At 73.9% G+C, this 114602-nt stretch carries 109 protein-coding genes and 1 tRNA gene (2 of these 110 cut by a window edge); 38 read left to right on the plus strand and 72 right to left on the minus strand.

What is annotated here, in order from left to right:
* Positions 1-15, plus strand: partial view of a hypothetical protein gene (locus QRT03_RS13975; protein WP_286053478.1) — the 3' portion only. 279 nt of this gene lie to the left of the window's left edge; only the last 15 of its 294 coding nucleotides appear in the window; its start codon lies off the left edge, out of view; it ends in the stop codon at positions 13-15.
* Positions 16-17: 2 nt separating this feature from the next.
* On the opposite strand, the gene murA is transcribed toward QRT03_RS13975, so the two are convergent.
* Positions 18-1292 carry a UDP-N-acetylglucosamine 1-carboxyvinyltransferase gene (murA, locus tag QRT03_RS13980; protein WP_286053479.1) on the minus strand — a complete coding sequence of 425 codons (1275 nt, stop codon included), beginning with the start codon at positions 1290-1292 and terminating at the stop codon, positions 18-20.
* Between the two features lie 76 nt (positions 1293-1368).
* Between murA and QRT03_RS13985 the strand changes: the two genes are divergently transcribed.
* A complete protein-coding gene (locus tag QRT03_RS13985) occupies positions 1369-1971 on the plus strand; it encodes a cob(I)yrinic acid a,c-diamide adenosyltransferase (RefSeq protein ID WP_286053480.1) in 603 nt (200 codons plus the stop codon).
* Here QRT03_RS13985 and QRT03_RS13990 read toward each other — a convergent pair.
* The 20 genes from QRT03_RS13990 to rpmE form a co-directional block, all read right to left on the minus strand.
* On the minus strand, positions 1953-2840 hold the full coding sequence (locus tag QRT03_RS13990) for a hypothetical protein (RefSeq protein ID WP_286053481.1): 888 nt from the start codon (positions 2838-2840) through the stop codon (positions 1953-1955). The two genes, QRT03_RS13985 and QRT03_RS13990, sit on opposite strands and share 19 nt — an antisense overlap.
* An 85-nt stretch (positions 2841-2925) precedes the next feature.
* The gene (locus QRT03_RS13995; protein ID WP_286053482.1) at positions 2926-3390 is read right to left on the minus strand and encodes a DUF2550 domain-containing protein; all 465 of its coding nucleotides are present in this window, start codon (positions 3388-3390) and stop codon (positions 2926-2928) included.
* Between the two features lie 39 nt (positions 3391-3429).
* Complete coding sequence (locus tag QRT03_RS14000) at positions 3430-3834, minus strand: F0F1 ATP synthase subunit epsilon (protein WP_286053483.1); 405 nt, start codon at positions 3832-3834, stop codon at positions 3430-3432.
* A 2-nt stretch (positions 3835-3836) separates the two neighbouring features.
* The gene (gene atpD, locus QRT03_RS14005) at positions 3837-5291 is read right to left on the minus strand and encodes a F0F1 ATP synthase subunit beta (protein ID WP_286053484.1); all 1455 of its coding nucleotides are present in this window, start codon (positions 5289-5291) and stop codon (positions 3837-3839) included.
* A gap of 34 nt (positions 5292-5325) precedes the next feature.
* On the minus strand, positions 5326-6348 hold the full coding sequence (locus tag QRT03_RS14010) for a F0F1 ATP synthase subunit gamma (protein WP_286053485.1): 1023 nt from the start codon (positions 6346-6348) through the stop codon (positions 5326-5328).
* Positions 6349-6357: 9 nt separating this feature from the next.
* The gene (atpA, locus tag QRT03_RS14015; RefSeq protein ID WP_345783252.1) at positions 6358-8031 is read right to left on the minus strand and encodes a F0F1 ATP synthase subunit alpha; all 1674 of its coding nucleotides are present in this window, start codon (positions 8029-8031) and stop codon (positions 6358-6360) included.
* A 62-nt stretch (positions 8032-8093) separates the two neighbouring features.
* Entirely contained in the window at positions 8094-8942 is an 849-nt protein-coding gene (locus QRT03_RS14020; protein ID WP_286053486.1) for a F0F1 ATP synthase subunit delta, read from the minus strand.
* Positions 8939-9511, minus strand: a complete 573-nt coding sequence (atpF, locus tag QRT03_RS14025) for a F0F1 ATP synthase subunit B (protein WP_286053487.1) — start codon at positions 9509-9511, stop codon at positions 8939-8941. The genes QRT03_RS14020 and atpF overlap by 4 nt, the downstream gene beginning before the upstream one ends.
* A 50-nt stretch (positions 9512-9561) precedes the next feature.
* Complete coding sequence (gene atpE / locus QRT03_RS14030; RefSeq protein ID WP_018335035.1) at positions 9562-9771, minus strand: ATP synthase F0 subunit C; 210 nt, start codon at positions 9769-9771, stop codon at positions 9562-9564.
* Positions 9772-9821: 50 nt separating this feature from the next.
* Positions 9822-10643: a F0F1 ATP synthase subunit A gene (atpB, locus tag QRT03_RS14035; RefSeq protein ID WP_286053488.1), complete on the minus strand. Its 822-nt coding sequence runs from the start codon at positions 10641-10643 to the stop codon at positions 9822-9824.
* 404 nt (positions 10644-11047) lie between these two features.
* The gene (locus QRT03_RS14040) at positions 11048-11503 is read right to left on the minus strand and encodes a Cg1360 family ATP-synthase-associated protein (protein WP_286053489.1); all 456 of its coding nucleotides are present in this window, start codon (positions 11501-11503) and stop codon (positions 11048-11050) included.
* Between the two features lie 47 nt (positions 11504-11550).
* Positions 11551-12708, minus strand: coding sequence for a glycosyltransferase family 4 protein (locus QRT03_RS14045; RefSeq protein WP_286053490.1), 1158 nt, complete (start codon positions 12706-12708; stop codon positions 11551-11553).
* Positions 12709-12722: 14 nt separating this feature from the next.
* A complete protein-coding gene (locus QRT03_RS14050) occupies positions 12723-14018 on the minus strand; it encodes a serine hydroxymethyltransferase (RefSeq protein WP_286053491.1) in 1296 nt (431 codons plus the stop codon).
* An 83-nt stretch (positions 14019-14101) separates the two neighbouring features.
* Positions 14102-15094, minus strand: a complete 993-nt coding sequence (gene tsaD, locus QRT03_RS14055; protein ID WP_286053492.1) for a tRNA (adenosine(37)-N6)-threonylcarbamoyltransferase complex transferase subunit TsaD — start codon at positions 15092-15094, stop codon at positions 14102-14104.
* Positions 15087-16373: an L-threonylcarbamoyladenylate synthase gene (locus QRT03_RS14060; RefSeq protein WP_286053493.1), complete on the minus strand. Its 1287-nt coding sequence runs from the start codon at positions 16371-16373 to the stop codon at positions 15087-15089. Before QRT03_RS14060 ends, tsaD begins: the two co-directional genes overlap by 8 nt.
* Positions 16370-16834, minus strand: coding sequence for a tRNA (adenosine(37)-N6)-threonylcarbamoyltransferase complex ATPase subunit type 1 TsaE (gene tsaE, locus QRT03_RS14065; protein ID WP_286053494.1), 465 nt, complete (start codon positions 16832-16834; stop codon positions 16370-16372). Before tsaE ends, QRT03_RS14060 begins: the two co-directional genes overlap by 4 nt.
* A gap of 23 nt (positions 16835-16857) precedes the next feature.
* The gene (locus tag QRT03_RS14070) at positions 16858-17505 is read right to left on the minus strand and encodes an L-threonylcarbamoyladenylate synthase (RefSeq protein ID WP_286053495.1); all 648 of its coding nucleotides are present in this window, start codon (positions 17503-17505) and stop codon (positions 16858-16860) included.
* Positions 17502-18359 carry a peptide chain release factor N(5)-glutamine methyltransferase gene (gene prmC / locus QRT03_RS14075; protein ID WP_286053496.1) on the minus strand — a complete coding sequence of 286 codons (858 nt, stop codon included), beginning with the start codon at positions 18357-18359 and terminating at the stop codon, positions 17502-17504. The genes QRT03_RS14070 and prmC overlap by 4 nt, the downstream gene beginning before the upstream one ends.
* A gap of 40 nt (positions 18360-18399) precedes the next feature.
* Positions 18400-19488, minus strand: a complete 1089-nt coding sequence (gene prfA, locus QRT03_RS14080) for a peptide chain release factor 1 (RefSeq protein WP_286053497.1) — start codon at positions 19486-19488, stop codon at positions 18400-18402.
* A gap of 97 nt (positions 19489-19585) precedes the next feature.
* Positions 19586-19804, minus strand: a complete 219-nt coding sequence (rpmE, locus tag QRT03_RS14085; protein ID WP_286053498.1) for a 50S ribosomal protein L31 — start codon at positions 19802-19804, stop codon at positions 19586-19588.
* 164 nt (positions 19805-19968) lie between these two features.
* Here rpmE and QRT03_RS14090 point away from each other — a divergent pair, with 164 nt between their 5' ends.
* Positions 19969-20622: an ankyrin repeat domain-containing protein gene (locus tag QRT03_RS14090; RefSeq protein WP_286053499.1), complete on the plus strand. Its 654-nt coding sequence runs from the start codon at positions 19969-19971 to the stop codon at positions 20620-20622.
* Positions 20623-20708: 86 nt separating this feature from the next.
* On the opposite strand, the gene rho is transcribed toward QRT03_RS14090, so the two are convergent.
* From rho to argS, 6 genes are all read right to left on the minus strand, one after another.
* The gene (gene rho, locus QRT03_RS14095) at positions 20709-22850 is read right to left on the minus strand and encodes a transcription termination factor Rho (protein WP_286054364.1); all 2142 of its coding nucleotides are present in this window, start codon (positions 22848-22850) and stop codon (positions 20709-20711) included.
* A 406-nt stretch (positions 22851-23256) separates the two neighbouring features.
* A complete protein-coding gene (thrB, locus tag QRT03_RS14100) occupies positions 23257-24141 on the minus strand; it encodes a homoserine kinase (RefSeq protein WP_286053500.1) in 885 nt (294 codons plus the stop codon).
* A gap of 1 nt (position 24142) precedes the next feature.
* Entirely contained in the window at positions 24143-25159 is a 1017-nt protein-coding gene (gene thrC, locus QRT03_RS14105) for a threonine synthase (RefSeq protein ID WP_286054365.1), read from the minus strand.
* Positions 25160-25215: 56 nt separating this feature from the next.
* Entirely contained in the window at positions 25216-26571 is a 1356-nt protein-coding gene (locus tag QRT03_RS14110) for a homoserine dehydrogenase (protein ID WP_286053501.1), read from the minus strand.
* Positions 26568-28016, minus strand: a complete 1449-nt coding sequence (gene lysA, locus QRT03_RS14115; RefSeq protein ID WP_286053502.1) for a diaminopimelate decarboxylase — start codon at positions 28014-28016, stop codon at positions 26568-26570. The genes QRT03_RS14110 and lysA overlap by 4 nt, the downstream gene beginning before the upstream one ends.
* Positions 28017-28019: 3 nt before the next feature.
* Positions 28020-29672 carry an arginine--tRNA ligase gene (argS, locus tag QRT03_RS14120; protein ID WP_286053503.1) on the minus strand — a complete coding sequence of 551 codons (1653 nt, stop codon included), beginning with the start codon at positions 29670-29672 and terminating at the stop codon, positions 28020-28022.
* A 103-nt stretch (positions 29673-29775) separates the two neighbouring features.
* Here argS and QRT03_RS14125 point away from each other — a divergent pair, with 103 nt between their 5' ends.
* From QRT03_RS14125 to QRT03_RS14150, 6 genes are all read left to right on the plus strand, one after another.
* Entirely contained in the window at positions 29776-30606 is an 831-nt protein-coding gene (locus QRT03_RS14125; protein ID WP_286053504.1) for a thioredoxin-like domain-containing protein, read from the plus strand.
* Between the two features lie 11 nt (positions 30607-30617).
* Positions 30618-31313 (plus strand): DUF305 domain-containing protein, encoded by a 696-nt coding sequence (locus QRT03_RS14130; protein ID WP_286053505.1) that lies wholly within the window; start codon positions 30618-30620, stop codon positions 31311-31313.
* A gap of 34 nt (positions 31314-31347) precedes the next feature.
* A tRNA-Arg gene (locus QRT03_RS14135) sits at positions 31348-31419 on the plus strand.
* Between the two features lie 229 nt (positions 31420-31648).
* Positions 31649-32122 carry a hypothetical protein gene (locus QRT03_RS14140; RefSeq protein ID WP_286053506.1) on the plus strand — a complete coding sequence of 158 codons (474 nt, stop codon included), beginning with the start codon at positions 31649-31651 and terminating at the stop codon, positions 32120-32122.
* Between the two features lie 35 nt (positions 32123-32157).
* Positions 32158-33462 (plus strand): glycosyltransferase, encoded by a 1305-nt coding sequence (locus QRT03_RS14145; RefSeq protein ID WP_286053508.1) that lies wholly within the window; start codon positions 32158-32160, stop codon positions 33460-33462.
* A gap of 357 nt (positions 33463-33819) precedes the next feature.
* Positions 33820-34740 carry a hypothetical protein gene (locus QRT03_RS14150; RefSeq protein ID WP_286053509.1) on the plus strand — a complete coding sequence of 307 codons (921 nt, stop codon included), beginning with the start codon at positions 33820-33822 and terminating at the stop codon, positions 34738-34740.
* Between the two features lie 7 nt (positions 34741-34747).
* Here the strand turns inward: QRT03_RS14150 and QRT03_RS14155 are convergent, their stop codons facing one another.
* The 4 genes from QRT03_RS14155 to QRT03_RS14170 all read right to left on the minus strand — a co-directional run bounded on the left by QRT03_RS14155 (position 34748) and on the right by QRT03_RS14170 (position 38400).
* On the minus strand, positions 34748-35713 hold the full coding sequence (locus QRT03_RS14155) for an alpha/beta fold hydrolase (RefSeq protein ID WP_286053511.1): 966 nt from the start codon (positions 35711-35713) through the stop codon (positions 34748-34750).
* A gap of 24 nt (positions 35714-35737) precedes the next feature.
* Positions 35738-35935, minus strand: coding sequence for a hypothetical protein (locus QRT03_RS14160; protein WP_286053512.1), 198 nt, complete (start codon positions 35933-35935; stop codon positions 35738-35740).
* Positions 35936-35995: 60 nt separating this feature from the next.
* Entirely contained in the window at positions 35996-36952 is a 957-nt protein-coding gene (locus QRT03_RS14165; RefSeq protein WP_286053513.1) for a DNA polymerase domain-containing protein, read from the minus strand.
* A gap of 449 nt (positions 36953-37401) precedes the next feature.
* Positions 37402-38400, minus strand: a complete 999-nt coding sequence (locus QRT03_RS14170) for a CobW family GTP-binding protein (RefSeq protein WP_286053514.1) — start codon at positions 38398-38400, stop codon at positions 37402-37404.
* A 20-nt stretch (positions 38401-38420) separates the two neighbouring features.
* On the opposite strand from QRT03_RS14170, the gene QRT03_RS14175 reads away from it, so the two are divergent.
* Entirely contained in the window at positions 38421-39599 is a 1179-nt protein-coding gene (locus QRT03_RS14175; RefSeq protein ID WP_286053515.1) for a CaiB/BaiF CoA transferase family protein, read from the plus strand.
* On the opposite strand, the gene QRT03_RS14180 is transcribed toward QRT03_RS14175, so the two are convergent.
* From QRT03_RS14180 to QRT03_RS14190, 3 genes are read right to left on the minus strand one after another with little or no spacing between them, the layout of a single operon-like run.
* Positions 39569-40879, minus strand: coding sequence for an MFS transporter (locus tag QRT03_RS14180; protein WP_286053516.1), 1311 nt, complete (start codon positions 40877-40879; stop codon positions 39569-39571). The genes QRT03_RS14175 and QRT03_RS14180 overlap by 31 nt on opposite strands.
* Entirely contained in the window at positions 40876-42099 is a 1224-nt protein-coding gene (locus QRT03_RS14185) for a cytochrome P450 (protein WP_286053517.1), read from the minus strand. The genes QRT03_RS14180 and QRT03_RS14185 overlap by 4 nt, the downstream gene beginning before the upstream one ends.
* A 59-nt stretch (positions 42100-42158) precedes the next feature.
* A complete protein-coding gene (locus QRT03_RS14190) occupies positions 42159-43022 on the minus strand; it encodes an amidohydrolase family protein (RefSeq protein WP_286053518.1) in 864 nt (287 codons plus the stop codon).
* Positions 43023-43084: 62 nt separating this feature from the next.
* Between QRT03_RS14190 and QRT03_RS14195 the strand changes: the two genes are divergently transcribed.
* A complete protein-coding gene (locus QRT03_RS14195) occupies positions 43085-43900 on the plus strand; it encodes an IclR family transcriptional regulator (RefSeq protein WP_286053519.1) in 816 nt (271 codons plus the stop codon).
* A 4-nt stretch (positions 43901-43904) separates the two neighbouring features.
* On the opposite strand, the gene QRT03_RS14200 is transcribed toward QRT03_RS14195, so the two are convergent.
* Positions 43905-44057 carry a hypothetical protein gene (locus tag QRT03_RS14200; protein ID WP_286053520.1) on the minus strand — a complete coding sequence of 51 codons (153 nt, stop codon included), beginning with the start codon at positions 44055-44057 and terminating at the stop codon, positions 43905-43907.
* 182 nt (positions 44058-44239) lie between these two features.
* Positions 44240-45913 (minus strand): ABC-ATPase domain-containing protein, encoded by a 1674-nt coding sequence (locus QRT03_RS14205; protein WP_286053521.1) that lies wholly within the window; start codon positions 45911-45913, stop codon positions 44240-44242.
* Between the two features lie 44 nt (positions 45914-45957).
* On the opposite strand from QRT03_RS14205, the gene QRT03_RS14210 reads away from it, so the two are divergent.
* Genes QRT03_RS14210 through QRT03_RS14220 form a run of 3 tightly spaced genes read left to right on the plus strand, consistent with a single transcriptional unit; the run spans position 45958 to position 47578 of the window.
* Entirely contained in the window at positions 45958-46332 is a 375-nt protein-coding gene (locus tag QRT03_RS14210; protein WP_286053522.1) for a hypothetical protein, read from the plus strand.
* A 40-nt stretch (positions 46333-46372) separates the two neighbouring features.
* Complete coding sequence (locus tag QRT03_RS14215) at positions 46373-46714, plus strand: hypothetical protein (protein WP_286053523.1); 342 nt, start codon at positions 46373-46375, stop codon at positions 46712-46714.
* Positions 46715-46726: 12 nt separating this feature from the next.
* Positions 46727-47578 carry an alpha/beta fold hydrolase gene (locus tag QRT03_RS14220; RefSeq protein WP_286053525.1) on the plus strand — a complete coding sequence of 284 codons (852 nt, stop codon included), beginning with the start codon at positions 46727-46729 and terminating at the stop codon, positions 47576-47578.
* A 553-nt stretch (positions 47579-48131) separates the two neighbouring features.
* On the opposite strand, the gene QRT03_RS14225 is transcribed toward QRT03_RS14220, so the two are convergent.
* Complete coding sequence (locus tag QRT03_RS14225; RefSeq protein ID WP_286053527.1) at positions 48132-48917, minus strand: siderophore-interacting protein; 786 nt, start codon at positions 48915-48917, stop codon at positions 48132-48134.
* Positions 48918-48981: 64 nt separating this feature from the next.
* On the opposite strand from QRT03_RS14225, the gene QRT03_RS14230 reads away from it, so the two are divergent.
* Positions 48982-50847: a glycoside hydrolase family 15 protein gene (locus QRT03_RS14230; protein ID WP_286053528.1), complete on the plus strand. Its 1866-nt coding sequence runs from the start codon at positions 48982-48984 to the stop codon at positions 50845-50847.
* A 48-nt stretch (positions 50848-50895) separates the two neighbouring features.
* Here QRT03_RS14230 and QRT03_RS14235 read toward each other — a convergent pair whose 3' ends face one another.
* Positions 50896-52155, minus strand: a complete 1260-nt coding sequence (locus tag QRT03_RS14235) for a CoA transferase (protein ID WP_286053529.1) — start codon at positions 52153-52155, stop codon at positions 50896-50898.
* A 73-nt stretch (positions 52156-52228) separates the two neighbouring features.
* Here QRT03_RS14235 and QRT03_RS14240 point away from each other — a divergent pair, with 73 nt between their 5' ends.
* Both QRT03_RS14240 and QRT03_RS14245 read left to right on the plus strand, forming a co-directional pair.
* The gene (locus QRT03_RS14240) at positions 52229-53602 is read left to right on the plus strand and encodes an FAD-binding oxidoreductase (protein ID WP_286053530.1); all 1374 of its coding nucleotides are present in this window, start codon (positions 52229-52231) and stop codon (positions 53600-53602) included.
* 57 nt (positions 53603-53659) lie between these two features.
* Positions 53660-55306, plus strand: coding sequence for an oligosaccharide flippase family protein (locus QRT03_RS14245; protein ID WP_286054366.1), 1647 nt, complete (start codon positions 53660-53662; stop codon positions 55304-55306).
* Here QRT03_RS14245 and QRT03_RS14250 read toward each other — a convergent pair.
* The 7 genes from QRT03_RS14250 to QRT03_RS14280 form a co-directional block, all read right to left on the minus strand.
* On the minus strand, positions 55303-55935 hold the full coding sequence (locus QRT03_RS14250) for a nucleoside/nucleotide kinase family protein (RefSeq protein WP_286053531.1): 633 nt from the start codon (positions 55933-55935) through the stop codon (positions 55303-55305). The genes QRT03_RS14245 and QRT03_RS14250 overlap by 4 nt on opposite strands.
* 18 nt (positions 55936-55953) lie before the next feature.
* The gene (locus QRT03_RS14255) at positions 55954-57306 is read right to left on the minus strand and encodes an MFS transporter (protein ID WP_286053532.1); all 1353 of its coding nucleotides are present in this window, start codon (positions 57304-57306) and stop codon (positions 55954-55956) included.
* A 61-nt stretch (positions 57307-57367) separates the two neighbouring features.
* Positions 57368-57877, minus strand: a complete 510-nt coding sequence (locus QRT03_RS14260) for a hypothetical protein (protein WP_286053533.1) — start codon at positions 57875-57877, stop codon at positions 57368-57370.
* Between the two features lie 59 nt (positions 57878-57936).
* Positions 57937-58488: a hypothetical protein gene (locus QRT03_RS14265; RefSeq protein ID WP_286053534.1), complete on the minus strand. Its 552-nt coding sequence runs from the start codon at positions 58486-58488 to the stop codon at positions 57937-57939.
* 80 nt (positions 58489-58568) lie between these two features.
* The gene (locus QRT03_RS14270; protein ID WP_286053535.1) at positions 58569-59072 is read right to left on the minus strand and encodes a hypothetical protein; all 504 of its coding nucleotides are present in this window, start codon (positions 59070-59072) and stop codon (positions 58569-58571) included.
* 89 nt (positions 59073-59161) lie between these two features.
* Positions 59162-60775, minus strand: coding sequence for an acyl--CoA ligase family protein (locus tag QRT03_RS14275; RefSeq protein WP_286053536.1), 1614 nt, complete (start codon positions 60773-60775; stop codon positions 59162-59164).
* A gap of 8 nt (positions 60776-60783) precedes the next feature.
* The gene (locus QRT03_RS14280; protein WP_286053538.1) at positions 60784-61236 is read right to left on the minus strand and encodes an Lrp/AsnC family transcriptional regulator; all 453 of its coding nucleotides are present in this window, start codon (positions 61234-61236) and stop codon (positions 60784-60786) included.
* A gap of 204 nt (positions 61237-61440) precedes the next feature.
* Between QRT03_RS14280 and QRT03_RS14285 the strand changes: the two genes are divergently transcribed.
* Positions 61441-63768: a transketolase-like TK C-terminal-containing protein gene (locus QRT03_RS14285; RefSeq protein WP_286053539.1), complete on the plus strand. Its 2328-nt coding sequence runs from the start codon at positions 61441-61443 to the stop codon at positions 63766-63768.
* 96 nt (positions 63769-63864) lie between these two features.
* Here the strand turns inward: QRT03_RS14285 and QRT03_RS14290 are convergent, their stop codons facing one another.
* Entirely contained in the window at positions 63865-64275 is a 411-nt protein-coding gene (locus tag QRT03_RS14290) for a rhodanese-like domain-containing protein (protein ID WP_286053540.1), read from the minus strand.
* The gene (locus QRT03_RS14295; RefSeq protein WP_286053541.1) at positions 64272-64859 is read right to left on the minus strand and encodes a cysteine dioxygenase; all 588 of its coding nucleotides are present in this window, start codon (positions 64857-64859) and stop codon (positions 64272-64274) included. The genes QRT03_RS14290 and QRT03_RS14295 overlap by 4 nt, the downstream gene beginning before the upstream one ends.
* A 264-nt stretch (positions 64860-65123) precedes the next feature.
* Between QRT03_RS14295 and QRT03_RS14300 the strand changes: the two genes are divergently transcribed.
* Positions 65124-68891, plus strand: a complete 3768-nt coding sequence (locus tag QRT03_RS14300; RefSeq protein ID WP_286053543.1) for an ABC transporter ATP-binding protein — start codon at positions 65124-65126, stop codon at positions 68889-68891.
* Between the two features lie 58 nt (positions 68892-68949).
* On the opposite strand, the gene QRT03_RS14305 is transcribed toward QRT03_RS14300, so the two are convergent.
* A complete protein-coding gene (locus QRT03_RS14305; RefSeq protein ID WP_286053544.1) occupies positions 68950-69543 on the minus strand; it encodes a class F sortase in 594 nt (197 codons plus the stop codon).
* 2 nt (positions 69544-69545) lie between these two features.
* Positions 69546-70235 (minus strand): CHRD domain-containing protein, encoded by a 690-nt coding sequence (locus tag QRT03_RS14310; protein ID WP_286053545.1) that lies wholly within the window; start codon positions 70233-70235, stop codon positions 69546-69548.
* A gap of 197 nt (positions 70236-70432) precedes the next feature.
* Between QRT03_RS14310 and QRT03_RS14315 the strand changes: the two genes are divergently transcribed.
* From QRT03_RS14315 to QRT03_RS14330, 4 genes are all read left to right on the plus strand, one after another.
* The gene (locus QRT03_RS14315; protein WP_286053546.1) at positions 70433-70996 is read left to right on the plus strand and encodes an RNA polymerase sigma factor; all 564 of its coding nucleotides are present in this window, start codon (positions 70433-70435) and stop codon (positions 70994-70996) included.
* Positions 70993-71718, plus strand: coding sequence for an anti-sigma factor family protein (locus QRT03_RS14320; RefSeq protein WP_286053547.1), 726 nt, complete (start codon positions 70993-70995; stop codon positions 71716-71718). Before QRT03_RS14315 ends, QRT03_RS14320 begins: the two co-directional genes overlap by 4 nt.
* A 122-nt stretch (positions 71719-71840) precedes the next feature.
* Positions 71841-75650 carry a multifunctional oxoglutarate decarboxylase/oxoglutarate dehydrogenase thiamine pyrophosphate-binding subunit/dihydrolipoyllysine-residue succinyltransferase subunit gene (locus tag QRT03_RS14325; RefSeq protein WP_286053549.1) on the plus strand — a complete coding sequence of 1270 codons (3810 nt, stop codon included), beginning with the start codon at positions 71841-71843 and terminating at the stop codon, positions 75648-75650.
* Between the two features lie 5 nt (positions 75651-75655).
* Positions 75656-75835, plus strand: coding sequence for a DUF6104 family protein (locus tag QRT03_RS14330; protein WP_286053550.1), 180 nt, complete (start codon positions 75656-75658; stop codon positions 75833-75835).
* Positions 75836-75903: 68 nt separating this feature from the next.
* Here QRT03_RS14330 and QRT03_RS14335 read toward each other — a convergent pair whose 3' ends face one another.
* From QRT03_RS14335 to QRT03_RS14360, 6 genes are all read right to left on the minus strand, one after another.
* Positions 75904-76836 carry an ABC transporter substrate-binding protein gene (locus QRT03_RS14335; protein WP_286053551.1) on the minus strand — a complete coding sequence of 311 codons (933 nt, stop codon included), beginning with the start codon at positions 76834-76836 and terminating at the stop codon, positions 75904-75906.
* A complete protein-coding gene (locus QRT03_RS14340; RefSeq protein ID WP_286053552.1) occupies positions 76836-77528 on the minus strand; it encodes an ABC transporter permease in 693 nt (230 codons plus the stop codon). Before QRT03_RS14340 ends, QRT03_RS14335 begins: the two co-directional genes overlap by 1 nt.
* A gap of 3 nt (positions 77529-77531) precedes the next feature.
* The gene (locus tag QRT03_RS14345) at positions 77532-78185 is read right to left on the minus strand and encodes an ABC transporter permease (protein WP_286053553.1); all 654 of its coding nucleotides are present in this window, start codon (positions 78183-78185) and stop codon (positions 77532-77534) included.
* Positions 78182-79231 (minus strand): ABC transporter ATP-binding protein, encoded by a 1050-nt coding sequence (locus QRT03_RS14350; protein ID WP_286053555.1) that lies wholly within the window; start codon positions 79229-79231, stop codon positions 78182-78184. Before QRT03_RS14350 ends, QRT03_RS14345 begins: the two co-directional genes overlap by 4 nt.
* Before the next feature lie 113 nt (positions 79232-79344).
* Positions 79345-82431: an EAL domain-containing protein gene (locus tag QRT03_RS14355; protein WP_286053556.1), complete on the minus strand. Its 3087-nt coding sequence runs from the start codon at positions 82429-82431 to the stop codon at positions 79345-79347.
* A gap of 413 nt (positions 82432-82844) precedes the next feature.
* Entirely contained in the window at positions 82845-84080 is a 1236-nt protein-coding gene (locus QRT03_RS14360) for an NAD(P)-dependent malic enzyme (protein WP_286053557.1), read from the minus strand.
* Between the two features lie 251 nt (positions 84081-84331).
* Here QRT03_RS14360 and QRT03_RS14365 point away from each other — a divergent pair, with 251 nt between their 5' ends.
* Positions 84332-84946: a dTDP-4-dehydrorhamnose 3,5-epimerase family protein gene (locus QRT03_RS14365; RefSeq protein ID WP_286053558.1), complete on the plus strand. Its 615-nt coding sequence runs from the start codon at positions 84332-84334 to the stop codon at positions 84944-84946.
* Between the two features lie 574 nt (positions 84947-85520).
* Here the strand turns inward: QRT03_RS14365 and QRT03_RS14370 are convergent.
* Together QRT03_RS14370 and QRT03_RS14375 are read right to left on the minus strand one after the other, a co-directional pair.
* Complete coding sequence (locus QRT03_RS14370) at positions 85521-87152, minus strand: lytic transglycosylase domain-containing protein (RefSeq protein ID WP_286053560.1); 1632 nt, start codon at positions 87150-87152, stop codon at positions 85521-85523.
* A gap of 106 nt (positions 87153-87258) precedes the next feature.
* A complete protein-coding gene (locus QRT03_RS14375) occupies positions 87259-87627 on the minus strand; it encodes a S26 family signal peptidase (RefSeq protein WP_286053562.1) in 369 nt (122 codons plus the stop codon).
* A gap of 96 nt (positions 87628-87723) precedes the next feature.
* Here QRT03_RS14375 and sodN point away from each other — a divergent pair, with 96 nt between their 5' ends.
* A complete protein-coding gene (gene sodN / locus QRT03_RS14380) occupies positions 87724-88131 on the plus strand; it encodes a superoxide dismutase, Ni (RefSeq protein ID WP_286053563.1) in 408 nt (135 codons plus the stop codon).
* Between the two features lie 61 nt (positions 88132-88192).
* On the plus strand, positions 88193-88834 hold the full coding sequence (locus QRT03_RS14385; protein ID WP_286053564.1) for an acid phosphatase: 642 nt from the start codon (positions 88193-88195) through the stop codon (positions 88832-88834).
* 22 nt (positions 88835-88856) lie between these two features.
* Here the strand turns inward: QRT03_RS14385 and QRT03_RS14390 are convergent, their stop codons facing one another.
* Positions 88857-89213, minus strand: coding sequence for a hypothetical protein (locus tag QRT03_RS14390; RefSeq protein ID WP_286053565.1), 357 nt, complete (start codon positions 89211-89213; stop codon positions 88857-88859).
* A gap of 87 nt (positions 89214-89300) precedes the next feature.
* On the opposite strand from QRT03_RS14390, the gene QRT03_RS14395 reads away from it, so the two are divergent.
* Both QRT03_RS14395 and QRT03_RS14400 read left to right on the plus strand, forming a co-directional pair.
* Positions 89301-90221 carry a diacylglycerol/lipid kinase family protein gene (locus tag QRT03_RS14395; RefSeq protein WP_286053566.1) on the plus strand — a complete coding sequence of 307 codons (921 nt, stop codon included), beginning with the start codon at positions 89301-89303 and terminating at the stop codon, positions 90219-90221.
* Positions 90222-90832: 611 nt separating this feature from the next.
* Positions 90833-91081 carry a WhiB family transcriptional regulator gene (locus QRT03_RS14400; RefSeq protein ID WP_286053567.1) on the plus strand — a complete coding sequence of 83 codons (249 nt, stop codon included), beginning with the start codon at positions 90833-90835 and terminating at the stop codon, positions 91079-91081.
* A gap of 207 nt (positions 91082-91288) precedes the next feature.
* On the opposite strand, the gene QRT03_RS14405 is transcribed toward QRT03_RS14400, so the two are convergent.
* Complete coding sequence (locus QRT03_RS14405) at positions 91289-92782, minus strand: sensor histidine kinase (protein ID WP_286053569.1); 1494 nt, start codon at positions 92780-92782, stop codon at positions 91289-91291.
* 54 nt (positions 92783-92836) lie between these two features.
* Here QRT03_RS14405 and QRT03_RS32185 point away from each other — a divergent pair, with 54 nt between their 5' ends.
* The gene (locus QRT03_RS32185; RefSeq protein ID WP_372460497.1) at positions 92837-92911 is read left to right on the plus strand and encodes a 50S ribosomal protein bL37; all 75 of its coding nucleotides are present in this window, start codon (positions 92837-92839) and stop codon (positions 92909-92911) included.
* 69 nt (positions 92912-92980) lie between these two features.
* On the opposite strand, the gene rsrA is transcribed toward QRT03_RS32185, so the two are convergent.
* On the minus strand, positions 92981-93322 hold the full coding sequence (gene rsrA, locus QRT03_RS14410) for a mycothiol system anti-sigma-R factor (RefSeq protein WP_286053570.1): 342 nt from the start codon (positions 93320-93322) through the stop codon (positions 92981-92983).
* Positions 93319-94107: a sigma-70 family RNA polymerase sigma factor gene (locus tag QRT03_RS14415; RefSeq protein ID WP_286053571.1), complete on the minus strand. Its 789-nt coding sequence runs from the start codon at positions 94105-94107 to the stop codon at positions 93319-93321. Before QRT03_RS14415 ends, rsrA begins: the two co-directional genes overlap by 4 nt.
* Positions 94108-94169: 62 nt before the next feature.
* Between QRT03_RS14415 and QRT03_RS14420 the strand changes: the two genes are divergently transcribed.
* Positions 94170-94652, plus strand: coding sequence for an aminoacyl-tRNA deacylase (locus QRT03_RS14420; protein WP_286053572.1), 483 nt, complete (start codon positions 94170-94172; stop codon positions 94650-94652).
* On the opposite strand, the gene QRT03_RS14425 is transcribed toward QRT03_RS14420, so the two are convergent.
* Entirely contained in the window at positions 94649-95677 is a 1029-nt protein-coding gene (locus QRT03_RS14425; RefSeq protein WP_286053573.1) for an NAD(P)-dependent alcohol dehydrogenase, read from the minus strand. The genes QRT03_RS14420 and QRT03_RS14425 overlap by 4 nt on opposite strands.
* 77 nt (positions 95678-95754) lie before the next feature.
* On the opposite strand from QRT03_RS14425, the gene QRT03_RS14430 reads away from it, so the two are divergent.
* Positions 95755-96327 (plus strand): TetR family transcriptional regulator, encoded by a 573-nt coding sequence (locus QRT03_RS14430; RefSeq protein ID WP_286053574.1) that lies wholly within the window; start codon positions 95755-95757, stop codon positions 96325-96327.
* A gap of 56 nt (positions 96328-96383) precedes the next feature.
* Positions 96384-97220: an SCO4651 family lipoprotein gene (locus QRT03_RS14435; RefSeq protein ID WP_286053575.1), complete on the plus strand. Its 837-nt coding sequence runs from the start codon at positions 96384-96386 to the stop codon at positions 97218-97220.
* A 4-nt stretch (positions 97221-97224) separates the two neighbouring features.
* Here the strand turns inward: QRT03_RS14435 and QRT03_RS14440 are convergent, their stop codons facing one another.
* Together QRT03_RS14440 and QRT03_RS14445 are read right to left on the minus strand one after the other, a co-directional pair.
* A complete protein-coding gene (locus QRT03_RS14440; protein ID WP_286053576.1) occupies positions 97225-97881 on the minus strand; it encodes an alpha/beta hydrolase family protein in 657 nt (218 codons plus the stop codon).
* Positions 97878-98651, minus strand: coding sequence for an SOS response-associated peptidase (locus tag QRT03_RS14445; protein ID WP_286053578.1), 774 nt, complete (start codon positions 98649-98651; stop codon positions 97878-97880). The genes QRT03_RS14440 and QRT03_RS14445 overlap by 4 nt, the downstream gene beginning before the upstream one ends.
* Before the next feature lie 27 nt (positions 98652-98678).
* Between QRT03_RS14445 and aroA the strand changes: the two genes are divergently transcribed.
* Together aroA and rsgA are read left to right on the plus strand one after the other, a co-directional pair.
* The gene (gene aroA / locus QRT03_RS14450; RefSeq protein WP_286053579.1) at positions 98679-100076 is read left to right on the plus strand and encodes a 3-phosphoshikimate 1-carboxyvinyltransferase; all 1398 of its coding nucleotides are present in this window, start codon (positions 98679-98681) and stop codon (positions 100074-100076) included.
* On the plus strand, positions 100073-101086 hold the full coding sequence (gene rsgA / locus QRT03_RS14455; RefSeq protein ID WP_286053581.1) for a ribosome small subunit-dependent GTPase A: 1014 nt from the start codon (positions 100073-100075) through the stop codon (positions 101084-101086). The genes aroA and rsgA overlap by 4 nt, the downstream gene beginning before the upstream one ends.
* Here the strand turns inward: rsgA and QRT03_RS14460 are convergent.
* Positions 101083-101547, minus strand: a complete 465-nt coding sequence (locus tag QRT03_RS14460) for a DUF3237 domain-containing protein (RefSeq protein WP_286053582.1) — start codon at positions 101545-101547, stop codon at positions 101083-101085. The genes rsgA and QRT03_RS14460 overlap by 4 nt on opposite strands.
* A complete protein-coding gene (locus tag QRT03_RS14465) occupies positions 101544-102371 on the minus strand; it encodes an SDR family NAD(P)-dependent oxidoreductase (RefSeq protein WP_286053584.1) in 828 nt (275 codons plus the stop codon). Before QRT03_RS14465 ends, QRT03_RS14460 begins: the two co-directional genes overlap by 4 nt.
* Positions 102372-102423: 52 nt before the next feature.
* Between QRT03_RS14465 and QRT03_RS14470 the strand changes: the two genes are divergently transcribed.
* Positions 102424-103659 (plus strand): FAD-binding domain-containing protein, encoded by a 1236-nt coding sequence (locus tag QRT03_RS14470; protein ID WP_286053585.1) that lies wholly within the window; start codon positions 102424-102426, stop codon positions 103657-103659.
* A gap of 118 nt (positions 103660-103777) precedes the next feature.
* A complete protein-coding gene (locus QRT03_RS14475) occupies positions 103778-104740 on the plus strand; it encodes a patatin-like phospholipase family protein (protein ID WP_286053586.1) in 963 nt (320 codons plus the stop codon).
* 486 nt (positions 104741-105226) lie between these two features.
* On the opposite strand, the gene QRT03_RS14480 is transcribed toward QRT03_RS14475, so the two are convergent.
* The 3 genes from QRT03_RS14480 to QRT03_RS14490 are packed head-to-tail and all read right to left on the minus strand — an operon-like array spanning position 105227 to position 108122.
* On the minus strand, positions 105227-105745 hold the full coding sequence (locus QRT03_RS14480) for a DUF6912 family protein (protein WP_286053587.1): 519 nt from the start codon (positions 105743-105745) through the stop codon (positions 105227-105229).
* Positions 105742-106710, minus strand: a complete 969-nt coding sequence (locus QRT03_RS14485; RefSeq protein ID WP_286053588.1) for a patatin-like phospholipase family protein — start codon at positions 106708-106710, stop codon at positions 105742-105744. The genes QRT03_RS14480 and QRT03_RS14485 overlap by 4 nt, the downstream gene beginning before the upstream one ends.
* Positions 106707-108122 (minus strand): WS/DGAT/MGAT family O-acyltransferase, encoded by a 1416-nt coding sequence (locus QRT03_RS14490; RefSeq protein ID WP_286053589.1) that lies wholly within the window; start codon positions 108120-108122, stop codon positions 106707-106709. Before QRT03_RS14490 ends, QRT03_RS14485 begins: the two co-directional genes overlap by 4 nt.
* 55 nt (positions 108123-108177) lie before the next feature.
* Between QRT03_RS14490 and QRT03_RS14495 the strand changes: the two genes are divergently transcribed.
* Both QRT03_RS14495 and QRT03_RS14500 read left to right on the plus strand, forming a co-directional pair.
* Positions 108178-108990, plus strand: a complete 813-nt coding sequence (locus QRT03_RS14495) for a TrmH family RNA methyltransferase (protein ID WP_286053591.1) — start codon at positions 108178-108180, stop codon at positions 108988-108990.
* A 111-nt stretch (positions 108991-109101) separates the two neighbouring features.
* The gene (locus tag QRT03_RS14500; RefSeq protein ID WP_286053592.1) at positions 109102-109737 is read left to right on the plus strand and encodes an Rv3235 family protein; all 636 of its coding nucleotides are present in this window, start codon (positions 109102-109104) and stop codon (positions 109735-109737) included.
* A gap of 2 nt (positions 109738-109739) precedes the next feature.
* Here the strand turns inward: QRT03_RS14500 and secA are convergent, their stop codons facing one another.
* The 3 genes from secA to QRT03_RS14515 all read right to left on the minus strand — a co-directional run.
* On the minus strand, positions 109740-112907 hold the full coding sequence (gene secA, locus QRT03_RS14505; RefSeq protein ID WP_286053593.1) for a preprotein translocase subunit SecA: 3168 nt from the start codon (positions 112905-112907) through the stop codon (positions 109740-109742).
* Positions 112908-113066: 159 nt separating this feature from the next.
* Positions 113067-113750, minus strand: a complete 684-nt coding sequence (gene hpf / locus QRT03_RS14510; protein ID WP_286053594.1) for a ribosome hibernation-promoting factor, HPF/YfiA family — start codon at positions 113748-113750, stop codon at positions 113067-113069.
* Between the two features lie 125 nt (positions 113751-113875).
* A protein-coding gene (locus tag QRT03_RS14515; protein WP_286053595.1) for a ComF family protein crosses the window boundary here: on the minus strand, positions 113876-114602 show its 3' portion. The gene runs 116 nt beyond the window's last position; 727 of the gene's 843 nt are visible here — the last part of the coding sequence; its start codon lies off the right edge, out of view; the stop codon is at positions 113876-113878.

Below are 114602 nucleotides of genomic sequence, written 5' to 3' on the forward strand. Positions count from 1 at the left end.
GTGCTCCGCATGTGAGGTCAGCGCTGCGGCGGCGCGTTCACCCGCTGCACGTCCCCGCCGAGCGCGCGGAGGTTCTCGACGAACAGCGGGTAGCCGCGGTCGATGTGGGCGACGTCCCAGACCTCGGTGTCCCCGTCGGCCACCAGCCCGGCCAGGACCAGCCCGGCGCCGGCGCGGATGTCCGAGGCCCACACCGGCGCACTGGAGAGCCGCTCGACGCCGCGGACCACGGCGTGGTGCCCGTCCGTCCGGGCGTCCGCGCCGAGGCGGACCATCTCCTCGACGAAGCGGAACCGTCCCTCGAAGATGTTCTCGGTGATCATCGAGGTGCCCTCGGAGATCGCGGAGAGCGCGATCGCCATCGGCTGCAGGTCGGTCGCGAAGCCCGGGTAGGGCAGCGTCACCCAGTCCACCGAGTTCGGCCGGCCGTTGCCCCGCACCCGGAAGCCCTCGGGCACCGTCTCCGTGGTCGCGCCGGCCTGGGAGAGCTTGTCGAGCACCAGGTCCAGGTGGTGCGGGTCGACGCCGCGCACGGTCACGTCGCCACCGGTCATCACGGCCGCGAACGCCCAGGTGGCGCCGACGATGCGGTCGCCGATCACGCGGTGCGCGGTCGGCGTCAGCTCGGCGCCGCCGTGCACGGTGAGGGTGGAGGTGCCGCCGCCGGAGATCTTGGCACCCATCTCCTGCAGCATGCGGACCAGGTCGACGATCTCGGGCTCGCGGGCGGCGTTGTCGATGACGGTCGTGCCCTCGGCGAACACCGCGGCCATGAGGATGTTCTCGGTGGCACCGACCGACGGGAAGTCCAGCCAGATCTGCGCGCCGCGCAGACCCTCGTCGCCCGCCTCGGCCACCACGCTGCCGTGCGAGATCTCCGACCGGGCGCCGAGCAGCCGCAGGCCGGCCTGGTGCATGTCGAGGGGCCGCGAGCCGATCGCGTCACCCCCGGGCAGCGGCACGACGGCCCGCCGGCACCGCGCGACCAGCGGCCCGAGCACGCAGACCGAGGCACGCAGGCGCGAGACCGAGCGGTAGTCGGCCTCCGGGTTCAGCTCCGCGGGGACGTCGATGACGACCGTGTCGCCGTCGACCGAGACCTCGCAGCCCAGGCTGCGCAGCACGTCGCCCATCAGCGGCACGTCGAGGATCTGCGGACAGTTCGTGATCGTCGTCCGGCCCTCGGCAAGCAGCGCCGCGGCCATCAGCTTGAGCACGCTGTTCTTGGCGCCGACGACGTCCACGGTGCCCGCGAGGGAACCGGCCGGTCGCACGACGAAGTGCTCGTTCACGCTCCGCGACGCTACCGGGGGCACCCCGACGCACGACGGCCAGGGCGGGCGGCGCGCGTCCACCTAGACTCGGCCCATGGCCGTGCACCTGACCCGCATCTACACGCGCACCGGCGACGACGGGACGACCGGCCTGTCCGACTTCTCCCGGGTGCCCAAGACCCACCCGCGCCTCGGGGCCTACGCGGACTCCGAGGAGGCCAACGCCGCGATCGGGGTCGCGCTCGCCGTCGGGAACCTGCCCGAGCGTCTCGTCGGGCCGCTGCGGCAGATCCAGAACGACCTGTTCGACGTCGGGGCCGACCTCGCCACCCCCGTCGTCGAGGACCCGGAGTACCCGCCGTTGCGGGTGACCGAGAGGCAGGTCGAGCGGCTCGAGGGCTGGTGCGACGAGTTCAACGACGAGCTCGAGAAGCTGAACTCGTTCATCCTCCCCGGCGGCACCCCCGGCGCGGCGTACCTGCACGTGGCGCGGGTGGTGTGCCGGCGGGCGGAGCGGAGCACCTGGGCCGTGCTCGAGGCCGACCCGGAGCGCACCGGCCCGCTCCCGGCCCGCTACCTCAACCGGCTCTCCGACCTGCTGTTCATCCTCGGGCGGGTCGCGAACCCGGGCGGGGACGTGCTGTGGCAGCCGGGCGGGCCGGAGGCGCAGCAGGACGCTCAGGGCGCGAACGGGTAGCGGTCGCGCGGCACCTCGGCCATCTTCTCGACGAGCTCGTCGGGGACCTGCGGCCCGAGCCGGTCCAGCGCCTGCAGGGCGGTGCGTGGGAGGGCGACGTCCGCCGACCGCGGCCCGAGGAGCTCCCGGGCCGTCCGCGCCGCCTCCCCCGGCCGCGCGACCCGCTCGGCCCCGACGAGGTACCCGGGGGCCGACGGGACCTGGAGGACCATCGCGCCGGGGTTCGCGCCCGCAGGGGCCAGGACGACGACCGCGATCCCGGCGAGCGCCCGCGCGGCCTGGTGCGCCGCGGTCTCGACCACCCGGAGCGCCGAAGGCGCCGGGTCACGAGGTGACTCGACCACGACGACGGGGACGTCCCGTCCGGCCGGCCGGATCAGGTCCTCGACGGCCGCCGCCGAGGGCAGGCGCAGGATCGAGGCCGGCAGCGGCGTCCCGCCCCGACCGCCGGGCAGGCGGGCGAGCAGCCCGGGGACGAACTCCGGCACCGTCGGGTGGGCCGCGTCGGCGTCGGGAGGGTCCAGGACCTCCACGTCCACGAGGACCCAGGCCTCCACGCCCTCGTCGGTCTGCGGCGCCGGGCCCCGCCAGGCGCGGACCCGGGTCCGGGTCCGGCGGCCGTCGTCGCGGGTGTCGACCACGTCGAGCCGGACCGCGGCCGTGATCTCCGGATCGCGCGGGGCGTCGTGGCGGTCCCGGGCCAGCACGAACCGGCCCCCGTCGCTCGCCCGGACCCGTGCGCCGCGCTCCGGCAGGGAGGACACGTGGCGGCGCCCGATCTCCTCCGCCCAGTCCACGACCCGCAGGTCGGCCAGGTCCACCGCCTCGCGGTGCGCGGTCCCCCAGAGCATGCGCAGCGTCGTCCCCACCCGGACCCCTCTCGTTCCTTCGGGAACGGAAGTATGTCCTGGCGGGTGACGATCGTCACGGGCCGTCAGTAGTCGGACGGAGTTCTCAACTCGCCTGCCGGTACCCGGTGGAGCGGCCGGGTGGCGTCGACTCGAGCCACGACGAGAAGCCGGTCAGCACGTCCCCGCCCATCGCGAGCTCGAAGGTGCCCTCCGAGGTGCGGCAGCGCAGGACGGTCGACCCGGGGGTGTGCAGCTCGGTCGGCCGCGGCGGGCGGCGGTCGGTGATCTCGACGTCGAACCGGTCCAGGACCACGTTCGGGCCCGAGCGCAGGCCGCTGACCCGGTACCAGCGGAACTGGTCGCCGCGGTAGCGGGCGATGCCGGAGTGCCAGCCGCGCTGGTCGTCGGCGGCGGACTCGGCGTCCGCGGGGAGGGCGCTGCGCAGGGCCACGTCCACCCCGCCCCGCCGGAGTTGTTGCAGGCGCCGCAGCGCCACGAGCGCGACCAGGAGCAGGACCGCCGCGACCACGACGAGCACGATCTCGACCCACATCCCGGCGGTCGTCATGCCCCGTGCCTCGGTCGGCCCTGCACCCGCTGCGCGCTCCTACTGCTCGACCGACTCGCCGGCGGCCTGGAGCCGGGCGCGGGCCCGGTCGCGCGCGATGCGCCACTCCTGGTCGTCGGACTCGCCGATGTAGTTCTCGGCCTCCCGGAGATCGTCCTTGGCCTGCGCCACGTCGATCTCCGAGGCCAGCTCGGCGAGCTCCGCGAGGACGGTGACGGACTCCGCGGTCACCGACAGGAACCCGCCGAACGCCGCCACGTGGAACGACTCGCCGTCGGTCGGGTCCACCCGGACCACGCCGCTCTCGCGCAGCTCCGCGATGAGCGGCTCGTGGCCGGGGAGGATCCCGATCGAGCCCTCGACCGTGCGGGCGGAGACGAAGCTGGCCTCACCGGACCAGATCTTCTTCTCCACGCCGACGACGTCGACCTGCATCTCGGCCACGTCTACTCCGAGTACTTCTTGATGTTCGCCTCGACGTCGTCGAGGCCACCGCACATCTGGAAGGCCTGCTCCGGGGCGTTGTCGTACTCGCCCTTCGCGATCTTGTCGAAGGCCTCGACGGTGTCCTTGACGTCCACCGTGGAGCCGGGCTCCCCGGTGAACTGCTCGGCGGCGTACATGTTCTGACCGAGGAAGCGCTCGATGCGACGGGCGCGACCGACGGTGAGCCGGTCCTCCTCGGAGAGCTCGTCGATGCCGAGGATGGCGATGATGTCCTGGAGGTCGTTGTACCGCTGCAGGATGCGGATGACCTCGCGGGCCACGCGGTAGTGCTCCTCGCCGATGTACTGCGCGTCGAGGATCGTCGACGTCGACGTCAGCGGGTCCACCGCGGGGAAGATGCCCTTGGCGAACACGCCACGGGAGAGCTCCGTGGTGGCGTCGAGGTGGGCGAACGTGGTGGCCGGCGCCGGGTCGGTGTAGTCGTCGGCGGGGACGTAGATCGCCTGCATCGAGGTGATCGACCGGCCACGGGTCGAGGTGATGCGCTCCTGGAGCTCACCCATCTCGTCGGCCAGGGTCGGCTGGTAGCCCACCGCCGAGGGCATGCGGCCCAGCAGCGTCGAGACCTCCTGGCCGGCCTGCGTGAACCGGAAGATGTTGTCGATGAACAGCAGGACGTCCTGCTCCTGCACGTCGCGGAAGTACTCCGCCATCGTCAGGGCCGACAGGGCGACGCGCATGCGGGTGCCCGGCGGCTCGTCCATCTGCCCGAAGACGAGGGCGGTGTCCTTGAGGACGTTCGCCTCGTCGAGCTCGACCCAGAGGTCGTTGCCCTCACGGGTGCGCTCGCCGACGCCGGCGAACACCGAGGTGCCACCGAAGTTCCGCGCGATGCGCTGGATCATCTCCTGGATGAGCACGGTCTTGCCGACGCCGGCGCCGCCGAACAGGCCGATCTTGCCGCCCTCGACGTAGGGGGTCAGCAGGTCGACGACCTTGAGGCCCGTCCAGAGCACCGAGGTCTTGCCCTCGAGCTGCTCGAAGGGGGGCGGCGGCCGGTGGATGCCCCAGTGCTCGGCGTCCTCGGCGTAGCCGGGCTGGTCCATGCAGTCGCCGAGGGCGTTGAACAGGTGGCCCTTGACGACGTCACCGACCGGCACCGAGATCGGCTTCGTGGTGTCGTGCACCTCGGAGCCGCGGACGACGCCGTCGGTGGGCTGCATGGAGATCGTGCGCACCTGGTTGTCGCCCAGGTGCTGGGCGACCTCCAGGGTCAGGGTCTTCTCCTCGCCGTTCAGCTCCACCGGGAGCTTGAGGGCGTTGAACAGGTCCGGCACCTCGCCGCGCGGGAACTCCACGTCGACGACGGGGCCCAGGATGCGGGTGATCCGGCCGGTGGCCCCGGACTTCTGCTCGTCGCGGCCGGACTCGGCCGTGGCGGTGGACTGGGTCATGGTCACTCCCAAGGACTCTGAGGCATCTGCTCGCTCACTGGGCGAGCGCGTCGGAGCCACCGACGATCTCGCTGATTTCCTGCGTGATCTGGGCCTGCCGCGCCTGGTTGGACTCGCGGACGAGGTTGTCGACGAGATCGTTGGCGTTATCGGTCGCGGCCTTCATCGCCCGCTGCCGCGCCGCCGACTCGGACGCCGCGGCGTCGAGCAGGGCCGCGAAGACCCGCGCCCGCACGTACTTCGGCAGCAGGCTGTCGAAGAGCACCTCGGGCTCGGGCTCGAAGGCGTACTCCGCCTCCCGCTCGGCGCCCTCGCCGGAGTCGGCCGAGGACGAGCGGCCCTCGTCCTCCGACGACTCCTCGTCCGACTCGAGGTCCAGCGGCGCGACCTGCAGCGAGATCGCGCTCTGGGTCAGCATCGAGCGGAACTGGGTGAAGACGACGTGGATCTCGTCGATGCCCGGAATGCCCTCGGACTCCTTCGGGGCCCGGAACATCGTCTTGCGGTCGGCGCCGGAGTCGGCGTGCTCGTCGTCGTCCCACTCGACCGAGACCTCGTCCTCACCGCCGGCCAGGAAGGCCGCGGTGAGGTGGTCGGCCGCGTGGGCGGCGTTCGCGTAGTCCGGCACCTCGGAGAAGCCGGTGAACTGCCCGGCCATCTCGCGGTTGCGGAACCGGAAGTACGCGGTGCCCTTGCCGCCGATGACGAAGAGCACGGACTCCTTGCCCTCGTCGGACACCCGCCGGACGAGCCGCTCGGTCTCGCGCAGGACGTTGGCGTTGTAGCCGCCGCAGAGCCCGCGGTCGGAGGTCACGACGACGATGCCGACGCGCTTCGGCTCCTCCCGCGGCGTGAGCAACGGGTGGTCGCTCGCGCCGGCCCGCGCCGCGGTCTGCAGCACGTGGGTGAACTCGTCGGCGTAGGGCCGCGACGCCTCGACGCGGGCCTGCGCCTTCGAGATGCGCGACGCCGCGACCATCTCCATCGCCTTGGTGATCTGGGCGATGTTCTTGGTCGACTTGATGCGCCGTCTCAGGACGCGGAGATTGGCTGCCATGCGACGGCCCTAGCTCTCCCGCTCGGAGGACTCGGAGGACTCGGAGGCGTCGGAGGAGTCGGACGAGGACTCGTCCTCGGAGGACTTCTCCTCGGCCGTCGCGAGCTCGCCCGAGCCGCCGTCGTCGGTCGGGTTCTCGCCGTCCCGCGTCTCGAACTGGTTCTTGAACTCGGAGACGGCCTTGTTGAGGCGGTCCTCGTTCTCGTCCGAGAGCTGGCCGGTGTCGCGGATCTCCGCGAGCACCCCGCCGTCGCGGCGGACGTGCTCGAGGAACTCCGACTCGAAGCGCGCGACGTCCTCGACCGGCACCGAGTCGAGGTGACCACGGGTGCCGAGGAAGATGCCGACGACCTCCTCCTCGACCGGGTACGGCTCGCCCTGGCCCTGCTTGAGCAGCTCCATGAGGCGGGCACCACGGTCGAGCTGGGCCTGCGAGGTGGCGTCGAGGTCCGAGCCGAAGGCCGCGAACGACTCCAGCTCGCGGTACTGCGCCAGCTCCACGCGCAGGCGGCCGGCGACCGAGCGCATGGCCTTGATCTGCGCGGAACCACCGACGCGGGACACCGAGTTGCCGACGTTCAGCGCGGGCCGCTGGCCCTGGTTGAACAGGTCGGACTCGAGGAAGCACTGCCCGTCAGTGATCGAGATGACATTCGTGGGGATGTAGGCCGCGATGTCGTTGCCCTTGGTCTCCACGATCGGCAGGCCGGTCAGCGAGCCGCCCCCGAGGTCGTCGGAGAGCTTCGCGCAGCGCTCGAGCAGCCGCGAGTGCAGGTAGAAGACGTCGCCCGGGTAGGCCTCGCGGCCCGGCGGACGGCGCAGCAGCAGCGAGATCGCGCGGTAGGCCTCGGCCTGCTTCGACAGGTCGTCGAAGATGATCAGGCAGTGCTTGCCCTGGTACATCCAGTGCTGGGCGATGGCCGAGCCGGCGTACGGGGCGATGTACTTGAAGCCCGCCGGGTCGGACGCCGGGGCCGCGACGATCGTCGTGTACTCCAGCGCGCCGGCCTCCTCGAGGGCCTGCCGCACACCGGCGATCGTGGTGCCCTTCTGGCCGACCGCGACGTAGACGCAGCGGACCTGCTGCTGCGGGTCGCCGGTCTCCCAGGCCTCGCGCTGGTTGATGATCGTGTCCGTGCAGACCGCGGTCTTGCCGGTCTTGCGGTCACCGATGATCAGCTGGCGCTGGCCGCGGCCGATCGGCGTCATGGCGTCGATCGCCTTGATGCCGGTCTGCAGCGGCTGCTTGACCTCCTTGCGCTGCACGACCGTGGCGGCCTGCAGCTCCATGACCCGGTTCTCCTCGGACTCGATGTCGCCGAGTCCGTCGAGGGGCTGGCCGAGCGGGTTCACCACGCGGCCGAGGAAGGCGTCGCCGACCGGGACGGAGAGGACGCGGCCGGTGCGCGTGACCTGCTGGCCCTCCTCGATGGTCTCGTACTCGCCCAGGATGACGACGCCGATCTCGCGCTCCTCGAGGTTCTGGGCCAGGCCCAGCACGCCCCCGGGGAACTCGAGCAGCTCGTTGGTCATGGTCGAGGGCAGGCCCTCGACGTACGCGATGCCGTCACCCGTCGAGGTGACGATGCCGACCTCCTGACGGGAGGCGTCCGCGGAGTAGGAGGACACGTAGTCCTCGATCGCGCTGCGGACCTCGTCGGAGGAGATGGTCAACTCGGCCATGGTTCCCGCTCTCGCTTGATGTCCTACGTAATGATGTCTACAGGAGGGGTCCGACGCCCGGCTCAGCCGAGCCGTCGGCCCAGGTCGTCGAGGTGCCCCGCGGCGCTGCCGTCGATGACCTCGTCGCCGACCTGGATGACCAGGCCGCCGAGGAGTTCGGGGTCGACCTCCAGGTGCACGGTGATCTCGCGCCCGTAGATGCGCGCGAGGACCCCGGCCAGCCGCTCCTGCTGCTCGGCGGACAGCTCGACCGCCGAGCGCACCGTGGCGACGGACCGCTGGCGCCGGTCGGCGGCCAGCTCGGCCAGCCGCTCCAGCCCCGTGGAGACGTGGTGGGCGAGGGGGTGCGCGACGAGCTGCGCGGCGAGACGGCGCGTGATCGGCTCCGCCTTGTTCTCGAGCAGGTCGTCGAGCACCTTCTGCTTGCCGGCCGGGTCCGCCGTCGGGCTGCCCAGCAGCCGCTCGAGGTCCGGGGCGGCACCGACGATGCGACCGAGGCGGAAGAGCTCGTCCTCCACCGCGTCCAGGCGGCCGTCCGCCTCGGCGGCCGCGAGCAGCGACTCCCGGGCCACGAGCCGCAGGGCGGCGACCAGGTCCGCCGGGTTGGACCACGACGCGGCCACCGCACCCTTGACGACGTCGGCGACCGGGCGGCCGACCTGGTTGTCGAAGATGCGGCCGGCCAGGCCCTCACGGGCGTCCGGGGCGGTCGACGAGTCGGCCAGCGTGCGCCGCAGCACGGCCTCCCGGTCGAGCAGGTCGGACACGGCGTCCAGCTGCTCGGCCGTGGTGACCAGGTCGCCCGAGGACGCGTCGCGCGTGACCTCGTCGAACCGGCGGCGGACACCCTGGAGCGACTCCCGGCTGGTGGCCCGGAAGTCGGCCACCACGCCCGCCGTCGCCGCCGTCATGAGTTCACCCCGTTCGCGGAGCCGTTCGACCGACCGGCCATCGAATCCAGATTGTCCAGGAACGAGTCGACCGAGCGGCCCTTCGCGGTGTCGTCGGACAGCGACGCGGCGACGATGCGCCGCGCCAGCTCGACCGAGCCCGCCCCGACCTCGGAGCGCAGCTCGGAGACCGTGCGCGCCCGCGACGCGTCCACGCTCTGCCGGCCCTGCCCCTTGATGCGCTCGGCCTCCTCGGAGGCGTTGTCCGCGAGGTCGGACTTGATGCGTTCCGCGTCGGCCCGGGCGTCGTCCCGGATCCGCGCGGCCTCGTTGTCGACCTCGGCCAGCCGGGCGCGCGAGCGCTCGAGCTGGCCCTGGGCGTCGTCGTGCTCGGACTGTGCGCGTGCCATCCCGTCGCGAAGCCGGGTCACGTCCTGGTCGTGGGACCGGACGAGCATCGGCCACGCGTACCTGCCGACGATGAACACGAGCACGGAGAACGCGACGAGACCGACGATGATCTCGGCCAGGTGCGGCAGCGCGGCGCCCGGTTCCCCGGCCTCCTGCGCCACCACCTCGATGACGTTCATGTGCTTCCTCCGCCTGTCCGGGAGTCAGCCCGCGGTGCGCGGGGGTCGGCTCACTGGAGGGCGAAGGCGAGGACCAGGCCCAGGATGGCGAGCGCCTCGGAGAGGGCGAAGCCGATGAAGGCGATCGACTGCAGCTGGCCGCGGGCCTCGGGCTGGCGGGCGACGCCGTTGATGAAGGCGGCGAAGACGATGCCGACGCCGATACCCGGGCCGATGGCCGAGAGACCGTAACCGACGACGTTGAGGTTTCCGGAGAGCATTCCAGCGTCCTTTCGCGGTGTGTGACGAAGTTCGGTGGTGTGACCGCGAGCTAGTGCTCGTCGGCCAGGGAGGCGCCGATGTAGGACGCCGTGAGGATCGTGAAGATGTAGGCCTGGATCAGCTGGACGAAGGCCTCGAAGCCGGTGAAGACGATCGCCATGATCGCGGCGAACGGCGAGAGCACCTTCAGCGTGATCGAGTCGGCGATGAGCAGCATGTACTCGGCACCGAAGATGAACACCAGCAGGAGCAGGTGTCCCGCGAACATGTTCCCGAACAACCGGAACGCGAGCGTCACGGGACGCAGGATGAAGTTCGAGAGGAACTCGATCGGGGTCAGGATGATGCGGACCCACCCCGGCACGCCGGGGGGCCAGACCATGAGCTGGACGTAGCCGCCGAACCCCTGCTTGCGGATGCCGACGATGTTGTAGATCAGCCAGGTCAGAATGGCGAGGGCGTACGCCATGCCGGGGTGCGACAACGTCGGGAACTGGATCAGCGGGATGATCCCGAACAGGTTGTTCACCACCAGGAAGGCGAACAGCGCCACCAGGTAGGGCACGTACTTGCGGAACTTCGGCCCGATGTTGTCGCGGGCGATGGAGTCGCGCACCATCACGTGGAACTTCTCGGCCAGCCACTGCGTGCGTCCCGGCAGCAACTGCGCCGAACGCGTCGCGATCGCGAAGAACGCGAGGATCAGCACCACGCTGAAGATCAGCTGGATGACGGGCTTGTCGACGTACTCGAGGACCGGCACCCCCTCGAACATCGGGGGGATGTTGAAGTCCTCACCGCTCGGCGCCTTGAAGCCGGGGGCCGGCGGCTCAGGGGCCTGCGACAGCCACGTCGGCAACGACGAGATCACCCGGGCTCCTTCCGGTCCTGCTGCCCGGTCGTATCACCGGAACGAGGGAGGGATTGGGCCGGACGAGCGTCCGGCGGGACGTAAAGGTAGCGGATGTAGATCAAGGCGAAGGACGCTGCCCCGCCGAGCAACAAGCCGACGAGGAGCACCCAGCGTGTACCCAGAAGCAGGTCGATCCCCCATCCGATCCCCCCGAGGAGGAGGAAACCGGCCAGGAGGTGTGACAGGACGGTCCATCCTTCGGCCACCGGTGGGTGCGCGGGGCCACCCGGGGAGGTGCGACCCGCATCACCGCGGAGGCTGTCCTGCGCCATCGCGCGCACTGTATCAGCACGATCACGACCGTCCACTACGGACTGTCGGAGGTCACACGGAGCACGATCGGGTGCGGAAGCGGACGAACCTCACGAGGCGATCGAGGGGATGCGGGCCCGGGCGAAGGCCACCGTCTCGCCGATGACGAAGGCGAGCGCCACCGGCCCCAGGGCCAGCGCGAACATCCGCGTGTCGACCAGCTCCAGCCGGTCGAACACGATCAGCAGGACCGCGAGCACGGCCAGCTTGGTCACCAGGCTGATCATGGCGACCCCCATGACGACCAGCGGTGCGGTCCGGGCGGTCCAGCGCATCACCAGCGGGCCCAGCGCGCAGACCACCAGGGCGACGGCCGCACCGAGGAGGGTCGTCCCGGCGCCGGACCCGCCGGCGACCAGGGCACCGACGACCACCACGACGACGGCCACCACGACCGCGGGGATGAGGCCGCCGCGGAGCATCGCGGTGCTCACCTCGTGCACCTGGGCGCCGACGGCCTCGGCGAGGCGGTCCTCGGGGGAGGTGGTGGGTGGGGACTCGTCCATGCGTGACTCCGGGTGGTGACGACGGGGGTGCGGGGGTGAACGGCCGGTCAGGCGGCCCGTCGCGCCCGGCGCAGTCGCGGGACCGCCGAGGCGAGCACCGCGACGAGCAGCCCCAGGGCGACCAGCCCGACCACGAGGAAGACGTCGGTGATGAGGGCGAGGGCGACCGCGCCGAACGCGAAGACCCCGGCCCACAGGTAGATCAGCAGGACCGCGCGGCGCTGCGAGTGCCCGATCTCGAGCAGCCGGTGGTGCAGGTGCATCTTGTCCGGCGCGAACGGGCTGCGTCCCGCGCGGGTGCGGCGCACCACCGCGAGCAGCAGGTCGATCAGCGGCACGAGCACCACGGCCGCGACGACGACGATCGGCGCGAGCAGGGCGACCGCGTTGCGCGGCGCGGAGTCGGAGTAGGTGATCCGGCCCGACGCGGTGGTGGTCGCGGCGGCGAGCATCAGGCCGATCAGCATCGAGCCGGAGTCGCCCATGAAGATGCGCGCCGGCTGGAAGTTGTGCGGCAGGAACCCCGCGCAGGCCCCCGCCAGCACCGCGGCGATGAGCGCGGGCGGGTAGGCGGTGACGTCCCCGTCGCGCTGGTCGAGCAGACCCAGCGAGTAGGCGAGCACCGCCACGGACGCGATCAGCCCGATGCCCGCCGCGAGCCCGTCCAGGCCGTCGACGAAGTTGATCGCGTTCACCAGGACCACGGTGAGGAACACCGTGAGGATCACGCCCTGGTCGGGCCCGAGGATGAGCAGCGTGCCCGACCCGCCGTCGGGAACGGGGAGGATGAGCCACTGCACGCCGAGCAGGACCATCACGCCGGCCGAGGTCGCCTGCCCGGCGAGCTTGGTGAGCGCGTCGACCCCGAAGCGGTCGTCGAGCGCGCCGACGAGGCAGATGAGCCCCCCGGCGACGATGACCGCGCGGGTCTCGGAGGAGTAGTCGAAGGCGCGCCGCAGCACCGGGAGCTGCGAGGCCACGAACACCCCGGCGAGGACGCCGACGTACATGGCGACCCCGCCGAGGCGCGGGATGGGCACGGTGTGGACGTCGCGACCGCGCGGGACCGCGATGGCCCCGGCGCGGATCGCGAGGCGCCGAACGACGCCGGTGACCAGGAACGTCACCACCGCCGCGCAGAGCGCCACCAGGAGGTACTCCCGGATCGGCAGCCCCTGCGGGGCGAACGGTGGCGACGGGTCCACGTCGCCAGACTAGGTCAGCCGCGCGGGTAGGCCGGGAAGCGCCCCACCAGCGAGGACACCGCGTCGCGGGTGTCGGCGAGCGTGCGCTTGCCGTCCTCGGTGGTCTCGTCCGCGGTCACCGCGGTGGCGATCAGGCGGGCCACCTCCGGCATCTCGGCCGGCGTCATGCCCTGGGTGGTGATCGACGGGGAGCCCACGCGGATGCCCGAGGCCACCATCGGGGGCTGCGGGTCGTAGGGGATCGCGTTCTTGTTCAGCGTGATCCCGGCCAGCCCGCTGCGGGCCTCGGCCTCCTTGCCGGTGACGCCGAGGGGCTGCAGGTCGAGCAGCGAGAGGTGGGTGTCGGTGCCGCCGGAGATGGCGCGCACGCCGTGCTCGACCAGGCTCGAGGTCAGGGCCTGCGCGTTGTCGATGACGGTGCGGGCGTACTGCTGGTAGTCCGGCGTCGCGGCCTCGGCCAGCGCCACCGCCTTGCCGGCGACCGCGTGCATGAGCGGGCCGCCCTGGAGGAACGGGAACACGGCCTTGTCGAGGGCCTTCGCGTGCTCGGCCTTCGAGACCAGCATGCCGCCGCGCGGCCCGCGCAGGACCTTGTGCGTGGTGAAGGTGACGACGTCGGCGTACGGGACCGGGCTGGGGATCGCCTGCCCGGCGACGAGGCCGATGAAGTGCGCGGCGTCGACCCAGAGGATCGCGCCGACCTCGTCGGCGATCGCCCGGAACTTCTCGAAGTCGATGAGCCGCGGGTAGGCCGTGGCCCCGGCGACGATCATCTTGGGACGGTGCTCCAGGGCGAGGTCGCGCACCTGGTCGTAGTCGATGAGGTGGTCGTCCTCGCGGACGGTGTAGGGCACCGGCTCGAACCACTTGCCCGAGAAGCTGACCTTGGCGCCGTGCGTGAGGTGGCCGCCGTGCGGCAGCGACATCGCGAGCACCTTGTCGCCCGGCTGGCAGAACGCCGCGTAGACCGCCAGGTTCGCGTTCGCGCCGGAGTGCGGCTGCAGGTTCGCGTGCTCGGCGCCGAACAGGGCCTTCGCGCGCTCGATGCCGATCTCCTCGGCGCGGTCGACCACCTCGCAGCCGCCGTAGTAGCGGCGGCCCGGATAGCCCTCGGCGTACTTGTTCGACAGCGTCGAGCCCAGCGCCGCCAGGACGGCGGGACTGGTCAGGTTCTCGCTCGCGATGAGCTGGAGTCCGCCGCGGAGCCGACCGAGCTCGTCGTCGAGGACCTGCGCGATCTCGGGGTCGACGGCGGACAGGGCCTGGTAGTCCGGGCCCCAGAAGTGGTCGGTGCTCGCCACGGTGCTCATACCTCGCTGTAGATCGGTGGAGTCGGACGCCGACCGACGTTACCCGCCGGTCGACGGCCCGGCCGGGGTCTTTGTGTGGCCGGTCACCAGTCCGCGATGGTCAACGACGTGTCCGGTCTCGGACGTTCTCGCAGGCCACGGGCGTGGTAGTCCCACGCCGCCAGCCCGATCATCGCGCCGTTGTCGGTGGACCAGCGCAGCGGCGGGAGGCACAGCGCCACCCCGCTCTCGTCGCACAGCGTGGCCGCGCGCTCCCGCAGCTGCGGGCTCGCGGCCACGCCGCCGACGACGACGAGGCACTCGCTCGGGTACTGCGCGAGCGCGGTCCGGCACTTCGCGAGCAGCACGTCGAGGCACGCCTCGACGAAGCTCGCGGCCACGTTCTCCGGTGGGTGCTCCGGGTTCGCCGCGAGGAACCGCGACACCGCCGACTTGAGCCCGGAGAAGGAGAAGTCGAGCGCGAGGTCCCTGGCCGGGCGCGGGAGGTCGACGTCCGGGGTGCCGGTCCTCGCCAGCCGGTCGATGGCCGGGCCACCCGGGTAGCCGAGGCCCAGCATGCGGGCGACCTTGTCGTAGGCCTCCCCCACCGAGTCGTCGCGGGTCGACCCGACGAGCGTCACGTCGCCGGATTCCTGCACGTGCGCCAGCAGCGTGTGCCCGCCGGACACCAGCAGCAGCATCGCCGGGTACGTGACCCGTCGTTCGTCCAGGTCGGCCGAGCGCAGGTGCCCGCGCAGGTGGTTCACGCCGTACACCGGCAGCCCCCACCCGTCCCCCAGGCCGACCGCGGAGTTCGTCCCGACGACGAGGCTGCCGATCAGGCCGGGGCCGCGGGTCACCCCGATGGCGGTGAGGTCGTCCGGGCGGAGGCCCGCGTCGTCGAGGACCTTGCGCACGGTCGGCAGGATCGCGTCGACGTGCGCGCGGCTCGCCATCTCCGGGTAGACGCCGCCGTAGCGGTCGTGCAGCTCGACCTGGCTCGCGACCGCGGACGCGACGACCGAACCGTCGGGACGGACGATCGCGACGCCGGTGTCGTCGCACGAGGTCTCGATGCCGAGCATCAGGTCAGCCACCGTGCACCACCCTCTCGATCTCGGCCGCCGGGATCGCGCCCTCGCGCTCGATGCGCGGGGTGTCCAGGTGGCAGTTCACGACGGTGGACGGCACCCCCGAGCGGGTGCCCCCGTCCACGACCGCGTCCGGACGCCCGGCGAGCTGGGCGAGGATCGGCTCCGGCGCCTGGTGCGTCACTTCGCCGTGGGCGTTCGCGCTGGTGACGAGCAGGGCGCCGACGTCGGAGAGCAGCGCCCGCAAGTCGGGGTCGGCGGGGACGCGGACACCCACCTCGTCGCGGCCCGCGAGCCACGGCGGTGCGGTGTCGTCGATGCCGAGTGCCACCGTGATCGGCCCCGGGGAGAAGGCGCCGAGCAGGCGGCGGGCGGTGTCGGGGACCTGCACGCCCAGGCTCGGCAGCTCGTCCGGCGTGGCCACCATGATCGGCAGCTCGCGCGTGCGCGGCCGGTCCTTGAGCGCGAACAGCGCGTCGATCGCGTCCCGCCGCGCGGGGTGCACGGCCAGGCCGTAGACGGTGTCGGTCGGCAGCAGGGCCACTCCGCCGGCGAGGAGGGCCTCCCGGGCGGCCGCCCACGCGTCGCCCCGGAACCGCACGCTCGCCTCGGTCAGCGGCGCGGCACTGACCACCGGAGCGTCGTGCTCGCCGCGGCGCAGGGCCCGCACCAGGTCGTCCACGGACGGCGCGTCGATCTCCGCGTCGGTCGCGTCGACGCCGAGCTCGGCCAGCAGGGCGAGCGCCTGCGGCCGTCTCGCGCCGGCAACGCGGACGGGACCAACGGGAACCGTACGAACGGGCCGTTCGTCACCTTCTTCCGTGACGAACGGCCCGTTCGTGGCCCCATCCGCCGTCGGGAAGAGGTCCTTCACGACGACCGCGAGGTCGCCGTGGCGGGTGGCGACCGACCCGTCGGCGCGGGTCAGCGCTGCGTACACCGCGGAGCCGCCGGCCAGGCGCAGAGCCAGCGTCGGCCCGTCGGTCAACAGCGTCAGGGCGTCGAGACCGACCACCGGGATCGCCCGGGCGAAGGCGACCGCGTTGACGTAGGCGATGCCGGCGCGGACCGAGGCGAGGTTGCCGGGGCCGACGTCGACGGCGAGGCGGTCCAGGTCGGCGACGGTGCGCCCGGCGTCCGCGATCACCGAGCCCGCGAGCACCCCGACGTCGACGAACCCGGGGTCGGAGCGGTCGGCCGTGGCCTGCGCGAGCACGGTGTCGTCGTCGAGGAGGGCGACGCCGTAGGTGCGGGAGGAGGTCTCGACGGCGAGCGTGAGGGTCATGCCCGTACCGCCAGGTCGTCCAGGACCGTCGACCAGCGCCCGGCCCCGGACAGCGTGATCGTGCGCGCGGTGTCGCCGGTCTTCGCGAAGGTCAGGTCCAGCGGCTCGGGGAACTCCGAGGAGACGAGCCCCGCCCACTCGATCACCGCGATCACCTCGTCGAGGTACTCGTCGAGCCCGAGGTCGCGGAACTCGGCCAGGTCCTCGAGGCGGTACGTGTCGACGTGCAGCACCCGCAGCCCCGGGGTGTCGTAGAAGTTCGCGAGGGAGAAGGTCGGGCTGGTGACGGCGGCGTCCGACCCCAGGGCCGCGACGAGCGCGCTGGTGAACGTCGTCTTCCCGGCCGCGAGATCACCGGTGAGCAGCAGGGCGTCGCCCGCGCGCAGGTGGGGGGCCAGGTCGCGCGCGAGGCGCGCCGTGTCGTCCGGACCGTGGCTCTCGACCGTCACCCGCTCGTTCATCGCCGTTCCATGATAGGAGCCGTTCACGCCACCGCGGGCTGACGGCCCAGGACCTCCGCGATCTGCGCCGTGGTGACAGTGCCCTCGCGGCGGACGACCGGCTCGGAACCGGTGAGGTCGACGATCGTCGAGCCGGCGTCGGAGGTGAGTTCGCCGCCGTCCAGGTAGACCGACACGAGGTCACCGAGCTGGGAGTACGCGTCGGCGCAGGTGTGTGGCACCGCTCCCCTCCCGGCGGCGTTCGCGCCGGTGATGGCCATCGGCCCGCACTCGCGCAGCAGCTCGAGGGCGACGGGGTGCAGCGGCATGCGCAGGACGACGGTCCCGCGGGTGCGCCCGAGGTCCCAGGCCAGCGAGGGAGCGTGCGGCAGGACGAGGCTCAGACCGCCGGGCCAGAACGCCTCGACGAGATCGCGGGCCGCGGTCGGCACCGCCGTGACCAGCCCGTCGATCGTCGACCAGCTCCCGACCAGCACCGGCACCGGCGTCTCCGCCCCCCGACGCTTCGCCCGGAGCAGCTCGGCCACGGCCGCCTGGTCGAACGCGTCCGCGCCGACGCCGTAGGACGTGTCCGTCGGCACGACGACGAGCCGGCCGCTGCGGACCGCGGACGCGGCGGCCGCCAACCCGGCCGACCGGGTGTCGGGGACGCGGCAGTCGAACGTGGTCACGGCGCCGACCGTAGCGACCGTGTGCCCACCGCCACCCGCGGCCGGCCGGTGAGGTCGATCCGCGTCGCGAGCTCGGTGAACCCTGCTCCCTCGAGGACCGCCAGCACCTCCGGCGCGTGCGACTCGTCGTGCTCCACCGCCAGCCGTCCCCCCGGCCGCAGCAACCGCGCCGCGGTGAGCGCGAGCGGACGGATCACCGCGAGGCCGTCGGGACCGGCGAAGACGGCGTTCGCCGGGTCGTGGTCGACCTCCGCGGACACCGGCGTGCCCTCCGGGACGTACGGCGGGTTCGCGACGACGAGGTCGACCGTGCCGTCGAGCGCGGCGAGCGTCCCCGGCGCGGTCACGTCGCCCTCGTGCAGGCGCACGCGGGCGTCGGCCAGGTTCCGCGCGGCCCACGCCAGGGCCTCCGGATCGACCTCGACCGCGTGCACCTCCGCATCCGGCCGCGCGGTCGCGATCGCGAGCGCCAGCGCGCCGGAGCCGGTGCAGAGGTCGACGACGCGAGGCTCCCCGGTCGCGCGCAGCGCCGCGACGGCCTCCGTCAGCAACAGCTCCGTCTCCGGCCGCGGCACGAACACCCCCGGCCCGACCCCGACCGACACCGGACCGAGCACCGCCGACCCGACCAGGTGCTGCAGGGGCTCCCGCGCCGCGCGCCGGTCCACGAGCTGGTCGAACCGGCGCGACGCCTCGTCGTCCAGGTCGGGCGCCAGCACCAGCCGGGTCCGCGGGATGCCGAGCACGGACGCGGCGAGCAGCTCGGCGTCCACCCGCGGGCTCGCGACGCCGGCCTCGGCCAGCGTCACCGCCGCGGCGGCCACCCGCGTCCGCGTCACCCGGGTCGTTCCCATCGCCGTCATGATGGTCGAGCTCCGCTCCGCTGCGTCTCCGTCATGCCCTGGCCTCCTCGCTCGCCGCCGTCGCCAGGCGCTCGGCGCGGTCCGCGGCACGCAACGCGTCCAGGACCCCACCGAGCTCGCCGTCGAGCACCCGGTCCAGGTCGTGGGACTTGTAGCCGATGCGGTGGTCCGAGATGCGGTTCTCCGGGAAGTTGTAGGTCCGCACGCGCTCGGAGCGGTCCACGGTGCGGACCTGGCTGCGCCGGTCGGCCGACGCCGCCTCGGCCTGCTTCTCGTCCGCGATCGCCTGCAGCCGTGAGCGCAGGACCTCCATCGCGCGGGCCTTGTTCTGCAGCTGTGAGCGCTCGTTCTGGCAGCTCACGACGACGCCGGTGGGCAGGTGGGTGATCCGCACGGCGGAGTCCGTGGTGTTGACGCCCTGCCCGCCCTTGCCCGAGGAGCGGAAGACGTCGATGCGCAGGTCCTTGTCGTCGATCTCGACGTCGGGGGCCTCGTCGGCCTCGGGGTAGACCAGCACCCCGGCGGCGGACGTGTGGATCCGGCCCTGCGACTCCGTGACCGGCACCCGCTGCACGCGGTGCACGCCGCCCTCGTACTTGAACCAGGCCCAGACGCCGTCGGCGTCGTTGCCCGGCGCCGTGACGGTGACCGTGACGTCCTTGAACCCGCCGAGGTCGGACTCGGTCGCGGAGAGCACGTCGACCTTCCACCCCCGCCGCTCGGCGTAGCGCGAGTACATGCGCAGCAGGTCGCCGGCGAACAGCGCGGACTCCTCGCCGCCCTCGCCCGACTTCACCTCGACGACGACGTCGTGCGAGTCCGCCGGGTCGCGCGGCACCAGCAGCTCACCGAGCCGGGCGCGCAGTGACTCGACGGACGCGGCCAGCGTCTCGGCCTCCGTCGCGAACGCGGGGTCCTCACCGGCGAGTTCCCGGGCGTCGGCGAGGTCCGCCTCGGCCCGCTGCAGCTCACCCGCGGTGGTGACGATCGGCGCGAGCTCGGCGTAGCGCCGCCCCAGCCGCCGCGCGAGCGCCTGGTCGGCGTGCACGTCGGGGTCGGCGAGGCGCGCCTCCAGCCCGCTGTGCTCCTCGACCAGCGCCTGCACCGAGTGATCGGCCACCGATGTCATCGTCTCCTCCTGCTCCCCCATGATGCCCCGGACGCACGAACGCCCGCCGTCGTCCGCGGTGGGCGGACGACGGCGGGCGTCGGGAGAGCTACTTGCGGCCGGCGCGCTTGCCGTAGCGGGCCTCGAAGCGGGCCACGCGGCCGCCGGTGTCCAGGATGCGCTGCTTGCCGGTGTAGAACGGGTGGCACGCCGAGCAGGTCTCGACGGTGATGTTCCCGCTCGCCTTGGTGCTGCGCGTGGTGAACGAGCTGCCGCAGCTGCAGAGCACCTGCGTCTCGACGTACTCGGGGTGGATGCCCGACTTCATGTGGCTGGTCCTCTCATCGATGGCCGCCGGGTCCCCGTCTGGTGCATCGGGGTGAACCGGAGGCAGCTGTGCCACCGGGCATTCTCTCAGGAACGCCCGCTGGCTCGTGTAACCGGCCCTGCCCTGCACGCATTCCCGACGGCGGGTGTGGTTCGCTCGCCGTCGTGGACGAGGTCGCGGCGGCGGTTCGGGCGGTCCGCGAGGGCGACCTGGAGGGGCTGCGGGCCCTCCTCGCCGAGCACCCCGGCCTCGCCACCGCCCGCGTCGAGGGGCCCCGCACCCTGCTGCACGTCCTCGCCGACCACCCCGGACACCGGCCGCGCGCGGCCGGGACGGTGACGCTGCTCGTCGGGGCGGGCGCGGACGTGGACGCCCGCTTCTCCGGGCCGCACGTCGAGACCCCGCTGCACTGGGCCGCGAGCAACGACGACGTGGCCACGATCGACGCGCTGCTCGATGCCGGGGCGTGGATCGACGCACCCGGCGCGGTGCTCGGGGGCGGCTCCCCGCTGGCGGACGCCTGCGGGTTCGGCCAGTGGCGGGCTGCCGCCCGGCTCGTGGAACGCGGCGCGACCCTCACCCTCGAACAGGCGGCCGCCCTGGGTCGCGACGACGACGTGGCCCGGCTCACCGGGTCCGGCGATCTGGACGTCGCGTTCTGGTACGCCTGCCACGGCGGCCGGCTCGCGACGGCGCAGGGGCTGGCCGCGCGGGGCGCGGACCCGCACGCGCGGATGCCGTGGGAGCCCGCGACACCGCTGGAGGCCGCGGAGCAGGCGGGCGCCGACGACGTCGTGGGGTGGCTGCGGGGCCGCTGAGCGCGCCCCCGGCAACGCACGAACGGGCCGCTCGTCACCGAAGAAGGTGATGAACGGCCCGTTCGTACGGTTCCGACGGGGGTCGACTACTCGTCGTCCTTGCTCGGCATCGTCTTCGCGACCGACATGAGGAACTCGATGTTGGTGCGCGTCTTGCGGAGCCGGTCGAGGATGAGCTCGATGGCCTGCTGCGAGTCCAGCGCCGCCAGCACCCGGCGCAGCTTGTGCGTCACGGCCCGCTCGTCGGGCGAGAGGAGCAGCTCCTCCTTGCGCGTCGACGAGGCGTCCGGGTCGATCGCCGGGAAGATGCGCTTGTCGGCGAGCTTGCGGTCGAGCTTGAGCTCGGCGTTGCCGGTGCCCTTGAACTCCTCGAAGATCACCGTGTCCATCGTCGAGCCGGTCTCGACCAGCGCCGTCGCGAAGATGGTCAGCGACCCGCCGTCCTCGATGTTGCGCGCCGCGCCGAGGAACCGCTTCGGCGGGTAGAGCGCGGTCGAGTCGACACCGCCGGACAGGATGCGGCCCGACGCCGGCGCGGCCAGGTTGTACGCCCGGCCGAGACGGGTGATCGAGTCGAGCAGCACGACGACGTCGTGACCCTGCTCCACCAGGCGCTTCGCCCGCTCGATCGACAGCTCGGCGACCGAGGTGTGGTCCGACGGCGGCCGGTCGAAGGTCGAGGCGATGACCTCGCCCTTCACCGTGCGCTGCATGTCGGTGACCTCCTCCGGCCGCTCGTCGACGAGCACGACCATGAGGTGGACCTCGGGGTTGTTCGTGGTGATCGCGTTGGCGATCGCCTGCAGCACCATCGTCTTGCCGGCCTTGGGCGGCGACACGATGAGTGCGCGCTGCCCCTTGCCGACCGGCATGACCAGGTCGATCACGCGGGTCGAGAGCAGGTGCGGCTCGGTCTCGAGGCGCAGCCGCTCGTTGGGGTAGAGCGGGGTGAGCTTGGTGAACTCGGGGCGACGCCGCGCCTGCTCCGGGTCGAGCCCGTTGATCGAGTCGACGCGCACCAGCGGGTTGAACTTCTGCCGGTTCTGCTCGTTCTCGCGCTGCTGGCGGACCTGGCCGGTGACGGCGTCGCCGCGGCGCAGGCCGTGCTTGCGCACCAGCGACAGCGAGACGTAGACGTCGTTCGGGCCGGCCATGTAGCCCGACGTGCGGACGAACGCGTAGTTGTCCAGCACGTCGAGGATGCCGGCGACCGGGATGAGGACGTCGTCGTCGCGGACCTCGGGCTCGCGGGTGTCCTGCCCGCCGCCCTGGTTGCCGGTGCCGCCGCGCTCGTTGCGGTTGCGGCGACGGTCGCGGAACCGGCGCCCGCGCCGGCGGCCGCCGCCGTCCTCGTCGTCCTCGTCGTCGTCCGGGCGCTGCTGCTGGCCCTGGTTCTGGCCGCCCTGCTGCTGGCCCTGGTTCCGGTCGCCCTGCGGCTGACCCTGGTTCCGATCGCGCTGCCGGTCGTCCCGCTGGCCCTGGCCGTTGTTGCGGCGACGACCACCGCGGTCACCGTCGGAGTCCTGGTCGGACTCGGGGTCGCCGTCGCGGTCCTGGTCCTGGCGCTGGTCCTGGCGCTGGTCCTGGCGCTGGTCCTGGCGCTGGCGCCGGTTGCGGCCGCCCTCCTCGCGGGGCGTCTCGGGCGCCTCCGCGGGTGCGGTGGCCTCGGGCGCGGACCCGCGGTTCGAGCTGCCGGCGTCGGCGGCCGGGGCCTCGGCGGCGAAGGGCGTCTCGGCGGCAGGAGCATCGGACACGTCCGCCACGGCGGGCGTCGCGTCCGTGCCGGTCGCGTCGGCGGTGGTGTCCGTGCCGCCCGCGGCCGGACCGGCGTCGCGACGGGCGCTGCGCCGACGACGGGCGGGCCGCTCGGGCGCGGCCTCCTCGGCGGAGGTCTGCTCGGCGGGCGCCTGCTCGACCGGCGCCTGCTCGGGCGGGGTCGCCACGGCCGCGTCCGCGTCGGCGTCGGTCGCCGCGGTGACGGCGTCGGCCGTGCTCTGCTCGGCGTCCGGGGTGACGGACTTCCGCCGGCTCGCGCGGCGGCGGGCGGGCTTCTCCTCCGCGGCGGGCGCCTCGGCGGCGGCCTCCTCGGCCGGGCCCTCGCCCAGCGGCAGCTGGGCCGCACCCGACTGCCGCTTCTTGATCTCCTCGATGAGGTCCCCACGGCGCATGCCCGTGGTGTCGGTGACGCCGAGCGTCCCGGCGAGCTCGCGCAGCTCGGCGAGCACCATCCCGGACACACCTCCACGGCGACGGCGTTCGGTGCCGGCGGAGGCGGCGTCGGGGGTGATGACGTCGGTTTCGGTCACGCAGGTCCTTCCTGACCGGCCGGGGAATCCGCTCCCGGGCCAGCGGACGTGTCGCGCGCGTTGTCTTGGGCGCGCGGATCCACTGCAACGTCGCGTCGCGGGGGCTGACTGTGGATGGATCGGCGTCCCGGGAGCAGGCACGTTGCGGAACATCAATGAGGCAACGACCGGGCAGGAACCCTCGGAGGACCGGAGCGGGGAAGACCGTCCCGGGATCCCCGGGGCGTGGCACCGGCGTGGATCACGCTGGTCGCTGTCGGTGCTCAGATTAGCCCCACCGGCACACGGGAGCAACAACCGGGTGGCGCCCCGCCGTGTCGGACGGCGTTCAGCTCGTGACCACCGCGCCCACGGTGTCGATCGGCAGCCCCACGATCTCGAAACCGCTGGTCGGGAGGTCGTCGGGCAGCGCCTCACCGGTCGTCAGCGCGAGGACCGTCGGGCCGGCACCGGAGACGACGGCGGCGACGCCCGCGTCGCGGAGGGCGTCGACGAGCGCGGCGGTCGCCGGGTAGGCGGGGCGTCGGTAGGGCTGGTGGAGCCGGTCCTCGGTGGCGGGGAGGAGCAGCTCCGGCGCCCGGGTGAGTGCGTGCACCACGAGCGCCGACCGCGCGGCCGTGAACGCCGCGTCGGCGTGCGGCACCCGGTCGGGCAGCAGGCCGCGCGTCGCCTCGGTGGAGCTGGAGTGCTCGGAGACGAACGCGACCGGCACGACGTCGGGGTGCGGTTCGAGGTGCGCGGCCCGGAACGAGCCCCCCGTGCACCACGTCACCACCAGGCCGCCGTACAGACAGGCGGCGACGTTGTCCGCGTGCCCGTCGAAGCGGGCCGCCAGGTCGAGCACCGCCTCGTCGTCGGGAGCCTCTCCCGGGCCGAGCAGTGCGCGCGCCGCGACGATCCCGGCGACGGCGGCCGAGGCCGAGGACCCGAGACCACGGCTGTGCGGGATGACGTTGTGGCAGGTCAAATGCAGCGCCGGGCGTTCGACGCCCGCGAGCTCGTAGGTCGCGCAGGCCGCCTTGAGCACGAGGTGCCGCTCGTCGCGCGGGACCCGGCCCGCGCCCTCGCCGTGCACCTCGACCACGCTCGGCCCGCCGTCGAGCTCGGCCAGCTCGATCTCGTCGTGCAGTCCCAGCGCGAGCCCGAGGGTGTCGAACCCCGGCCCGAGGTTCGCCGAGGTCGCGGGGACCCGGACGCGGACGCTCTGCCCCACCTCAGCCCAGCCCGAGCGCGTCGGCGACCGCGTCCACCCGCTCCGGGACGACGACGGGTTCGGGAACGTCGGCGAGCGCGGTCCCCGGGTCCTTGAGCCCGTGGCCGGTCACCGTGCACACGACCAGCCGGCCCGGGCTCAGCTCGCCGGCCGCGGCCCGCGCGAGCAGGCCCGCCACCGACGCCGCGGACGCGGGCTCGACGAACACGCCCTCCCGGGCCGCGAGCAACCGGTAGGCCGCGAGGATCGCGTCGTCGTCCACCGCGGTGATCCGCCCGCCGGACTCGTCGCGCGCGGCGATCGCCCCGTGCCAGGAGGCGGGCGACCCGATGCGGATCGCAGTCGCGATCGTCTCCGGCTGGCTCACCGGCGCCCCCGAGACCAGCGGCGAGGCGCCCTCGGCCTGCACACCGTGCATCTCGGGCGTGGTCTCGACGACGCCGTCGCGGAGGTACTCGGTGTAGCCGCGCCAGTAGGCGGTGATGTTGCCGGCGTTGCCGACCGGCAGGACGTGCAGGTCGGGCGCACGGCCCAGCTGGTCGCAGATCTCGAACGACGCGGTCTTCTGGCCCTCGATGCGCGCCGGGTTCACGCTGTTGACCAGCGCGATCGGGTGCTCCTCGGCCGCCTTGCGGGCGAGCTCCAGGCAGGCGTCGAAGTTGCCCTCGAGCTGCAGGATGCGGGCCCCGTGCGCCGTGGCCTGGGCGAGCTTGCCCAGCGCGATCTTGCCCTGCGGGACGAGCACCGCGCAGGTCATGTCGGTGCGCGCGGCGTACGCGGCGGCCGAGGCCGAGGTGTTGCCGGTGGAGGCGCAGATGACGGCCTTCGCGCCGCCCGCCGCCGCCTCGGTCATCGCGACCGTCATCCCGCGGTCCTTGAACGACCCGGTCGGGTTCGCACCCTCGATCTTGAGGTGCACCTCGCAGCCGGTCAGCGACGACAGGTGCGGCGCCGGCAGCAGCGGCGTGCCGCCCTCGCGCAGGGTGACGACGTCCCAGCCGTCCTTCACGTGCGGCATCCGGTCCCGGTAGGCGCGGATGATGCCGGGCCACTCGACGCGGGTACCGAGCAGGCTCACTGGGCTCCTCCGAGAGCGCTCACGGGACGACCGAGGTCCTCGACGCGCAGGATGCTGGCGACCCCGCGGACGGCCTCGAGCCCGGACAGGGCTTCCACGGTGGCCTGCAGGGCCGCGTCGGAGGCCTCGTGGGTCACGACGACCAGTGTGGCGGGCGAGGCGTCCCCGTCGCCATGACCCTCGTCATCGCCGCCGCGACCCTCCTGCTTCACCGTGGCGATCGAGACGTCGTGCGCAGCGAACACCGAGGCGACCGCCGCGAGCACCCCGGCACGGTCGTGCACGTCCACGTTGACGTGGTACCGGGTCCGGACCTCTCCCATCGGCTGGATCGGCAGGTGCGCGTACGCCGAGTCGCGCGGCCCGCGGCCGCCGATCACCCGGTTCCGCGCGGCGGCGACGAGATCGCCCAGCACCGCGCTCGCGGTCTGCGGACCCCCGGCGCCCTGGCCGTAGAACATCAGCGCGCCGGCCGCGTCCGCCTCGACGAAGACGGCGTTGAACGCCCCGGACACCGAGGCGAGCGGGTGGGACTTCGGGATCATCGCCGGGTACACCCGGGCCGAGACGGCCGGACCGTCCGCGGTGTCGACCTGCTCACAGATCGCCAGCAGCTTGACGCTGCACCCGAGCGCGCGGGCCGAGGCGATGTCGGTGGCCGTGACGTCGCGGATGCCCTCGCGGTGCACGTCCGCGGCGGTGACGCGGGTGTGGAAGGCGAGGCTCGCGAGGATGGCGGCCTTGGACGCGGCGTCGTAGCCGTCGACGTCGGCGGTGGGATCGGCCTCGGCGTAGCCCAGGCGACCGGCCTCCTCCAGCGCGTCGGCGTAGCCCGCGCCGGTCGACTCCATGGCCGAGAGGATGAAGTTCGTGGTGCCGTTGACGATGCCGGCGACGCGACGGATGCGGTCACCCGCGAGCGACTGCTGGATCGGGCGCAGCAGCGGGATCGCCCCCGCGACGGAGGCCTCGTAGTAGAGGTCGGCGCCGGACTCGCGCGCGGCGGCGGCCAGCGCCTCGCCCTCCTCGGCGAGCAGTGCCTTGTTGGCGCTCACCACCGAGCGGCCGTTCTTCAGCGCGTCGAGGAGGAGGTCGCGGGCCGGCTCGATGCCGCCCATCAGCTCGACGACGACGTCGACGTCCGGCCGGGCGACGAGCGCGGCCGGGTCCGTCGTCAGGAGCTCGGCGGGCACCTCGGGGTGGCGCTGGGGACGCCGGACGGCGATCCCGGCCAGTTCCACCGGCGCACCGACGCGGGCCGCGAGCTCCTCGGCCTGCTCGTCGAGCAGCCGCACCACCTGCGAGCCGACGACCCCGCAGCCGAGCAGGGCGACCTTGATCGAATCGCTCACAGCACCTCCAGGCGCGCCAGGTCGTCCAGGGTCTCGCGGCGCAGCATCGTCCGGTCCGCGCCGTCGCGGACGGCGACCACGGCCGGTCGCGGCACCTTGTTGTACGCGCTCGCCATCGCGTAGCAGTAGGCCCCGGTCGCGCCGACGGCGAGCAGGTCGCCCGGGGCGAGGTCGGCCGGCAGCCAGCAGTCGCGGACCACCACGTCGCCGGACTCGCAGTGCTTCCCGACCACCCGGCACAGCGTCGGGACGTCGCCGTCCGGGTTGCCGGCGCCGGTCACCGACGACCGGGAGACCAGCCGGCAGTCGTACGCGGCGTCGTAGAGCGCGGTGCGGATGTTGTCGCTCATCCCGCCGTCGACCGAGACGTAGCGGCGGCGCGCCCCGCCGCCGAGCTCGACGTCCTTGATCGTGCCGACCGTGTACAGCGTGACCGTGCCGGGCCCGGCGATCGCCCGGCCGGGTTCGACCGCGATCCGGGGCACGGGGATGCCGGCCCGCTCACACTCACGGCCGACGATCGCGTGCAGCTCCGACGCCAGCCACGACGCGGAGCGCGGCTGGTCGGCGGTGGTGTAGGCGATGCCCATGCCCCCGCCGAGGTCGATCAGCGCGCTCGCCGCGTCGGCCAGGTCGCCGTGCTCGGTGCGGATGTCCGCCAGCAGGCCCACGACCCGTCGGGCCGCCAGCTCGAACCCGCCGGCGTCGAAGATCTGCGAGCCGATGTGCGAGTGCAGACCAACCAGGCGCAGGCCGCGCGACTTCAGCACCCGCCGGACCGCCTCGGCGGCGTCCCCGCCGGCCAGGGAGAAGCCGAACTTCTGGTCCTCGTGGGCGGTTGCGATGAACTCGTGGGTGTGCGCCTCGACCCCGACGGTCACGCGCACCATCACGTCCGCGGTGAGGTCCCGACGACGGGCGAGGTCGTCCAGGCGGGCGATCTCGGCGAACGAGTCCACCACGACGCGCCCGACCCCGGCCTCCAGCGCCGCGTCGAGCTCGCGCAGGGACTTGTTGTTGCCGTGCATCGTGATCCGCTCGACCGGGAAGTCGGCCCGCAGCGCCGTCGCGAGCTCGCCCTCGCTGCAGACATCCAGGCCCAGGCCCTCGTCGGCCACCCAGCGGGCGACCTCGGTGCACAGGAACGCCTTCGCCGCGTAGTGCACGAGGGCCGGGTCGCCGTAGGCCTGCGCGTGGTCGCGGCAGCGCGACCGGAAGTCGGCCTCGTCCACGACGAACAGCGGCGTGCCGTGCCGCTCGGCCAGGTCGCGGACGTCGGCCCCGGCGAGCCGGACGACGCCGTCGTCGTGCCGGGCCGCGTGCCGGGGCCACACCGCGGGCGGGAGCGCGTCGAGCGCCGCGCCGTCGCGCGGGATCGGGCCCGGGGTGTCGTGGGCGGGCAGGACGTCGGCGTGCCGGGGCCCGGCGGGGTGGGCGCGGGTCATGATCTACATCCGTTCCGGGGCGGAGACACCGAGCAGGCCGAGGCCCGAGGCGAGGACGGTACGGGTCGCGCCGCACAGCGCCAGGCGGGCGGTGTGCAGCGGTCCCGGCGTCTCGTCCCCCTGGGGCAGCACGCGGCAGGTGTCGTAGAAGCGGTGGTAGGCGCCGGCGAGCTCCTCGAGGAAGCGCGCGACGCGGTGCGGCTCGCGCAGCGCCGCCGCGGAGGCGAGCACCCGGGGGAACTCGCCCAGGGTGCGGATCAGGTCGCCCTCGCGCGGCTCGGCGAGCAGGGCGAGGTCGGGGTCCGCGGCGGTGACGCCGAGGTCCGCGGCGTTGCGGGCGAGCGCGGAGAGCCGGGCGTGGGCGTACTGCACGTAGAACACGGGGTTCTCGTTGGTGCGCCGGCTGATCAGGTCCAGGTCGATGTCGAGGACCTGGTCCACGCTCGAGCGGGTCAGCGTGTAGCGGGCCGCGTCCACGCCGACGGCGTCGACGAGGTCCTCGAGCGTGATGATCGTGCCCGCGCGCTTGGACATCTTCACGGGCTCGCCGTCGCGCAGCAGGTTCACCAGCTGCCCGATCAGCACCTCGACGCGGGCCGGGTCGTCGCCGAACGCGGCCGCCACCGCCTTGAGGCGGTGGATGTACCCGTGGTGGTCGGCGCCGAGCATGTAGATCGCCAGGTCGGCGCCGCGCGACCGCTTGTCGCGGTAGTAGGCGATGTCCCCGGCGATGTAGGCCGGGGTACCGTCGGACTTGATGACGACGCGGTCCTTGTCGTCGCCGTGGTCGGTGGAGCGCAGCCACCACGCGTTGTCCGCGTGGTACAGCGCGCCGTCGTCCTTGAGCGTCTGCACCGAGCGCTCGACCGCACCACTCGCGTGCAGGGCGAGCTCGGAGGACCAGACGTCGAAGTGGGTGCCGAACGAGTCCAGCGACTCCCGCATCTCGCCGAGCATCACCGCGACGCCGAGCCGCTTGAAGGCCGCGAGCTTCTCCGGTTCGGGCTGGTCCAGCACGCCGCGCTCGACCTCGACGACCCGCTGGGCCACCTCGGCCACGTACGCCCCGCCGTAGCCGTTCTCCGGCACCGGACGCCCCTCGGCGGCCGCGATGAGCGACTCGGCGAACCGGTCGATCTGCGCACCCGCGTCGTTGACGTAGTACTCCCGCGTGACGGCGGCGCCCTGGGCCTCGAGCACGCGCCCCAGCGCGTCGCCGACGGCGGCCCACCGGGTGCCGCCCAGGTGGATCGGGCCGGTCGGGTTCGCGGAGACGAACTCCAGGTTGACCGCCTGCCCGGTGAGCGCGTCGCCGTGCCCGTACGCGGGACCGAGCGCCAGGATCTCCGCGACGATGCCCGCCTGCGCGTCGGCGGCCAGCCGCAGGTTGAGGAACCCGGGACCCGCCACCTCGGCCGCCGCGACGCCGTCGGTGGACTCCAGGCGCTCCGCGAGCCACCCGGCGAGGTCGGCCGGCTTCACGCCCGCCTTCTTGGCGCTGCGCAGGGCGAGGTTCGTGGCGTAGTCGCCGTGCTCGGGGTTGCGGGGCCGCTCGACGGTGACCTCGTCGGGCAGCGCGGCCGTGTCGAGGCCGCGCTCGGTCAGCACGTCGACGGCGACGGCGTGCAGGAGATCGGCGAGCGCAGCGGGGGTCACGTGGACCGAGTCTAGGGAGCCCGGGGCGCACCTCCCGCCGGTGCATGCCGATCACCCCGGGTAGGGGGAACTCACACACAGCTCATCCCTAGAATCGGGTGGCATGGCGAGTGGACGCTCCACCGGGACCCCACAGCGTCGCGGTGGCTCCCGCCCGCCGCAACGCGGCAAGAACCCCGTGGCCGGCGCACGGAAACGGACCTCCTCGGCGGGCCGGTCGGCCCCGAAGAACCGTCAGGTGCCCTGGCTGCTGATCGGCGCGATCGTCGTCGTCCTCGCCCTGATCGGCGGCATCGGCTTCTTCCTGTTCGACCGGTCCGCGCAGATCAGCCCGTGGCGCCCCAGCCAGGACAACCGGGACCCCTCGCTCGCGATCCCCGGCATCGTCCTGCAGGCCTACGAGGGCCAGCACCACGTGACGCCCGAGCAGCGCGTGGCCTACGACCGGACGCCACCCTTCGGCGGTCCGCACGACGGCTACTGGGCGGCCTGCAACGGGCAGGTCTACCCGCAGCCGGTGCGCAACGAGAACATGGTGCACTCGCTCGAGCACGGCGCCGTCTGGATCGCCTACGACCCGGCGCGCGTCCAGGGCGCCGCCCTCGACACCCTCACCGCCAAGGTGCAGGGCCAGAACCAGATGATGATGTCGCCCTACCCGGGCCTCGAGCAGCCGATCTCGCTGCAGTCGTGGGGGCACCAGCTCGCAGTCCCGGACGCGACCGACCCGCGGATCGACCAGTTCATCAGCTCGCTGCGGGGCAACCCCAACGGCGTGTTCCCCGAGGTCGGCGCCAGCTGTGACGCCCTCGGCCCGGGCGCCTTCGACCCGGCGAACCCGCCGCCGTTCGAGGGGCAGCCGTACCCGCGTGACGCCCTGCCGATGAACTACCAGGGCACCTCGGGCGCCGGCGGCATGGGCGGTGCGGGATGACGGCCTCCTCGGTGACCTCACAGGTCTCACCGCCCGAGCCCCCCGACGTCGACGACCACGACGACGACCACGGTGGCTGGTGGTCGGACTCCCCCGGCTGGGCCAAGGCCGTCGTCGCCGTCGGCGCGGTGCTGATCCTGCTGCTCGTCGGCGGGCTCGCGGGCGCCGTGATCGGTCAGCGCACCGCGCCGACGTACGCCCCGGCGGCTGGCTCGGTCGACGTCGGGTTCCTGCAGGACATGAGCGTCCACCACCGGCAGGCGATCCAGATGGCGGTGTGGGAGCGCTCGAACACCACCGACCCCGCGCTGCGCCAGCTCGCGTTCGACATCGAGTCCTCGCAGACCCAGCAGCTCGGCATGATGCAGGGCTGGCTCCAGCTCTGGGAGCAGCGGGGAGAGACCGCGCCCGGTCAGTACATGGCGTGGATGGGCATGCCGATGCCCTCGATGCCGGGCATGGCCACCGAGGCCGACCTGCAGCGTCTGCGTGCGTCCACCGGGCAGCCGCTCGACGTGGAGTTCCTGCAGCTCATGCTGCGCCACCACGAGGGCGGGCTGCACATGATGGAGTCCGCCGCCGCGCAGGCCTCCGTCCCCGCGGTGCGGACGCTCGCGACCTCGATGGTCACCACGCAGACCGCCGAGTCGCAGACCATGACGCAGCTGCTCGCGGCCCGGGGGGCGGCACCCCTGCCGATGAACTGATCCGCGGGCATGCAGTAGGCTCGTCCGCGGTACCGCCCCCGTAGCTCAGGGGATAGAGCACCGCCCTCCGGAGGCGGGAGCGCAGGTTCGAATCCTGCCGGGGGCACCCTTTCTCGCTCATCGACGAGAGTCTCTCGGCCGGCGTTTGCGCCCCGCCTCCGCGGCACGACGAGCATGCCGGGCGACGTGCTGCCCGGTCGTCCACCCGAGGGTGGACGTGCAGGTCCCATCTCGGGATCGACGAGTTCGCTTCATCCGGACGGGACCTTGGTCCTGTTGCTCAGGACGTCCTCGGTCGGACCCGAGACGGGGCAACGGGACCGGGAGGGACCGCCATGAGCATCATCGCGATCGGAGCCGCCGTGAAGGCCGCCGCCGAGGCCGCCAAGGCGTTGAAGGACATCCACGACGTCCTCGACGGCGACCGGGGCGTGACCGTGACCGTCTACAACCACACGCCGTACGAACTGCACTCGTGGGGAGCGGGCTTCGACCACGGCGGCTGGGCCGACCCGGCCGACCAGGTCATCCCGCCGGACTCGGCCAGCGTGTTCTCGGTGCGGGACAAGGGCTTCATGACCGGCGTCGAGGGACACGTCTTCTACGTCGTCCAGGGCGTGGACGCTCCGTTGGAGCGGGTGTTCGTGAAGTGGAACAACCCGTTCGTCGGGTCGAACAGCGGCGCTGCCGTCGCGAGCCAGTACGGGCCGGCGGACTTCTTCGGCCGCCCCTCGGACCGGTTCCGTGCCGACGGTCGGTACGGCAGCGGGAACATCTCGCAGAACGACTACGAGATTCGCCTGCGGTGACGTGACGCGCGGCGGGGTGTCTCTACGATCGCCGCATGGGCGACCGGTTGATCTTCCAGCTCGGCACCAACAACTGGCAGCGCGGCGGTGAGTTCGCGCCCGGGTCGGGGATCCTCCACGAGGCGCACCACCGCGCGTACAACGAGATCGACGGCGTCCGCGCCTACTCCATGTACCCCTCGCGCGTGCAGCGCTTCCGCGAGGAGGACGTGCGGGTCTTCGAACTCGACCACGACATCCCGATCTGCGAATCGGTCTCCCCCGTCTCGAGCTACCGCTGGCACGCGATGAGCCCGGAGGAGGTCGACGCCTACCGCGCGCGCCTCACACGTGAGGTCACGGCGTTCATGGACGAGGTCGAGCAGAACACCGGCGACGAGTTCGGCCTGGCCATCGCCCACCACGCCTTCATGAACCCCGTCGTGATGCGCGACGTCATCGCGGCCCGCGTCGAGGCCGGCAAGCCGCGCATCCCGCTGGTCTGTTTCGTGCACGGCACGGAACTGAAGATGTTCGCCAAGGAGCAGGCCGGGCAGGAGCCGGAGGAGTTCCCGCTGCGGTTCCTGCCGTTCATGCAGGAGGAGACCATCTTCCCCGGCGGGGTGGACGTCGTCGCGTCGATCTCCTCGGAGCAGATCGAGGCGTTCGAGGCCGTGTTCCCGGAGTTCCCGCGCGATCGCGTCGTGCTCTCGCACAACGGTTACAACGACCGGGTCTTCCGGGAGTCGGACGCCGATCCCACCCGGGCTCTCGCGGGGCTCGCGGACGACGTGCCGGAGTTCGACGCCGTCGTCGCGTTCTGTGGGAAGTTCGCCGACTGGAAGCGGTTGGACGCCCTGCTCCGGGCTGCGGCGACCTACGAGCGGGAGGACCGCCGGATCGTCACCGTCGTCGCCGGCGGTGGACCCGAGGAGCAGCAGCGGGCGATGCGCGACCTCGTCGCCGAGCTCGGCCTGCAGCGGGTCGTCTTCCTCGGCCCGCGCCAGCAGGAGGACCTGGCGACGATGTTCGCCGCGGCCGACGTCGGCGTGTTTCCCTCCTACCGCGAGCCCTTCGGCCTCGTGTTCCTGGAGTGCATGGCCTGTGGCACGCCCGTCATCGGCGCCGACTCCGGCGGACCGCGCGACTTCGTGACGCCGGAGGTGGGCGTCCTCGTGCCCGAGACCGACGACCGTCAGGCCCTCGCGGACTCCGTGGTCGCCGCGATCGACCGCGCCCTGGACGAGGACTGGAAGCACACCAAGGGGCCCGGCGCGGCCGCCTACGCGCGGGAGAAGTTCAGCGTCGTCCGGCAGGTCTCGGACCTGCTCGCGGAGGTCGACCGCCTGACGACGGACTGACCTCCTACGACGCTAGGGCCGGGAAGGGGGTGTGTGGTGCACAGGAATCCTGTGCACCACACACGACCTTCGCAGCCCTAGCGCGAGGAGGAGGGAACCGTTCCGGGCCGGGCGGAGTCCGAGTTGACGTGATCCTCGACGCTCCCGTGCGCATCGACCATGCCCTCGCCTCCGGCGCCATGACTCGCGAGATGGCGCAGCCGAGGTCGACCGCCTGACGACGGACTGACATCTCGCGACGCTAGGGCTGCGAGAGGCGTGTGTGGTGCGCAGGAATCTTGTGCACCACACACGGCATTCGCAGCCCTAGCGCGACGAGAAGGGAACCGTCCCGGGCCGGGCGGAGTCCGAGTTGACGTGATCCTCGACGCTCCCGTGCGCATCGACCATGCCCTCGCCACCGGCGCCATGACTCGCGAGATGGCGCAGTCCTCGTACTACCTGCGTCTGTTCCCGCGCGTCGCCGTCCCACGGAACCTGCCGCTCACGATGGAGCTGCGGGCCCACGCGGCAGGCCTCGTCCACGAGCAGGGCGTCGTCGCCGGTGTGGCGGCCGCAGCGCTGCACCGGGCCGTCGTCGCCCCGCTCGACCCGGTCGTCGATCTCGTCGTCGACGTCGAGGGGGTGCGCGGGGCCGCGGGGCTGCGCCGGCGGCGGCTCAGCCTGGGGCCGGCGGAGACCGTCGAGGTGTGCGGGACACGGGTGACCACGCCGGCCCGCACCGCCTACGACGTCGCGCGGTGGCTCCCGCGGGCCGAGGCCGTCGTCGTCCTCGACGCGCTGGCCCGTGCGACCCGCATCGGCGCGGACGAGGTCCGTGCGGTGCGGGACGCCCACCCGGACGACCGCGACCGCACCGCCGTCGAGCCCGCGCTCTCCTGGCTCGACCCACGAAGCCCTGGTCCGGCCGCCTCCCGGCTCCGCGTCGCGCTCCTCGCCCGGGGGCTGCCGCGCCCGTGCGTCGAGCAGCGGCTGACCGACCGGGACGGTGTGGTGTCGGACCTCGCCCTCGCCTGGCCGGAGACCCGAACGGGCCTGAGCCGACAGCGGGGTGTCGCCGCCGCTGCGCGGGAGATCGGCTGGGAGGTCGTCGAGCAGCCGGACCCGTCGACCGACGGCGTCGACGGGCTCGCCGCGCGGCTGACGAAGCAGATGGAGCGCTGGGACCCGCCGCGGATGCTCGCCCGCCCGAGACCCATCTGGCTCCTCCCGTCGCCGCCGGACGACGACGGGTGGTTCGACGACGGGCGGAGCCGCCTCGTCGCGCTCCCTCGATGATCGGTCGCTACCCGAGTCGATCGAGCAGCGGCACCAGGGCCGCGGCGAACCGGTCCGGCTCGCCGAGCAGCGCCAGGTGCCGGGCGCCGGGGAGCTCGGCGACCAGGGAGGTGTGCAGCCGGTCCGCCGTGGCGAGGGCGGCCGTGTGGTCGAAGCTCGCGTCGTCGCCGCTGGAGAGCACGGCGGTCGGGGTCCGGACGGCGCGCTCCTGGTCGTCGGTGAGTCCGATCAGCGGCTCGCGGGCGATCGCGAGCAGGGCGGTCACGCCACCCGGCGTCAGGAAGGGGGCGCGCCAGCGGTCGATCGCGGCGTCGTCGGTGGGACAGCCCGGGCCGCACTGCGCGGCGACGATCTGCCGGACGATCCCGCGCGACCGCACCACGGCGGTGACGACGGCGGGACCGACCGGCGGCAGGGTCAGGACGACCCGCAGCCCGCCGCCCCCGGTGGACGTGCGGTCGCCGCCGAAGTACGGCGTCCCGTCACCGTTGGCGGCCACGACGCCGGCCACGGCCGCCGGGTCGCGCAGGGCCAGCGAGAGCGCGATCGCCGCGCCGAGCGAGTGCCCGACGACGACCGGGCGGCGCAGCCCGAGCGCGACGATCACCCCGGCGAGCTGATCGGTGTCGGCGTCCAGCGAGTAGGGCGGCACGTGGGCGGTGAAGCCGTAGCCGCGCACGTCGTAGGCGTAGACGTCACGGTCGGCGGCGAGCAGCGGCGCCACCCGGGAGAAGACGTAGGTCGACTCCGCGAAGCCGGGCACGAGCACCAGCGGCGGCTTCCCGGACGGCGTCGCCGCGGGCCAGTGCTCGACCTGCGTGGCGACCCCGGCCGCGTCCACGGTGAGCGCAGGCGGCGGGGCCGCCACGTGCACCGGGGCGATGCGGTCCCACAGCAGGACGAGCCCGGCGAGCGCGAGCAGGACGACGAGCACCGTCGCCAGTGCGATCCCGACCCGCCGCAGCCAGCGCACCGCTGCACTGTGGCAGCAGGGGCGTCAGGAGGCGCGCGGGGCGGCCTCCTGCACCTCGACGAGCCGGTCGACCGACTCGCGCACGGCACGCAGCTCGGTGACGACGGCGTCGAGCTGGGTCACGTTGGTGACCTTGAGTTCCGCCAGCACCCGCTCGAGCAGGGCGTTGGTGACGACGAGGGCGTCCTTGACCGGGGCGATCCCGGCGATGTCTCCGAGCACGGTTCCTCCTACGGTACGGCAAGTACTAGATACCGACGGTACCGCATAGAACGCCGTCCGTCAGCTGTCGCCCTTCTCGGCCGCCCGCTTGCGCCGCTTGCCCTCGTGCATCGCCGCCACCCGCGCGACCGGGATCGTGTGCCCTTCCTCGATCAGGTCGGCGGGGATCGCCCGTGCCTCGCCGAGCCGTTCGGTCCAGGTCGGGCCGGTGAGGAACCGGTCCGGGGTGGCGACGGTGATCTCCGCGGGGACGACGGTGTCGAGGTCGTCCCAGTCCACCGGGCAGCTCACCGGGAGACCCGTCCGCACGCGTGGGCTGTAGGCCGCGACGACCGTTGCGCCGCCGGCCCGGGTGGCGTCCAGGAAGACCTTGCCGCCGCGGTCGGCCTTGATGAAGGCCGTCGTCGTGGTGTCGGGCTCGAGTCGTTCCGCCCGGGCGGCCACCGCCCGGGTCGCGGCGTGCACGTCGGCCATGTCCGCCGGGCGGATCGGGGTGACCACGTGCAGGCCCTTCGCGCCGGACGTCTTCACCGCGGGCTCGAAGCCGGCCTCCTGCAGGACGCGCCGCACCGCGCGGGCGGCGGTGACGACGGGCGTGAGGTCGGCGCCCTCGGGTGGGTCGAGGTCGAGGACGAGGTGGGTCGCGGTCCACGGCTCCTCGGCCGTCGCGAGCGGGACGTGGTACTCGATCGCGCGCTGGTTGCCGAACCACAGCAGCGTCGCGCGGTCGGCCGCCAGGGCGTAGTGGACGTCGCGCTGGGAGCTCTCGGACCAGAACGTGACGCTGCGGATCCAGTCCGGGGCGCCCTTGGGCAGGTTCTTCTGCATGAACCGCTGGTCGCCACGGGCGCGCACCACCGACAGCGGCCGGTCGGCGAGCAGCGGGAGCATCCGCTCCGCGACCGCGTCGAGGTGGTCCACGAGCTGTCGCTTCGTCACCGGGTCGCCGGAGAGCAGCGGCTGGTCGAGGTGGGTCAGCCCGACGCCGTCGCGCGTCTCGTCCGGTTCGCTCGCCACGCGTGGAACCGTGGTCGGCGGCGGGGGCCGGGTCAAGCGGGAGCAGTTCCGGCGGGCGGGTTCGCGGGGCCGTGTGCGAAACGCACACGGGCTGGCCGGGCCGCCTTCCCCGTCGGACGTTGTGCGGCACGCACACGGCTCGGCGCGCCGGACAGCTGTCGCGGCCTACCGACCACCCCAGCGCGCCCTGTCACTGGGAATCCCAGCGACACGGTGGAGGAGGCGTGTCGGGAGCCCACGACAGGGCATGGACGCCGCCAGTCGGCCACCCACGAGCGGACGCTCAGCGCTGTGCGAAGGACCGCCGGCCGGCAGCCGGCGCCCGTCGATCACCGCGCCGGCCCTCGCCGCGGAGAATCCTCACGACACGGCCGCCCCGACCGTGTGCGCGCCGCAACGCGCCCCCGGAATCACACGACATCCGCCGGCCGTGTGCGCCGCGCACAGGGTCAGGCCGACGTCAGGTCGATCCGGTACCGGGTCAGCGCGAGGGCCGCGTGCTGCGACGGGGCCGGGTCGTCGTCCGACACGACGCACGCCGTCAGCCCGGCGCGCAGCGCGGGCTCGTCGAGGTCCGTCCCGATCAGGACGAGCCGCGCTCCCCGCGTGTCCAGCCGCCCCGGCGCCGGGCGCACGCGGATCGCGGTGCCGACCGTCTGCACCTCCCAGACGTCGGGGGCCTCGTCGAAGCCCTCACCCCCGCCGTCGGGAACGCGCACGATGCCCTTGATCCGCACCACCCCGCGCGGCCCGGACTCGAGGAACGCGGCGAGCCGTCCGGCGTCCAGCGGGCGCTCCGAGGTGAACGACACGCTCTGCGCGGCCATGTGCGGGTGCTCGCCGTCGGCCTCGCGCAGCAGCGCGTCGAGGGTGAGCTGCGACGGTTGCGGGCGCCGGACGGGGTCGACCAGCAGCGCCGGGTCGAGCGCCCCGTGCGAGGTCCCGACGACGGCGCCGGCCGCGACCGCCCGCACCTCGTCGAGCGCCGCGGCCCCGCAGCGGTCCAGCCCGTTCACGACGACGAGGTCGGCCAGGCGGGCGTGCTCGAGGTCCGGCGCGCCGGCGTCCAGCACCGCGACCAGCCCGCCGTAGACCGCGTGCGGGTCGTGCGACGCGAGCAGCAGCCGCACGAGTTCCCGGGGTTCGGCGAGCCCGCTGGCCTCGACGACGACGAGGTCCAGGCCCGCCGCGGGCGACACGAGGTCGGCGAGCACCCCGGACAGGCCGTCGGCGTCGGTCACGCAGCACAGGCACCCGTTCGCCAGCGAGGTCACCGACGACGCCTGTCCGGCGACCAGCATCGCGTCGATCCCCAGCGCCCCGAAGTCGTTGACCACGACGCCGATCCGCACCCCGTCAGCGTGCCGCAGCAGGTGGTTGACCAGCGAGGACTTCCCGACGCCGAGATGACCCGCGACGAGCACCACCGGCACGGTCCGCACTGTCACGGTCACCGAGCATAGGGTCGGTGACCGTGCTCCCCCTGGAAGGCATCCGTGTCCTGGACCTCTCGAGGGTGCTCGCCGGGCCCTTCGCGACGCAGTGGCTCGGCGAGATGGGCGCCGAGGTGGTCAAGGTCGAGCCGCCGAACGGCGACGACACCCGCGGGTGGGGCCCGCCCTTCTTCGGGAGCGAGTCCCTCTACTACCTGTCGACGAACCGCAACAAGCGCGGCATGGTGCTGGACCTGACGACGGAGCACGGCCAGGAGGCGGCGCGCCGGCTCGCCGACCGGGCCGACGTCCTCGTCGAGAACTTCCGACCGGGCACGCTGGAGCGGTGGGGCCTGGACTGGGCCACGCTCAGCGCGCGGAACGAGCGCCTCATCCACGTCGCGATCTCGGGCTTCGGGCAGACCGGGCCGTACCGCGACAAGCCCGGCTACGACGTCCTCGCGCAGGCGATGGGCGGGATCATGAGCCTCACGGGCGACCCGGACGGCCCGCCGACGAAGATCGGGCTGCCGGTCGCGGACCTGAACGCCGGCACGTGGGCGATCATCGGGGTCCTCATGGCGCTGCAGGCGCGGCACACCACCGGCCGCGGCCAGTACCTCGACGTCTCGCTGCTCGACGCGCAGACGGTGTGGCACACCTGGGCCGCGCAGAACGTGTTCCACGACGCCCCGCGGGCGCGCCGGCTCGGCGCCGCGCACCCGACCGTCGTCCCCTACCAGCCGATGGCGTGCGCGGACGGGACGCTCGTCGTCGCCGTCGGCAGCGAGCGGCTGTGGAAGCGCTTCTGCGCCGTGCTCGGCCGCGACGACCTCGCCGACGACCCGCGCTTCGCCACCAGCGCCGAGCGGGCGGGGCGGCGGGAGGAGCTGATGGCGATCGTCGAGGGCGTCATGACGCAGCAGCCGGTGGCGCACTGGGCGGACGCGTTCGAGTCCGCGGGCGTCCCGTGCGGCCCGATCAACACCCTCGACGACCTGTACGGCGACCCGTGGTCGTCCGAGCGCGGCCACCACGTGACGATGGACCACCCCGGGGTCGGGACGTACGTCGGAACCGGGTTCCCCGTGCACGCCTCCGGTGAGGCGGCGACGCCCCCGGCGCCGCAGTCCCCGCCGCCGACGTTCGGCCAGCACACCGCCGAGGTGCTGCGCGAGCTCGGCTACACCGAGGACGAGATCTCCCGCTTCTGAATCAGGCGGGCGGCCAGCACCGCGCCGACGCCGGACAGCACCACGATCACGACGAGGTACGCGGACGCCCCGGCCATCCCGAGCGGCGAGGCGAGCAGCAGCGTCGTCAGGATCGGGGCCAGGGCACCGCCGGTGATGGAGCCGAGCTGGTAGCCGACCGACGCGCCGCTGTACCGGACCTCGGCCGGGTAGGCCTGGGCGGCCAGCGCCCCGGACGGTCCCCACATCGGCGCCGACGCCCAGCGGGCGCCCGCGACGGCGATCGCGATGAGGACCAGCGAGGCCGAGGCGAGCAGGGGCAGGAACACGGCCATGACGACGGCGGTCGCGACCGCGCCGCCGAGGATCGTGCGCGAGAGCCCCCACCGGTCCGCCGCCGACGAGAACCACAGGATGATCGGCACCTCCAGCACGGCGACCACGAGCACCACCGCGATCAGCCCGGTCCGCGGCATCCCGTAGGCGCTCGCGCCGTACTGGATGGAGAACGTCGCGGCCATGTAGCCGACGCCGGTGATCCCGGTGAACAGCGCGATCCCGCACAGCACCTGCGGCAGGTGGTGGCGCAGCACGCCGGCGATCGGCAGCACCATCGAGTCGCCCCGCGAGCGCACCGCGGAGAACTCCTCGCTCTCGGCGACCTGCAGGCGCACCCACAGCCCCACGATCACGAGCAGCGCCGAGGCCAGGAACGGCACCCGCCAGCCCCAGGACGAGAACGCCTCCGGGGACAGACCCGCCGTCAGGACCAGGAAGACCGCGTTCGAGGCGATCAGGCCGATCGGCACGCCGAGCTGCGGGAAGCTGCCGTAGAAGCTGCGTCGCCCGCCCGGCGCGTGCTCGGTGGACAGCAGCACAGCGCCGCCCCACTCGCCGCCGACCGCGAAGCCCTGCACCAGCCGCAGCACCACGAGCAGCACCGGAGCGGCCACGCCGATCGTCGCGTACGAGGGCAGCAGGCCGATGAGGAAGGTCGCGACCCCCATCGTCACCAGCGTGATCACCAGCGTGTTCCGGCGCCCGACACGGTCGCCGAGGTGGCCGAACAGCACGCCGCCGATCGGCCGGGCGATGAACCCGACCGCGAAGGTCCCGAACGCGGCGAGGCTGCCGGCGAGCGCCGAGGAGCCGGGGAAGAACTGCGGTGCGAACACGGTCACGGCCGCGAGCCCGTAGATGTAGAAGTCGTACCACTCGATGCTGGTGCCGACGAGGCTCGCGAGCGCGACCTTCCGGGGACTCGTTCCCGACGTCGGGCCGGTGCGGGTCTGCGGGTTCACGGCGCCTCCTTCGACGACGGGACGAGTCGGACGGGCACGGAGGAGAAGCCGCGCAGCCAGTTGGAGAGGCGGGGCACGGACTCCCCGGCCGGCTCGATCCGCTCGACGCGCCGCGCGAGCTCACCGAGCAGCGCCTGCGCCTCGAGGCGGGCGATCGCCTGGCCGACGCAGTTGTGGACCCCGGCGCCGAAGGTGACCGCACCGGCCGTCCGGAACGGGTCGAAGGCGTCGGGGTCGGCGAAGCGGCGGGGATCGCGGTTGGCGGCGCCGAGGCAGAGGAGCACGCGGGCGTCGGCGGGCACCGTGACGCCGTCCAGCTCGACCGGCCGCGTCGTCGTGCGGCCGATGACCGGGCTGGGCGTGTGCAGCCGCATGCCCTCGTCGAACACCGCCCGGACGCGCGAGGGGTCGTCGCGCAGCAGCGCCCAGACCTCCGGGCGGCGTGCGAGCTCGTGGACCACCGACGCGAGGGCGAGCACGGTCGTGTCGATGCCGGCGGACAGGAACGAGCGCACGAGCAACCCCGCGTCGGCCTCGGTGACGTCGCCGCGGTCGGCGAAGGCGTAGATGGCCGCGCCGATCCCGTCGTCGCTTAGGGCCTCGCGGCGCATCTGCCAGGTCACGTACTCGCGCGCGGTCGACCACTCCCCCGCCCCGACGGCCGCGCCCCGCTCGGCGGCGTCACGCAGCACGCCCGGCGGGCCCATCGACTCGAAGTTCAGCGCCGCGTAGGGCAGCAGGTGGTCGCGGCCCTCCGACGCCATCCCGACGGCGTCGGGCAGCACCGTGAGCGGGAACCGCTCGGCGATCCCGGCCGCGTCGAGTTCTCCCTGCTCGCAGGCCTCGTCGACGAGGTCCGCGGCCACCACCGCGAAGCGCTCCTCGAGTTCGGCGAGCGCCCGCGGGGACAGGACCCGGTTCATCACCCGGCGGGCGGCGTCGTGCTCGGGCGGGTCGGTGTCGAGCAGGACGCTGGGCGGCCGCCACCCCTCGCCCCGGCGGATGTCGGCGAGCCCGGTGCCCGCAGCGGAGGAGAAGGTCGCGGCGTCCCGGAAGGCGGCGGAGACGAGGGCGTGCCGGCCGGTCGCGTAGAGCCCGTGCGCGGGCAGGAACACCACCGGCGCCGCCTCGCGGATCGCGGTGTCGGCCGGGAGCGGGTCGGCGAGGACGTCGAGCGCGAACGGGTCGACGTCGAGCACGGGTGCGTCGACGCCGATCACGGCTCCCCACGCTGGCGGGCCCGGGCGAACCGGACAAGCGGGTCACCGTCAGGCGGAAGTCAGATCCCCAGCAGCCGGCGGGCGTTGTCCTTGAGGATGCGCGGACGGACCTCGTCGGGGAGGTCCAGGGTCGCGAAGTCGCGGCGCCAGCGGTCCGGGGTGAGCACCGGGTAGTCGGAGCCGAACAGGACCTTGTCGGCGAGCCAGCGCCCGGCGGCGCGCACGAGCTGCGGCGGGAAGTACCGCGGGGACCAGCCGGAGAGGTCGATGAACACGTTGGCCTTGTGCGTCGCGATCGAGATGGCGGCGTACTGCCAGGGGACGCTCGGGTGCGCCATGACGATCGTCAGCTCGCCGAAGTCGGCCGCGACGTCGTCGAGCAGCATCGGGTCGGAGTAGCGCAGCTTGATCCCGCGCCCGCCCGGCAGGCCCGCGCCGATCCCGGTCTGGCCGGTGTGGAAGACGACCGGCACGCCGAGCTCGGTGATCGCCTCGTAGAGCGGGTAGTAGCGGCGGTCGTGCGGTTCGAAGCCCTGCAGGCTGGGGTGGAACTTGAAGCCGCGCACGCCGTGGTCGGCGACCAGCGAGCGGATCCGCCGGACCGACGCCACGCCCCCGTGCGGGTCCACCGACCCGAACGGGATCAGCACGTCGGCGTGCGCGGCGGCCCGGTCGGCGATCTCCTCGCTGGACAGCGCCGGGTGCCCGGTCGCGCTGGTGGCGTCGACCGTGAAGACGACGGCCGCGGTGTTCCGCTCGCGGTAGTACGCGGCGACGTCCTCGACGGTCGGCGTCCGGTTCTCGCCGGCCTTGAAGTACCCGGCGGACGCGTCGAGCAGTTCCGTGTCGAGCGAGCAGTGGCCGTGCGCGTCGGCCTCCACGTGCACGTGGACGTCGATGGCGTCGAGGGCGTCGGGGTCCATGGCCCTACCCCACCATCAGGGAACCTTGTGATCCAGCTCTCCCGGCAGCCACAATCGGCCGGATGACCCGACGTACCGCAGCGAGTCGTGTCCTGGACGTGCTGGGCGCCTTCGGCCCCGGCCACCGCACCCTGTCGCTCTCCGAGATCGCGCGGCGCGGCGAGCTGTCGTTGTCTACCACCCACCGCCTCGTGGGCGAGCTGCTCGCGTGGGGCGCGCTCGAGCGGGGCCCGGACGGGCGCCTCTCGGTCGGCCTGCGGATGCTGGAGCTCTCCGCGCTGGCCCCGCGCGGGCTCGGCCTCCGCGAGGTGGCGTTCCCGCACCTCGACGACCTGCACCGCGCGACCGGCGGCAACGTCCACCTCGGCGTCCGCGACGGCCACGAGGTGGTCTACGTCGAGGCGCTCCGCTCCCGGCACACCGCGCAGGTCTCGAGCCGGGTCGGCGACCGGTGGCCCCTGCACGCCACCGGGACGGGCGTCGTGCTGCTCGCCCACGCGGACCCGGCCGACGTCGACGAGGTCCTCGCGCGGCCCCTGGCCCGCTACACCGCCCGCACCCGGACCGACCCCGCGCTCCTGCGGACGTGCCTGGCGCAGGTCCGCCGGGACGGCGTCGCGGTGCTGCGGGGGCAGATCACCGACGACGCCATGGCCGTCGCGGTGCCGGTCGCGGACCGGACCGGCGACGTCGTCGCGGCGCTGAGTCTCGTCGTCCACGACGACGGGTCGGGGCCGGGCGAGCTGCCGGCGCTGCTCACGGCGGTGGCCGCTCGAATCCGCCGGGCGCTCGGGGCGGCGGGAGCCGGGCAGCCGACCGCACCGGCCGTCGGGAACGCTCCCGTGCGCCCGATCGAGCGCCCGCTGCGCGCCGGCTGACCCGCTACCGGGGCACGCGGCGCAGCGCGTACTCCGGCGACTCGCGGGGAGCCGGGACCGGTGCCCGACCTGCGGCGTCGGCCCAGGCCGCGAGGGCGGCGCGGTAGAACTCCCACCGCAGCTCGTCGTCGGTCCGCTCGATCGGCAGCGTGGTCACGATTCGCCCCCTCCGTGTCGTCGATCGTCGCGGAGCGTTCCACACGATTGCGCCCTACCGGTCGGTTGTCACTCGTTCGGCCGCACTATCCGAACACGGAGTGTTCCCGCCTTCGTGAGCGAACGGCACTCTCGCTCCTTCTAGGCGCGCGAGAGTGCCGCTCGTTCGGTCCCGGAACGAGGTCACCGCCGCAGCGACCGCACCCGCACCGACCGCAGCCGGTTCACCGCCGCGGCCACCTCGTGACGACGGGGCAGGGCGAGATCCGCCGGGTCCCGCGGCCCGTCGCGCAGGGCGTCGACGCCGTCCCGGGCGACCTGCGCGTCGAGCAGGTCCAGGCCCTCGGCCAGCGTGATCGAGCCGTCGAGGACGTGGTCCCCGAGCAGCGCCATCGCCCGCCCGATGCCCGTGACCTGCGACCGGTCGACGACCTGTTCCACCGCGGCGAGGTCGACGTCGTCCTCGCCGAAGGTCAGCGTGTCGATGCCACGCGCGGTGATCCGGCGCTTCCCCTGCTTCCCGCTGGGGTCGAGCGAGGCGGGGTCGACCACGCGGGCGGTGACAGCGGGGAAGCCGGAGTGCTCCTGGGTCCGCCCGGGGGTGGACGCGGCGATCTCGTGCGCCTGCTCCGTGACCTCGCTCGCTGCGTAGGACGACATCATGATCACCGTGTCGGCGACCCCGAGGTAGTCCCCGGACCCGCCCATGACCAGCACCGACGACACCCCGCGCTCCGCGTGCAGCGGCCGGATGCGCTCCACGAAGGGCACGAGGGGCTCGGTCGCGATGAGCTGCTGCATCCGGGCGTCGCGGATCATCATGTTGGTCGCGGACGTGTCCTCGTCGACCATCAGGACACCCGCGCCGGCCTCGATCGCCTCCACCATGGATGCCGCCTGGCTGGTCGAGCCGGAGGCGTTCGTCGTCGAGAAGTCGTCGGTCGGTTCGCCCGACGGGAGGTGCGAGACGAAGGCGGAGACGTCGCTGCGCACCACGCTGCGGCCGTCCTCGGCACGCACCTTCACCGCGTCGGCCCGCGCCACGACCTGCTCGCGGCCGTCGCCCGGGCCGTGGTCGTGCACGCCCGCCTCGATCGCGCGGAGCAGCGTGGACTTGCCGTGGTAGCCCCCGCCGACGATCAGCGTTACGCCCTCCGGCACCCCCATCCCGACGACGGGTCCGGCGTTGGGCGTCTCCAGGGTCACCCGCAGACTCTCCGGCGCGGCGAACGGCGTCGCGTGCTCCAGGGGACGGTCGTCGACGCCGGTGCGGCGCGGGAGCACCGCACCGTCGGCGACGAAGGCGACGAGCCGGCGCTCGGCGAGGGCCTCGCGCAGGGCGACCGCGTCCTCCACGGTCTCGGCGAACCGCGTGGCCGCAGCACGCTCGTCGTCGGGAAGCTCCTCCCAGCGCAGCGTGGCGACGGCGGCCGGCAGCGTCTCCCCGAGCAGCGTCGCGGCCTCCCGCCCGAGGATGCGCCGCTTCGGCCCGGGCAGCGGCGCGCCGAGCTCGATCACGACGGTGCCGTCGTCGCGCACCTGCCCGGCCGTGCGGGCGAGCACCTGCTGGCCGCCCGCGTCGACCTGCAGCGGGGTGCCGCGCAGTTCCCGGCGCAGGCGGCGCAGCAGGAAGGTGGCATGGGCGCGGCGCCGGTCGGGGGTGCGGGTCAGCTCCTCGGGCGCGGCGTCGGGGAGCGTGACGCGGACCCGCGACGGCGGGGCGAACGGGTCGGCCTGGGCGCGGACGATCTCGAGGGACCCGTGCCGCAGGTCCCACGACCCGACCAGCGACTTGTACCGTCCGTAGCTCTGACCGTCGAGGTCGCGGAAGGTCTGGGCGAGATCACGGCGGGCCATGGGCGGGAGAGTGCCCGGCGGTCGCGGCGGACATACTGGGGACCGTGATCGTCGTGCTCGCCTGGGTGCTCGGCCTGGCCGCCCTGGGGTGGGCGGCGTGGTGCGCGGTGTCGGCCGCGGTGAACCAGGCCCCGACCTACCACCACCGGGTCGGGCTCGTCGTGCTCGAAGTGGTCGCCCTGGCCCAGGCGCTGATCGCGGTGGTGCTGCTGGTCGTGTCGCCGGGGCGGTCGGGCGGGGCGGTCGCGGAGATCGTCGGGTACCTGATCGCACTGATCGTGGTGCTGCCGATCGGCGCCGCCCTGGCCTACGGCGAGCGCACCCGGTACGGCTCGGTGGTGCTGGCGATCGCGGGGTTCACCGCCGCGGTGCTGGTGCTGCGCACGACCCAGGTGTGGGAGGCGACCGGTGTCTCCTGAGCGGCGGTTGAACAGTGGCCCCGGGAAGGTGCTGCTGGCGGTGTACGTCCTATTCGCGATCTCGGCCGGGGCGCGATCGGTCTACCAGCTGGCGACGCAGTTCTCGGTCGCGCCGCTCGCGTACCTGCTCTCCGCGTTCTCCGCGGTGGTCTACGTCGTGGCCGCGGTGGCGATCGGGATGCGACGACGACGGCTCGCGCTGGTCGCGGTGTGGATCGAGCTGGTCGGCGTGATCGCGATCGGGCTGTTCACGCTGCTCGCGCCGCAGGACTTCGCGGACGACACGGTCTGGACCGACTTCGGCATCGGCTACGGCTTCTTCCCGCTGATCCTGCCGATCCTCGGGCTGATCTGGTTGTTCCGATCTACCGACAAGTCCTGATATCGCACCCATGTGACCACCCACACGCTGTCGCTGCCCGACGTCGACCTCGTCTACGACGTCCTCGGCCCCTCCGAGGGCCGACCCCTGGTGATGATCGGCCAGCCCATGACGGCCGAGGGTTTCCACGCCCTGGCCGAGCAGCTCCCGGAGCGGCGCGTCGTGCTGTACGACCCGCGCGGGCTCGGACGCTCGGTGCGCTCCGACGGGGTGGACACGAGCGTGCCGGAGGTCCAGGCGGAGGACCTGCACGCGCTGGTGACGTCGCTCGGTGACATCCCGGTGGACGTGCTCGCCTCCAGCGGCGGGGCGATCACGGCGCTCGCATGGGTGGCGGCGTACCCCGACGACATCGCCACCCTCGTCGCCCACGAGCCGCCCCTGCTCGGCGAGCTGCCCGACGCCGAGGCGGCCGCACGGGGGTACGACGGCTTCCGGAAGGCCTACGCCGACCGTGGCTGGGGCGCCGGGATGGCCGCGTTCATCGCCTACACGTCCTGGTCCGGCGAGTACACCGAGGACTACTTCGCCCAGCCCGCGCCCGACCCGGCCATGTTCGGGATGCCGACCGAGGACGACGGCTCCCGCGACGACCCGCTGCTCAGCGACCGTTCGCTCGCGATCGTGCGGTACCGGCCGGACGCCGCCGCGCTGCAGGCGGCCGCCACCCGCGTGCTCCTCGCGGTCGGCGAGGAGACCGGCGACGCCTTCACCGGACGCACCACGCGCGCCCTCGCGGAGCGGCTCGGCCAGGACGTCGTCGTCTTCCCCGGCGGCCACGGTGGCTTCGGGGCGGAGGACGGCCCGTGGCCGGGCCAGGCCAAGGCGTTCGCCGTCCGGCTGCGCGAGGTCCTGGACTCCTGACGGCGGGTCACGTCAGTGGCACCGTGCCCACCCGAGGCTGCGCCGTGCCACTGACCTCGGATCACGTTCGCCGGCCCGGCGTTGCGGCCCGCACACGGCCGGCGCAGGTCGTCCGCCCCTGGAGCCGCGTTGCGTCCCGCACACGGCTCGCGTGGTTCCGTCTCCGCCGCCGGCGCGTTGCGTCCCGCACACGGCTCGCGTGGTCCGCCTCCCGCCGCCGGCGCGTTGCGTCCCGCACACGGCCGACCTCGTCCGCCGCCCGCGCGTTGCGTCCCGCACACGGCCGGCCTCGTCCGCCGCCGGCGCGTTGCGTCCCGCACACGGCGGCGGCCGGATCCCGGCAGCCGCGCGGCGAGTGCGACATGACGCAGGTTCGCCGCCTGCAGAAGCTGCCTCACGTCGCACTCGCCGTCGGCCGCCCACTGCCACGGCGTGTGCGTCGCGCAACGCGGCCCTCCCGGCAGGCCCGCCACTCCGACCGTGTGCGTCGCGCAACGCGGCCCTCCCGGTAGGCCCGCCGGCCCAGCCGTGTGCGCCGCGCAACGCCCGGCGCTCAGCCGAGGCCCGTCCCCTCCACCCCGCGGCGCCAGTAGCCGTCGAGGTCGATCCACTCGGTGGGCAGCAGGTCCCGGAGACGACGGCGGACCGGACGCAGCGCCGACGCCTCGGCCCCCATCCACACCAGGCCCTCCCCCTCCGGCCGCGACCACCCGTCGACGGCGTCGCCCAGCAGTGAGGTCGTCCCGGGCTCGGCGCCGTCGCGGTGCAGCCACGTCACCTCGACGCCGGCCGGCCCCGGCAGCGGCTGCTCCTCGCCCGCGTCCGCGACCTCGACGAACACCGTGCCCACGGCGTCGTCGGGAAGAGCCCGCAGCCACCGCCCCAGGGCGGGCAGTGCCGTCTCGTCGCCGCCGAGGAGGTACCAGTCGCGGGGGTCGTGCACCAGCGACGACCGCGGTCCCCACAACCACAGCGCCTCCGACGGGTCCTCCACCCAGGAGCCGGCGAGCCCGTGGCCGTGGCGCACGAAGTCGACCTCGACCACACCGTCGGCGACCGAGCGCAGCGTGTACTCCCGGTAGGCGCGCGGACGGCCGGGCGGCGGGGCGACGAGGCCCCGCGGGCCGATCTCCGGGCGGTCGGGCTCCGCACCCGACGTCGGGAAGAAGAGCTTGGCGTGGTCGGTCGGGCCGGAGACGGGAAGCGCGTCCACGTCGCCGGCCAGGCGCACGCGGCGCATCCGCGGGGTCATGTCCGCGACGCCGACGACCTCGACCCGCACCGGCTCGACGTCGTCGTGAGCCTGCTGGGAGATCACGGGGGCGTTGCGGACGACCATGTCGCATGACCGTAATCGGTGACGCGGCGCGACGAGCCGACCACCGTCGGGCACCATCCGGCGCATGAGCGACGAGTCCACCGGGAGCCCGTTCCCGCCGATCGCCGACTACGGGTTCCTCTCCGACTGCGAGACGACGGCCCTGGTCGCGCCGAACGGCGCCGTCGAGTGGCTGTGCCTGCCGCGGATGGACTCGCCGAGCGTCTTCGGCGCGGTGCTCGACCGCGACGCCGGGACCTTCCGTGTCTCCCCGGACGGGGCGGACGTCCCCGCCGCCCGGCGGTACGTGCCGGGGACGATGGTGCTCGAGACGACGTGGTGCACCCGGTCGGGCTGGCTGCAGGTGCTCGACGTCCTGCTCATGGGGCCGTGGCACCACGAGACGGAGCGGTCCGGATCGCACCGGCGCGCGCCCACCGACTACGACGCCGACCACGTCCTGCTGCGGATCGCCCGGTGCCTCTCGGGCCAGGTGCAGCTGCGCATGGAGTGCGCGCCGGTGTTCGACTACGGCCGGGCGCCGGCGCAGTGGTCCTATCCCGACGGCGGGTACCGCGCGGCCCGCGCGGAGGGCGGCGGGTCGGAGCTGCTGCTGACCACGGACACCAACGTCGGGTTCGAGGGCGCGCACGCGACGTCGCGGACGCTGGTCAAGGAAGGTGAATGGCGGTTCTTCGCGCTGTCGTGGAGCGAGCACGCGCCGCCCGCGTCCGTGGACGAGGCCCTCGACCGGCTCACCTGGACCGAGCACCACTGGCGGCACTGGCTCGACCGTGGTGACTTCCCCGACCACCGCTGGCTCCCCTACCTGCAGCGCTCCGCCCTGACGCTCAAGGGCCTGACGTTCGCCCCGACCGGCGCCATCGCGGCCGCGTCGACGACGTCGCTGCCCGAGACGCCGGGCGGGGAACGGAACTGGGACTACCGGTACAGCTGGATCCGCGACTCGGCGCTCGCGCTGTGGGCGCTCTACGCGCTGGGCTTCGACTGGGAGGCCAACGACTTCTTCTACTTCGTCGCCGAGGCCGCGGAGGCGGCGGGCGGACACCTGCAGATCATGTACGGGGTCGACGGGCGCGCGACGCTCGACGAGGAGGTCCTCGGCCACCTCGACGGCTACGAGGGCGCCTACCCGGTCCGGATCGGGAACGGTGCCTACGACCAGGCGCAGCACGACGTGTGGGGTGCCGCGGTCGGCGCGATCTACCAGTACGTGCGCAGCCGGGACCGGCTCGACGACCGGCTGTGGTCGATCGTCGTCACGCAGGTCGAGGCGGCGCTGGAGCACTGGCGGGGGCCCGACCGCGGCCCGTGGGAGGTGCGCGGCGAGCCGCAGCACTTCACCACCTCGAAGATCGCGTGCTGGCTCGCGGCCGACCGCGGCGCGCGGCTCGCGGCGCTGCGCGGGGACGCGAAGCGCGAGGACCGGTGGGCGCGGGCGGCGACCGAGATCCGCGACGACGTCCTGGAGCACGCCGTCGACGACCGCGGCGTGCTCTGCCAGCACTACGCGACGACGGCCCTGGACGCGTCCCTGCTCCTCATGCCGATCGTCGGTTTCCTCTCCCCCGACGACCCGCGCTGCCGCGCCACGGTGCTCGCGATCGCCGACGAGCTCACCGAGGACGATCTCGTGCTGCGCTACCTCGTCGAGTCGACCGACGACGGGCTCTCGGGGGAGGAGGGGACGTTCACCATCTGTTCGTTCGCCCTCGTGTCGGCGCTCGCGGTGATCGGCGAGGTGGAGCGGGCGACCGCGCTGTGCGAGAAGCTGCTCGGCTCGGCGTCGTCACTGCACCTCTACGCCGAGGAGATCGACCCGCACTCCGGGCGGCACCTGGGCAACTTCCCGCAGGCGTTCACGCACCTCGGGCTGATCCAGGCGGTCATGAACATCGTGCGGGCGGAGAAGAAGGCGGCGCGCCGGTAGCGGGCGCCCTCCGGGACGTCAGCACTGCGGCCATGCTGACACCAGACGTCACATTCGGGCCCAGTACGGAGCATCCGCGCCCAGCTCGTGCGCCGGAGCCGCCCAGGTCCCGCCGAACACCGGCGGCGGCACCTCGACGCGGCCCAGGGACTGGCGGACCGGCTCGACCGCACCCGCCGTCGTGACCAGCTCCGGGTGCGCCCACAGCCACTCGGCGGTGCGGGCCAGCGACAGCTCGCGGACCGACCCGCCGCGCGTGGACCGCTCCGCCAGCCCGAGCAGCGCGGTCGCCGCGACGAGATAGCCGGTCGCGTGGTCGAGCGCCTGGGCCGGCAGGGCGCCCGGGCGCTCGTCGGAGCCACAGGCGACCGCGATGCCCGACGCGGCCTGGACGATCGAGTCGAACCCGCGGCGACCCGCCCACGGTCCGGTCCACCCCCACGCGTCGAGGCGCACGACAACGAGCCCCGGACGGCGCGCGAGCAGCTCCTCCGGGGCGAGACCGAAGCGGTCGAGGGCGCCCGGCCGGTACCCGGTGACGACGACGTCGGCGGTGTCGGCCAGCGCGCGCAGCCGTGGGTCGGAGCCGTCGAGGACCGTCGTGCGCTTGCCGAGGCCCGTGTCGAGGTGCTGGGTCGGGAGCTCGGGCATCGTCGGCGGGTCGACGCGCAGCACGTCGGCACCGGTCAGCGCGAGCGTGCGGGTGGCGACCGGACCGGCGATGACGCGCGTGAGGTCGAGGACCCGCGGGGGCCGGTCGACGACGACCGTGGGCCGCTCGGTGCGCCGGATCGCCACCAGCGGCTCGCCCGCCACGTCTCGTCCCGGCGCGGACGACGACCACGCGTCCCGGTCGCGCACGGCCACCGCGATCCCCCCGTTCCCGACGACGAGCTCCTCCACCTCGAGCGCGGGACGTGCCGCGATCGCGTCGGCCACCTGGTCGTCGGGAACGTCGAGAGCGTCCAGCAGCCGGTCGCGGTGGTGCGGGTAGTTCGCGTGGGTGCGCACCCAGCCGTCGGCGGCGCGCCAGAATCCGGACAGCGGGGCGAACCCGCCCGGGGCGACGCCGTCGACGCGGAGCAGCTGGTCGGCCCGGAACGAGCTGCCGACGCGGGCGAGGTCGATCCGGGGAGCCCGGTCCCCGGCCGCTCCCGCCGCACACGCCACCGCGCCGAGTGCGAGCGCCTCGACCGGCAGTGGGCACGCGAGGCCGGTGGACGGGCCGGCCCACTCCGGTGCGGGCGGTGGTGCCGGCGCGTCGAGGTGGATCCAGAGGTCCCGCAGGGCGAGGTCGGCGGCGTGCACGCACCGAGAATGCGCCTCTTGTGACGTCCGGTGTCAGCATGGCCGCACTGCTGACACCCGGGAGGGCGGTTCCATGAGCGACCTCGGTGACACGCTGACCGCCGCACTCGGCGCCGCGAACGTCCTCGACGGCACCACCGACACCGCCCGCGACCTCGCCCACGACGAGGCGCTCGCCGTCGGCCACGGCACCCCGGCGTTCGTCGTGCGCCCCGGCAGCACCGCGGACGTCGTGGCGATCGTCGACGCCGCCCGCGCCACGGGGACACCCCTGGTCGCCCGGGGCTCCGGGACCGGCCTGTCCGGGGGCGCCAACGCGCCCGACGGCGCGGTGGTGGTCTGCTTCGACCGGCTCACCGACGTGCAGGTCGACGACACCGACCACGTCGCGGTCGTCGGACCCGGCGTCACCCTGGAGCAGCTCGACGCCGCCGCCCGCGCGCACGGCCTGACCTACCCGGTGCGGCCCGGCGAGCAGGGCGCGTCGCTCGGCGGCACCGTCGCGACCAACGCCGGCGGGATGCACGCGGTGCGGTACGGCGTGACCCGCGCGCACGTCGTCGGGCTCGAGGCCGTGCTCGCCGACGGCACCGTCGTCCGCGCGGGCGGGCGCCTCGCCAAGGTCTCCAGCGGCTACGACCTCGTCCAGCTGCTCACCGGCTCCGAGGGCACGCTGGCGCTGATCACCGAGGTCACGGTGCGCCTGCAGCCCCACCAGCCGGTCCGCCGCACCGTCCTGGCCCCGTTCGCCGACCTCGCCGCCACGACCACCGCCGTCGCCCGCGTCGTCGGCAGCGGCCTGGCGCCCGCACTCTGCGAGTACCTCGACGACCCGACGATGGACGCGATCTGCGCCGCGGCGGACCTCTCGCTCGGCATCCCGGACGAGGTCCGCGCGCACGCCGACGCCTACCTCGTCGTCGAGCTCGTCGGACGCCGCGACGACCGCGTCGAGGAGGACCTCGCCGAGCTCGGCGAGCTCCTGACCGCAGCCGGCGCGCCCGACGTCTACGTCCTGCCCGAGGGCTCGGCCCGCCGCCTGGTCGAGGCCCGCGAGCAGACGTTCTGGACGATCAAGGCCCGCGGCGCCGACGAGATCGTCGACGTCGTGGTGCCGCGCTCCGCGATGGCGGACTTCCTGACGACGGCCCGCGCGACCGGGGCCCGGCACGGGTCGACCGTCCTGGGCTGCGGGCACATCGGCGACGGGAACGCGCACCTCGCGGTGTTCCAGCCCGACCCCGACGCCCTGCACGCCACGCTCCACGACGTGCTGGCGGCGGGTGTCGCGCTCGGCGGTGCCGTGTCCGGGGAGCACGGGGTCGGTCGGGCGAAGGCGGCCGCGCTGGCCGAGCTCGGCGACCCCGGAGCGCTCGCGGTGATGCGCCGGATCCGCGCCGCGCTCGACCCGCAGGGACTGCTCAACCCGGGCTGCTCGATCTCCTGAGGAGGGCCCCGACGCCGGGACCCGATCGGACGCGTCGGTAGCGTGCTCCTCGTGGGCATGCGCTCGACGGCGGTCGCCCGCGGCGTGGTGTTCCAGGTCGCGGCCAAGTTCTCCGGGCTACCCCTCTCGATCATCACCCTGTCCGTCGTCACGAACTACCTGGGCCAGGGCGGCTACGACGTCCTCGCCGCGGCGGTCGTGTTCGCCGGTGCGTTCGAGGCCCTGACCGAGCTCGGGATCGGGACGATCGTCGTCCGCCGCGTCGCCGGGCGCGGCGAGGACCTCGAGTCCCTGGTCGCGATGAACATCGGGTTCTCGACGATCTACGCCCTCCCGCTGGCGGCCGCGGTCGCGGGCGCCGGGGTGTTCATCTACTGGGGCGACCCCACCGCCCAGGCGGCCACCGCGATCATCGCCGCCGGCCTGGCCGCGACCACCGTGTCGAACACCTTCGAGCCGGTCTTCGACGTGCGCGTCCGTTACTCGTCGGCGGCGTCCGCGGAGTTCCTCTCGTACGTGATCACGCTCGGCGCGGCCCTGGGCATCCAGCACTTCGACCTGGGCCTGCTCGCGATGTGCGTGGTGCAGATCCTCCCGCAGTGCCTGCGCCTGGGCATCCAGTGGTGGGGCGCCTCGCGGCTGATCCGCATCTCGTGGAAGCCGTCGTTCAGCGGGTCGATGAGCCTGCTCCGCGAGGCCCTCCCGATCACGATCATCAGCATCATCGGCGTCGCCTACTGGCGGGCCGACGGCCTCGTCCTGACCGCACTCGGCGGGCCGGGCGAGATCGGCGCCTACTACCTGGCGCTGCGGATCGCGTTCACGCTGTCGCAGATCTCGAAGGTCTTCGAGCGGTCCGTGCTGTCCACGGTCAACGAGGCGTTCGCGGAGAACCGCGCGAGGTTCGCCGAGGCCATCGACCGCGGCTACCGGTTCCTCATCCTCATCGGCCTGCCCGTGGCCGCCCTGGGATGGGCGCTGTCGGACCGCATCGTCGCGTTGGTCGGCAACGAGGACTTCGTCCCGACGACGGGTCCGGTGCTGGCCCTGTTCTTCGTCGCGGTCGCGATGACGTTCCTGTCGGCGATCGTCTCCGACGGCCTCATCGCCGCCGACGAGGGCCGCTACCTGACGACCATGTCGACGATCAACCTGATCATCAACATCGTCGGGAACATCATCCTGGTCCCGCACCTCGGGGCCGTGGCCTGCGCGATCATGCTGATCGTCACCGAGACGATCGGCGTCGCCGCCTCGCAGTGGCGACTGCGGCGCTGGGGCGTGCACGCGATCCCGATCGGCTACGTCGCCCGCCTGCTGCCCGCCGCGGCGCTGGCGCTCGGGGCGATCGAGCTGACGTACTCGCTGCCCCTGATCGTGCCGCTCGCCCTGGGCGGGATCGCGTACCTCGGCGGGGCGGTGCTCACCGGGGCGATCCCGCCGGCGATGCGCAACGCCCTCCTCGGGGCCCTCCGACCGCAGAGCCTCGACCGGATGGAGGCCGACCACGCCGACGGGGTCGCCGCGCGCGAGGCCGACGAGTTCGCCGACGCCCCGACCATGGTCATCCCGGCACTGTGGCCGCGGTCGATGGCCGGCACCCTCGACGCCCCGACCACCGAACTGAACGCCGCGCTGCTCGAGACGATGCGCATGCGGGCGCTGCAGACGAAGTACGTGGACCTGGAGATCCGGCGGCCCTAGGTGGCTGACGCCTTCAGCGCCGGGCGGTCCGGGTGGTCGGCGAGGACGACGATCTCCGCCAGCGACTCGGGGTCGACCTCCTCGACGTAGCGCTCGTAGGCCGGGATCGTCCACGCCTCGTCGTCCGGGGTCTGCCGGCGCAACGCCCCCGCGGATAGGGCCACGTGCACCTCCAGCTCCGCCGGCAGGCCGCGCCCGAGCAGCAGCGGACCGTCGACGAGCAGCACGCCCCCGGGCGGCAGCTCGACGCGCGCCGCCCGCGTGGCCCGGTCCGTCGCGACGTCCCAGAACGTCGGCAGCACCGGCTTCCCGACGGCGGCCGGCGCCAGGACCTCGCGCACGAGGGTCCCGGCGTCGAGCCAGTCGTCGTAGAAGGCGTCCGGGTCGGTGCGCCCGCGTTCGAGGCGCACCGACGCCGGCTTGAGGAAGTCCCACGCCGAGACCCGCAGCACCGGCCGCGACAGCCGTTGCAGCCGGTCCACCAGCCCGTCCGCCCAGCGGTCGGGCCGGGCGGCGGCCGCGCCGTCGAGCAGCACCCGCACCGACCCGCCGTCGGGAAGGGGCAGGGCGTGCACCGACTCGGTGAGCCGGTCGAGCAGGGCGTCCGGGCTGAGGGGGGCGATCGGCATCGGCCCCAGGATCCCACGTCAGGCCTTGGCGGACTCCCCCTCCACCACGGGTACCGCGGCGCCGTCCTCGGAGTGCTCGTCGTACTCGTCCGGCGGTCGCGGGTGCATGGTCGCCAGGGCGATCAGCGACACCACCGCGCAGCCGATGATGTAGATCGAGATCCAGAAGGTGCTGCCGGTCGCGGCCAGGACCGCCGTCGCGATCAGCGGGGCCGGGCCGCCGGCGGTGATCGACGCGAGCTGATAGCCCAGCCCGGCGCCGGTGTAGCGCACCCCGGTACCGAACGACTCCGAGATCAGCGCCGCCTGCGGGCCGTACATCATGTCGTGGAAGACCAGCCCGAGGATCATCCCGAGGACCACGAGCCCGCCGACCCGGGTGTCGAGCAACCAGAAGTACGGGAACGCGTACAACCCCGTCAGGACCACCCCGACGCCGTACACCAGCCGGCGGCCGAGCACGTCGGACAGCCACCCGAAGAACGGCACGCTGACGATGCCGATCAGCGCCGCGACGATGAGGTAGAGCAGCAGGTCCGCGCGCTCGAGCTCCAGCTGCTGCGTGCCGTAGACCAGCACGAACGAGGTGAACAGGTAGAACGGCGCCTGCTCGGCGGTGCGGACGAACAGCGCCTTGAGCACGTCGCGCCACTGGTGGCGGAAGGTCTCGACCAGCGGCAGCTTCGCCACCGCGCCGCGCGAGCGCACCGCCGCGAACGCGGGCGACTCGAGCACCGTCAGGCGCACGACCAGGCCGATCCCGATGAGCACGATCGAGGCGATGAACGGCCAGCGCCACCCGCCGTCGAGGAAGCCGGGTCCGGCGAAGAAGTAGACGACCGCGGTGCCGGTCGCGAGCCCGATCGGCACGCCGGCCTGCGGCCATGCCGCCATCAGCCCGCGTTGACGTCGGTGGCCCCACTCCATCGCCATGAGCACGGAGCCGCCCCACTCACCGCCGACCCCGATGCCCTGCAGGATCCGCAGCAGGGTGAGCAGGATCGGGGCCCACACCCCGATGGTGTCGTAGGTGGGCAGGAGCCCGATGATCACGGTCGCTCCGCCCATGATCAGCAGCGTCGCGACGAGGGAGTACTTGCGACCGATCCGGTCGCCGTAGTGCCCGAAGATCGCCGCGCCGAGGGGGCGGGCGGCGAACCCGACGAACTGGGTGGAGAACGCGAGCAGGACGCCGCCGGACTCGGAGTTGTTGAAGAACAACGGTCCGAACACCAGCGCGGCGGCCGTGTTGTAGAGGAAGAAGTCGTACCACTCGATCGTGGTGCCGACGGTGCTGGCGACGACGGCACGGCGTTTGATGCGCCGTCGGGCGACGGGATCGTTCAGCTGGGCTGCTGCAGCATCGGCCATGGCAGGTCATGGTCCGCGTCACACCCACACGAGGCAACGGGAACCTCACACAGCGGAACGATCAGATCACCGAGAAGCGGTCGGTCAGCTTCTCCCCGTCCGTCCGGCTCACCAGGCAGGAGACCAGACGGCCGCCCGACGAGCCGGAGGCCGTGCCGTTGGGCTCGTCGAACACCGCCTGCCCGGGGACCACCGCCGTCACCTGCAGGGCGGACTTGTCCACCCCGCCGGAGGACGGCGCCACCTGGCCCGATGCGACCACCAGCGCGCAGAACGACCGCCCGAACTCCGCGAGCGCCGCGGCTCCGGGGTAGGAGACCTCGCGGCTGGAGTTCAGCGGCGTGGCCGTCCCGACCACCTCGACGTCGTGCGGGTCGCCGCAGGGCGCGTTGGACGCGTCGGTGTAGCTCGCCCCGGCGCCGACCCGGCCGTTGGCGCACTGCCCGTCGAAGAGCGTGAACGCCGGGAGGTCGCCGTCCGGGCCGAACGTGTAGACGTCCGGCTGCGACGAGAACGGCCGCCACCCGCCGACCAGTGCCCCGGCGGCGAACACCACGAGCACCAGCACCACCGCCGCCGCCCCGGTGAGGAGGCGGCGGTCGCGCAGGGCGGGGGGCAGCTCCAGTGGTCTCAGCTCTCCTGGTCGACGTGCAGCGCCTGCTGCTCCGCGCCCTCGGTCGGCCACTCGTTCCCGACGGCGGCCGCCTCGCCGGTCGCGTCGTCGGCCGGCAGCCCGGTCTCCTCGTCGGCGCCCGCGGACACCTGGATCTCGCCCTCGAGCTGGGCTTCCACCGCGCCGTCGGGGTCGAGCGGATCGGCGACGGGGGCCGCGGTGGTGCCGAGGTCGCCCACGCCGTCGACGGCGTTCTCCGGGTCGTCGACGGACTCGTCGAGGTCCATCGCCGGGGTCGCCGCGATCGGGCGACCCGGGGGCTCCTCCAGCTCCTCGACGACGTCGGGCTCCTCCTGCGGGAGGCGGTAGGCGATCGTGTCGCGGTCGTCCGCCGTGTCGTTCCCGCCGAGCTTGACGTCCCGGCTGTAGTCCTCGGCGGTGTCCATCCCGTCCTCGAGCGGGTCGGCCCCGATCCGGTCCTCGTCCAGGACGAGGGACGGCTCGGAGTCGAGAGCGCTCGTGTCGTTGTCCACGATCGCCTCGGCCTGGTCGAGGTACTGCTCGCTCACGGTGCTCGCTCCCGGTGTCTCGACTGCATGGTGCCCGGTCGCGGGAGCGTTCCCCGCGGCGGGTCGACCCATGCGTCACGTCACCGGTGACGCGCCCCGTGGCGGTGGCCGTGCGCCCGCTGCTGGGCCCGTTCGATCCGCTGCTCGATCCGCGCCTCGATGATCGCGGCGAGCTGACGCCCGGTGACGATGCGGGGCCGCGCGGCGCGCTCGCGGGTCGGAGCCGCGCTCCGCGTGGTCTCGGCGACCGGCCGCTCCCGGGTGGTGACGGCGGGCGGGGTCACCTCGGCCGGCACGATCGGGTTCCCGACGGCGGGTGGGGTCAGCGTGGCGGCCGCCCCGGCGGCGGGCGCGAGCGAGGACGGCAGGGGTGCCGGCGACCCGGAGCCCAGCGCGACCCCGACGACCGACGCCCCGACCACGAGCACCCCCGCGGCGCCGGCGGCGACGACCGCCGGACGACGGCTCCGCGCCTCCTGCGCGTCGGGATCCCACGCGGCCAGGTCACCCTCGTCGGCGCGCCGCAGCACGACGGCCTGCGGCCCGGTCGAGGGCGCGGCGAACGGGTCAGTCGGAAGGCTCATCGTTCGTCCTATCGGCGCAGTGGCCGACGACGTTACCGTTCCGTGATGTGGCTGCGCCAGGTGTGCAGAAAGTGTGGCTATAGCGACAACTACTGCTCACCTGCTGCGCGCAGCACATACTTCTGGATCTTGCCCGTCGACGTCTTCGGCAGCTCGTCCACGACCTCGACGTCCCGCGGGGCCTTGTAGCGCGCGATCTGCGTCTTGACGTGCTCGATGACCTCGTCGGGCTCGACCGACCGACCCTGTCGCAGCGTGATGAACGCCTTGGGCCGCTCGCCCCACCGCTCGTCGGAGACCCCGACGACGGCCGCCTCGAGGACGGCCGGGTGCGAGAGCACGGCCTGCTCCACCTCGACCGTCGAGATGTTCTCGCCGCCGGAGATGATGATGTCCTTGGCGCGGTCGCGGAGCTCGACGTAGCCGTCGGGGTGCATCACCCCGAGGTCGCCGGAGTGGTACCAGCCGCCGGCGAACGCCTTCGCGGTCGCCTCGTCGTCGCGGTAGTAACCGCTCATCACGTTGTTGCCGTGCATGACGATCTCGCCCATCGTCACGCCGTCGGCCGGCACGTCGACGAGCTGCACCGACGCCCAGTCGGTGACGTCCTCGGGCAGGGTCTCCACGACGCGCACCGGGTCCGCCTGCACCATCGCGACGCCCTGGCGGGCCTGCAGCCTGGCGCGCTCGGTCTCCTCCAGTCCCGCCCAGTCGTCCTGCCACTGGCACACCGTGTAGGGCCCGTAGACCTCGGTCAGCCCGTACACGTGCACCACGCGGAACCCGAGTCGCTCCATCTCCAGGATCGTCGTCGGGCTCGGCGGGGCACCCGCCGTCGTCACGACCAGCGGGTACTCGAGCTTCTCCGCCTCGGCCGCGTTCATGATCGTCGTGACGACGGTCGGGGCGCCGTTGAGATGGGTGACCCGGTGCTCGCCGATGAGCCGCCAGATCACGTCGCCGCGGACCTCGCGCAGGCAGACGTGCGTGCCGCCGATCGCGGTGAGCGCCCACGGCGTGCACCAGCCGTTGCAGTGGAACATCGGCAGCGTCCAGAGGTAGACGCTGGACGGGTCGTGGTAGCTGTGCACGATCTCGCCGAAGGAGTTCAGGTACGCCCCGCGGTGGTGGTACTGCACGCCCTTGGGCTTGCCGGTGGTGCCGGACGTGTAGTTGATCGTGATCGTGCCGCGCTCGTCGTCGACCGCCCACGGCAGGTCGTCGCCCTCGTCGCCGCGCGCGAGCAGCTCGGCATAACCGTCGGGCCCGTCGTCGGGACCCTCCGGGTCGGTGTGCACGACGATCTCGCGCACCGTCTGGAGCGACCCCCGGACCGGGTCGACCGCGCCGAGCAGCGTCGAGTCGACCACCAGCACCGTCGCGCCGGAATGGTCGAGGATGTAGCGGACCTCCTCGGCGGAGAGCCGGGTGTTGATCGCGACGAGGATCGCGCCCGCGAGCGGCACCCCGAAGTGCGCGTGCAGCATCGCCGGGACGTTCGGCAGCAGGCACGCCACCCGGTCGCCGGGCTGCACGCCGGAGGCCCGCAGCCCCCGCGCCAGGCGCTGCGCGTCGCGGGCGAACTCGGCGTAGGTCCAGCGCGACGAGCCGTGGACGATCGCCGTCTTGTCGGGATAGACGCCCGCCGAGCGCTGCAGGAACGACAACGGCGTCAGTTCGGTGATCCACGTGGAGGGCGGCACGGACGGCATCATGCCCGCGTCCAGCGCCCCAGCACCATCAACGTCTTCGTGCCGGTGATGGTCCCGGCGCGGCGCAGCCGGTCGATGACACGCTGCAGGTCGGCGAGGTCGCGGGCGCGGACCTGCACCAGCGCGTCCGGGTCGCCCGCGATCGTGTAGACCGCCTGCACCTCCGGGACGGTCGTCGCCGTCGAGACGATGTCGTCGACCGGCGTGCTGCCCGCGTACCGGACCTCGGTGAAGGCCTCGACGCCCCAGCCCAGCCGAGACGCGTCGACCTGCACCGTGAACCCGGTGATGACGCCGATCTCACGCAGCCGGTCGACCCGTCGCTTCACCGCGGCGACCGAGAGCCCGAGCCGCGGCGCCATGTCGGAGAACGTGCGCCGCCCGTCCTCGCGCAACAGCGCCAGGAGGCGGTGGTCGGTGTCGTCGACCTCGGCCGTGCGGGGATCGGTCACGCAACGAATCTTCACCCATCGCCCCCTCGGAGCGCAGGACTTTGCGTCTCTCGGCCCGTGCGCTTGTCGTGGGTGCGGTACGACGCTTCCATGGGCGCACGACGACGGACCCCTCCCACCCGAGCGGGTCGTCGGCGCGGACCCCGCGAGGCCACCCCTCGCCCGCCGCGGATCCCCGACGCACCCGCCTCCCACGGAGTCCCGATGACCGCCCACGTCGCCGAGCCGACCGCCATCACGAACCCCACGCTGGACGCCCTGGCCGACGTGGAGGACCGCGTGCTCTGGCTCGCGACCGCGATCGTCGACCACGCCAACCGCGTCCGCCCCAACCCGGGCGGCCTGAAGGTGGGCGGGCACCAGGCGTCCTCCGCCTCGATCGTCTCGATCATGACGGCGTTGTGGTTCGGCACCCTGCGGGCCGAGGACCGGGTGTCGGTCAAGCCGCACGCGAGCCCCGTGCTGCACGCCATCAACCACCTGCTCGGCGGCCTCGACGCGCGGTACCTGACGACGCTGCGCGAGAAGGGCGGCCTGCAGTCCTACCCGTCGCGCTCCAAGGACCCCGACCCCGTCGACTACTCCACCGGCTCGGTCGGCATCGGCGCCACCGCCCCGATCTGGGGCGCCATCGCCCGGCGCTACGCCGACGGCCTGGGCGCCCGGGCCGGGACCGGCCGCCAGTTCTCGCTGGTCGGGGACGCCGAGCTGGACGAGGGCGCGGTGTGGGAGGCCGTCCTCGACCCGATGGTCCGCGAGCTCGGCGAGATCACGTGGATCGTCGACTTCAACCGGCAGTCGCTCGACCGCGTCGTCCCGGACATCTCCGCCACCCGCCTGCAGGGGCTGTTCGAGGCCGCCGGCTGGCAGGTCCTCACGGTCAAGTACGGCCGGGTCCTGACGGAGCTGTTCGCGCGCGAGGGCGGCGACGCGCTCCGTCGGCGCATCGACACGATGACGAACCCGGAGTACCAGCGCCTGCTGCGCTGCACCCCCGCCGAGCTGCGCGAACGCCTCCCCCAGGGTCTTCCTGACGACGGGCCGCGGGTGGCGGCCCTGCTGTCGGGGATCGACGACGACACCGTCCACGCCGCCGTCCGCAACCTCGGCGGCCACGACCTCGGTGCCCTGCTCGACGCCTACGCCCGCATCGACGACACGCACCCCACGGTGATCTTCGCCTACACCGTGAAGGGCTACGGGCTCGCGACCCAAGGCCACCCGCAGAACCACTCCTCGCTGCTGACCGAGCCCCAGATGCGCGAGCTCGCCGTCCGCGTCGGCGCGGACCTCGACGAGCCGTGGGCGCCGTTGCCCCGTGGCAGCGCGGCCGCCGAGCTGTGCGCGGACGCGGCCGCCCGGCTGGAGCGGTCGCCGGCCCCGACCGCGGGTCCGGTGACCGTCCCGACCGACGTGGGCCGCCCGCCGTCGGGAACGGGGAACACCCAGCAGGCCCTCGGCCGCGCCCTGCTCGACCTGACCCGGTCCGCGCCGGAGGCGGCGCGGCGGGTCGTGACCTGCTCACCGGACGTCGCGTCGTCCACCAACCTCGGGGGCTGGCTGAACAAGGTCGGCTCGTGGGCGGCCTCGGAGCGGCGCGACTGGTTCGACGACGACGCCGAGACGATCCTGCACTGGCGCGAGCGGCCGACCGGCCAGCACATCGAGCTGGGCATCGCCGAGACCAACCTCGTCGGGCTGCTCGGCGAGCTGGGCGCCACGTGGTCGCGGTGGGGCGAGCCGCTGCTGCCGATCGGGGTGCTCTACGACCCGTTCGTCTCCCGCGCGCTCGAACCGTGGTCGTTCGGGATGTACGCGGGTGGCCAGTCGATCCTGGTCGGGACCCCGTCCGGGGTGTCGCTGGCGCCCGAGGGCGGCGCGCACCAGTCGATCACCACGCCGTCGATCGGCCTGGAGCAGCCGGGCTGCGTCGCGTTCGAGCCGGCGTTCGCGATCGAGGTGACGTGGTGCCTGCTCGACGGGCTCGGTCGCCTGGGACGCCCCGACGGGTCGTCCTCGTACCTCCGGCTCTCCACCGCACCGGTCGACCAGTCGCTGGCCGCCGTCCCGGCCGACCCCGCGCTGCGCGAGGAGCGCCGTCGTCAGGTGGTGGCCGGGGGCTACGTGCTGCGTCGGGCCGCCGGGACCCCGCGGGTGACGATCGCCGCGATGGGCGCCACCGTCCCCGCCGCCCTCGAGGCCGCGGACCGGTTGGAGGCGTCCGGGACCTCGGCCGACGTCGTCGTCGTGACCAGCGCGGACCGGCTCTTCCGCGCGGTGCGGGCGCGCCGGGCCGACACCGGCGACCCCACGTGGATCCTCGACGCCTGCCTCCCGGCCGACCGCGCCGCCCCGCTGATCACGGTCCTCGACGGGCACCCGCACACGCTGGCGTTCCTCGCGGGCGTGCACGGCGTGCGCGCGGAGCACCTCGGCGTCACGGGATTCGGGCAGTCGTCCGACCTCGCGGACGCCCGCGCGCTGCACGGCATCGACGCGGACGCGATCGTGCGGTGCGCTGCGCGCTTGTGAGTCCGTGCGGCGGCCCACGCGGGGTGACGATGGCGCGCTGCTCGCATCCGGTGGGAGCAGATCGCCACCGTCGCTCGGGCCGGCCCCGACCTGTCGTCAGGAACGCGCGTAGTCGGGCGGGTCGCCCGCACCCGGGGCCGTCGGGAGGCCGGCCTCCCGCCAGGCGGCGAAGCCCCCGACGACGTCGGTGGCGCGGTGGATGCCGAGGTCCTGCAGCGCCGCCGCGGCGAGCGAGGACGTGTAGCCCTCGGAGCAGAGCACGACCCAGGCGACGTCGTGGTCGGTCGCCTCCGGGACGCGGGCGTCCGACGTCGGGTCGAGGCGCCACTCCAGGTGGTTGCGCTCGATGACGACCGCGCCCGGCACCTCGCCCTCGCGCTCGCGCTGCCATCCGGGCCGGATGTCGACCAGCCGCCCGCCGCCGTCGAGCACGCGCGCCGCGTCCGCCGGCTCGAGCCGGGTCAGCCGGGCGCGGGCGGCGGCGAGCAGATCTGCGATCGTGGTCACTCCGGCGATGCTCCCGGCTCGACCAGTTCGGAGCGCGTCCGGGTCAGCGTGCCGCGCTCGACGGCGTAGTAGGACATCGCCGAGAGCGGCGGGGAGTAGGCGTGGACGCTCACGGCGGCGTCCGTGCGGCGGTTGGACACGTCGTGGACGTGGCCCAGCGGGAAGGCCGCACCGGAGCCCGCGGTCAGGGTGCGGCGCCGCAGCCCGGGCCCGCGCGCGACGAGCTCCTCGGCGGTCGCGAGGTGGTCGTCGTCGCGGCCGGCGCTCCAGCGCCACTCGGTGAGCTCGCCCTGCACGACGGTCAGCGCGCCGATCGACCCGCCGTGGTCGTGCAGTTCGGCGGCCTGCTCGGTGGTCCAGCTGATCAGCCAGACGTCGAGGTGCGGGTCGGCGTGCAGGCGCCGTGACCAGCGGTTCGTCGGATCCACCTCGACGTCGTGGACGCCGGCGACGACCTCGGCGGCCACCTGACGGGTCAGGGCGGTCAGATCCCCGAGGCTCACCGGGGTGGGCCCGTCGTGCCAGCGGCGGCGGTCGCCGTGCAGGGATCGGGGCAGGAAGGACGGGGGCAGCACTGCGGTCACGGGAGACGCCTCGCGGAGGGACGCGGGCCGGAGGACGGCCCGCGGGACGTGCTCCCCGGGGGCTCGGCGCCGCGCGCGGGGAACGGAGGTCTCGTCAGCGACAGAACTGGTCGAACACGTGCGCGCGCCGGCTCACCCAGAACGGGTCGATGCGGACGCGGAGCAGCACGGCGCATTGATACCAGAGATCCCGGGCCGTCGGCGGAGCGGGGGGCGGTCTCGTCGCACGGCAGACTGTCGGGGGGTCGACCTAGCCTGGCGGTCGTGCCCGAAGCTCCCCCCGACCGGCCCACGGGCTGGGTCCGCCGGCTGACCCGCGACTGCTGGCGCCACCGCGCGCTGACCACGGCGTCGGTCGGGTCGTCGGTCCTGGGCGTCAGCCTGGAGTCGGTGGGGCCGCTGCTGACCGCGGTCGCGGTCGACCGGGCGGTGCGCGGCTCGACCGACGGGCTGGGGCTGATCGTCGCCGCCGTCGTCGGGCTCGCGCTGGTGAAGTTCGCGATGGCGTTCCTGCGCCGCTACCTCGGCGGGCGCCTGTCGCTGTCCGTGCAGCACGACCTGCGCCGTCGGGTGTTCGGCTCGATCTCCCGGCTCGACGGGCCGCGGCAGGACGCGCTGCGCACCGGGCAGGTGGTCTCCCGGGCGAACTCCGACCTGCAGCAGGTCCAGGGCCTGCTCGGGATGGTGCCGTACTCGGTGGGCACGCTCGCCCAGGTCGTCGTGTCGGTGACGATCATGGCGTTCCTGTCGCCGCTGCTCACCGTGGTCGCCCTGATCACGCTGCCGGTGGCGCTCGCCTTCACGACGGTCATGCGCCGCCGCCTCTTCCCCGCCACCTGGGCCGCGCAGCAGCGGGCGGCCGAGGTCGCGCAGTCGGTCGAGGAGGCGGTGACCGGCGTCCGCGTGGTCAAGGGCTTCGGCCAGGAGGACCGCGAGACCGGCAAGCTCGCCGGCCTCGCGTCCCGGCTCTACGGCGAGCGCCTCCGGGCCGCCCGGCTCACCGCGCGGCTGACGCCCACGCTGTCCGCCCTGCCCACCGTCGGCCAGCTCGTCGTGTTCGCCCTCGGCGGCGCCCTCGCTCTCTCCGGGCAGATCACGATCGGCGTGTTCCTGGCCTTCACCACCTACATCGCCGCCCTGATCGGGCCGGCCCGCATGGTGGCCGCGGTCGTCGTCACGGGGCAGTTGGCCCGGGCCGGGGTGGAGCGCGTCTACGAGCTGATCGACTCCCAGCCCGACATCGTCGACCCGCCCCACGCCGAGCCGGTCCCGGCCGGGCCGGTGTCCCTCGAGCTCGACGACGTCCGCTTCGGCTACGCACGCAGCGAGCCGGTGCTCGACGGGCTGACGCTGCGCGTGGAGCCCGGCGAGACGCTCGCCGTCATCGGGACGGCGGGGTCGGGCAAGTCGACGATCGCGCTGCTCATCCCGCGCTTCTACGACGTGCAGGGCGGCTCGGTGCGCGTCGCGGGCCACGACGTCCGGGACCTCCCGCTGACCGACCTGCGCCGCACGGTCGGGGTGGTGTTCGAGGAGGCCTTCCTCTTCTCCGACACGGTCCGGGCCAACATCGCCTACGGCTGCCCGGACGCGACCGACGAGCAGGTCCGCGCGGCCGCGCGGGCGGCCCAGGCCGACGAGTTCATCGGCGACCTCCCGGAGGGCTACGACACCCGCGTCGGCGAGCGCGGCCTCACGCTCTCCGGCGGTCAGCGGCAGCGCGTCGCGCTCGCCCGGGCGCTGCTCTACGACCCCCGGCTGCTCGTGCTCGACGACGCGACCAGCGCGGTCGACGCCGCCACCGAGGCGGCGATCGGCGAGACGCTGCGCGCGGTCACCGCCGAGCGCACCACGCTCGTCATCGCCCACCGGCGCTCCACGCTCGCGCTCGCCGACCGGATCGCCGTACTCGACGAGGGCCGGGTCGTCGACGTCGGGACCGCCACCGAGCTGGCCGGGCGCTGCGAGCTGTTCACCGCGCTGCTCGCCGGGCCGGGCGAGCGGATCGACGAGCCGGTGCGCGAGGATCCCGGGCCCGGGCCGCACGGGATCACCTCCGCGCTGTGGCCGGAGGCCCCCGAGGAGGCCGCGGCGGACGCACCGCCCACCGACCGCGGCACCCCGGACGTCTCGGCCGGTCTCGACGGGACGGTCTCCTCCCGCGAGATGCAGGCCGCGCTGGCCACGCTGCCGCCCGCCGACGAACGCCCGGACCTGCACGGCGAGGACCCCACGGCCCCCGACCCCGGGTTCCGGCTGGGCCGCCTCCTCCGCCCGGTGCGATGGGCGCTGGGCGGCGTGATCGCCCTGGTCGCCCTGGACGCGCTCGCGACGATCGCCTTCCCGTCCCTGGCCCGGCTCGCCGTCGACGGCGGCATCAACGGCCGCTCGCCGGCGGTGCTCGCCGTGGCGGTGGGGATCGGCCTCGGCGTCGTGGTCGTCGACTGGGTCGTGGTGTGGTTCCAGACGGTGCTCACCGCGCGCGTCGGCGAGAGCCGGCTCTACCTGCTCCGGGTGCGCAGCTTCGCCCACCTGCAGCGCCTCGGCCTGGACTTCTACGAGCGCGAGCTCGGCGGCCGGATCATGACCCGCATGACGACGGACGTCGACGCCCTGTCGTCGTTCCTGCAGACCGGCCTCGCACAGGCCGTCGTCGCGCTGCTGACCGTGCTCGGCGTGGCGACCGCCCTGCTGCTCACCGACGTCGAGCTGGGCCTCGTCGCGCTCTCGGTGATGCCGGTGCTCATCGTCGCCACGGTGATCTTCCGGCGGCTGTCCTCGGTGGCGTACGCCGAGGCCCGCGAGCGCATCAGCGTGGTGAACGCCGACCTGCAGGAGAACGTCGCGGGGCTCCGGGTCGCCCAGGCGCACACCCACGAGCAGGCGTCCCGCCGGAACTTCGCGGACCACAGCGACGACTACCGCCGGGCGCGCCTGCGGGCGCAACGCCTGATCGCCACCTACTTCCCGGGGGCGAACCTGCTCTCCGACGTCGCCCAGGCCGCGGTGCTCGGGGTCGGGGCGGCGCGGGTGGCCGGGGGCGACCTGTCCTCGGGCGTCCTGGTCGCGTTCCTGCTCTACCTGTCGATGTTCTTCGGGCCGGTGCAGCAGCTCTCCCAGGTCTTCGACGGCTACCAGCAGGCCCGGGTCGGCCTCGCCCGGATCTCCGAGCTGCTGCGCACGCCGACCACCGTGCCCGCGCCGCAGGACCCCGTGCCCGTGCACGGCCTGCGCGGCGAGGTGGAGCTGCGCGACGTCGGGTTCGCCTACGCCGGCTCGGAGGCCACGCCCGCCCTGAGCGAGGTGTCGCTGCACGTGCCGGCCGGGCGCACGGTCGCGCTGGTCGGGGCCACGGGCGCCGGCAAGTCGACGGTGGTCAAGCTGGTCGCACGGTTCTACGACGCGACCCTCGGCGCAGTCCTGGTCGACGGGGTGGACGTGCGCCGCTACGACCTCGCCGGTCTGCGGCGCCGGCTCGGGGTGGTCCCGCAGGAGGCGCACCTGTTCGTCGGCGACGTCGCCTCCAACATCGCCTACGGCCGCCCGGACGCCACCCCCGCCGAGATCGAGGAGGCCGCGCGGCGGGTCGGGGCCCTCGACGTGGTCGCCTCGCTGCCCGCGGGGTTCCGGCAGCCCGTCGGCGAGCGCGGCGGCGGGCTCTCCGCGGGCCAGCGCCAGCTGGTCGCCCTCGCCCGCGCCGAGCTGGTCGACCCGGCGCTGCTGCTGCTCGACGAGGCCACCGCCGCGCTCGACCCGGCGACCGAGTCGGCGGTGCTCGCCGCGGGCGACCGGGTGGCCGCCCGATGCACGACGTTCGTGGTCGCCCACCGGCTCGCGACCGCCGCGCGGGCGGACCGGATCGTCGTGCTGCACGGCGGGCGGATCGTCGAGGAGGGCACCCACGAGGAGCTGCTGGAGCGCGGGGGCCGCTACGCGCTGCTCTGGCGCACGGGGGCGGCCACCGCCGACGACGCCGAGGGCCTCGTGGACCGCGAGACCGTGCCGGCCGTGCAGGTCGGGACGGGGCCGTGACACCCCCTCGACGCCACGGCCCCGTCCCCAGGCCTCCGCACGCACCCCCGGTGATGGTTCAGATGCGAACCGTGTGCACCACGAGATTGTCGGAGTAGCTGCGCGCGCCCCGGTCGAACTCCCCGGCGCACGTGACGAGCCGCAGCACGTCGTCGGGGGTCGCGCCGAAGACCGCGAAGGTCGGGAACCGGTCCTTCGCCACCTGCTCGCTGCGGGTGACCGCGTACCGGGCCTGCGAGCCGTCGGCCCGCCCCACCTCGACGACGTCGCCGGGCCGCAGGTCACGCAGGCGGTAGAAGACCGCGGGACCGCGCCGGGAGTCGACGTGGCCAAGCAGGACCGTCGGCCCGGCTCCGCCGGTCGCCCGGGCTCCCCCGGCGAACCAGCCGACGCGGTCGAAGTCGGTCGGGACCTCGGCCGTCCCGTCGCCCGCGAGGCCGAGCCGCTGCACGTCGTCCCGGGCCACACCGATCGCCGACACCCGCACCGACACCGGCGCGGTCGGGTCGCGTGGTCCGGCCGCGGTCCCCGTCCCGACGGCGGGTGGCGGGCCACCCGCCGTCGTCCCCGGCGCGCCGCAGGCCGCGAGGAGCAGCACCGCCCCCAGGACCGCGACGGCGACCGCCGGGACCCGTCGTCGGGAAGGGGCCACGCTCAGGCCCTCGACCGCCGGAACGCGACCACCCCGGCCGCACCCGCGGCGACGACGGCCGCCGCGCCGAGGGCGATCGGGGCGGCGGAGTCGTCGGCGCCGCCGGCCCCGGTCTCCACCCCGCCCATCGGCACCGGCGTCAGCTGCCCGCGGACGGTGCCGGCGGTGAAGCCCGCGGTGTGCGTGTCGCCGAAGAAGGCGGACGGGTTCGCCTCGATCTGCTTCAGCGAGAACCCGGCGCCGCTGTCCTGCCCGTTCGCCATCACCCCGGTGGTGAACGGGCCCTGCAGGCAGCCCGAGCTGGTGCGGGTGTCGCCGTCGCCGGACGGGTTCGGGAACGCGATGCGCGGCGGGCCCGAGGCGCCGGACGCGGCCTCGTGGATGTGCGTCGCCGTGCGGGCGGGGCTCTGGTACTCGCCGGTGACGCCCTCGAGGCGGAGGTCGTAGCAGATGACCTCCTCGTCGGAGTTGATCCGGTAGTCGAACGAGCCGGTCGCCCCCGGCTGCCCGGGCGCCGGCTGGTTGTTCTGCCCGATGACCATGTCGGGGGTCGCCATGACGGTGAACATGCTGGTGAAGCTCGACGGCTCGTCGACCTGGCCGTCCTGGGCGAGGGCCGCACCACCGGAGAGCGCGAGCGCGCCGACGGTGAGGGCGGACAGGGCGGCGAGCCTGACGGGGGTGCGGCGCACGGGGGCCTCCTGGGGGATTCGTCCTGTTGCTCCCGTTCCTACGGAGCGTCCGCGGCCGGCGTTGAGCGGATCGTGGACGAGTTCCCGCGGCCCGCACGCAACGCCGCGCCTCCCGCGGCCGTACTCCCCTCGTGCGCACTTCCGCCCCACCACACCTCGACCCCGGCAGCATCACGCCGGTGCAGCGGGAGGTCCGGGTGAGCGAGGCCGATGCCGGCCCCGCGGCCCTCGACCTGCGGCGGACCACCGACCTCGAGACCGCCTACCGCAGGCACGCGGGCGAGCTGCACCGCTTCGTCACCCGGCACCTGCGCGACGCCACCACGGCGTCCGACGTGGTCCAGGAGGTGTTCGTCCGCGCCTGGCGGCACGCCGGACGCTACGACGCGACCGTCGGCAGCCTGCGCGTGTGGCTGTTCACCATCGCCCGCAACCTGATCGTCGACCAGGTCCGCCACGACCGCGCTCGCCCCGGCCGGCCGACCGACCCGGGCGTGCTGGGCGAGGTGGCCGAGCGGACCGCGCGGGAGCCGCGTCGCTCGTTCAGCGAGGACCTCGTCACCGCCTGGTTCCTGGAGGAGGCTCTGGAGCGGATCGGAGCCGACCAGCGGGTGGCCATCGTCGAGACCGCGCTGCGGGGCCGGCCCTACGCCGAGGTGGCCGCCGAGCTGGACGTGCCCGTGGGGACACTGCGCAGTCGCGTGTTCCACGGCCTGCGGAACCTGCGTTCGATCATGGAGGAGACGGGGGTGCCGTGGTGACCACCTGGCCCGACGGCCGCGACCACGAGGTGCTGCGCGACCGCCTCGGGGCCTACGTCCTCGACGGCCTCGACGCCGAGGAGCGGGCCGAGGTCGACGCGCACCTGCCCGGCTGCCCGTCGTGCCGCACCGAACTCGACCGGATCGCGCCGCTCGCCGGCCCGCTGCGCGCCCTCGACCCGGACCGGGTCGGGACCGGCCCCCGCCACGGGGCCGAGGAATCGCCCCCCGAGGGTCTCGCCGAGGTCCTGCGCCGCGTCCGGGCCGAGGCGGACCCGCCCGGTGTCGCACCGCCCGCTCCGGTCGTACCGCTCGCCCCCCGACGCCGGCGCCCGCTCCTCCTCCTGGCCGCCGGCGCTCTGGTGATCGCCCTCGCCGGCGCCGCGGGCGGCTTCGCGCTCGGGGTGCGCGGTGCCGGGGGACCCGTCGAGCCGGTCCTCGTGCAGGCCCTCGCCCCCGGCGTCGAGGCGGAGGCCGGGACGATCGCGCACACGTGGGGCGTGGAGGTCGTGCTCACCGGCCGCGGCTTCGAGCCCGGCCGGACGTACCAGGTCGCGGTGGTCGACCGGACGGGACGGCCGATCGGGGCGGGGGCCTTCGTCGGCACCGGGGCCACCGAGATGGTCTGCCGGCTCAATTCGCCGGTCCTCCGGGACGAGGCCACCGGCTTCGTCGTGACGACCGGACAGGGCGACGAGGTGCTGCGCTCGCGCTTCGTGTGACCTGCCCGACGACCCCGCTGTGAACCGGTGCAGTGGGCGACACGGCCGCCACCCACGCGCGCGCGGAGCGCTAACCTGGTGTCCGTTTCCATTCCCGCGCGTGATTGAGGCGATCTCCAGCCGTGTCGACGAGCAGCCCGGCAGCCCAGTTCGGTCCCAACGAGTGGCTGGTCGACGAGATGTACCAGCGCTACCTCGCGGACCCGGACTCCGTGGACGCCGCCTGGCACGAGTTCTTCGCCGACTACGCGCCCGACGACGGGTCGTCCGTCGCGGGGGCGGGCTCCGCGTCCTCCACCCCGTCGTCGAACGGCTCCGCGTCCGGCTCGGCCGACTCCGGCGCGACCCGGGGCGAGCGCAACGGCTCCAGCGGCTCCAGCACGGCGGGGGCGGCGAAGACCGCGTCGTCGAACGGTACGGACACCAACGCCCCGGCGCGCACCGACGACGCGGCGACCCGGCAGAAGACCGCCGAGAAGCCCGCCCCGACGGCGGAGCCGAGGACCGAGAGCAAGCCGGCCGCCGGGTCCACCACGCCCGCGAAGGCCACCGACGACGCCTCGTCGGACGAGAGCGTGACGCCGCTGCGCGGGGCGGCCAACGCGATCGCGAAGAACATGCAGGCCTCGCTCGAGCTGCCGACGGCGACGAGCGTGCGCGCGGTCCCGGCCAAGCTGCTGGCCGACAACCGCATCGTCATCAACAACCACCTCAAGCGGACCCGTGGCGGGAAGGTCTCCTTCACCCACCTGCTGGGCTACGCGATGGTCCGGGCGCTCTCCGCGTTCCCGAACATGAACCGCCACTACGGGGCCGACGCGAAGGGCAAGCCCGCCGTCGTCGACCCCGGGCACGTCAACCTCGGCCTGGCGATGGACCTCCCGGGCAAGGACGGCTCGCGCACGCTCGTCGTCGTGGCCCTCAAGGGCTGCGAGACCATGAACTTCGCCCAGTTCTGGGCCGCCTACGAGGACATGGTCCGCAAGGCCCGGTCCGGCAAGCTCGGCGCCGAGGACTTCTCCGGGGTCACGATCAGCCTCACCAACCCGGGCACGATCGGCACCAACCACTCGGTGCCGCGCCTCACGGTCGGCCAGGGCACGATCGTCGGTGTCGGGGCCATGGAGTACCCGGCCGAATTCCAGGGCGCCAGCGACGAGCGCCTCGCGAACATGGGCATCAGCAAGATCATCACGCTGACGTCCACGTACGACCACCGGATCATCCAGGGCGCCGAGTCCGGCGACTTCCTGCGCCGGATCCACCACCTCGTCCTCGGCGAGGAGGGGTTCTACGACGACATCTTCGCCTCGCTGCGCATCCCGTACGAGCCGATCCGGTGGGTGCAGGACCTGCCGGAGTCGAGCATCGACCGCACGGCGCGGATCCTCGAGCTGATCGACGCGTACCGGAACCGCGGCCACCTCATGGCCGACACCGACCCGCTCGACCACCCGCAGCGCAAGCACCCCGACCTGGACATCCAGAGCCACGGGCTGACGCTGTGGGACCTGGACCGCGAGTTCCCCGTCGACGGGTTCGCGGGCCGGCAGGCGATGAAGCTGCGCGACGTCCTCGGGGTGCTGCGCGACTCCTACTGCCGCACCATCGGCGTCGAGTACATGCACATCCTCGACCCGGAGAAGCGCGCCTGGTTGCAGGAGCGCATCGAGGTGCCGCACGAGAAGGTCTCCGCGGCCGAGCAGAAGTACATCCTGTCGAAGCTCAACGCCGCCGAGGCGTTCGAGGCGTTCCTGCAGACCAAGTACGTCGGGCAGAAGCGCTTCTCGCTCGAGGGCGCCGAGACCGTCATCCCGCTGCTCGACGCGGTCCTCGACGAGGCCGCGGCGCACGAGATGGACGAGGTCGTCATCGGCATGCCGCACCGCGGCCGGCTGAACGTGCTCGCGAACATCGTCGGGAAGCCGGTCTCGCAGATCTTCCGCGAGTTCGAGGGCAACCTCGACCCGGGCCAGGCCCACGGTTCCGGCGACGTGAAGTACCACCTGGGCGCCGAGGGCAAGTTCTTCCGGATGTTCGGCGACGGCGAGACCACCGTCTCGCTGACGAGCAACCCGTCGCACCTCGAGGCGGTCGACCCGGTCCTCGAGGGCATCGTCCGCGCCAAGCAGGACATGCTCGACAAGGGCCCGGACGGCTTCACGGTCATGCCGGTCGCGATGCACGGTGACGCGGCCTTCGCCGGGCAGGGCGTGGTCGCCGAGACGCTGAACCTCGCGCTGCTGCGCGGCTACCGGACCGGCGGCACGGTGCACGTGATCGTCAACAACCAGGTCGGCTTCACCACCGCCCCGGAGCACACCCGCTCCACGCACTACTGCACCGACGTCGCCAAGATGATCGACGCGCCGGTCTTCCACGTGAACGGCGACGACCCCGAGGCGTGCGTCTGGGTGGCGCGCCTGGCGGTCGAGTTCCGCGAGCGCTGGAACTCCGACGTCGTGATCGACATGGTCTGCTACCGCCGCCGCGGCCACAACGAGGGCGACGACCCCTCGATGACCCAGCCGGAGATGTACGACGTCATCGACGCCAAGCGCTCGGTGCGCAAGACCTACACCGAGTCGCTGATCGGCCGCGGCGACATCTCGCTCGACGAGGCCGAGCACGCCCTGCGCGACTACGGCAGCCAGCTCGAGCACGTGTTCAACGAGGTCCGCGAGCTGGAGAAGGCCGAGATCGAGCCCAGCCCGTCGGTCGAGTGGGAGCAGGCGGTCCCGAACTCGCTGCAGACCGCGGTGCCGCTCGAGGTGGTCCAGCGGATCGCCCGGGCGTTCGCCGAGCCCCCCGAAGGCTTCGCGGTGCACCCGCGCGTCAAGCCGGTGCTCGAGCGGCGCGGGAAGGCCGCGTCGACCGAGACGGCCGAGGGCATCGACTGGGCCTGGGCGGAGCTGCTGGCCTTCGGCTCGCTGCTGATCGACGGCAAGCTCGTCCGGCTCTCCGGGCAGGACTCGCGGCGCGGCACGTTCACCCAGCGCCACTCCGTGCTCATCGACCGGAAGACCGGCGAGGAGTACGTCCCGCTGCGGCACCTGACCGCCGACCAGGGCAAGTTCATGCCCTACGACTCGGCGCTCTCGGAGTTCGCGGCCGTCGGCTTCGAGTACGGCTACTCCGTGGTCAACCACGACGCCCTGGTGTGCTGGGAGGCGCAGTTCGGCGACTTCGTCAACGGCGCCCAGTCGATCATCGACGAGTTCATCTCGTCCGGTGAGGCGAAGTGGGGCCAGACCTCCGACGTCGTGCTGCTGCTGCCGCACGGCCACGAGGGTCAGGGCCCCGACCACACCTCGGGCCGCATCGAGCGCTTCCTGCAGCTGTGCGCGGAGGGGTCGATGACGGTGGCGGTGCCGTCGTCGCCGTCGAACTACTTCCACCTGCTGCGCCGACACGCCACCGACGGGGTCCGCCGCCCGCTCGTCGTCTTCACGCCGAAGTCGATGCTGCGCAACAAGGCCGCGGTCAGCCCGGTGGAGGAGTTCACGTCCGGGGGCTACCGCCCGGTGCTCGACGACCCAACGTTCGCCGCGAACGACAAGGCCGCCACCGCCTCGAAGGTCCTGATGTGCGCCGGGAAGGTGTACTACGAGCTCGTGGCCGCCCGGGAGAAGGCCGGTCGGACCGACGACATCGCGATCGTCCGGCTTGAGCAGCTCTACCCGGTCGCCGGCGACGAGATCTCCTCGATCATCGGCCGGTACCCGTCGGCGAAGGAGATCGCCTGGGTTCAGGAGGAGCCGGCCAACCAGGGCGCGTGGCCGTTCCTCGGCCTCATGCTGCCGGAGAAGGTGGAGAGCCTGCGCGGGCTGCGCCGCATCTCCCGCCGCCGCATGGCCGCGCCCGCGGCCGGCGTCGCGAAGGTGCACGAGGTGGAGCAGAAGGCGCTGATCGCCGAGGCGATCGAGGGCTGATCCCCGTGTACTTCACCGACCGCGGGATCGAGGAACTGGAGGACCGGCGGGGCGAGGAGGAGGTCAGCCTGGCGTGGCTGGCCGACCGCCTCCGCGCCTTCGTCGACGCCCACCCCGAGCACGCCGGCGCCGCGGACCGCTTCGCGGTGTTCCTGGCGCGCGACGATTCCGACGACCCCGAATGAACGAACGGCACTCTCGCGCTCCTAGAAGCAGCGAGAGTGCCGTTCGTTCGTTCCGGTGACTGCTCCGATCAGCCGATCCCGGCCGACGAGAGCCAGTCGCGGGCGACCTGCGCGGGGTCCGGCTTGTCCGGTGCATCGAGACGCTTGTTCAGGTCCGTCAGCGTCGCGGTGTCCATCTTCTGCGAGATCAGGTTCAGCACGTCGGTCACGGCCGGGTTGCCGAGCTTCGACGCGTTGACCAGCGGCACCACCTGCTGCGCCGCGAAGTTCGACTTCGGGTCGGCGAGGATCACGAAGTCGTTGTTCGGGATCGACGGGTCGGTGGTGAACAGGTCCGCCGCCTGGACCGAGCCGTCGCGCAGCGCGGCCACCGTCAGCGGGCCGCCGGCGTCGAGCGAGCGGAACTCCTTGAACGTGCAGCCGTAGGAGCGCTCGATGCCCGGGATGCCGTAGGGCCGGGTCTGGAACTCGGGCGGGCCGCCGAACACGACGGTGCCGCAGAGCGGTCCGAGCTGGTCCAGCGACGTGATGTTGTTCTGCGTCGCGAAGGCGCGGGTGACGACGACCGCGTCCTTGTCCTCGGCCGGGCTCGCCTGCAGCACCTTCAGCGACGGCGGCAGTTTCTGCTGCACCTGGGCGTACACGTCGGCCGGCGCGGTGGCCGTGGCCTGGCCGTCGAGGTACTGCAGCAGGTTGCCGGTGTACTCCGGCACGAGGTCGATCGACCCGTCGCGCAGGCCGGGGAAGTAGGTCTCCCGGCTGCCGATGCCGAACTGCCGCTCGACCTTCACGCCGCGGATCGACAGCGCGGTCGCGTAGATCTCGGCGAGCAGCCGGTTCTCGGTGAAGTTGGCCGAGCCGATCCGGAGGGTGTCGCCGGCGGCGGGCGGCTGCGGCTGGGAGGCCAGCGGGTCGCCCCCGCCACCGCCGCACGCGGCGACGAGGAGGGCGAGGGCGGCCAGGAATGCGGCCCCGAGGGCGCGGGTCGGTCTCACGGGCATCAGCCTCCAGCGGTGACGGTGTCGGTTCGAGCGGGTTCCTGACGGCGGGTGCCGGGCGTGACCGCCCGCTGCAGGCCCTGCAGCGCGACCTCCAGCACGATCGCGAGGAGCGCGACGAGGATCGCCCCGCCCGCCATCTGCGTGAAGTCGCGCTGGGCCTGGCCGTCGACGATGTAGCGGCCGAGCCCGCCCAGGGAGACGAACGCGGCGATGGTGGCGGTGGCGACGACCTGCAGCACCGCGGTGCGCAGCCCGGCCACCATGAGCGGCAGCGCGTTCGGCAGCTCGACCTGGAACAGGATCTGGGATTCGGTCATGCCGATGCCGCGGGCCGCGTCGACCGCGGCCGGGTCGACGCCGGAGATCCCGGAGTAGGTGCCGGCGAGCAGCGGCGGGATCGCGAGCAGCATCAGGGCGAGCACCACAGGGGTCAGGCCCAGGCCGATGAGCAGCACGAACAGCACGAGGACGCCGAGCTCGGGCAGGGCGCGCAGCCCGTTGGCGAGCCCGACCACCAGCAGCCGGCCGCGTCCGGTGTGGCCGATGTAGAGGCCGAGCGGCACGGCGATCACGGCCCCGACCAGCACGGCGAGCGCGGTGTAGCCGAGGTGCTGGAGGAGCCGGGCGGGGATGCCGGTCGACGCGGACCACTGGGCGGGCGCGGAGAACCAGGCGACCAGCGAGGAGAGCACGGCTCACACCTCCACTGACGACGTCGGCCGGGCCACGCGACGGTTCCAGGGCGCGAGCAGGCGCCCGACGAGCACCCACAGCGCGTCGAACAGCAGCGCCAGGATCACGATCGCGAGCAGCCCGAACACGATCTGCGCGGTGTAGAAGCGTTCGAAGCCCTGGGTGAACAGGGCCCCCAGCGCGCCCTGACCGATGATGGCGCCCACCGCGACCAGGCTGAACGAGCTCACGGTCGCCACCCGCATGCCGGCGACGAGCACCGGCACCGCGAGGGGCAGCTGGACACCGACGAGCAGGCCGAGCGGGCGGTAGCCCATCGCCACACCCGCCGTCATGACCTCGGAGGGGACCTCGTCCAGGCCGTCGACGACGCTGCGCACGAGCAGTGCGACGGCGTAGACCGTCAGCGCGACGGCGACGTTGACCGGGTCCAGGATCCGGGTGCCGAGCAGGATCGGCATGACGACGAACAGCGCGAGCGAGGGGATCGTGTAGAGCACGCCGGTGAGCGGCAGCAGGATGCGGCGCGCCCCACGGGAACGCCACGCCCACCAGCCCAGCGGCAGGCTGATCACCAGCCCCAGCAGGACCGGGACGAGGGCCAGGACGATGTGCTCGGCCGCGAGGGGCAGGACGTCCTCCCCGAACAGCCTCACCGATCGCCCCCGTCGGCCGGCTCCAGGGCGTCCGTCCGGTGCAGCAGCGTGATCACGGCCTCGGGCTCGATCCCGCCGAGGACCCGGCCGTCGTCGTCCACGGCCACGCCGCGCCCGGCGGGCGAGCTCAGCGCCGCGTCCAGCGCGCTGCGCAGCGAGGCGCCCTCCTGGTGCACGGTGCCGAGAGCCACCCGGTCGCCGCCCTGCCGCCATCCGGTGGGGCGGCCGTCGTCGTCCACGACGAGCAGCCAGCCGTCACCCGTCGTCGGGAAGGTGGAGAGCGCGAGCGAGCCCGCGCCGACGAACTGCAGCCGGCGGTAGCCGCGGTCACGGCCGACGAAGCCTGCGACGAAGTCGTCGACGGGCGCGGCGAGCAGCTCCGACGGCGGCGCGAACTGGGCGAGGGTGCCGCCCACGCGCAGCACCGCGACCATGTCGCCGAGGCGGATCGCCTCGTCGATGTCGTGGGTGACGAAGAGGATCGTGCGGCCGAGCTCGGACTGCAGGCGCAGCAGCTCGTCCTGCAGGTCCGCGCGCACCACCGGGTCGACCGCGGAGAACGGCTCGTCCATCAGCAGCACGGGTGCGTCACCGGCCAGGGCACGGGCGACGCCGACGCGCTGCTGCTGCCCGCCCGAGAGCTGCGCCGGGTAGCGGCCGCCGACGCGGGGGTCGAGCCCGACGCGTTCGAGCAGCTCCCCGGCCTGCCTCCGGGCCTCCGCGCGCCCGCGCCCGAGCAGGACGGGCACCGTCGCGATGTTGTCGATCACCGACCGGTGCGGGAAGAGCCCGGCGTTCTGGATGACGTAGCCGATGCCGCGGCGCAGGGTCGGCGGGTCCTGCGTGGACACGTCCACCCCGTCCAGCCGGACCGTTCCCGACGACGGGTCCACCATCCGGTTGACCATCCGGAGCGTCGTCGTCTTGCCGCAGCCCGACGGCCCCACGAGGACCGTGATCTCACCCTCGCGGGCGGTCAGCGACAACGACTGCAGGGCGACGGTGCCGTCGGCGTAGGCCTTGTGCACTTCGGAGAACTCGATCACCGCAGTGCTTCCTCCGCGGTCCAGGGCGGCGCCTCGTCGGCCGCCTGGGTCGCAGCACCGTAACCGAACGACGGGGACACCGCGCGAGAGAACGCCGCGCGGGAGAACGCCGATCAGGAGGCGTCGGCCACGTCCGGGGCGATCGGGCCGCGGGCGAGGACCTCCGCGAGCTTCGGGCCGGGCATCGCCCGGGCGAACAGCCAGCCCTGGTAGGCGTCCACGCCCAGGTCACGCAGCACCGCGAACTGGTCGGCGTCCTCGACGCCCTCGGCCACGCAGGTCTGGCCGATCGCGGCGGCGAGCTCCACGACCGCGCGGGCCACGGCCCGGTCGGACTCGCCGGTCGCGACCCCGCGGACGAAGCCCCGGTCGAGCTTGACGATCTGCGCGGGCAGACCGGTCAGGCGCGACAGCGAGGAGTAGCCGGTGCCGAAGTCGTCCACCGCGAACCGCACGCCCGCCGCGATCAGCTCGTTCATCTCCCGCAGCGTCGAGGGCGGCAGGTCGGCCAGGCAGGTCTCCACCAGCTCGAGCACCAGCCGGTCCCACGGCAGCCCGGCCTCCGTCACCGCCTCGTGCACCGTCGCGAGGAAGTCCGGGTCGCCGGGGAGCAGCCCGGCCAGGTTCACCGCGACCGAGGCGGCCGGTCGGTCGCCGTGGGCGGGCCAGGTCGCGGCCTCGCGCACGGCCGCCCGCAGCACCCAGCGGTCGAGGTCGCCGAGCAGGTCGGCGGCCTCCGCGATCGGCAGGAACTTGTCCGGAAAGATCAGGCCGTGCTCGGGGTGCTGCCAGCGCACCAGGGCCTCGGCGGTCTGCACGCACCCGTCGGGGCCGACGACCGGCTGGAAGTGCAGCACCAGCTCGTCGTTGACCATCGCCTGGCGCAGCTGGGACTCCAGGCGCAGCGCCTCGTCCGCCCCGCGCATGATCGCCTCGTCGGCGAGGGCGACCCGGTTGCTGCCGCTCTTGGCCTCGAACAGGGCGGCGTCGGCGAAGCGGATGAGGTCGCCGGTCGCGGGGTGGTCGGGGGTGTCCGGCTCGTCGGCGTCGCCGTGCGCCGCGGCGAGGACCTGCTCGACGGGGTCGGCGTACGGGTCGATCTCGGCGGTGCCGGTCGTGGCGGGCAGGCCGAGCGCGGCGCCGACGGCGGCCCCGATCGTGGCCGACACGCGGACCAGCTGGCCGTGCACCGGCACCGCGGTGCGCAGCAGCTTCGCGACGAGGTCGGTCAGCGCGTCCAGCCCGCCGTGGGCGTCCACGTCGGCGCAGACGACGACGAACTCGTCGCCGGAGTGACGGGTCGCGGTGCAGCCGGGCGGCAGCCCCTCGCGCAGCCGGTCGGCGAGCCAGACCAGCAGCTCGTCACCGGCGTCGTGGCCCAGCGAGTCGTTGACCCGCTTGAAGTTGTCGAGGTCGCAGAACAGCACGGCCGTCCGGCGCGCCGAGGGGCCCGAGAGCAGGTGGGACACCGCGCGCGTCAGGGCCCGGCGGTTGGGGAGGCCGGTCAGCTCGTCGTGCATCGCCTGGTGGCGCAGCGACGCCTCGACGCGGCGGTTCTCCGTGACGTCGGTGAAGACGACGAGGTGGGTCGCGCGCCCGGCGTCGTCGACCGAGACCGACACGTGCAGCTCGCACCACACGGGGTCGGTGACGTCGCCGCGGGCCCCGCGCTCGCGGCGGCGCAGCGCGCGGGCGGTGCACGACCAGCTGATCGAGCCCGCCGACCCGGCGGGCCGCGCGAGCAGCGGGGTCGGCATGCCGACCGTGTCGGACCCGAGCTCGGCGTCGAGGTCCAGCAGCTCGTCGGCGCGGCGGCCGCGCAGCGCCTCCTGCCCCTCGCCGAGCAGCCGGCACAGCGACTGGTTGGCCTGCACGAGCCGCTCGTGGTCGTCGAAGATCGCGACCCCGACCGGTGCGACCGCCAGCAGGTCGGTGAACCGCTGGGTCGAGGTCCGCAGCCGCGTCTCCATCGCCCGGCGCTCGGTGACGTCCTCCACCGACCCCGAGACGACGAGGCGGCGCCCGACCGTCGTCCGCTCCGCGCGCACGTGGAGCAGGCGGGAGGGGTCGTGGGCGGGGCGCAGCTCGAGGTCGAGCCGGGCGCCGGTGTCGACCATGGCCGTCCAGCGCGCCCACACCTGCGGCCGGTCCATGGGGTGGACGCACTCGGCGACCACGTCGCGGGTGAGCGGCCCGACACCCGGCAGGCCGAAGAGGGTGCGTGCCACCGAGGACACCGACCAGGTATCGGCGGTCCGGTCGAGTTCCCAGGACCCGACGCCGGCGAGGCGCGTCAGCCCCTCCAGGCGGCGGCGCTCGTCGGCGACGGCCGCGTCGACGGTGCGCCGCACGTGCTCGGGGCCACCGAGGTCGCTGACGTCGACCGCGACGAGCGCACGGTGGGTGGTACCGGGCAGCTGGTTCCACCGGAGCAGGCGCACCGGCACGGACGCGCCGCCGCGGCGCCGGACCTCGCCGGACCCGCCGGAGCCGTTCGTCACGACGAGCGAGTCCACCGGCCGCCCCGTCATCTCCGCGACCGGCGTGCCCGTGAGGCGGGCGAACTCCCGTGAGGCGGTGACGACGAGGCCGTCGCCGTCGAAGACCACGGCGGGGCCGTCGGGGAGCAGGTCGAGCAGGGGGTCGGTCCGGCCCGGAGCCGGGATCGGGGTCGCCGCGACGGTGGCGGCCTCGACCGGGCTGGCGGCCGGGCCGTGGCCGGGGGTCGGAACGGCGGCCCGGGTGACCGCGGGCAGGGGCACGGAGGGCGTCCGTGGGCGCGGGCTGGGGGTCGGACCGGTGCTCGGGGTCGGACCGGTGCTCGGGGTCGCCGGGGCGCCTGGACGCGGCGCCTCCGCGCGCGCCGGGCGGGCGCGGGGCACGGTCGGCAGCGTGTCGGCCTCGCACCGGCCGGCGCCGTCGGAGGAGGACTCGGTGCGGGTCTCGCTGCGGGCGTCGGAGCGGCCCTCGGTACGGGCGTCGGTGCGGGTCTCGGAGCGGCCTTCGGTGCGGGTCTCGGAGCGGCCTTCGGTGCGGGTCTCCGTGCGGGACGGTTCGGAGCGGGTCGGAGCGGGCACCTGCTCGCCGACGAGGCCGGGCGTGGCGACGTCCGACGCCTCGGGCGCGGTGGCGTCCGTGGCGTCGGAGGCCTCCGCCACCCGCACCACGGCGAGTCGCGGCATCCGCCTGGCTCCGTTCACGCGATCGTCCCCTTCACCGGCGGTGCTCCTCCGACCCGATCGGGCCGGACTGACCGCCTCCTGATCACCGCAACGAAGGAGACCCCGTCGGGGTCCGGGCACATCACCCCGTCGGGTGTCTCAAGGCGCCGACCGAGCCGTCTCACGCGGTCGCGTGCATCAAGTCCGGCGCATCTGTCTCAACACGGACGATGAACGGTTGGGGCACGGCACGTGAGAGCGACGAACGGCACAGATCCGATGGCGTGTCGCACGACCGGAGGCCGATTCACTCAGACGCGCGACGACTCTCACGATCCGTACGAGACCGGCCGCGTCAGCGGTCGGCGACGAGCCGCGACCGGTACCCGCCCCCCGATCGGTTCACACCTGATCACCCGGAAGTCCGTGCCGTTCGTCGTCCGTGATCCCGCTCACCCGTCGGTGGCGACCTCGGCCACGTGCGTGCGCACCACCCCGTCGGCACCCGCTGCCTTCGCCACCGCGGCGGCGACCGCGGGCGCGACGCGCGGGTCGAGGGCGCTCGGGACGATGTGGTCGACCCCGAGTTCCTCGGAGGCGATGGCGAAGATGGCGTCGGCCGCGGCGAGCTTCATGTGCTCGGTGATCCGGCGGGCCGAGGCGTCGAGGGCCCCGGCGAACACCCCGGGGAACGCCAGCACGTTGTTGATCTGGTTGGGGTAGTCGCTGCGCCCGGTCGCGACGACGGACGCGTGCCGCCGTGCCACGGCGGGGTCGATCTCGGGGTCGGGGTTGGAGAGCGCGAAGACGATCGCGTCGTCGGCCATCGACTCGATGACCGACTCGGGCACCGTCGAGCCGGAGAGCCCGAGGAAGACGTCCGCATCCGCCAGCGCCGTCGTCAGGTCCCCGCGCAGCCCGCGCGGGTTGGTCTGCTCGGCGAGGGCGTACTTCGCGACGTTCATGTTCTCGCGGCCGGTGTGGATCACCCCGCGCGAGTCGAGCACGGTCACGTCCTCGACGCCCGCCTCGAGCAGGATCTTCGCGCAGGCCACCCCGGAGGCTCCCGCACCGGAGACGACCACCTTGAGCGGCTCCAGGTCCCGCCCCAGCGCAGCCGCCGCTCCGCGCAGCGCCGCGAGCACGACGATCGCGGTGCCGTGCTGGTCGTCGTGCATGACAGGGCAGTCGAGCGCCTCGATGAGCCGGCGCTCGATCTCGAAGCAGCGCGGCGCCGCGATGTCCTCGAGGTTCACCGCGCCGAAGCTCGGGCGCAGGTGCACCAGGGTCTCGACGATCTCGTCCACGTCCGTGGTGTCGAGCACCAGCGGGATCGAGTCCAGGTCGGCGAACGCCTTGAACAGGGCCGACTTGCCCTCCATCACCGGCAGCGAGGCCCGCGGGCCGATGTCACCGAGGCCCAGGACGGCGGTGCCGTCGCTGACCACGGCCACGAGCCGGTGGGTCCAGGTGTAGCGGGCGGTGAGGGCGGCGTCGTCGGCGATCGCGCGACTGACCTTCGCGACCCCGGGCGTGTACGCGATCGACAGGTCCCGACGCCCGCCCAGCGCGACCGTCGGGGCGATGGAGAGCTTGCCGCCCTCGTGCGGGACGAAGATGTCGTCGTCGGTGAGGTCGCGGCCGCTCGTGTCGGCCGCGGTGCCGGTCTCGGAGCTCGTGCTGCTCACGCGGTCCTCCTACGTGTGGTGGTCACGGTCGTGGGCCGACCCGTCCGGGGACGGGTGGCGGTGGCGGCGGGCCATGTCGTCCCGGCGGACGGTCGGGTCCGGCGATCGGTCGGTGCACGGGGTCGCCGCACGGCGCTGCGCAGGGGCGGGGGTGACCCGGAGACGGCCGATCCTGTCGTGGGTCGGCCGTCGTGTCTGCGTCCCGCCGGGGTCGGACCGGTCACAGGCCCCGGCCGATAGGGTCGGGCGCCGTGGACGCCAAGGAACTCGCGGTGCCCGGTGCGTGGGTGTTCACCCCGCCGGTCTTCCCCGACGCGCGCGGCGCGTTCGCAGCGCCCTTCCAGGCGGAGGTGTTCGCCGGGACGGTCGGGCACCCGCTGCATGTGGCGCAGGCCAACACGAGCGTATCCCGACGCGGCGTGCTGCGGGGCGTGCACTACGCCGACGTGCCGCCCGGGCAGGCGAAGTACGTGCAGTGCTCGGCCGGGGCCCTGCTCGACGTGGTGGTCGACATCCGCGTCGGCTCCCCCACCTACGGGCAGTGGGACGCGGTGCGGCTGGACGCCGAGACGCTGAACGCGGTGTACCTCTCCGAAGGACTCGGCCACGCGTTCCTCGCCCTCGTCGACGGCACCGTCGCCACCTACCTGTGCTCCACCGCGTACAACCCGGGCGCCGAGCACGGCGTGGACCCGCTCGACCAGGCCCTCGGGCTGCCCTGGACGGACCATGTACCCGCTGACGAGCTGATCCTCTCCGACAAGGACCGCTCCGCGCCCTCCCTCGCCGAGGCGAAGGCGGTCGGTGCCCTGCCCGACGCCGAGGCCTGCCGCGCCCGGGTGGGGGCGCTGACGGCGGGTTCCTGAGGGCCGCTGAGGGACGAGCGGGCACCGAGAGCTCTCCGGCGGCCCGTCCGGCAGCCCGCAGGACCCGGTGATCATCGCCCGCGGGCGCCCGCTGGCGGGAGCGGCCTCCCGGCGGGCACCTTGTCGCGGGCTACCGCTCATCGTCCCGCACCTTGTCACTGGGAATCCCCGCGACAAGGCGCCGCCGGACCGCCGAGAACCCGCGACAACACACCGCCCACCCGACGAGCGGGCGCCCAGCGTTCTCCAGCCGCCCGCCCAGCAGCCCTGAGGGCCCCGTGATCAGCCGCCAGCCCGCCTGGCAGGCCGCGGGGGCCGTTGGCCGTCGTCCGCGGGCGCCGGTCTCGCGGGAGCGGCCTATCCGTGGGCATCTTGTCGCGGGGAATCACCACGACAAGCCGCCCGCGACCACCTTGTCGCGGCCTACCTCCCACCGTCCCGCACCTTGTCACTGGGAATCCCCGCGACAAGGCGCCGCCGGACCGCTGAAAACCCGCGACAAGGCACCGCTCGCCCGCCGAGCGGGCACCCAGCGATCTCCGGCCGCCCGCCCAGCAGCCTGAGGGCCCGGAGATCACGCCCAGGCGGAGGCCAGCTTCGCCAGCGCGGCCTTCGCCGTGGCCTCAGGGACGCCGGCCGACGGCGGGACCGACAGGACGACCCGACCGCCCGCTGCATTCCGGGTGACACCGGCACCTGCCGTCGGAGCAGGGGCCGAGGCCGAGGTGGCGGCGACCGCGACGACCAGCGGCGCACCGCTCCGGCGCACGGTGCAGGTGACCTGGCCCGCCTTCGGCCCGTTCGCGGTCGCGGCGGTCAGCTGGGCCGCCGGGACCGCGAACGCCTTCGCGACGGCCGGCAGCGACGCCGTACAGCGCGCGGCCGGCGAGGGGGTGGTCGGCGGGGTGGTCGTGGTCGACGACGGCGTGGTCGGCGAGGTGGTCGTGGTCGACGACGGGGTCGACGACGGCGGCGTGCTCGAGGCCGGCGTCGTGGGCTTCGGCGTGGTCGGCCCGGGGGCCGGGGTCGACGGACGCGACGGCGGCGCGGCCGGCGACGAGCTGCCCGACGACGGCACCGCACCCGACGACGGCACCGCACCCGACGACGGCACCGCACCCGACGGCGGCACCGCACCCGGCAGCGCCGACGCGGACGACGACGGCACGGCCGGCACCCCGCCCGTCGGCGCGGCAGCCGGCGCCGACAGCGGCACGGGGCTCCCCCCGACGAGCCCGGTAGGGGCCGGGGCGGAGGGCACGGGACCGGCGTCCGGCAGGACGGACGACGGCAGCGCCGCCAGCGTCGGCGCGCCCTCCTCGACCGGCGAGGCCGGCGAGGCCGGCGAGGCCGGGTCCACGTCCGGGATGCCGCCCTCGGAGTCGGGCACGGGGAGCGCGCCGGAGGCGTAGCCGTCCGCCCAGCGCAGGACCGTCGCCACGTAGGACTCGGAGTGGTTGTAGCGGAACACGGCGTCGTGGCGGCCCGAGGCGGTGGCGAGGTCCGTGCCGCCGGCGCAGAGGTACCGCCCGGTGGCGAGGGTGGCGTCGAAGGCGTTGTCGGGGTCGGACGTGCCGTCACCGTTGCCGTCGGCGCCGTAGGTCCGCCAGCTCGAGGGGATGAACTGGGTGGGGCCGACGGCGCGGTCCCAGGTGGTGTCGTGGTCGAGGGCCCCGCCGTCGGTGTCGCCGATCGCGGCGTTGCCGTTCGTGCCGTCGAGCTGCGGGCCGAGGATCGGGCGCAGGGTCGTGCCGTCCCCGCCCACCGCGCCGCCGTACGCGTGCGAGGACTCGACCTTCCCGATGCCCGCCACCAGCGCCCACGACAGGTGGCAGTCCGGCGCGGAGCGGGCCATCCGGCCCTCGGCCGAGCGGTAGGCGGCGAGCATCGTCTCCGGCACCCCGGATCCCGAGCCCGTCCCCGGCAGCAGCCCCGGGGAGAAGGGGTCCGCGAGCTCGGGCAGCGGCGCGACCCCGGCGTCCGGGGCGCGCCCGGTGGCGCCGACCTCACTGGTGTCGACCGGCGGCAGCGGCAGCGCGACGTCCACCGGCGTGTGCGGCCCGGCGGCCCCGAGGACGCCCATGAGGACGGCCGCCCCCACCGCCCACGTCACGAGCACCCGCGGGCGCTGCGGACGCCGATCACCCGCGCGCACCGTCGAGACCATCCACGACGAGCCGATCCACGGCCCCCGCTCGTCCCCCACCGATCGCTCCCGTCCCCCGGTTTCCCGTCGACGGGACTGTCGTGCGGGGGGCTCCTGACGCTAGCCGCGGTCGGGCGCTGTCATCCGAACGTGATCGGTGGGGTGCTCAGCGACGGGGCAGCCGGCCCGGGTGCGGCCACAGCCGATGGGTGACGACGGCGAGCGCCTCCGCCGGTCCGAGGGTGCGCGAGTCGGTCGACGCGAGCGCCGCGTCCCCCAGGGCGTACCAGCCCCCGTCGTCGGGAAGGGCCAGTCGTTTGACGGAGAGCTGCCCGGGCCGCGACGGCCACCGGACGAGCGCCACGTCCCCGGCCCGCGCACGGCGACCGGGCCACGCGAGGACGACGTCGCCGTCGTGCAGCGTCGGGACCATCGACGAGCCCCGTACGAGGACCCGTCGCGGCCACCGACCCGGCACCTCGCGCGCGCCTCTCACCAGCGCAGACCGCTCGCCGTCATCCGCCCGGGCGTTCATCTCTCATCCCCTGCTCCCGCGCGGTGGTCGGAGTAGGTTAGGCCGCGGTCGGAACGATCACCGTGATCCCCCTGGTGAGGGGAGTTGGGAGGCGACATGGGACTGCTCGCGAGCATCCTCCGTCCGCGCCTGGAGGCCACCGCGCACTGCGACCTCCCCTGTGGCGTGTACGACCCGGCTCAGGCCCGGATCGAGGCCGAGTCGGTCAAGGCGATCCAGGAGAAGTTCCAGGGCTCCGACGACCCGGAGTTCAAGGAGCGTGCCATCCAGATCAAGGAGGAGCGCTCCGACCTGGTGAAGCACCACCTGTGGGTGCTGTGGACGGACTACTTCAAGCCGCCGCACTTCGAGAAGTACCCGCAGCTGCACGAGCTGTTCAACAAGGCCACCAAGGCGGCCGGCGCCACCGGGACCAAGGGCTCCACGGACCCCAAGACCGGTGACGAGCTGCTCGGCTACATCGGCGAGATCTCGGACATCTTCTGGGAGACCAAGAAGGGCTGAGGCCCACGGACCGACGCGCCCGCCCCTCCTCGGGGCGGGCGCGTCGTCGTGTCAGGAGGCAGTGGTGAGCGAGAGCCCGGCCGGCCGGTTGTACCTGCTGCGCCACGGGGAGACCGAGTGGTCCCGGTCGGGGCAGCACACGGGCCGCACCGACATCCCGCTGACGGGGCACGGCCGGGAGCAGGCCCGCGTGGCCGGTGACCTCCTGCGCACGCTGCGCGGCGACGCCCAGCCCGCGCCGGTGGTGTGGTCCAGCCCGCGCACGCGGGCCCGGGACACCGCCGCGCTCGCCGGTCTGACCGTCGACGAGGTGCGCGAGGACCTCGTCGAGTGGGACTACGGCGACTACGAGGGCCGCACCACCCCCGACATCCGCACCGAGGACCCCGGCTGGACGATCTGGACGCACGCCGTCCCGCACGGCGAGTCCGACGAGCAGATCGCGGCGCGCATCGACCGCGTGATCGCCGACGCGGACGCGGAGCTCGCCGTCCGCGACGTCATCCTCGTCGGGCACGGGCACGCCTCGCGGGTGCTGGTCGCCCGCTACCTGGGGCTTTCGCCGTCGGCAGGGGTCGGGTTCGCGTTCGACCCGGCGTCGGTGACCGTGCTCGGCCACGAACGCGGCGAGCACCGCGTCGACCTGCTCAACGTCCCCGGCGGGCTCGTCGAGCCCCCTCCCCCGCCGGCCGACCGGCACTGATCCTTCCCGACGACGGGTGCGGCTACTGCTCCGCCCAGTCCCGGCCCGCCCGGGTCAGCACGCCGGCCAGGACCGCCACGCACAGCACCGCGAGCGGCACACCGAGGTCCGGACGGTCGGAGGACACCCCGGCGTAGAACGCCACCCCGAGCCCGATGAGCTGCGCGACCACCACCGGGCCGCGGGCGCCCCGGCTCCCACGGGCCAGCGCCACCCCCGCGGCCCCGGTGCCGACGCCCAGCAGGATCACGAACCCCCACACCTGCGGCACGCCCTGCAGCGCCAGGAACACCACCCCGGCCACGAGCAGCGCGATCCCCTCGCCCGCGCAGACCAGTGCGGCCACGACGACCGGGCGCGGGGGGCGGGTCGACAACACGATCCCCAGAGTAGGCGCCGTCCCGACGGGCGTTCCGTGACCCACGCCCGGCTCAACCACGGACGGTGCGGGGCTACGGTGAGTGCCGTGCGCGCCCTGCTCGTGGCCAATCCCTCGGCCACCACCACCACGGCAGCGGGCCGCGACGTGATCGCCCACGCCCTCGCCAGCGAGCTCAAGCTCGAGGTGGTGGCCACCCGCTACCGGGGTCACGCGGCCGAGCTCGCGGCCCGGGCGGCCGACGAGGGGGTCGACCTCGTCGTCGTCCTCGGTGGCGACGGGACGGTCAACGAGGCCCTCAACGGGCTGCTGGTGCACGGTCCGCATCCCCAGGTGCCCGCGCTGGGCGTCGTGCCGGGCGGGTCGGCGAACGTCTTCGCGCGCGCCCTCGGCGCCCCGCGCGACGCCCTGGAGGCCACCCACCAGCTGCTCGGTGCGCTCGCCGCGGGTCGCAGCCGGATGGTCGGGCTCGGGAAGGCCGACGAGCGCTGGTTCAGCTTCAACGCCGGGCTGGGCTGGGACGCCGACGTCATCGCCGCGATGGAGCGGGCCCGCGGCGACGGCCGCGAGGTCACCCCCACCCGCTACGTCGACACCGCCATCCGCCGCTGGGCCCGGGCCCGGGCGAACCCGCCGTCGCTCACGGTGGAGATCCCCGGCGAGGAACCCGTCGAGGGCGTGAAGATGGCCATCGTCTCGAACACCGACCCGTGGACCTACCTCGGCGGCACCGCGGTGCGCACGAACCCCGGCTGCTCGTTCGAGCGCGGGCTCGGTTTCTTCGCCATGCGCAACCTCGGCCTCCCGACGATCGCGCGCACCGTCCGCCAGATCCTGCGACCCGAGGGCTTCGGCGGGTTGGGGTCGGTGGTCCGGCGCGACGACGTGTCCGCCCTGCGGATCACCACCGAGGAGCCCGTCAACCTGCAGGTCGACGGCGACCACCTCGGGCGGCGCAGTGACGTCGAGTTCGTGGCCGTCCCGGACGCCCTGCGGGTCGTCGTGTAGCGAAACGCCGTCCAGCAGTCGTGAGCCGGGTCACGTCCGGTCCGGCGGGCGCGTGCCGCGCGCCGACGAGCGGTGGCTTGATCCGGCCTTCGGGGGACCTCGGAGGCTTGTTCCGGCGCCACGGACAGGGCGGGGATGAGCATAGCGACCGCTCGTCGCCGGCCGACGCCCGGGTCGACGCCTCGTCGTGCGGCGTTTTCCGCTCGTCGCAGTGACCGGCCCGTCACGGTGCGCCGATCTCCACTCACCGCCCGCGCAAGCCCGTCGAGCCGCTTGGGACTCGATCCAGAGCCGTATCTCCTGCAGATTCTTGGTCATCCCCCGCGAGTGCCGGGCAGGAATGCGAGAGCAGAACTGCTCGGCCGGTCCCCGGGAGTCGGTGAGAGATCACCGGAATCCGAGGGGCACGGGAGGTGGACACCCCGGGTGTCCGGCCGGTGGCGAGGATGCCGCAGGTCGGGGAGTCGGACGTCGGGCCTCCCCGCACACACGAGAACGGTACGGAGGGACCGGTACGACGGTCCCGCGGCATTCCGCCCCGAACGGAATCGCCGACCACGATGCAACCCGGTACGCACCCCGAGGCGTGCCCAGCTGAGGAGACCAGCACGATGGACTGGCGGAACGACGCTGCTTGCCGCGACGAGGACCCGGAACTGTTCTTCCCCATCGGGACGAGTGGCCCGGCCCTGACGCAGATCGCCCAGGCGAAGGCCGTGTGCCGTCGCTGCCCCGCGATGTCCGAGTGCCTGACCTGGGCCCTCGAGTCGGGTCAGGACGCGGGCGTCTGGGGCGGCGCCGACGAGGACGAGCGCCGCGCCATGAAGCGCTACGGCGTGCGCATGGACGTCCAGGCCTGATCCGGCCTCCCCGGGGACGGACGCTCGCTCCCCACGCGTCCGCCCCCGTCACCACCACGCGTTGAGCGAAGGGCCCCTTCGGTCGATCTACTCGACCGGAGGGGCCCTTCGCTCGTTCCGGGGCGGGTGGGCGGTGGGCGCCCACGGCCCGTCTATTCGAGCGAAGGTGCCCTTCGCTCGTTCCGGACGGTTCCCGACGGCGGGTCGCTACCGCCGGGTGAGCGGGATGCGCAGCTCCGCCCGGGTGCCGCCGTCGGCGTCCGGGCGCAGGGAGAGCGTCCCCCCGAGCTCGGAGTCCACGAGGGTCCGCACGATCTGCAGCCCGAGGCCCGGCGCGCGCTCGAGGGAGAACGTGTCCGGCAGGCCGAGGCCGTCGTCGACGATGTCGATGCGCAGCTCGGCCGCGGTCCGCGTCGCGACGATCCGGACCGTGCCGGTGGCCTGCGGCGTCGACGCCGGGAACCCGTGCTCCAGCGCGTTGGACACCAGCTCGGTGACCACGAGGACCAGCGGGGTCGCCATCACCGCCGGGAGCACGCCGGCGCGACCCTCGCGGGACAGGGAGACGCCGGCCCCGGCGCGCACGAGGTCGTTCATCATCGGCAGCACGCCGGCGAGCACCTCGTCGATGTCGACCCGCTCGTCGACCGATGCGGCGAGCGACTCGTGCACCAGGGCGATGGACGCCACCCGGCGCATCGACTCGGTCAGCGCCGAACGGGCCTCGTCGTGCCGGGTGCGCCGCGCCTGCAGCCGCAGCAGCGCCGCGACGGTCTGCAGGTTGTTCTTCACGCGGTGGTGGATCTCGCGGATGGTGGCGTCCTTGCTCATCAGCGCCCGGTCCCGGCGCCGCACCTCGGTGACGTCGCGGACCAGCACCAGCGCCCCGCTCGGCACCCCGCGCGGGCGCAGCGGCAGCGCGCGCACCACCGCCGTCGCACCGCGGCTCTCCACCTCGGTGCGCGGCGACGGCGTCCCGGCCAGGGCGTCGCGCAGCACCGTGACCACCTCGGCGCCCTCGAACGGGTCGGCGGACACCCGACGGGCCACCGTCGGCAGGTCCGCGCCGACCAGCTCGTCGGCCCACCCGAGCCGGTGGAACGCCGACGCGGCGTTCGGGCTCGCGTAGAGCACGGTGCCGATCGCGCTGACCCGCACGAGCCCGTCGCCCACCCGGGGCGACGAGCGACCCTCCTCGGCCCCCTCGGCCGTCGGGAACGTGCCGTCCGCGATCATCTGGCACAGGTCGCCCGCGACCGCGAGATAGGAGATCTCCAACGTCGACGGGACCCGCGGTGCGGCGAGGTTGGTGTCCCGGCCGAGGACCGCGATGACCTTGCCCCCGTACCCGACCGGCACCACCTCGCGGCGGACGGACCGCCCGCGGTGCCAGCGCGGCTGCTCCTCGCGGCGCATCGTCGTGTCGGCCAGGGCGCGGACCAGCTGCGGGTGCTGGGTGGCGGTGGCGGTGCCGCCGACCATGTCGTCGGGGTGGGCGGTCGGCGCCGTCGTCGGGCGGCTGTGGGCGACGCAGAGGAAGTGGGCGGGCCCGGTCTCCGCGTCGACCGGCACCCACAGCAGGAAGTCCGCGAACGACAGGTCGGAGAGCAGTTGCCACTCCGAGGCGAGCCGCTGCAGGTGGGCGACCTCGTCCCCGGACAGCGAGGTGTGCGTGGCGAGCAGGAAGCTCAGCGTGCTCACGGGTCCATCCAACCATCGGCCGGACGCCCGGACGGCGCATGGGAGAATGGCCTCATGTCGAAGCGCGCACGTCAGAAGCGGGACCGCAAGAAGAAGGGCTCGAACCACGGCAAGCGTCCCAACAGCTGACGCGGATGCCGTCCCGGAACGACGAAGGGCCCCCGGATCACCGGGGGCCCTTCGTGCGTCCGGAGGTCCTCAGACCTGCCGTCGGGTCTGCACGCGGGTGGAGTTGACCTCGACGACCGTCCCGCTCGGGGTGCGCTCGACGCTGATGCTGGCCTGCTCGAGCACCGTCTCCCGAATCCGCTCGCGCAGCTTGCGGTGCAGCGTGTCGGGCGCCCGCTCGCCGCCGCAGGTGCGGGCGAGCAGGGTCTTCACCTTCTCCTCGAGCCCGTACCGCGCCAGGCAGGGTCCGCACTCCTCGAGGTGCCGCCGCAGCTGGGCGTCCCGCTCGGCGTCGCACTCGTGGTCGAGGAGCAGCCAGACCTCGGCGAGGACCTCGTCGCAGTCGGTCTCGTGGGGCTCGCCGCAGCTCATGACTCGTCCACCCCGTCTCGGATGAAGCCGCGGTCGCGCGCGGTGTCGGTCAGGGCCTCCCGCAGCTGGCGGCGGCCCCGGTGCAGGCGCGACATCACGGTGCCGATCGGCGTGCCCATGATCTCGGCGATCTCCTTGTAGGCGAACCCCTCGACGTCGGCGAGGTAGACCGCCATGCGGAAGTCGTCCGGCAGGGCCTGCAGCGCGTCGCGGATGTCGGTGTCCGGCAGCCGGTCCAGCGCCTCGGCCTCCGCGCTCGGGAGGCCCGCCGACGAGTGCTCGGCCGACTGCGAGAGCTGGTAGTCGGTGATCTCGTCGGTGGAGTTCTGCTGCGGCTGCCGCTGCTTCTTGCGGTACGTGTTGATGTAGGAGTTCGTGAGGATCCGGTACAGCCAGGCCTTCAGGTTCGTCCCGGGCTTGAACGACGTGAAGGAGGAGTAGGCCTTGAGCACGGTCTCCTGGACCAGGTCCTCGGCGTCCGGCGGATTGCGGGTCATCCGCATCGCGGCCGCGTAGAGCTGGTCGACCATCGGCATCACGTCGCGCTCGAAGCGTTCGGCACGCTGCGCGACGGACTCGGTCTCCAGGTCCGCGGGTGTCGACCCGCCCTGCTGAACGTCCGTCGCAGCGTCCACCGCCGCCTCGTCGACCGCCTCGGACACCGCACTCCCTTCGCGCCACGTCTCGATCGTGGCGACGGATCGCGGTGAGGTTACCCGTGTCGGCGTGCGGACACCCCCTTCATCGGGTGTGAGGAGCCGGATCGGGGTCCGCTCCATCGTCATGGCTGGCATGTCGGTGCCAACACGATCCGGGGTGCGCGTGTTCCCGGCCGTAGGCTCCGCCCGTGGCTCGGAAGACCGCCGCCGGCACCCCCGCGCTGGCCCTGCTCGCGGCGGCCGGCGTGGCCGTCACCACCCACACCTACGAAGCACCCGGCGTCGCCGCGTACGGCACCGAGGCTGCCGACGCCCTCGGCCTCGACCACGCGCGGGTGTTCAAGACGCTGGTGGCCGAGGTCGACGGCAAGCCGGTGCTCGCGATGGTCCCGGTGTCGGGACAGCTCGACCTCAAGGCCCTCGCGGCCGCGCGCGGCGGCAAGAGGGCCGTGATGGCCAACGTCGCCGTGGCGGAGCGGCTGACCGGTTCCGTCGCAGGCGGTATCTCCCCGCTCGGCTCCCGGCAGCGGCTACCCGTCGTCGTGGACGAATCCGCTCTCGGCTTCGCCACGATCTTCTGCAGCGCCGGCAAGCGCGGGCTGCAGATGGAGCTCGCGCCCGCCGACCTCGTCACGACGGCGGGTGCGACGACGGCCGCTGTCGCCGGTTAGGGCATCTCCACGACGAAGCGGAAGCGCACGTCCCCGCGACCCAACCGGTCGAGCGCGGACGGCAGCGCCTCCGGCGTCACGGTCTCGACGTCGGCGACGATCCCGTGCTCGGCGCAGAAGTCCAGCATCTCCCGCGTCGCGGGCACGCCCGCCGAGCCGGTCCCGACGAGGCGCTTCTCGCCCACGACCAGCGACATCGGGTCGAGGTCGAGCCGCTGCGGCGGGATGCCGGCGAGCACGTAGGTGCCGTCGACGCGCAGCGCCTCGAAGTACGGCGCGAGGTCCATCGGGTGGCCGGTGGTGTCCAGCAGGACGTCGAAGCGGCGACGCTGATCAGCCAGGCCCGACGACGTCACCACCACGTCGTCCGCCCCCAGTTCCTTCGCGGCCTGCGCCTTGGCCGCGCTCGTCGTCAGCGCCACCGTCTCGGCACCGAGCGCGTGGGCGAACTTCAGCGCCACGTGGCCGAGCCCGCCCACACCGATCACGCCGACGGTCGTCCCGGGCCCGACGCCGTAGCGCCGCAGCGGGGCCCAGGTCGTCACGCCCGCGCACAGCAGCGGGGCCGCGCCGGCCGGGTCGAGCGCCGTCGGGAGCCGGTAGGTGAAGCCCCGGTCGACCACGATCTCCGTCGAGAACCCGCCCTGGGTCACCCCGCCGGAGACCCGGTCGGCGCCGCCGTAGGTGAGGGTCGGGAAGGCGTCGCAGTCGTTCTCCCGGCCCGCGCGGCACGGGCCGCAGACCCCGCAGGAGTCGACGATGTTCCCGACGGCGATCCGGTCGCCCTCGACGAGGTCGGTCACCTCGGACCCGACGGCCGCCACCACCCCGGTCATCTCGTGGCCCGCGACCAGCGGGAACGACGACGGGTCGCCGTGGGCCAGGGAGTGCAGGTCGGTCGCGCAGACGCCGCAGTGCGTGACGCGGACGACGACGTCGGACGGGCGCGGGTCGCGCCGGGAGAAGGTCCAGGGCGCGGGGGCGGCGCCGGGGGTGGCGGCGGCCCAGCCGGTGACCTCGTGCATGTCGCGTCCTTTCGAAACGAACCGGTTGGTTGCTCACGACGCTAGCACGTGACCAACCGGTTGGTTAGGATCAGGCGATGCCGAAGGACGGGAGCGCGACCCGACGACGCCTGCTCGACGCGGCGACCGCCGAGTTCTCCGCCCGCGGGATCGCCGGGGCCCGGGTCGACCGGATCGCCGCGGCGGCCGAGGCCAACAAGGCGCAGATCTACGCGTGGTTCGACTCCAAGGACGGGCTGTTCGACGCGGTCTTCCACGAACACCTGGCGCTGATCGTCGATCTCGTGCCCTTCGACGCACGGGACCTGCCGGGCTACGCGGTGCGGCTCTACGACGCGTACCTGGACGAGCCGGCGGTGATCCTGCTGGCGGTGTGGGCGCGCCTGGAGCGTGTCCCGGTCGGCGACCTGCTCGTCGACGTCGGCGACGAGGTGGCGCGCAAGCTCGCGGCCGTCGCGGCGGCGCAGGAGGAGGGCCTGATCGACCCGGCGTTCGACCCGGGCGACGTGTACTCGCTGGTCATCGCCCTGTCGATGACCTGGTCCCCCGCGGCCACCGTCATCGCCGCCGCCCCGGACGACCCGGAGGCCGACCACACCCGCCGTCGGGAAGCCCTGGCGCGAGCGGTCCGCGGCGCCCTCGGCCCCTGATCACTTTCGGGGGGCGTGGCCGGAAAACGTACGACCTCGCCGGTTCACTGACGGTCATGCGCGTGCTCGCCGTCGTCCTCGTGCTCCTGGCGTCGCTCGCCGGGTGCGCCTCGCTCGGCCTCGGGCGCGACGACAGCGCGGCCGGGACGGCGGCGCGCGACGGGGTCGGCGGCGACAGCGGCACGGCGGAGTCGGTACGCTCCGCGGCCCGCGCGACCGCGGACTCGGGTGGAGCCACGATCGCGATCGACTCCCGCGGCCCGGCCCGCGACCGGTCCATCACGACGACGGGGAACGGCACCCTCGACTTCCGGGGCCGCACGGTCTCGGCGACGCTGCGCACGGGCGACCTCGGCCGGGTCGACGCGCTCGCGGTGGGCCGGACGGCGTTCGGGGCGCTCCCGCCGCGGGCGATAAACGACATCTCCCGGGGCCGGCCGTGGGTGGCCGTCTCGCTCGACGACGTCGACACCGGGCTCTACGCGGACACCGTGATCCAGCTCGGCTCCGGGGTCACGGGCAACTCGGCGGACCTCATGACGGTCCTCGGGGCGATCCGCGACGACGTCGTGGTGGTCGGGCCGGAGAAGGTCGCGAACTTCTCGACGGTGCACCTGCGCGGCTCCGTCGACCTCGCGCGGCTGCGGACGCTCGCGCCGGACCTCGGGGCGGCGGTCGACCGTGCGAACACCGAGCTCGGGCTCGCCGTCCTGCCGGTGGACGTGTGGCTGGACACCGAGGGGCGGGTCCGGCAGGTCACCGAGACCCTGGTGCCGGACCGGGCGAGCACGACGACGACGCTGCTGGACATCGCCCCGCAGCGCACCGTCGTCGCGCCGCCCGCGGAGAGGGTGCGCGACCTGTTCACGGAGCTGCGGCTCCGGGCGCGGTGAAGGGTCAGTCCAGCTCGAGCCCCTGCGGCAGCGGGGGGAAGAACCGCGCGATCCACGGCTCGATCGCCTCCCGCACCGGGCCCTTGGCCTTCAGCGAGTGGTCCCCGCGCACCGTCACCACCTCGCGGTGCGGCGCGACAGGCGGGACCCCGAAGCGGTCGCGGTCGCCGGACACGGCGAGCACCGGGATGCCGGCGTCGGACACGGCGTCGATCTCGGGCGAGCGGTCGGGTCGCGTCCCGTCCTTGCGGGCCGGGGCGAGCAGCGGGAACGCCAGCGCGAGGACGCCGACGGGGCGCTTCTCGGCCGCCACCGCACCCCGGCACGCCACCCGCGCGCCCGACGACCGGCCACCGTGGACCTGGTCGGTGTCCGGGAACCGCTCCGTCAGCTCCGTCAGCACGCACGCCCAGGCCTCGTCGAGCTGCGCGGCCGGTGGCGGCGCCTTGCGCCCCGCGACGCGGTAGGGCTGGAGGACCCGCGCCACCGCGATCGGCACGGGTGCGCTCGTGGCGGCGGCGAGCAGGTCCGGGGCCTCGATGCCGCCGCCGGCTCCGTGGCCCAGCACGAGCAGGCCCCCGCAGTAGCTCGCGTGCTCCAGGTGCACGACGGCGGGTCCGTGCGGGGTGGGGACCTCGAACTCGTCGACCTCGACGATCACGACGGGTTGACCGACTCGAGGTCCAGACCCTGCTGCTCGGGCTGCTCGTGGTCCTCCTCGATCAGCTCCGCCCCGTGGTTGCGGACGTTGTTGACCTTCGACGACACCTGCCGCATCTCGATCGCGGCGAGGATCTCCTCAGACGGTGCGAGCAGCCCGGTCGGGTCGTCGTTCTCCGGGTCGAGCCAGTCGGCCCACCGGTCGGGCGGGAGCACCAGCGGCATCCGGTGGTGGATCTCGGTCAGCGGACCGGCGGAGTCGATCGTGACGACGGTGGTGGAGACCAGCGGGTCCGCGCCCCGCTCCGGGCGCCACGTCTCCCAGAGCCCGGCCAGCGCGAGGGACCGGCCGGCGAAGGTCGAGTCGGCGGCGAAGGTCATGAAGTACGGGGTCTTCTGCTTGCCGTCGCGCAGCCACTCGAACCAGCCGTCCGCCGGGAGCAGGCAGCGTCGGGACGCCGCCGCCTTGCGGAACGCCGGCTTCTCCAGCAACGACTCGCCGCGCGCGTTGATCATCCGGTTCCCGACCGACGGGTCCTTGGCCCACGACGGCACGAGGCCCCACTTCATGGCGCGGACGGAGCGCTCGAGCGACGCCGGGTCGGGCGTCCCGTCCTCGTCCCGCGGGTGCCGGTCCACGACGCCCGGGATCGTCAGCGTGGGCGCGACGTTGTACTCCGGGGTGTCCAGCGTCCCGTCCGTGGCGTCCCGCGCGTCGAACTCCTCGGCCAGGTCGGCCGGATCCTTGGCGAGGGCGTATCGACCGCACATACCTGACGATCCTGCCAGGATGAGGCCGTGAGCAGTCCCTGGAGCGCGCCCGCCGCCGACGGCCCCGTGCACGGGACCGTCGCCGTCCCGGGCTCGAAGTCCGTCACCAACCGCGCGCTGCTGCTGGCGGCCCTGGCCACCGACGGTGTCCCGCGCACGGTCGCCGGGGCCGCGCGCTCCCGCGACACGCGACTCATGGTCGACGGGCTCGCGGCCCTCGGCGCCGGGACAGCGGTGCGCGAGGGCCGCGACGGCACCGTCGACGTCGATCTCGTCCCCGCGCACCGGCTGCGGGCCGGCCGGGTCGACTGCGGGCTCGCCGGCACCGTCATGCGTTTCCTCCCGCCCGCGGCCGCGCTGGCCGACGGGCCCGTCGAGTTCGACGGCGACCCGCACGCCCGCACGCGGCCGATGGGCGGCGTGCTCGAGGGCCTGCGCGGGCTCGGCGTCGCGCTGGAGCCCGCGGACGCCGACCGGCTGCCGTTCACCGTCCTCGGCCGCGGCGGCGTGCGCGGCGGATCGGTGACCGTCGACGCGTCCGCCTCCTCGCAGTTCGTCTCCGGGCTGCTGCTCTCCGGCGCCCGGTACGACGACGGGGTGGCCGTCACCTCGTCCACGACCGTGCCGTCCCTGCCGCACGTCGACATGACCGTGACGATGCTGCGCCTCGCCGGCGTCACCGTGACCAGCGAGGACGGGCCTGGGGCGAGCGGAGCGACGGGGGGTGCACGCTGGGCGGTCTCCCCCGGACCCGTCACTCCCGACGCGCGGTTCGTCGTGGAACCGGACCTCTCCGGCGCCGCGGTCTACCTCGCCGCGGCGATGATCACCGGAGGCCGGGTCACGGTGGCGGGCTGGCCCGAGCGGCGGCCGGCGGCTAACCCGGAGCGGCACACCCAGTCCCGCCACGACCTGCCCGACCTCCAGCCGCTGGCCGCGGTCCGCCGGGCGCTGGAGGCGTTCGGCGCGGAGCTCACCGAGGGCCCGGACGGCCTCACGGTGCAGGGCCCCGAGCGGCTGCGCGGGGTCGACGTCGACCTCGGCGAGATCGGCGAGCTCACCCCGACCGTCACCGCGCTCGCCGTGGTCGCGGGTCTGGCCGGGGAGTCGTCGCGGCTGCGCGGGGTCGCGCACATCCGGGGGCACGAGACCGACCGGCTCGCCGCCCTCGTCGCCGAGTGCGCGGCGATCGGCGCGCAGGTGCGCGAGACCGAGGACGGACTGGAGGTCCACCCGGCGTCGGGACTGACCCCGACCCGGCCGTGGGGCGCCTACGCCGACCACCGCATGGCGACGGCGGGTGCGCTGCTCGGGCTGGTGGTGCCGGGCCTCGAGATCGACGACGTGGGCGCGACGAGCAAGACCCTGCCGGACTTCGCCGCCGACTGGTCGGCGCTGGTGCGCGGGACGATGGCCGTTCGGTGAGCCCCCGCAGCGCCGCCGGGCGGTACGACGAGAGCGACGTCCGGGTCCGCCCCGGCAAGGGCACACGGCCCCGCTCGAAGCGCCGGCCCGAGCACGCGGACGCCCGCCCGGCCATGGTCGTGGGGGTCGACCGGGGGCGCTGGACCTGCGCCCCGGACGACGAGCCGGGTGCCCGCGTCATCGCGATGCGCGCCCGGGAGCTGGGACGCACACCGGTCGTCGTCGGGGACCACGTCGACCTCGTGGGCGACACCTCCGGCGCCGAGGACACCCTGGCGCGGATCGTCCGGGTGGCCGACCGCACCAGCGTGCTCCGCCGCACCGCAGATGACACCGACCCCTACGAGCGGGTCGTCGTCGCGAACGCCGACAACCTCGTCATCGTCACCGCGCTGGCCGACCCCACCCCGCGCACCGGCTTCGTCGACCGCTGCCTCGTCGCGGCCTACGCCGGCGGTCTCGACCCCGTGCTGTGCCTGACCAAGGCCGACCTCGCCGACCCGGACTCGTTCGCCGCCGAGTACGCGGAGCTGGACCTGCCCGTGGTCGTCACCCGCTCCGACCAGGACCCGGACCAGCTGCGGGACCTCCTGCACGACGAGGTGTCTGCCCTGATCGGGCACTCCGGGGTGGGCAAGTCGACGCTGGTCAACGCGCTCGTCCCGGACGCGGAGCGGGCGGTGGGCGTGGTCAGCGGGGTCGGCAAGGGACGCCACACGTCCACCTCCGCCGTCGCCCTCGGCCTTCCCGACGGCGGGTGGGTGGTGGACACCCCGGGCGTGCGGTCGTTCGGGCTGGCGCACATCTCCCCCGACGACGTCGTGGCCGCGTTCGGCGACCTCGCGACCGCGGTCGAGGACTGCCCGCGCGGCTGCTCGCACCTGGGCCCGCCCGCCGACCCCGAGTGCGCACTGGACCCGATGGTCGAGGCGGGGACCCTGTCGGCGGGCCGCCTGGACGCCCTGCGCCGCGTCCTGACGGCGCTGCGCATCCCGGCCTGGGAGATCTAGGTCAGGGTGTAGGCGTCGTAGACCACCGCCGACGCCCGGCGGCGGGCCACGGCCACCGTCAGGACCCGGGTCATCCAGGCGTACTGCGGCGCGGAGGTCTCGAACGTCGCGTGCACGCGGAAGTAGTACGACGCCGGGTCGGCGTCCTCGCCGCGGGCCAGCGCGGCCAGGACCTCGGGCGGGCCGGAGCGGACGCCCGCCGTCCGGATGAAGACGTCCGCGCCGTCGTGGGCGCGGAGCAGGTAGCGCGTGTCGATGGTGGTCGCGCCGTCGGCGTGGATCACCTGCCAGTCCGCGCCGCCCGGCACGACGATCCCGGCGAAGCGCTCGCCGGTGACCGTGCCGCCGACGATCGGGACGATGCGGCGGTGCCCGGCGTCGGTGACCCCCAGGTCGACCGGCGCGTCCAGCTCCACGTCGACGTGGGCCAGGAACTCCAGGCCGGGCACGGGCAGCGTCACAGGTGGGCCCCGACCAGCTCCAGGCTGCGCGCGCGCAGGGTGGCGCGCGCCTCGGGGTCCGCGGCCTGGGCGTTCGGGCGGGTCTCGGACTGCCGGTCGTAGAAGCGCCCGGAGACGCCCTCGACGGCGGGGTCGAGGACGAGGCGTCGGGTCGCCGCCACGCCGGACTCGAGGGTGTCGACGCTGCGCCCGATCTCGTCCAGGACGATCTTGGTGGGCATGTAGGTGCCCGGGTGCAGGGCGTTCGCGGTGACCTCGGCGGCGGGCAGGCGCTCCGCGAGGTCGACCACGTGCAGGATCTGGGCGAGCTTGCTCTGCCCGTAGGCACGTCCGCCGTCGTAGGACCGTTCGAGCATGAGGTCGTCGAAGTCGAGCGGGGCCTGACCGAGCGACGCGACGTGCACGACGCGGGAGGCCGTGCCGGACGCCGAGGCGCGCAGCACCGGCAGGAGCTTCTCGGTGAGCAGGAAGGTCGCGAGGTAGTTCACGGCGAACCGGAGCTCGTACCCGTCGCGGCTGGTGCTCCGCTGACGCCCGTCGGGCTCACCGGTGCCGATGCCGGCGTTGTTGACCAGCACGTGCAGCTCCCCGGCACGCTCGGCGACCTCGTCGGCGGCGCGGGCGACCTGACCGAGGTCGGCGAGGTCCGCCCACACGGTGAGGGGCGGGTGGGCGGCCTGCCGGCCGACCTCGGCGGCGAGCTCGTCCAGCCGTTCCTCGGACCGACCGTGCAGGACGAGGCGGACGTCCCGGGCGGCGAGGTCGAGCGCGAGGGCGCGGCCGAGGCCGTCGGTGGCGCCCGTGATGGCGACGGTACGGGGCATGGTGGGTGCGACGCGTCGGGATGGATCGGTATTCCCGGGGTACGCCCGACTGGTGCAGTTACCCGTGCCGGAGCCCGGTCCCGACGCCGCCGTCGCCTTCGTCGCCGAGCACCTCGGCGACCTGACCTGCGACACCCCGGCCGCGTCCGGGGCGTTCCGCGGCGGACAGGACGCGGCCGACGCGGCCCTGGCCGCGCTCGACGTCACGAACTACGCCCGCCGGCGCAACGACGTCTGGCCGCCCGAGCGCCGCGGCGCCTCCCGCATGTCGCCCTACATCCGGTACGGGCTCCTCCCCCTGCCCGACCTCTGGGAGCACGTCGCCGACGCCCCGCAGCGCGACCGGACGAAGTACCGCGACGAGCTCGCCTGGCAGGAGTACGCCCGGCACGTCTACGCCCGGCTCGGGCCCGCCCTCGCCGACGATCTCCGCGCCCGCCCCCCGCGCCCGCCGGAGACCTGGGACGACCCGTGGCCGCGGGACATGAACTGCATGGACGTCAACCTGACGGAGCTCCACGAGGACGGCTGGCTGGTCAACCAGTGCCGCATGTGGCTGTCCAGCCAGTGGACCGTCCGGGCGGGCGCGCAGTGGCGCGACGGCGAGGACGCCTTCTTCACCCATCTCGTCGACGGCTCCCGCGCGGCGAACCGGCTCGGCTGGCAGTGGACGGTCGGCTCCGGCACGGGCAAGGCGTACGGGTTCTCGCGGCACCAGGTCGAGAAGCGGGCGCCGAAGCTGTGCGCGAACTGCGCGCTGAACGCCGACTGCCCGGTCCAGGACTGGCCGCCGGAGCAGCGCACGACGCGCATCGAGCCTCCGTCGGAACTGCGGTCGGACCCGGACCCGGAGGCGACGGGCGGGCCCTCCTCCTCACCGGACGACGCCGACGTCGAGGCGGTCTGGCTCACCGCGGAGTCCCTCGGTGACCACGACCCGGCCCTGCGCGCCCACCCCGACGTCCCGGCGGTGTTCGTCTTCGACGAGCCGCTGCTCGCGCGGCTCCGGCTGTCGGGCAAGCGCCTGGTGTTCCTGACGGAGACCCTGGCCGAGCTGGCGACCCGGCGTCCGGTCGAGCTGTACCGGGGGTCCGTCCCCGCCGAGCTGTCCGGACGGCGGGTGGCGGTCACCTTCGCGCCGGTGCCGGGGTTCCGGCGGCGGTCGGCGGCCGTCGAGCCCGCCGAGGTACACCCCTGGTCGTGGCTCTTCCGCCCCCGCGGTGGGCGGCTGCAGAGCTACACCGCCTGGCGCAAGGGCATGCCGCAGCGGCCCGACGGGGTGGGCTGACCTGAGGGGCGGACCCCGTGAGCGTGTCGCAGGTGTGCTTGCGCGTGTCGCTCACGAGGTGGCGATCACGAGGGAGGCGGGCGCGTGCCGCGTCCCTCGGCCCGGGCATCATCGCCACGTGCCCCGTGTCGCCATCGCCTGCCAGGGCGGCGGCAGCCAGACGGCGTTCACCGCCGGCGTGCTGCGTCCGCTGCTGCGCGCCCCCGACGTCGAGCCCGTCGCCTTCACCGGCACCTCCGGCGGGGCGATCTGCGCGTTGCTGGCCTGGTACGGCTGGCGCACCGGCGGGCCGGAGCGGGCAGCGGAACTGCTGGACGGGTTCTGGCGCGACAACGCCGCCACGGCCCCGCTCGACGCCGTGACGAACGCCGTCGGGGTCGGCCTGCTGCGCCTGCGTGACCTCGGCGTGCTGCCGCTGCCGGCGTTCGACCCGTACCGGTTCCCGGAGATCGCGCGCACCCAACTGCGCGCCCTGCTCGAGCGCTGGGTGGACTTCGGTCTGGTGGCCGCGCTGCCCTGGGACGAGGGCCCGGCGCTGCAGATCGGGGCGGTCGAGGTGCGCAGCGGGGCGTTCCGGCGCTTCGACTCGCGGCGCGGCGAGATCACCGTGGACACGGTCCTGGCCAGTGCTGCGATCCCGACGCTGTTCCGGGCCGTCGAGATCGACGACGGCGTCTACTGGGACGGCGTCTTCTCCGAGAACCCGCCAATCCGCGACCTCCCGGCGCTCGACCCGGAGGCGATCTGGATCGTCCAGCTCTTCCCCCGCGTCGTGGCGTCGGAGCCGCGCTCGCCGGGCGCGATCGCGGACCGGCGGGCCGAGCTCACCGCGAACCTGTCGTTGGAGCAGGAGATCGACGCGATCGAAAAGATCAACGAGTTCGTCCGCGCGGGCTACCTGTCCGACGCCGGCTATCGCGAGGTCGCGATCGACCGCATCGAGCTGGACCGGAGCCTCGACTCCGCCGCTGCCGCCGACCGGTCACCCGCGTTCCTCCGGGGGCTGATCGTCGACGGCGAGCGCGCAGGTGAGGAGTTCCTCGCCCGCCGGCGCTCGTCGGTCGCCGCGACCGGTACCTGAGGCACCTCCGAGCGGCCGACCAGGTGCCTGGTGTGCCGTTCGGTGGCCCGCACGTGGACGGGCGGGCCACGACGCCCTCCGACCCGCGCGCGCCGAGGGACGCACACGGCACGTGGGCGCGGTCGGTCGGGCTCGGGCCGTGCTCTCGGGCTTGGGGGTGTCGAGCGGCCGTGCTCGACCTCGGCTCGTCGCGTCGTCGAGTCCAAGATCCCGACGACGGGAGCGGACCGATCGGTCCCCGCCCCACTCCGCTCCCCGGAATGAGATCTTGCCGCGCTCGCGCTGCGCCGTCACACAGAACTCCACCTCGGTCGGCCGGGGGCACCGCGCCGACCGGACCTCGTCGGGGAAACCGTGTCCGTGGGACAGGGTTCCGCCGAGGTGGATCAGTCCGAGGAAGGCTTGTCGCGGCCGCCACGAGTGCGACACGGCGCAGGCCCGGGCGCCCGGGGACCTGCCTGGCTTAGGTCTCGCGCCGGCGAACGCCTACCCGCCGTCGGGAACGTCCAGCTCCAGCACGAACGGGAGTTCCTGCACCCCGTACCAGGCGAGATCGTGGTCCTCGGCGTCGCCGAGGGCGAGCTCGGCGCCCTCGTCACCCAGGTCGGCGGCGTCCACGACCTCCGCGGCCCGGCGCACGTCCTCCGCGGCGTCCTCCAGGTCGAGGTGGACCGACGCGAGCTTCGCCATCGGGATCGGGCCGGCCACCCGGACGACGGACGCGTCCAGGTCGGGCCGCAACGTCACGTCGTCGACGTCCGCCGCCACGACCGCGCGGCGCGCCAGGGCCTCCGGGTCGTCCGCCCACTCCGCCGCCAGCAGCCGCAGCGAGGCCCGCGCCGCCTCGAGCATCGCGACGTACTCCAGCTCCTCCTCGTCGCCCGCGAGGTAGGCCTCGCGCAGCGCCGGGGTGAGCGCGAACGCCGTGCCGGACAGCGGCTGGATCGCCTCGTCGGCGAGCAGCCGCCGCAGGCCCGCCACGGTCGTCGGGATGTAAATCCTCACGCGTCCCGGTCCTTCCGCGACCACCACTGCTCCGTCGTCCGCAGCGCGGTCCGCACCACGTCCGCCTGCCGGCGGGCGTCCATCACGTTCCACCCCATCACCGCACGCTCCTCGGGCCCCGGGGCGTGCGAGGTGACGCGCAGTCCCGCCTCGCGCAGACGCGCGATCTCCCGGGCGCTGCGGCCCCCGACGATCCCACGGAACAGTCCGTCGGCCGCACCCCCCACCCCGGTCAGGCGCATGCGGCCGCGGCGGGCCAGCGGAACCAGGACGAGCGCCTCGTCGAGGGCGGGCATGTCGGACCCGAGCAGCAGGTCGGCCGACGTCGCCGAGCACACCCCGCCGTCGACGTAGCGGCGCCCGCCGATGCGCACCGGCTCGAACCAGCCCGGCACCGCGCACGACGCGCTGGCCGCCTCCGCGCACGACGCCGGCGGCGCACCCTCACGGCCGAACGGCACCCGGGCGCCGCTGTCGTAGTCGGTCGCGACGATCCGCAGTTCCGGCGCGTCGGGCGGGGTCGGCCACGCCTCCGGCGAGAACGACGAGACGAGCCGCACCACCCCCGAGGTGTCCGCCCGCCCCACCGGCAGCAGCGCCGAGGCCACGGCGAGCGGCGGGAACCGTCGGGGATGTCGGGCGACCTCGCGGAGCAGCCGCACCGACCCCGGCCCCACGCGGGGCAGCGGCGGCAGCCCCCCACGCGCCCCGCGACGGCGGGGTCGTCCCGACGGCGGCCTCTCCGGCGGCTCCAGCAGGTGGGACACCAGGTCGTCGGCGCCGACCCCGCTCGCGAGCGCGGACGCCACGATCGACCCCGCCGACGTCCCGACGATCACGTCGGCGTCGCGGGCGTCGTGCCCGGTGTGCTGCTGCCAGGTGGACAGCGCGGCCACCGTCCACGCATACCCCAGCGACCCGCCGGTGCCGAGGACGAGCCCACGGCGGGACGGGGTCCGGCTCACCGGGGCACCGTGGCGACGAGCTCGGCCAGGGCCTCCGTCACCAGGTCGCCGAACTCGTCGACGTCGGCCATCGCGTCGCGGTCGGCGTTGAACCCGTAGAAGACGCCGCCGTCGTAGCTGGTCAGTCCCACCGCGAGGGACTGCCCCTTCGCCAGCGGCACCACCGGGTACATCTCCAGCATCCGCGCGCCGCCCGCGTAGAGCGGGTGCTGCGGCCCGGGGACGTTCGAGACGACCACGTTGAAGAGCCGCCGCGACAGCCCGCTCGCCGCGCGGGCCCCCAGGGCGTGCAGCGTCGGCGGGGCGAACCCGCCCACCCGGACCAGCGCGTTCGCGCCGACCGACTGCCCGGACTGCTTGTGCTCACGCATCGCGTGCGCCACGTGGTGCATGCGCAGCACCGGGTTCGGCTCCCCGACGGGGAGGTCCACCAGGTACGAGGCGATCCGGTTGCCCAGCAGCCCGTTGCCGGTGATCGCGCCGGTCGCCGCGGCCTCGCCGCGGACCGAGAGCGGCACCATCGCGCGCATCGTCGTCGTCGGGGTCACCGAGGCGCCGCGGGAGAGCAGCCAGTTGCGCATCGCCCCCGAGATCACCGTCAGGACGACGTCGTTGATCGTCCCGCCGTGCGCGCGGCGGACCGCGCGGTAGTCCTCCAGCTCGGTGCGGGCGTGCGCGAACCGGCGCTGGGTGGAGATGGGGACGTTCAACGGGCTCGTCGGGGCGGGGCGGACCGCCGTGCGCACCGCCGAGAGCAGCCCGCCGGCCACTCCTGCGACCTTCGTGACGGTGTCCGCCGCGTCGCGCACCGCCGCGTGCGCGGCCTCCACCGCGTTGCCCGGGCGCGCCACCGCCTCGCCGAACGCGTCCAGCACCAGCTTCCACGCCGGCGGCTCGGGGCGGGCCGTCCAGTCGTCCTCGGGCTCGTCGCGGCCGTCCGGGGAGTCGTCGAGGACCACCTGGCTGATGTCGATCGAGGCGATCCCGTCGACCATCGCCTGGTGGGTCTTCGTGATGATCGCGACCCGGCCCCCGGACAGGCCGTCCACCAGGTACATCTCCCACAGCGGGCGGGTGTGGTCGAGCGGGCGGGACATCAGGCGCGCGACCAGCTCGTTCAGCGCCCGGTCGGTCCCCGGACCGGGCAGGGCCGAGCGGCGCACGTGGTAGGTCACGTCGAAGTCGGTGTCGTCGACCCAGACCGGGCGCGCGACGCCGTAGGGAATCTGCTTGATCTTCTGCCGGTAGCGCGGGACCAGGCCGATCCGCCCCGAGATGAGCTCCACCAGGCGCTCGTAGTCGAAGCCGGACCGGGGCTTGCGGAAGACGGCGACGCTGCCGACGTGCATCGGCGTCGTCGGTTGGTCCATGTAGAGGAAGGAGGCGTCCAGGGCCGTGAGGCGGTCCGGCATGGCCTCGATCCTCGCATGACGGCAGGTCGCGCTCCGTCTGCCAGAGTGGTCGTCGATGTCACCCCAGCACGCGGACGCCGACCACCCGGACGACGTCTCCCCGAAGGACCGTTTCGTCACGGTCTACGGCCGCAAACCGGTGCTCGAGGCGCTCACCGACCCCGCGCTGGAGGTCGACAAGGTGGTCCTCGCCGAGGGTGCCGACCCGCGCGCCGTCCGGCCGATCCTCGACGCCGCCCGCAGCCGCGGGGTGCGGGTGACGCGGGCCTCCGCGCAACGGGTGAAGGTCCTGGCGGGCAACGGGCGCCAGGACCAGGGAGTCATCGCGGACGTCGTCGCGCCCGGGATGCGCACCGTCGAGCGGTTCCTGGCCGCGCTCGGACCCGACGCCCCGGCCCGGGTGCTCGTCCTCGACGGCCTCACCAACCCGGCCAACGTCGGCATGATCCTGCGCTCGGCGACGGCGGCCGGCGTGGAGGGCGTGCTGCTCCCCCGCCGCGGGCTCCCCTCGATCGACCCGCTCGTGGTCAAGGCCTCCGCCGGGGTCGCGTTCCACGCCCCGGTGCTGCGCGCCGGGACCGCCGCCGCCGGGTTGGCCGCCCTCGCCGAGGCCGGCTTCGTGCTGCTGGGTCTCGACGGCGGGTCGACGACGTCGCTGTTCGACGCCGAGCTGGCGCCGCGGACCGCGCTCGTGGTCGGCGGGGAGACCGACGGCCTCACCGACGACGTGCGGGGCGAGCTGCACGGCACGGTGGCGATCCCGATGGCGGGCGGCGTGGAGTCGCTCAACGCCGCCTGCGCCGCGACGCTGGCGTGCTTCGAGCTGGCACGGCGGGCCGTCCCGTCGTCCACCGCGGACCACCGCTGACAGCGGACGTCAGGAACCGCCCGCGATACCCCGTCCCGAGATCATCCAAACCGCCCCTGCCCGCCGGTATCCGCCACTAGCGTCCGCCCCGAGTGATCGGGAGGACGCGACATGACCGTGGCAGCGCACGAGTGGGTGCCGGCACCGACCGCGGCCGGGGGTGCCACGGCGGGGGTGCGGCCGCGCGAGGGCCGGGTGTGCGCCGCTCCCCGGCTCGCGCTCCGGATGGACCGTCGCCCGCGGCCGCGACTGCGCCCGTTGCACGCGGTGCTGGCCGACCTGGCGCCGCGGACCCCCGCACCGGCGCCGGAGCCCGCCCCCGTCGACACCCGGGCTCTCGACGCGGCCCTGGACGGGGCACGGGCGCAGGTCGGGCCGATCGCCCTGCGGGTGCTCGCGGCCGTCGCCGAGGTCCTCGACGGCCGTCGGCCCGTCGACCACCTCGCCGGCATCTGCCCCGAAGACGCGCTGGAGCGGGTCACCGGGGCCGTCCTGGCCGCCCGCCACCTCGGCCCCGTCCCGCGCGGCGCGCGGGTCCGGGGGCTGCGCCTGTGCCCGCTGGTGGCCCCCGGCGCCCACCCGGTTCTCGCCGTCGAGGTGGCCGCGGCGCTCTGCGTCCCGGGACCGTCCGGCCCGCCGCGCGCCGACCGCGCCGGCGGCACGCGCCCGGACCGGGCGCGTGCCGTGGCCGCCCGCTTCGAGCTCGGGGACGCCGGGTGGCGCCTCACCGAGCTCGTCGTCGGGTGAGGTCAGCCCCGCGGGGGCGCCCCGTGGCACTGCTTGTACTTGCGGCCGGACCCGCACGGGCACGGTGCGTTGCGCGACGGGGTCTCGGCGCGGCGCGCCTGCTGCGGGTTGCCGCCCGCGTGCCGGCCGCCCTGCGCTCCGTTGCCGGGGCGCGCCGCGGCCTGGCCGTCCTCGTCGGGCCCGGAGTAGTTCAGCTGCTGCGGCGCCCGCCCGCCGAGCCCCGCGCCCCGGAAGGCGTCCGGCACCGGTGCGTTCAGCTGCGACATCGCCGGCCCGGCGGCCGTCGGCTGCGTCGGGGCGGCCGCGTCCTGCGGCGCCGGGCGGCCCCGACGACCGGTCGGGACGTTGCGGCCCGCCCGTCCCGTCGGCGCCGGCACCCCGGGCTGCGGTCCGCTCGGGCGGGAGGGCCGGTCGGCCGGGGGCGCGGGGCGGCCGGCCGCGGGCAGGGCCGTGGTCGGCGTCGAGCGGGGGTCGGGCGGGACCATCCGCGGCGGGGCCTGGCCCGGCGGCACGGGGCCGCCGGCGACCGGCCCGCCCGGGCGCGGCGGCGCGGAGACCGGCGCCGCGCCCGCCGTCGAGAGCCGGCGGTCCTGCGGCGTCTCCGACGTGATCGCGGGCTGCATGGCCGTGTCGGTGTTCGGGTTCGCCCCCGGCACCGCGTCGACCGGTGCGGCCTCCTCGACCTGGATCGTCAGGTTGAACAGGAACCCGACGGACTCCTCCTTGATGCCCTCCATCATCGAGGAGAACATCTCGTAGCCCTCGCGCTTGTACTCGATCTTCGGGTCGCGCTGGGCCATCGCCCGCAGCCCGATGCCCTGCTTGAGGTAGTCCATCTCGTACAGGTGCTCGCGCCACTTGCGGTCGAGCACGGAGAGGATCACCTGGCGCTCGAGCTCGCGCATCCCGCCCTCGGGCACGATGCCGTCGATCTCGGCCTCGCGGCGGCGGTAGGCCTCCAGCGCGTCCTCGGTGAGGACGTCCACGAGGAGATCGCGGTCGATGTCCTCGTTCTGCTCGACGACGTCCTCCCAGCCCACCGAGACCGGGTAGAGCTGGCGCAGACCCTCCCAGAGCTTCTCGAGGTCCCAGTCCTCGCTGTAGCCCTCGGCGGTGGCGCCGTCGACGTACGCGGTGACGATGTCGACGATCATGTTTTGCATCTGCTCGGACAGGTTCTCCCCGTCGAGCACGCGGCGGCGCTCGTCGTAGATCACCGTCCGCTGCTGGTTCATGACCTCGTCGTACTCGAGGATGTCCTTGCGGATCTCGAAGTTCTGCTGCTCGACCTGGGTCTGCGCGCTGCGGATCGCCCGGGAGACCATCTTGGCCTCGATCGGCATGTCCTCGGGCAGGTTGAACCGCGTCATGATCGTCTCGACCATGGCGCCGTTGAACCGGCGCATCAGCTCGTCACCCAGGGACAGGTAGAAGCGGGACTCGCCGGGGTCGCCCTGCCGACCCGCGCGGCCGCGGAGCTGGTTGTCGATGCGCCGCGACTCGTGCCGCTCGGTGCCCAGGACGTAGAGGCCGCCGGCCTTCTTGACCTGGTCGGCCTCCCGGGCCACCTCGTCCTTGACCCGGGCCAGCGTGTCGTCCCAGGCCGCCTCGTACTCCTCGCGCATGTCGACCGGGTCCAGGCCCTTGGCCCGGAGCTCCAGGTCGGCGATGAAGTCGGGGTTGCCGCCCAGGACGATGTCGGTACCGCGGCCGGCCATGTTCGTCGCGACCGTGACCGCCTTGCGCCGGCCGGCCTGGGCGATGATCCCGGCCTCCTGCTCGTGGAACTTCGCGTTCAGCACGGAGTGCTCGACGCCGCGCTGCACCAGCAGCTTCGCGAGGTACTCGGAGCGCTCGACGCTCGTCGTGCCGATGAGCACCGGCTGGCCGCGCTCGTAGTGCTCGGCGATGTCGTCGGCGACCGCCTCGAACTTCGCGGCCTCGGTCTTGTAGACCAGGTCGGGCTGGTCGACGCGCTGCGGCGGACGGTTCGTCGGGATCGGCACGACGCCGAGCTTGTAGGTCTTGGAGAGCTCGGCCGCCTCGGTCTGGGCCGTACCGGTCATCCCGGAGAGCTTCTCGTAGAGCCGGAAGTAGTTCTGCAGCGTGATCGTCGCGAGGGTCTGGTTCTCCTGCTTGATCTCGACCGCTTCCTTGGCCTCGATCGCCTGGTGCAGACCCTCGTTGTAGCGACGGCCGGCGAGCACGCGGCCGGTGAACTCGTCGACGATCAGGACCTCGCCGTCGCGGACGATGTAGTCCTTGTCCTTGGTGAAGAGCTCCTTCACCTTGATCGCGTTGTTCAGGTAGCCGACGAGCGGCGTGTTCGCGGCCTCGTAGAGGTTCTCGATGCCGAGCTGGTCCTCGATGAAGGCGACGCCCTCCTCGGTGACCCCGACGGTCTTCTTGCGCTCGTCGACCTCGTAGTGCAGGTCCTTGGTCATCTTCGGCGCGAGGCGGGCGAACTCGGAGTACCAGCGGGCGCTCTGCTCGGCGGGGCCGGAGATGATCAGCGGGGTGCGGGCCTCGTCGATGAGGATCGAGTCGACCTCGTCGACGATCGCGAAGACGTGCCCGCGCTGCACGCACTCGGCCTTCGCCCACGCCATGTTGTCGCGCAGGTAGTCGAAGCCGAACTCGTTGTTCGTGCCGTAGGTGATGTCGGCCTGGTAGGCGGTGCGGCGCTCGTCCGGCGGCATCTCCGCGTAGATCGCGCCGACGGTCAGCCCGAGGAAGCGGTGGACGCGGCCCATCCACTCCGAGTCGCGTCGGGCGAGGTAGTCGTTGGTGGTGACGACGTGCACGCCCTCGCCGGTGATGCCGTTGAGGTAGGCGGGCAGCGTCGAGACGAGGGTCTTGCCCTCGCCGGTGCGCATCTCGGCGACGTTGCCCAGGTGCAGCGCGGCGCCGCCCATGAGCTGCACGCGGTAGTGGTACTGGCCGAGGGTGCGCCGGGCCCCCTCGCGGACCACGGCGAAGGCCTCGCCGAGCATGTCGTCGAGCGACTCGCCGTCGGCGTAGCGCTCGCGGAACTCCTCGGTCTTCCCCCGCAGCTCGGCGTCCGAGAGCCCCTCGATCTCGTCGGCGAAGGTGTCGACGTAGTCCGCGATCGCGCCGAGACGCTTGACCGTCCTCGCCTCGCCGGCCCGCAGCAGTCGGTTCAGCACCACGATGGGTGACCTCGCTCGTCCTCGTCGTCGCTGGCTCACGTCCGCACGCGCACGGTGTGCGGGCGCACAGCCCATGGTAAGCGCGGAGCACCGGGACGATCCGGGGCCCGGTCCGCGTGGGACCGGACCCCGGGACCGACCGGCGGTCGGTGACGGTGCTCAGACGAGGTGGATGACGCCGTAGTCGTAGCCGTGGCGTCGGTACACCACGCTCGCGCGGCCGCTGGACTTGTCGGAGAAGAGGAAGAAGTCGTGCCCCACCAGCTCCATCTGGGACAGGGCGTCGTCGACGGTCATCGGGACCGCCTCGTGTTCCTTCACGCGGGCGATGTGCCCCGGGCCGTCGCCGTCGACCTCCCGGTCGAACCGGTCGTCGAGGGCCTCCCGGGCGGCGGGGACGGCGTCCGTGGCGCCGGTGTCGGCCGTGTCCTCCCCGGTCTCACGCATCGCGTCGGGCAGCGCCTCGTCGAGCTCCGCGCCGGACGAGGGCAGGTCCTCGCCGGGTCCGCCGGCCCCCACCGCCACCTTGCGCCGCGCGGTCCTGTGCACGCGACGGTCGTGGGCCCGGCGCATCCGCTCCTCGAGGCGGCCGATGGCCAGGTCGAGCGCGGAGTAGAAGTCGCCGGCGCTGGCGACGGCGCGGACGACGGGCCCGCGACCGCGGCCCGTGATCTCGACGCTCTGGCAGGTCTTGGTCTGACGCGGGTTGTTCTCGTGCGAGAGCTCGACGGACATCCGGATGACCTTGTGGTCATAGCGTCCGAGTCGGGCCAGCTTCTCGGTCGTGTGGTCGCGGAAGTGCTCCGGGACCTCGACGTTGCGGCCACAGATGACGATCTCCACATCAACTCCCGTGGGAAGGAAGGAGCGTCGCCACGGAGATGCCCGGCGCAGGTCGCGGGCCCGTGACGTCGCGGTACGACTCCTCGCGCCTCCTCTCGGTCGCCGGACCGGTGAGAGGGGACACGCTAGCGATTCGGGCGGATGGCCGGAAGGTGTCGGGCAGGCGACCGCCGGGTCGGGGGACGGAGGCCGTCCCCACGCGTCCGCAGGGCACCGGGCGGCGGCGGATCGCCCGTCCGGGTGACCCCGTCCCGGGGGATGCGGCCGCCCGGGACGACCGGGCGGCGGGCCCCGACCGCGGCCAGCACGAGGACCAGCGCCACGGGCAGCCCGACGCCCGCGAGGGCACGGCTGCACGCGAGGGCCGTCGCGCCGGTGGTCAGGACGTCGTCGAGCAGCACGACGGTGCGTCCCGTCGGAGACGCGGCGGAGCGGAGCCCGACCACCGGGTGCGACCCGACGCCCGGCCGCACCCGGAGGTGGGCGGCCAGGTTCGCCGCACGGGCGGCCGCGTCCAGCCCGACGGAGTCGCGCGCCCCGCGCGAGAGCGCGAGGGCCGGCAGCACCGGGTGCCCGGTCCGCGCGGCGACCGCTCGGGCCAGGCGCAGCATGTGGTCGCCGCCGCGGGAGCGGGCGGCACCGCGCCGGGAGGGAGCGGGGACGAGCACGCACCCGGCGTCGGGAAGGAGGTCGTCCAGGGCGGCGGCCAGCGCCACCGCGAGCGGATCGGCGAGGTCGCGGCGACCGCGTTCCTTGTAGGCGATCACCGCCCGCCGCGGGGTGCCGCGGTAGGGCGCGAGGGCGACCGCGGGCGGCAGGCCCGGCAGGTCGGGTGCGGGGACCGGCCGGGCC

Source organism: Actinomycetospora termitidis, from assembly GCF_030286555.1.
Lineage (GTDB): Bacteria > Actinomycetota > Actinomycetes > Mycobacteriales > Pseudonocardiaceae > Actinomycetospora > Actinomycetospora termitidis.

Excerpts from the sequence above, each read along its gene's own strand:
- rpmE (WP_286053498.1), bottom strand. The coding sequence starts at position 19,804 with ATGAAGTCGGGCATCCACCCCGAGTACGTCGAGACGCAGGTGCTCTGC.
- QRT03_RS14500 (WP_286053592.1), top strand. The coding sequence starts at position 109,102 with ATGACCGTGGCAGCGCACGAGTGGGTGCCGGCACCGACCGCGGCCGGG.
- atpA (WP_345783252.1), bottom strand. The coding sequence starts at position 8,031 with ATGGCCGAGTTGACCATCTCCTCCGACGAGGTCCGCAGCGCGATCGAG.
- thrC (WP_286054365.1), bottom strand. The coding sequence starts at position 25,159 with ATGCCGCACGTGAAGGACGGCTGGGACGTCGTCACCCTGCGCGAGGGC.
- QRT03_RS14125 (WP_286053504.1), top strand. The coding sequence starts at position 29,776 with ATGGCGAGTGGACGCTCCACCGGGACCCCACAGCGTCGCGGTGGCTCC.
- QRT03_RS14240 (WP_286053530.1), top strand. The coding sequence starts at position 52,229 with ATGAGCGACCTCGGTGACACGCTGACCGCCGCACTCGGCGCCGCGAAC.
- QRT03_RS14230 (WP_286053528.1), top strand. The coding sequence starts at position 48,982 with ATGAGCGACGAGTCCACCGGGAGCCCGTTCCCGCCGATCGCCGACTAC.
- QRT03_RS14335 (WP_286053551.1), bottom strand. The coding sequence starts at position 76,836 with ATGCCCGTGAGACCGACCCGCGCCCTCGGGGCCGCATTCCTGGCCGCC.
- QRT03_RS14060 (WP_286053493.1), bottom strand. The coding sequence starts at position 16,373 with ATGACCCTCACGCTCGCCGTCGAGACCTCCTCCCGCACCTACGGCGTC.
- QRT03_RS14190 (WP_286053518.1), bottom strand. The coding sequence starts at position 43,022 with ATGGACCCCGACGCCCTCGACGCCATCGACGTCCACGTGCACGTGGAG.
- QRT03_RS14270 (WP_286053535.1), bottom strand. The coding sequence starts at position 59,072 with ATGAGCCTTCCGACTGACCCGTTCGCCGCGCCCTCGACCGGGCCGCAG.
- rsrA (WP_286053570.1), bottom strand. The coding sequence starts at position 93,322 with ATGAGCTGCGGCGAGCCCCACGAGACCGACTGCGACGAGGTCCTCGCC.
- QRT03_RS14490 (WP_286053589.1), bottom strand. The coding sequence starts at position 108,122 with ATGCCGGACCGCCTCACGGCCCTGGACGCCTCCTTCCTCTACATGGAC.
- QRT03_RS14010 (WP_286053485.1), bottom strand. The coding sequence starts at position 6,348 with ATGGCAGCCAATCTCCGCGTCCTGAGACGGCGCATCAAGTCGACCAAG.
- atpE (WP_018335035.1), bottom strand. The coding sequence starts at position 9,771 with ATGCTCTCCGGAAACCTCAACGTCGTCGGTTACGGTCTCTCGGCCATC.
- QRT03_RS14435 (WP_286053575.1), top strand. The coding sequence starts at position 96,384 with ATGCGCGTGCTCGCCGTCGTCCTCGTGCTCCTGGCGTCGCTCGCCGGG.
- QRT03_RS14415 (WP_286053571.1), bottom strand. The coding sequence starts at position 94,107 with ATGACGATGGAGCGGACCCCGATCCGGCTCCTCACACCCGATGAAGGG.
- QRT03_RS14425 (WP_286053573.1), bottom strand. The coding sequence starts at position 95,677 with ATGCACGAGGTCACCGGCTGGGCCGCCGCCACCCCCGGCGCCGCCCCC.
- sodN (WP_286053563.1), top strand. The coding sequence starts at position 87,724 with ATGGGACTGCTCGCGAGCATCCTCCGTCCGCGCCTGGAGGCCACCGCG.
- QRT03_RS14140 (WP_286053506.1), top strand. The coding sequence starts at position 31,649 with ATGAGCATCATCGCGATCGGAGCCGCCGTGAAGGCCGCCGCCGAGGCC.
- QRT03_RS14495 (WP_286053591.1), top strand. The coding sequence starts at position 108,178 with ATGTCACCCCAGCACGCGGACGCCGACCACCCGGACGACGTCTCCCCG.
- QRT03_RS14205 (WP_286053521.1), bottom strand. The coding sequence starts at position 45,913 with ATGGCCCGCCGTGATCTCGCCCAGACCTTCCGCGACCTCGACGGTCAG.
- lysA (WP_286053502.1), bottom strand. The coding sequence starts at position 28,016 with ATGACCCGCGCCCACCCCGCCGGGCCCCGGCACGCCGACGTCCTGCCC.
- prmC (WP_286053496.1), bottom strand. The coding sequence starts at position 18,359 with ATGGGAACGACCCGGGTGACGCGGACGCGGGTGGCCGCCGCGGCGGTG.
- QRT03_RS14225 (WP_286053527.1), bottom strand. The coding sequence starts at position 48,917 with ATGGTCGTCCGCAACGCCCCCGTGATCTCCCAGCAGGCTCACGACGAC.
- QRT03_RS14250 (WP_286053531.1), bottom strand. The coding sequence starts at position 55,935 with ATGCCGATCGCCCCCCTCAGCCCGGACGCCCTGCTCGACCGGCTCACC.
- rho (WP_286054364.1), bottom strand. The coding sequence starts at position 22,850 with ATGGTGCTCGCCGAGCTGCGCGAGCTCGCCGGGACGCTCGGCGTCACC.
- QRT03_RS14285 (WP_286053539.1), top strand. The coding sequence starts at position 61,441 with ATGACCGCCCACGTCGCCGAGCCGACCGCCATCACGAACCCCACGCTG.
- QRT03_RS14400 (WP_286053567.1), top strand. The coding sequence starts at position 90,833 with ATGGACTGGCGGAACGACGCTGCTTGCCGCGACGAGGACCCGGAACTG.
- QRT03_RS14375 (WP_286053562.1), bottom strand. The coding sequence starts at position 87,627 with ATGAACGCCCGGGCGGATGACGGCGAGCGGTCTGCGCTGGTGAGAGGC.
- QRT03_RS14430 (WP_286053574.1), top strand. The coding sequence starts at position 95,755 with ATGCCGAAGGACGGGAGCGCGACCCGACGACGCCTGCTCGACGCGGCG.
- QRT03_RS14245 (WP_286054366.1), top strand. The coding sequence starts at position 53,660 with ATGCGCTCGACGGCGGTCGCCCGCGGCGTGGTGTTCCAGGTCGCGGCC.
- QRT03_RS13995 (WP_286053482.1), bottom strand. The coding sequence starts at position 3,390 with ATGACGACCGCCGGGATGTGGGTCGAGATCGTGCTCGTCGTGGTCGCG.
- QRT03_RS14050 (WP_286053491.1), bottom strand. The coding sequence starts at position 14,018 with ATGAGCACCGTGGCGAGCACCGACCACTTCTGGGGCCCGGACTACCAG.
- atpF (WP_286053487.1), bottom strand. The coding sequence starts at position 9,511 with ATGAACGTCATCGAGGTGGTGGCGCAGGAGGCCGGGGAACCGGGCGCC.
- QRT03_RS14465 (WP_286053584.1), bottom strand. The coding sequence starts at position 102,371 with ATGCCCCGTACCGTCGCCATCACGGGCGCCACCGACGGCCTCGGCCGC.
- tsaE (WP_286053494.1), bottom strand. The coding sequence starts at position 16,834 with ATGAACGAGCGGGTGACGGTCGAGAGCCACGGTCCGGACGACACGGCG.
- atpD (WP_286053484.1), bottom strand. The coding sequence starts at position 5,291 with ATGACCCAGTCCACCGCCACGGCCGAGTCCGGCCGCGACGAGCAGAAG.
- QRT03_RS14145 (WP_286053508.1), top strand. The coding sequence starts at position 32,158 with ATGGGCGACCGGTTGATCTTCCAGCTCGGCACCAACAACTGGCAGCGC.
- QRT03_RS14445 (WP_286053578.1), bottom strand. The coding sequence starts at position 98,651 with ATGTGCGGTCGATACGCCCTCGCCAAGGATCCGGCCGACCTGGCCGAG.
- QRT03_RS14020 (WP_286053486.1), bottom strand. The coding sequence starts at position 8,942 with ATGACGGCGGCGACGGCGGGCGTGGTGGCCGACTTCCGGGCCACCAGC.
- QRT03_RS14255 (WP_286053532.1), bottom strand. The coding sequence starts at position 57,306 with ATGGCCGATGCTGCAGCAGCCCAGCTGAACGATCCCGTCGCCCGACGG.
- QRT03_RS13985 (WP_286053480.1), top strand. The coding sequence starts at position 1,369 with ATGGCCGTGCACCTGACCCGCATCTACACGCGCACCGGCGACGACGGG.
- QRT03_RS14195 (WP_286053519.1), top strand. The coding sequence starts at position 43,085 with ATGACCCGACGTACCGCAGCGAGTCGTGTCCTGGACGTGCTGGGCGCC.
- QRT03_RS14040 (WP_286053489.1), bottom strand. The coding sequence starts at position 11,503 with ATGGACGAGTCCCCACCCACCACCTCCCCCGAGGACCGCCTCGCCGAG.